The sequence below is a fragment of the Streptococcus sp. ZY171113 genome (genome assembly GCF_057748235.1).
Genome location: NZ_CM173243.1, coordinates 57229 through 172571 on the forward strand (window position 1 = coordinate 57229; position 115343 = coordinate 172571).

A 115343-nucleotide genomic window follows, 5' to 3' on the forward strand; every position below is an offset into this window, starting at 1 on the left:
TTGCTCTAGCCTTGGTGGTGTTTACCAATGAGCTGTTTAGGGCGTCGTGGTTAATTCAGCTGAGCTTTGCTTTGATTGCTTTTGCCACTTTGCTGACAAATCGTTTTATTAGCCGTCGTTTGCAGGACTTGGTTCCCAAGGGGAACAAACCACTTGTCCGACAGCAGTACGCTTATGCCCTGATGTTTTTATTGTTGGTGATCATTGGCAGCTATCGTCTTGCAACGGTGGCAGATGGTTTTTCAAAACTGGTTGCAGGTCTGGTCGTCTTGGTTTCCCTTATTTTTCTTGCCCTCTGTTTATGGGGGATTAGGTTTATTAAAAATGATTAGTTCTCTTATTCTGATTAACAGGCCGCCTTCTCGGCGGTCTGTTTTGTGTTATAATGGAAAAAATGAGTTTGAAAGGAAAACACAATGACAGAATGGTTTGCGATTGGAGATGTGCATGGCTGCTATGAGCAGTTAGAAGACCTGCTGGCCAAGTGGGACAAGAGCCGCCAGCAGCTGGTTTTTATGGGAGATTTGATTGACCGAGGGCCTGATTCCAAGGCCTGTTTGGAGCGGGTCTGCCAGCTGGTGCGTGAGGAGGAGGCGGTCTGTTTGACGGGCAACCACGAGTGGATGTTCCTGGCCTATCTGGACAACCCCCAGGACCGCTACGGTCACTACCAGCGTAACGGCGGGGATAGCACCATCAACTCCCTCTTGGGTCGCCCCCTGGACGCTGAGGTGGATCCGGTCACCGATGCGGCGGCGATTTTGGGGCAATATGCCGAGCTGATTGAGCAGGTGCGGAACTTCCCTTACCTGTACGAGACAGACCATCACTTTTTCGTTCATGCGGGCTTGGACTTGACCTTGGAGGATGTCCGTGAGACGGAAGATTATGACAAGGTTTGGATTCGCAAACCTTTCCATGACGGCGACAATAAAACAGGCAAGACCATCATTTTCGGCCACACGCCGACCAAGTCCCTCTTTGAGAGCCCTGTGCCGACCAGTAAGATTTGGCAGACGGCTGATGGCAAGCTAGGTATTGACGGTGGCGCTGTTTATGGGGGTGTCCTTAATGGAATCGTCCTGACGGCTGAGGGCCCTCAGCGGGCCTATCAGGTCGGTCGGCAGGTTTTCGGGAGTGACTTTTAGCTTGTCGTGACATTTTTCTAACCTACCCGTCATTCAACATCAGAAGGACAGTATTTTCGTCCCGCAATCGTGTTTTTGAACACGTCAAACGCATGAAGAAAACGAAGATTTCAGAAAACAATTTTTCAGAGAAGAGTTGCACTTTTTAGATGAAAATTTTGGTATAATTTCCGTGAGATGAATAGAATAGTACCGATTATCGAGGTATTTTCAAGAACATTTCTGAAAAATGCATGTAACTCAAAAAGATAGTTTCATGCATTTTCTTCATGCATACGGCGTGGTTCTTGAGTGTTTTTTGTTGATACAGAAAGCGTTTTCCGTCAGAATGAAAATGTAAAGGTCATGAAGGAGGGATGAAAAAATGACTCCTAAACGAATCTATCAACTATCTGTTATAATAGGCTTATTATGGGATATTCTCTTGCTTATGGCCTTGCCCTTGGTTGTCCCAGTTTACTTTACTGTGACACTAGTCACCTTTGGTTGTTATTTAATCTTATTTCTCTATTGCTATCATAAGGGTTATCAATTGGGTCAACTGTTGGCGTTTCTGTCTGTCATTTGGCATGTCATCTATTTTATCTATCTATTCAGTTTTATGTTTGCACTTTAGGTCATGCTACTAGTTGCATGATTTAACGTCGAGCTTGCAAAGGCGATGGCTCAAGATGACAGAGATAAGACCTGGTCAAAAAGCTATTATGGAGGGGATGACTGGGGGTCTTGCTCCAGCTTATGGGAATTGCTGTGATGAAAAACTGAACGACAGAATTGACAGAGAAGCGGGGGAACTCGCTTCTTTTTTCTCTTGTTTACCGTTTACTTTTTGCTTGAAAAGGGGTACAATAGAAGTAACATTTCTTATATCAAAAGGAGCTAACATGGACATTCGGACAGCAGTTGTGGAACGCATTGACGGTCAGGACATCAGTCAGATTACCCTGACCAACGACCGAGGAACTCAGGCCAGTTTTCTGACTTTGGGGGCAACTTGGCAGAGCTTTTTCTTGCCGCAGGCAGACGGCAGCTTGAAAAATTTGGTTCTGGGCCACGAGTTGCCGAGTGAGTATTTGGCCAACGGCATCTGTGCAGGTCAAACGGTAGGTCGGGTGGCTGGCCGCATTAAGGCTGGTCAGGCGACCATCGGTGAGACCAACTACCAGTTCCCTGTCAACAACAATGGCAACACCCTCCACGGAGGGCCAGCTGGTCTTCATCGCCAGAACTGGGAGTTTGAATTGGTGGAGTCAGCAGACCAAGTTGGGGTTATCTTTACCTATCGGGCTAAGGAAGTTGTGGATGGTTTCCCTGGCGATGTGACCATCTCAGCCCATTACAGTCTGGACAACCATGACCGTCTGACTGTGACCTATGAGGGCTACGATGGCACGGTTGACACCCTTTTTAACCCGACCAACCATGTTTATTTTAATCTAAGTGAGGCTGCTGATTTAGAGGGGCATGAGCTCTTCATCGCTGCCAACGACAAGCTCGAAACAGACGAATTTTTGATTCCGACAGGAAGACGGCTTGATGTGACGGGAACACCCTATGATTTCCGCCAAAGTCGAGACGTCATGACGGCGGTCCACCAAACGGGGGGGCTGGACGATGCCTTTGAGGTGGCGGTGCCGGCTGGTAATCCGGTAGCGATTTTGACCCATGAGGCCAGCGGTCACCAAGTGACCCTCTATTCGGAACGCAATGGCCTGGTGGTTTACAGTTTCAACTGGCCAGAGGAGGGCGTGGTCTTTGAGCGGAGTGGCGGTCGGACCAACACCAAGCACGAGGGCCTGGCTTTGGAAGCCCAGTTCCTGCCGGATGCCATCAACCAGCCTGATTTTGGCAACATTGTCCTCAAGGCGGGCGAACGCCTTAGTTACGCCATTACTTACGCTTTTGAACGCTGCTAAGTTGAGCGGTCCCCCTCACAAGAGGGGGGATTTTTTAGTGAGTTGGCTAGGCTGGTGAGAATTGCTTTGTTTTCAAGAAAGTTTCTAAAAAAGTTTATGAAAAAGTTTCGGGAATTGTCTTCGGGCGAAGGTCCTGCTTTTTTAGCCACGCCAAACGCATGAAGAAAACGACGATTTCAGAAAACAATTTTTCAGAGAAGTGTTGCACTTTTTAGATGAAAATTTTGGTATAATTTCCGTGAGATGAATAGAATAGTACCGAATATCGAGGTGTTTTCAAGAAAGTTTCTGAAAGTGCATGTAACTCAAAAGATAGTTGCATGCATTTTCTTCATGCGTACGGCGTGGAATTTTAGCGGACCGACCTAGCACAAAGGCTGGGATTTGTGGTAAAATAAGAAGGAAATACATTTTTTGGAGAAAAATTGATGAAACGTAGTATGTATGCTGGACGTGTCCGCTCGGAGCACCTTGGACAGACCCTGACCCTCATGGGCTGGGTGGCCCGCCGCCGTGACCTGGGTGGCCTGATTTTCATCGACCTGCGCGACCGCGAGGGTGTCATGCAGTTGGTGGTTAACCCTGAGACTGCTTCTAGCGATGTGGTGGCTACCGCCAATGGCCTCCGCAGTGAGTTTGTGATCGAGGTTACCGGCACTGTTGTTGCCCGTGAACAGGCCAACCCTAACCTGCCGACTGGAGAAGTAGAACTGCACGTGGAGAGCTTGACCGTTCTCAACACAGCTAAAACAACACCCTTTGAAATCAAGGATGGGGTGGAGGTCAGCGATGATACTCGCCTGCGTTACCGTTACCTGGACCTCCGCCGTCCAGAAATGCTGGAAAACTTCAAACTTCGTGCCAAGGTGACCCACACTATCCGCAACTACCTGGACGAGTTGGAATTTATCGACGTTGAAACCCCAATGCTGACCAAGTCAACGCCAGAAGGGGCCCGTGATTACTTGGTGCCGAGCCGGGTGCACGAGGGTCATTTCTATGCCCTGCCACAGAGCCCGCAGATTACCAAGCAGCTGCTCATGAACGCAGGCTTTGACCGCTACTACCAAATCGTTAAATGTTTCCGTGACGAAGACCTGCGGGGCGATCGCCAGCCTGAGTTTACCCAGGTAGACTTGGAGACCTCATTCTTATCCGACCAGGATATTCAAGACATCGTGGAAGGCATGTTGGCCCGTGTTCTGAAAGAAACCAAGGGCATTGAGGTCGCTCTGCCATTCCCACGGATGAGCTATGAGGTGGCCATGAACAGCTACGGTTCAGACAAGCCGGACACCCGCTTTGGCATGCTTTTGCAGGATATCTCGGCTGTGGCTAAGACTATTGACTTCAAGGTCTTTGCCGAAGCAGAAGTGGTTAAGGCCATCGTGGTTAAGGGCGCGGCTGACCGCTACTCTCGTAAGGACATTGACGCTTTGACCGAGTTTGCCAAGCAGTTCGGTGCCAAGGGCCTAGCCTGGGTCAAATACGCTGACGGTGCCTTTGCTGGCCCGATTGCCAAGTTCTTGCCAGCCATCGAGGCTGACCTGGTTGCCACTCTTGAGGTGGCTGAAAATGACCTGGTTCTCTTTGTGGCTGATAGCCTTGAGGTGGCTAACAACACCCTCGGTGCCCTCCGCAGCCGCTTGGCCAAGGAACTTGACTTGGCCGACAAGAACCAGTTTAACTTCCTCTGGGTGGTTGACTGGCCGCTCTTTGAATACTCAGAAGAAGAAGGCCGCTACATGTCTGCCCACCACCCCTTCACCCTACCAACAGCTGATACGGTGGCTGGTTTGGAGGGTGGCGACCTGAGCCAGATCAAGGCTGTGGCCTACGACATCGTTCTTAATGGCTACGAGCTGGGCGGTGGTTCCCTGCGGATCAACACCCGTGACCTCCAAGAGAAGATGTTCGCTGCCCTTGGTTTCTCTAAAGAAGAAGCTGAAGAGCAATTTGGTTTCCTTCTGGAAGCCATGGACTACGGTTTCCCACCACACGGTGGTTTGGCCATCGGTCTGGACCGTCTGGTTATGCTTTTGGCTGGCAAGGACAACATCCGCGAGGTGATTGCCTTCCCTAAAAACAACAAGGCTTCTGACCCGATGACGGCTGCACCGAGCCTGGTCGCTCCTAAACAACTGGAAGAACTCTCTCTCAACATCAAGACCAATGGTTAGAAAAGCCCCATTTTCAAAGAAAATCAAATTTCAGATCAACCGCCTGGCCAAGCGTTATGGCTTGCTCAAGACCCTGCGAAGCATTTCTAAGGAGAAGTATGCCGAGAAAATCTCAGCCTCCCTCTTTTATGGGCTCATGTCCAGCATCGCCGTCAATTTCTTTTTCCAGCCAGGCAAGGTTTACTCCAGCGGGGTGACTGGGCTGGCCCAGGTGGTGGTGGCCCTGGTTGAGCGGTCCACTAGCCTGGATTTGCCGGTGGCGGCGGTTTTTTACGCCATCAACCTGCCCCTTTTGATTCTGGCCTGGTACACCATCGGCCACAAGTTTACCATTTTCACCTTTATCACGGTCAGCATGAGTTCGCTCTTTATCCAGCTCATGCCCCAGGTGACCCTGACCACAGACCCCTTGGTTAATGCCATCTTTGGCGGTCTGGTCATGGGGACGGGGATTGGTTATGGCCTCAAGTCTAACATTTCTAGCGGCGGCACGGACATCATCAGCCTGACCATTCGCCGCAAGACTGGCCGGCAGGTGGGTAAGATTTCCTTGATGGTCAATGCCCTCATCATGAGTGTGGCTGGCCTGCTCTTTGGTTGGCAGTACGCCCTTTATTCCATGGCCACTATTTTCGTGTCCAGTCGAGTGACCGATGCCATCTATACCAAGCAGAAGAAAATGCAGGCCATGATTGTGACCGATAAGCCCGACAAGGTCATCAAGATGATTCACAAAAAACTCCATCGGGGGGTGACCTCAATCAATGATGCCCAGGGAACTTATCAAGGGGACAAAAAAGCCGTCCTCATCACCATCATCACCCGAGCGGAGTTTAACGAGTTTAAGGACCGCATGAAGAAAACCGACCCTCAAGCCTTTGTGTCGGTAGCGGAAAATGTTCAGATTATCGGACGGTTTGTGGATTTGGACTAGGAGGTTGTATGAGCAACAAGTACGTTTTTCACCCGAGAAACTTCCTCTTTATCACCCTGGGGGCAGCCATCTATGCCTTTGGCTTTGTGGTCTTTAAGATGCCCAATCAGATTGCCGATAGCGGCATGGCTGGGGTGACCCTGATTCTCCATGCCCTCTTTGGAATCAACCCGACCATCACGGGTTACCTGATTAACCTGCCCTTGGTGCTCTTGGGGGCCAAGCTCTTTGGCCGCAAGGCCATGGTTTACACCCTCCACGGCATTCTCATGCTTTACTTTTTTGTTTGGCTCTGGCAGCAGACGGGCCTTGCCATTGATTTGCAGGGGGATGACCTGATTGTGGCTGTTTTGGCTGGCTTGACGGCTGGTCTGGGAGGTGGCATTGTCTTTCGCTTTGCAGGAACCATCGGTGGCTCGGACATTATCGCCCGAGTTATCGAGGATAAGCTGGGCATTCCCTTGGGGAAAAGCCTTCTGGGCATTGACATCTTGGTCATGCTCCTGTCTTTGACCTACGTTTCCGTTCCCAAGATGATGTATGCCCTGATGGCTAGTTTTATCTACAGTCAGGTGGTCAGTTTGGTGGAAAATGGGGGCTACTCTGTCCGACAACTGATGGTCATCACCGACCAACCTGAGGCTATCGCTGACCAAATCATGCGGGTCTTGGGTCGGGGAGTGACCTATTTCCAGGGCAGGGGAGCCTACTCGGGAAAAGAAAAGCAGGTTCTCTATGTGATTCTTAACCCCAATGAAGTCAGGGAGGCCAAGCTCTTGGTGACCAGTATTGATAGCCAGGCCTTCCTGTCCATTTCCAGCGTGGATGAAATCATCAGCCCAGAATTCATCATCAAACGAAGCAAGTACCGCAACGGCAACTAGCTCTTGTGGCGAGGCCTGATGCCGAAAAATGAGAACACCTGTAGCAGCAGGTGTTTCCTCCTGTCAGCCATAGAAAGTGAGAACAATGACGACTGTAAAACGTGTCAATCCCGTGGACCTGATTATGATTGCCCTGGGGACGGCCATCTATGCCTTTGGCTTTGTCCAGTTTAACATGGCCAACCATCTGGCAGAAGGTGGGGTGGCAGGGATTACCCTTATCATCCACAACTTGTTTGGGGTGGATCCAGCCTATTCGACCCTCCTGATTAACTTTCCCCTCTTTCTCATCGGAGCTCGGATTTTGGGCAAGAAGAGCATGGCCCTCAGTGTCTATGGTACCCTGACCATGTCTGGCTTCATCTGGCTCTGGCAGCGGGTCAGCTTTGCTATTGACCTAAACGGCGACCTTTTGATCGCCGCCCTTCTCGCCGGCTTGTGTGCGGGTCTGGGGAGTGGCCTGGTCTTTCGGTTTGGCGGAACGACCGGGGGAACCGACATTGTGGCTCGGATTGCCGAAAAGGTTTTCGGGATTCAGCTGGGTCAGACCCTCTTGGGGGTGGACGTTCTGGTCCTCTTGGCGTCTCTGAGTTACGTATCCATCCAGAACATGATGTACACCCTGATTGCTAGCTTTGTCTTTAGCCAGATCATCACCATCATCGAAAACGGGGGTTACCATGTGCGGGGCATGCTGATTGTCTCTGATCAGGCAGAGCCCATCGCCCAGCGGATTTTGGTCGATTTGGATCGGGGCGTCACCTACCTCCACGGCGAGGGGGCTTATTCGGGCAAGGCCAAGAAGGTCATGTACGTGGCCCTCAATCCCAGCGAGGTGCGTGAGGTCAAGGCCATCATCGCCAGCCTTGACCCAGACGCCTTCGTCTCTATCCTCGACGTGGACGAGGTCATGAGCTCCGACTTCGTTATCAACCGCAAACGCAAAAAACTGACCTAGCCCGATGTGAGCCCGCTTTTGGCGGGCTTTTTCTTTGGGAAATGGCAGAGCAGAGAAAAACCGCCCCTCCAATTGGTGGGGCGGTTGGTATTTGAAAGTGACTGTGCACCCCTACATCTCATCAGGTGCTTCAACACCGAGGAGGTTGAGGGCTTCTTTGAGGACGGTAGCGGTGGCGTAGGACAGGGCCAGACGGCTGTCTCGCTCAGGGCTCTCGTCCAAAATGCGGGTATGGGCATAGTACTTGTTGAACGACTGAGCCAGGTTGATGGCAAACTTGGCTACAATAGACGGTTCAAAATTGTCCGAAGCCCGTTTGATGACGTTAGGGAAGTCTTGCAGGTGCTTGATGATGTCCCAGCTTTCGCCATCAGTCAGGCTGTAGGTGGCTGTTTGGTCTGGTGTGAAGTTGGCCTTTCTCAGGATAGACTGGATACGAGCATGGGCATACTGGACGTAAGGACCTGTTTCGCCCTCGAAGGAAACCATGGTTTCCAAGTCAAAGTCGTAACCGTTCATGCGGTCCGTCTTGAGGTCGTAGAATTTGATGGCCCCGACACCGACAGCATGGGCCACGGCTTCCTTATTGGCCAGGTTAGGGTTCTTGGCCTCAATCTGAGCTTGGGCTCGGGCGACAGCCTCTTGGATGGTTGGTTCCAGGAGGATGACATTGCCCTTACGGGTTGAGAGTTTCTTGCCCTCCTTGGTTACTAGACCGAAGGCCACATGTTCCATGTCGTCAGACCAGTCGTAGCCCATTTCCTTGAGGACGGCCTTGAGCTGTTTGAAGTGGGCGGTTTGTTCGTTGCCGACCACATAGATGGCCTTGGCAAAGTCGTAGGTCCGTTTGCGGTAGAGGGCTGCTGCCAGGTCACGGGTGATGTAGAGGGTGGCCCCGTCTGATTTCTTAATCAGGGCTGGGTGCTCAATGCCGTATTTTTCCAGATTGACCACTTGGGCCCCTTCGGATTCGACCAGGAGGCCTTTTTGGGTCAGGAGGTCAACGATTTCATCCATCTTGTCGTTGTAGAAGGCTTCGCCATTGTAGCTATCGAAGCTGACGTCCAACTCGGTATATAGGCGGTTGAATTCAACCAGGCTTTCGTCACGGAACCACTGCCAGAGCTGGGTGGCTTCGGCGTCACCGGCTTCCAGCCTGCGGAACCAGTCGCGGGCTTGGTCATCGATGCTTGGGTCGTTTTCTGCCTCGGCATTGATGCGGACATAGAGCTGGAGGAGTTCGCTGATCGGATTAGCTTCGACAGCGGCCTTGTCCCCCCATTTTTTATAAGCCACAATCAACATGCCAAACTGCTTGCCCCAGTCGCCCAGGTGGTTGATACGGACGGGAGCATAGCCGAGCTTTTTAACAATATTGGCCAGGGCATCGGCGATAACGGTTGACCGCAGGTGGCCGATGGAGAAGGGCTTGGCGATGTTGGGGCTGGACATGTCAAAGGCAATCTGGCGCCCCTGACCCAGGTCCTGGTCACCGTAATGAGCTCCCTTGGTCAGGACCTCTTGGAGGACCTGGCTTGAGACGGCAGCCTTGTTGAGAAAGACGTTGACATAAGGGCCAACGGCCTCAACCTTATCAAAGCTAGAGCTGTCCAGCTGCTCTGCTATTTCGACCGCAATGGCCTGAGGAGCCTTACGGAAGGCTTTGGCGAGCGTGAAGGTCGGGAAGGCCAAATCGCCCATCTCGGCGTGTTTGGGTTTTTCCAGGAGGTTGAAGATGGCTTCGGCGTCTAGGCTGTCGATGACCTTGGCCAGGCTTTCCGCCAAGAGGTGTTTGTCAGTCATGATGGTCTCCTTGCTGGTGATTTTCCTTTCTATTTTATCATAAAAGAGAGGGGAGGGGAAGAAAAACAGAAAAGGGATTGTTAAAAGGAAGGCCAGACTTTATCAGTTGGGGCTTTTTTGCTATACTAGGGGGAGAAGATTTGACGAGGTATGAGATGACAACAGAGAAGATTTCGCCAGGTATGCAGCAGTACTTGGACATCAAGGCCCAGTATCCAGACGCCTTTTTGCTCTTTCGCATGGGGGATTTTTACGAGCTCTTTTATGAGGATGCGGTCAAGGCAGCCCAGCTCCTTGAGCTCAACCTGACCAGCCGCAACAAGAACGCCGACAACCCCATTCCCATGGCTGGGGTGCCCTACCACTCCGCCCAGGCCTACATCGACACCCTGATTGAACTGGGTTATAAGGTGGCCATAGCCGAGCAGTTAGAAGATCCTAAAACTGCTGTTGGTGTCGTCAAAAGGGATGTGGTCCAGGTCATCACACCGGGAACGGCTGTTGACAGCAGTAAACCTGATGGCAGCAACAATTTCTTGGTGGCCATTGACCGGAGCCCAGCGGGCTACGGGCTGGCCTACATGGATTTGGCTACGGGAGAATTTTTCGCTACTAGCCTGGCTGATTTTGCCAGCGTCTGCGGGGAAATCCAGACCCTCAAGGCCAGAGAAGTGGTGGTCGGTTACCAGCTTCCCCAGGCGGACGAGGCGGTCTTGACCAAACAGCTCAACCTGCTTTTGTCCACTTCCACCAAGGCAGTGACTGATGAGGCCCTGCTGGACCCTAGCCTGTCTGCCCTGGAATTGTCAGCCGCTGGCAAGCTCCTCCACTACATCCAGACCACCCAGAAACGGGAACTGACCCACCTCCAGGCCCTGGTCCACTACGACATCAAGGACTACCTGCAGATGACCCATGCCACCAAGTCCAGTCTGGATTTGCTGGAAAATGCTCGGACAGGCAAAAAATCAGGCAGTCTCTTTTGGCTCCTTGATGACACCAAGACGGCTATGGGCATGCGGCTTTTACGGGCCTGGATTGACCGTCCCCTGGTCAGTCAGGAGCGGATTGTCAACCGCCAGGACATCATTCAGACCTTTTTGGATGATTTCATCACGCGGACGGATTTGACGGACAGTTTGAAGGGTGTTTATGACATTGAACGTTTGGCCAGTCGGGTTTCTTTTGGAAAGGCCAATCCCCGCGACCTGCTCCAGCTGGGCAACACCCTGGCCCAAGTGCCCTATATCAAGGCTATTTTGGAGAGCTTTGGGGCGACTTGTCTTGACAGGCTTGTCAACCAACTTGACAGCTTACCTGAACTGGAAAGCCTGATTCGCTCTGCCATTGACCCAGACGCCCTAGCCACCATCACCGAGGGCAACATCATTCGGACGGGCTTTGACGAGCGGCTGGACAAGTACCGCAAGGTCATGCGGGAGGGAACGGGCTGGATTGCTGATATTGAGGCCAAGGAGCGGGCGGCGTCAGGGATTTCCACCCTGAAAATCGACTACAACCGCAAGGACGGCTACTATTTCCATGTGACCAACTCCAACCTGAGTCTGGTGCCTGACCACTTCTACCGCAAGGCGACCCTGAAAAACTCCGAGCGGTTCGGCACGGCCGAGCTGGCCAAAATCGAGGGCGAGATGCTGGAAGCCAGGGAACAGTCGGCCAGTCTGGAATACGATATTTTTATGCGGATTCGCCAGCAGGTAGAGGGCTATATCGGCCGTCTGCAAAATCTGGCCAAGCACCTGGCTGAGGTCGATGTCCTCCAAAGCCTGGCCGTGGTGGCCGAACGCCACCACTTTGTGCGGCCGACCTTTAACCAGAACCAGACCATCGCCATCAAGGACGGCCGCCATGCTGTGGTGGAGCGGGTCATGGGCCAGCAGGTCTATGTGCCCAACTCCATTCATTTTGCCTCGGACACGACCGTCCAGCTCATTACGGGCCCCAACATGTCGGGTAAATCGACCTACATGCGGCAGCTGGCCCTGACGGCCATCATGGCCCAGATGGGGGCCTATGTGGCGGCGGAGAGCTGCGATTTGCCTATTTTTGACGCCATTTTCACTCGGATTGGGGCGGCGGATGACCTGATTTCTGGCCAGTCCACCTTCATGGTGGAGATGATGGAGGCCAACCAGGCCATTCAGCGAGCCAGCCAACGGTCGCTCATTCTCTTTGATGAGCTGGGGCGTGGCACGGCTACCTACGACGGCATGGCCCTGGCCCAGGCCATCATCGAGCACATCCACAACCATGTGGGGGCCAAGACCCTCTTTGCCACCCACTACCACGAGTTGACAGCCCTGTCAACCAGCTTGACAAGCCTTGTCAACGTTCATGTGGCCACCCTGGAGCAGGGCGGGGAGGTCACCTTCCTCCACAAGATTGCGGAAGGGCCGGCTGACAAGTCCTACGGTATCCACGTGGCCAAGATTGCCGGCCTTCCCAATCCCCTCCTGGCTCGAGCGGAGCGGGTTTTGACCGCTTTAGAAGGCTCAGCAGGCAGTCCTTTGGCTTTGGGAAATAGCCGAGCAGACCAGCCAGTTGCTGACCAGCTTAACCTCTTTGCAGCAGACGACCAGCACCCCGTCCTTGACCGACTAGCAGAGCTGGATGTCATGAGCCTGACCCCCATGGAGGCCATGAATGCCCTCTACGACTTGAAAAATCTGTTATAAGGAAAAGGAAGTTAGTGATGAAAAAATTGGACAAGACATTCGCAGGAGCTACCTTTATCTGTGTTTTTGGACTGGGTTTAGCCCTGCCGACTTTGATTAACCAAATCCTTCAAGGGAGGAGTTGGTGGTTAACCGCTCTAAAGCTGCTGATTTTGAGTATTGGGCTTTGGCAACTCTTGTCTGTTCAAGACTTGGTGAGAAAAGGGCAAGGGACTAATAAGGCCAAGAATTTCAGAACCCTTGTTCCCCACCTGATTGCCTTTCTATCGGGCTTTCTCTTGGCTGTCCTGCTTTGGTGGATGCAGCAAGTTTAGCAGTTATCTAGCTCTGCTATAGTCCCAGCCTCTTCTGACTCTCGTTTTCTCTCTTTTGTGATTTTTCCTTGACGGTTGTTGATCTTTTGGCTAAGCTAGTCTTAGTATGATGAAATGAGGTTAATCTGATGAACCAATCTTCTCCTTTAGGTGCAGTTTTGAAGGCCTATCGGCAAGAGCGGGGCATGACCCAGGCAGAACTTGCAGAGCAATTAGAGGTTACTGACAAGACGGTCTCCAAGTGGGAACTTGGTTTGACCAGTCCCAGCAAGCGGCATTTGGCAAAATTGTATGACATCACAGGCATTGTTGTCACACCTGACCTACCAGAGAAGGCAGATAAACCAGATGCCCACTACACGTCTGCTTTTGCCATGGGACTATCCTTGTTATCTATGCCACTCGTGATGATTTATCATGGCTTTACTGGTCCTGTTATCATCAGGGAAGGTAGCCCATTTCACTCAACAACCTTTCCACTGGTCAAGATTTTAGTCTTGTTTGCTGGCATGCAAGTCTTGGTGCATGGCTTTACCTGGCTAACAAAGGGGCGGTTTGTCCCTCTTTATAAAAAATGGTTTGGGTGGAGCCTGTTTCCTCCTAGGAAATAAGCTGTTCAAGCTCAGCCATTCCACCAAATAACTCAACCCGCTCATGCGAGCGGGTTTTGTGCTATAATGAAAGGAAGGAATAGCAAGGAGTGAGCATGTCTAAGATTATTGAATTGCCAGAGGTTCTGGCCAACCAGATTGCGGCGGGTGAGGTGGTTGAACGGCCCAGCAGCGTGGTCAAGGAGTTGGTGGAGAACGCCATTGACGCGGGCAGCAGTCAAATCACCATCAGCATCGAGGAATCGGGCCTCAAGCGGATTCGGATTACCGACAATGGCGAGGGGATGGCCATTGCGGATGTGCCCTTGAGTTTGCGTCGCCACGCTACCAGTAAGATTAAGAACCAGGCTGACCTCTTTCGGATTCGGACCCTGGGTTTTCGGGGCGAGGCCCTGCCCTCTATCGCCTCTGTCAGCCAGCTGACCATTGAGACCCAGACAGCCGATGAGCCTCACGGGACCCTCTTGGTGTCAACGGGTGGTGTTATCGACAAGCAGGAGGTCCTGTCTCGGCCGGTCGGCACCCAAATCACGGTGGACAACCTCTTTTACAACACCCCAGCACGCCTCAAGTACCTCAAGAGCCAGCAGGCTGAGCTGGCTAATATCATCGACGTGGTCAACCGCCTCAGCCTGGCCCACCCTGAGGTAGCCTTTACCCTGGAAAATGAGGGGCGGGAACTGACCAAGACGGCTGGAACTGGCGACCTCCGCCAGGCCATTGCAGGTATTTATGGCCTAGCAACGGCCCGCAAGATGGTAGAGATTTCCGCCAGCGATTTGGATGTGGAGGTGTCTGGCTACGTCAGCCTACCTGAGTTGACCCGGGCCAACCGCAACTACATTACCATTCTGATTAACGGCCGTTACATCAAAAACTTCCTCCTCAACCGGGCCATCTTGGACGGTTACGGCTCCAAGCTCATGGTGGGGCGGTTCCCCATCGCCGTCATCGACATCCAGCTGGACCCCTACTTGGCCGATGTCAATGTTCACCCTACCAAGCAGGAGGTGCGGATTTCCAAGGAGAAGGAACTCATGGCCCTCATCACTCGGGCCATCGCAGACAGCCTGCGGGAGCAGACTCTGATTCCTGACGCTTTGGAAAATTTAGCCAAGACGGCTACCGAGAAGGTGCCCAAGCCCGTCCAGACCAATTTGGAACTCAAGGCAACCAATCTCTATTATGACCTTGACAAGGGGGATTTCTTCCTCAAAAACCAGCCGGTCGTTGAAGAGCCAGTTGACAGTCTTGTAAAGTCCCTTGACACCCCTGTCAAGGACCTGTCAACCCCAACTCAGCCAGCCAGCATTCAGTTTGCCCAGCGACCTGAAAAAGCCTTGGCTGACGCTGACCATCCAGAACTGGACCTGAGCAACAAGGGCAAGCTGTCGCGATTGTTGGACAGACTTGAAAATGAAGAAAAATCAACCTTCCCAGAGCTGGACTATTTTGGTCAGATGCACGGGACCTACCTTTTTGCCCAGGGCAAGGGTGGCCTTTACATCATCGACCAGCATGCGGCCCAGGAACGGGTCAAATACGAATACTATCGAGACAAGATTGCCGACGTTGATGATTCCCTGCAGCAGCTTCTGGTCCCTTACCTTTTCGAGTTTTCCAGTAGTGACTTTGTCGCTCTCCAAGCCAAAAAAGACCTGCTCCAGCAGGTCGGCATTAACCTAGAACCTTATGGCAACAACACCTTTATCCTGAGGGAGCACCCCATCTGGATGCGGGAGGAGGAAATCGAGAGCGGGGTCTATGAGATGTGTGACATGCTGCTCTTGACCGACCAGGTGTCTATCAAGGACTATCGAGCCGAGCTGGCCATCATGATGTCCTGCAAACGTAGCATCAAGGCCAACCACAAGCTGGACGACTACTCGGCCCGTGACCTCCTGGTCCAGCTGGCCCGGTGTGACAACCCCTACAACTGCCCTCACGGCCGACCTGTTCTCGTCAACTTTAGCAAGTCGGACATGGAAAAAATGTTCCGCCGGATTCAAGAAAACCACACCAGCCTGCGTGAGATGGGCAAATATGAGGGGTAAAAGAAATTGGACAGCCAGTAAATAAGGTCTGTCAAGAGAATTTGGCTAGGCAGATCTGTCAATACACTGTAAACTTGAGGAGGATAAACCCATGACTTTAGGTCAACGTTTGAAAGACCAGCGGTTGGCAGCTGGTTACAGTCAGGAAAAATTAGCCGAGACCTTGTTGGTGTCTCGGCAAACCATCATCAACTGGGAGAAGGATAGGAATTTGCCTGATTTGGCCAATCTGTCCCGACTGGCAGACCTTTATCAGCTGTCCTTGGATGAACTCTGTGGTCAGGAGAAGGCTGTTCAGCCAGCTCTGCCATTGGCCTCAAAAAGAACCCACCTCAAGCGTTATCTAGCTCTGTTAGGCCTGCTGATGCTGGGGAGTGTGGTGTCTTTTCAGGGGCTGAACCTGCTGGTGGTGTTGATATTTGGTCTGCTCTTGCGTTACATCTGGTCGGAGGTTTATCACACAAAATCTTAAGAGGTGTGTGATGACATCAAAACGTTCTTTTTTACCACTTGCCTATGGCTTAGGCTACCTGTTTCTTGTCAAATTAAGCGAGCTTGTTCCAGGTCTTCCTTTCTGGTTTCAAGTTCACGTTTATCCTTTTTTAGCCCTCGTAGCCCTACTCTTTTTTATCAGGGACTGGCAACCTGATTGGGAGAGGACGAAAGCACTGAAATGGCGGTTTTTAAGCTACCTTGGACTAGGATTTTTAGCACAATTTGCTCTAGACACAGTAGCTGGTTTGCTAAGTTCCTTGCTCTTAGAGGGGTTAGGGGCAAGCGACTATGTTCTACAGAACGATCAAAACATTGGTCAAGCCCTACGGGAAATCCCTTATGCTTGGGTTTTCTTGTCTGGAGCGATTTGTGGCCCATTTGTTGAGGAGGTCATTTTCCGTTACCTCCTGTTCGGCAGTTTGCGAAAACGCCTGTCCCTCCCTCTTGCCCTGACCATCCAGGCCCTGCTTTTTGGCTTGCTCCATGTGCATGCTTGGAACCTGCTAGAGGTGGTTAGTGTCCTGCCTCACATGGCCAGTGGCTTGGTTTTGGCCTACCTCTATCACCGCGAGGGCAGCATTTACCTGCCCATAGCCCTGCACATGCTTTGGAACACCCTTGGTTTACTGGGCATGGGGGCGACTGGTTAGGAAAATGGCAGAGCAGATGAGCTAATCTTTGTTGAAACCTCTGTTCCAGTTGTTGATATTATATTTAGGGTTCGGAGAGGTTCAGCTTTTTAGTTATGTGACATGTAAAAAACTCTAGGACCTAAATCCTAGAGTTTTATCATAGTAACGATTAGCCCCAAAACAGCGATGAGGAAAACCGTCACTACTGAGGGTTCTTCAGCTTCCCGATAGTAAGGAAGAAAAATAGCCTCATAACTGATTCTTTACCATCATTTTAGCTGTTTTTTTAGAGGTTGTCAAGTCATTTGATAAAAATATGGTAAAATAATGGTATAGAAATCAATTGGTACTTATTAAAAATACTAGGTGGAAAGTATGGGCTATACTATTTTTTTCGATGAATCTAAGAAAATAGATGACTGTTCACGCTATTCTTATTATGGTGCTATTGCCATTGAAGAAGCGGAGATACAGGTTATTGAAAAACAAATTGATGTGATGCTTGAGGGGTTAAATAAAACTTCTGAACTTCATTTTGTTAATTACAAAGGTGCGGATATCCAAAAATATTTTCAGGTGCTGAACTATTTTTTGAGTTGTTCCAACCTCAAGATTAATATCTATCGATTAGATAATGAGGCTTACTTTCGTCTCGGGCGAACACTCAACTTTTCAGAAGTTGATTTAAGAAAGTATTTCTATGTCAAAATTCCAGAGCGACTTTTCTATGGTTTAGTCAGGGATAATGACTAGATAGATGGTTTAACTGTTGTAATGGATGACAGCACGGAATACCACAGTTTAGGTGTTTTTGATAGCATCCGAGATCAAATGAATGCCCATTCTCTTTATCGAGGAAAACATTATCAAGTCTCCTCAATAGAGGGGCTGGATTCTAAGGAGTCACGATTGTTACAAGTTTTGGATGTTATTCTTGGCATTGTGTGTATCTTTTAGAAGAAGGTTACCATGTAGAAAGTCATGTTAGTCGAAACAAGAGAGATTTGATTTATCGTTTGCTGTGCTACGATGATAACTTGGAGCGTTTTCATGATATGGTATCAATTATTACCTGGGCTGGAACGCTGACCAATATTGAGTTTTCTAGAATAACGAGTCAGTTTTTGATTAATTGCCAGAAAGGGGAAGTGTTTGAGATGTTGGCCGTTCAACAGTTCTACAATACCTATCAAGAAAAATTGAAAGCCTTGGCAAGTGATGACCGACATGGGCGAATAGAATTGTTGAAAGCATATTTCCAGAATCCCTATGCTGAATCTAATCAAAAATTGACCAATACACTCGTTGAGTTATTTTTAGGTCACTTATGTCAACTGGAATTTAAGGATCGAAATAAGTATTTGAGGTCATTTGCCCCTAAAAAGGTGGATTGATTTTTTTGCAGTTCAACAGTTAATCAGTCATAACTCCTAAAGTAAAGTGAAAAAACGATGTAGAGTTGCTCCCAAACGACAATAACTGCTCTGCTATTTTCCAAAAGAAACAAGACCAAAAAGAGACAAGGAGACCCTATGTACGACTACATCAAAGGCACACTAACCAAGCTCACGGCCAAGCACATCGTGGTGGAGGCGGGTGGCATCGGCTACCTGCTCCACGTGGCCAACCCCTACCGCTTTTCCGACCGGGTGGGGACTGACGTCCAGTTCTACCTCCACCAGGTGGTGCGTGAGGACGCCCAGCTCCTCTACGCCTTTGCGACCGAGAGCGAAAAAGACGTCTTTCTCAACCTTATCTCGGTGACTGGCATCGGCCCGACCACGGCCCTGGCCATCATCGCAGTGGACGACAACGACGGCCTGGTCGCCGCCATCGACAGCAGCAACATCAGCTACCTGACCAAGTTCCCCAAGGTCGGCAAAAAAACCGCCCAGCAGATGGTCCTGGATCTGGCTGGCAAGTTTGAGCCACAGGCTTCTTCGGCTGACGCCAATGGCAGAGCAGCTCAGCCATTATCCCAAGAAAACACCGCCCTGGAAGAGGCCATGGAGGCCCTCCTGGCCCTGGGCTACAAGGCTACTGAGCTCAAGAAAATCAAGGCCTTCTTTGACGGCACCACAGACACCGCCGAGAACTACATCAAGGGTGCTCTGAAAATGCTGATGAAATAAACGAAAACTGAGTAGGACAGCTTGCTCAGTTTTTTAGTTTATCAAGTTCCTCTTGCATTGTTTTCAAGAGTTGGGTTTCGTCAGTCATTTCCAACAAGGCAAGCCCCTTGTCAATCAAGTCTTGGTCATCACGACAAATCCCCAAGCGTATCTGGACAAAACCCAGTTGGTCATAGCGCTTGGTTTCCCGAGCGAGGTCTTCAATAATCAGGGTTATTCGTTCGCAGTCTGTCTTGCGATTGTTATAGAGGAAAATACTAGAAAGATTGGCGAGAAGGGCATATTTAATGTCGTTGATGTGATGGTAGCCCTTGTACTTTTCAAGGCTGACTAGTAGCTTATCTGTTGTTTCAGCAACGGTTTCAAGTGGAAAACTAAAGAGAATAGCGTTAACCAGTTGAAAATCTCGTTCATACCACTCATCTTGCTTGTCCAAGTAGTTCCAGATTTTCTTGGTCCTAGCCTGTAACTCCTCGGTCGGATTTACAAAACCGTCCTTCCTGACATTGATAAGAACAACAAGAATATCCAGTATTTTTTCAATGGGGACATCGTGATTGGTTTTCAAATAGTATTCACAGAGTTGGCGGACTTCTGTTAGTTCTTCAGTTCCCATTTTGAGGGTGGCGTCATATACTTTCTTAAAAATTTCCTGCCTCTTGCTAGGTTGATAGATGTTACAAATGTATTTGAATTCTTCCAAGCTCATATTGATTTGGTCTAACAAGAAGAGCATGTTTTCAAAGTTGGGAACAGCCTTATTCGCCTCAATCTTAGCGAGGGTTGTCCTGGAAATCTCATCACCGCAGACCTGGGCCTGGGTTAATCCCTTGGCCTTGCGAATCTCTTTATAAACTGACCCAAAATCCCAACGAATGCCCATAATCTTTCCTCCTAAAGAAAAAATGTGATTAAAGTGTACATTTTAACCGCTTACTTGTTTTATATTGTATCATAAAGACAAGAAAAGGAGGGAAACGAGATGAAAAAAGTTTTAATGGTTAAATTGATGACTTTCTCTATCCTGATTTTGCCAATTTTGCCCCTAGATTGTCCTTGGTGGACATGCCCCATTGGTGGTGGATAGGATAGATTGAACTGATAAAACAGAAAGGATAGGTGAGTCCGATGTACTGAGAAGATTTGAAGTTGTTGTCTATTACTAAATGATTTGCTATTGAAAAGGAGAATTTTATGTCTAAATTTAAGAAATGGTTTGCTGTGGGAGCACTGGCTTTGAGTTTGGGAACTGTTGTAGCACCGACGGTATCGGCTTATACCGTTGTCAAATCCTACCGTTATGATGTCAACAAGTTTACAGGTGGGCAGAGTAATTATCATGCTTACCAGCATATCGATGTTCCTAACTGGTCACGTTACAGTTGGTCTCAGCGTGTATTTATTAGTGATGGTTGGAACTTTAATCGTTATCAACACATTAATCATTACTCCGCCTACTGGTAATTAGGATCAACTAAGCTAGTGTGGCTAAGCACATTAGCTTAGTTAATGATCATAAAAGAGGTGTTCTATGCTGTCCATAAAAAATTTAACCATTGAAACTCGTCACCCAATTTTAACGGATTTTTCCTATGATTTTGAGCCAGGAAAGCTCTATGGCATCGTGGCAACCAACGGCTCTGGTAAAACAACTTTTTTCCGAACTTTGATGGGACTTTTGCCTGCTCGGTCGGGCACAGTAACGTGGACTGGAAGGAGTCAAAATCCCAAGCGTGATTTTTTTTATTACGAAACCTCGGAGTGGTTTGATGGGCATTTGTCTGGCTTAGACTACCTTCAGTTTATTAAAGATGAGTGGCAATCAAACGTTTCGATTGAAGAGGTAATTAGCCTCTGGGACATGTCTGACTACATCAAGGTGCCGATTAAGAAATATTCCTTGGGTATGAAACAACGGGTCTTGATTGCCATGTACCAAGTGAGCGGTGCCAAGTGCCTGATTATGGACGAAATCACCAATGGCTTGGATGAGACTAGTCGAAAGACTTTCTTTGACTGCCTTGACTACCTTAAGCAACAAGGGAAGTTGATTGTGTTATCGTCTCACTATCAGGAAGATATTGCAGAGCATTGTGACTATATTTTACGCTTGGCGAACCAAACGATGGAGGTTGATCACTTATGACTTATGCGACCTTTTTGTTTAAGCACATCTTGAAAAATAAATTGTCCTATCTGCCCCTTGTCCTCGTTCTGTTAGCCTGTCTTGGAACCTTGTTTTTGAACGCTCAGACCTATGAACAAAATAGCAGAGTTGCTCAGGCGCATGACAATATCGCTCGAAACACAGCCTTGATGAATGAGGCTGAGGAGCGATTGAAACAGCTTGAGCAAGGAACAGCAGAATATGACTCCTTGATAAAAAATATCCAAATTACTAAGGATAATTTGAAGCGTGAGAATCAGCTTTTGGAGGCCATTGAAACAGGCGATTGGGGTACGGTTTATGACACCGAAGCTAAGGTTTTAAGTGACTATTTAGAACTGAGTCAAGAACAAACAGAGAGTAGAGACCAATTGTTGGAGCAAGCCCTTGAACGTGATATTAAACTGTACAAGGAACTTCAAAAGGTTGATTTTACTTATGAAGATAGCCATTTGCCATCTACTGCCACCCAGTTCAGCCTCTCGCTTTTCCGCTACATTCTTCCTGCCCTGCTCCCAGTTGGCTTAGCCTATGTGCTGACCAACCTCTACGGCTCGGCCTATGAGGGTAGGCTGGATAAAAATCGGCTCTTGCCAGAATCCCTCTTGTCGGTGACCTTGAAAAATATTGCGGTGGGGAGCTCTTACAGCCTGCTGACCCTCCTAGCGATTTTAACCCCTGTGGTTCTGGTCAGCGGTTTTGCTTACGGCTGGGGAAATCTCAACTACCCAATTTTGTTTTACAGTCTGACGACCAAGGAAATGTATTTTTCAGCCATCGGTCAGGTGCTTGTGCCGACAATCACCCTTCATGCCCTGTCCCTGGTCTTTATGACGGTCTTGATTTACTTGATGACCATTTTGACCAAGAACAAGATGACAGCCCTCTTTATCTCAACGATCGTTCTACTTTCTGGCATTGCCTTGCCAAGTGTTCTGGCTCCTGTGTCAGCGGTGGCTCACCTGATTCCGACCACCTACGTCCGTAGTTTTGACATCACGACAGGCGTTTTCCAGCACGGCATTGAAAATTTTCAGGTTAACACAGGCTTGGGGATTGGGGTGCTGATTCTATCAACTCTTGGCCTGTTCCTGCTCTGCCTATTGGCCCAAAAACCAAAAAACAACCTAAGGATTACCGCCTAAAAGCAAGCCCTCCGCTTGCTTTTTATGTTATACTGATAGCATGAACACACTAAACCGTTGCAGCTGGGTCAAGCCCGGCAATCCCCTTTATGTGGCCTACCACGACCAGGAGTGGGGCCGCCCCCTCCACGATGACCACCGGCTCTTTGAGCTGCTCTGCCTAGAGACCTACCAGGCTGGCCTGTCCTGGGAAACCGTCCTCAACAAGCGTTCAGCCTTTGGCGCCGTCTTTCACGGCTACGCCGTGGCAAAGGTGGCCCAGATGACCGACCACGAGCTGGACAGCTTGCTTGCCAACCCATCCATCATTCGCCACAAGGCCAAGCTCTATGCAACCAGAACCAATGCCCAGGCCTTTTTACGGGTTCAGGCTGAGTTTGGTTCCTTTGCCAGCTACCTCTGGGACTGGGTGGACGGTCAACCCCTGGTCAATCAGGTGGCCGACTACCGTGACTTGCCCAGCCAGACCAACCTATCTCGAGCCCTGTCCAAGGACCTGAAAAAACGCGGTTTTGCCTTTGTCGGCCCGGTCTGTGTTTACTCTTTCTTGCAGGCATCTGGCCTCATCAACGACCATGAGAACACTTGTTTTGCAAAAATGCTCAACCATTACGAATAACTTACTAGGAGGACTGATGAAAGCAGAATTGATTGCCGTTGGGACCGAGATTTTGACCGGTCAGATTGTCAACACCAACGCCCAGTACCTGTCTGAGAAGATGGCAGAAATCGGAGTGGATGTCTATTTTCAGACGGCCGTTGGGGATAATCGGGAGCGGCTCTTGGCTGTGCTGGAGGTAGCTAAAAATCGGAGCGACTTGGTTATCCTCTGCGGTGGTCTGGGTCCGACCGAGGACGATTTGACCAAGCAGGTCTTGGCAGAGTTTTTAGGTCGGGACCTGGCGGTTGACCCAGAGGCCATGGCCAAGCTGGATGCCTTTTTTGCCAGCAGGCCTAGTTACCATCGAACCGCTAACAATGACCGCCAGGCAGAGCTGGTTGCGGGAAGTCAACCCCTGCTCAACCGGACAGGTCTTGCCGTTGGCGGCTGGCTGGAACAAGACGACGTGACCTATGTGGTCCTGCCTGGTCCGCCCAGCGAACTCAAACCCATGGTGGCTGAGCAACTGGTTCCCCTCTTGGCTCAAGGACAGACCCTCTACTCTCGGGTGTTACGCTTTTTTGGCATCGGCGAGAGCCAACTGGTGACGGTTTTGGCTGATTTGATTGCCAACCAGACTGACCCGACCATCGCCCCCTATGCCAAGACGGGCGAGGTAACCCTGCGGCTCTCAACCAAGAGCGACAGCCCTGAGGCTGCCCAGCACCGATTTGACCAGCTGGAGGCGGACATCCTGGCCCATCCTGGTTTGGCTGCCCACCTCTACGGCTACGGTGAGGGCAACTCCCTGGCCACGGTGGTGGCCGACCTGCTCAAGGAGCGAGGCCTGACCCTGACGGCTGCCGAAAGCCTGACTGGGGGCCTCCTTCAGGCTGCCCTGACCGACCAGGCTGGCAGCTCGGCTATTTTCCCCGGCGGCTTTGTGACCTATAGTCTGGAGCAAAAAGCCCAGATGCTGGGGCTTGACCCTGAGGCTTTGCGTGCCCATGGGGTGGTTTCTAGCTGGACGGCGGAAGCCATGGCAGAGCGGGCCAGACAGCTGACGGGAGCAGACCTAGCGATCTCCCTCACGGGTGTGGCAGGTCCAGAGGAGTTGGAGGGGCAGAGCGTCGGCACCGTTTTTATCGGCCTAGCCAGCCCAGCAGGCGTGACCAGCCGTCAAGTGACCATCGGAGACCGTGGTCGTCAGCACAACCGCCAGATCGCTGTCCTCCATGGCCTAAATCTGGTGCGACAGGCTTTATTATCTGAGGATTTTGGAGTATAATAGTAAGAACCTGTCGTCATCTCTCAGCACTCACCTGACGGGCTAGTCTTGCCTCACTCGTCGTCACAGTTTCTAGCCATACGGTCAGTATGCCTGCGAAACTGTTCCTCGATGGCGTCAACACTAGCTGCGTCAATTAAGCACTTCGATGATAACGACAGCTTCCGAATAGAAAAAGGAGACATCATGGCTAAAAAAACAAGTAAAAAACCAGTTGAAATCACCAAGAAATTTGGTGAGGAACGTGAAAAAGCCCTCAATGAAGCCCTCAAGTTAATCGAGAAGGACTTCGGTAAGGGGGCCATCATGAAACTGGGCGAACGAGCTGAACAAAAAGTTCAGGTCATGAGCTCAGGCTCGCTGGCGCTCGACATCGCTCTGGGTGCAGGCGGTTACCCTAAGGGCCGTATCGTGGAAATCTACGGGCCAGAGAGTTCTGGTAAGACCACGGTTGCCCTGCACGCCGTTGCCCAGTGTCAGAAAGAAGGCGGCATCGCAGCCTTTATTGACGCCGAGCATGCCCTTGACCCATTGTATGCCCAGGCTCTGGGTGTCAACATTGACGAGCTTCTCCTGTCTCAGCCTGACTCTGGTGAGCAGGGTCTGGAGATTGCGGGTAAACTGATTGACTCAGGGGCTATCGACCTGGTGGTTATTGACTCGGTAGCGGCTCTGGTGCCTCGTGCTGAGATTGACGGTGACATCGGTGATAGTCACGTGGGCCTCCAGGCTCGGATGATGAGCCAGGCCATGCGTAAACTGGGAGCCTCTATCAACAAGACCAAGACCATCGCCATCTTTATCAACCAGTTGCGGGAGAAGGTTGGGGTCATGTTTGGTAACCCAGAAACTACCCCTGGTGGACGGGCCCTCAAATTCTATGCCTCTGTCCGTTTGGATGTGCGTGGCACATCAAATAAGGTTGAAGGAACAGGTGACCGTAAGGGAGAAACCATTGGTCGTGAAACCAAGATTAAGGTCGTGAAAAACAAGGTTGCTCCGCCATTCAAGGAAGCCCTCGTGGAAATCATGTACGGGGAAGGCATTTCGCCGACGGGGGAACTCTTGAAAATTGCGACCGAGATGGACATCGTCAAAAAATCAGGTGCTTGGTACTCTTATAATGGCGAAAAAATCGGTCAAGGTTCTGAAAAAGCCAAGGACTTTCTCAAGGAGAATCCTGAAGCTTTTGCTGAGATTGACCGTAAGGTCCGTCTCCACTATGGGCTGATTGAACCAGCAGAGGGTGAAGAACTGCCAGTTATTGATGCAGATACTAGCAAGAAAAAAGTGGCGGATAAGAAGGCAGACAAAGCAGACGAGGACCAGGAAGAACTGGACCTGCTGGAGTTGGACCTTGACGACACTGATGACGTGGAGATTGATGACTAAAACAGTCCAGTGGACTGTTTTAGGTCGCTCCCCGAAAACGAGAAAGGAGCGAGAGTCCAGTGGACTGTTTTAGGTCGCTCCCCGAAAACGGAAAAGGAGCGAGAGTCCAGTGGACTGTTTTAGGTCGCTTCCCGAAAACGGAAAAGGAGCGAAAGTCCAGTGGACTGTTTTAGGTCGCTCCCCGAAAACGGAAAAGGAGCGAAAGCCCAATGGACTGTTTTAGGTCGCTCCCCGAAAACGGAAAAGGAGCGAAAGTCCAGTGGACTGTTTTAGGTCGCTCCCCGAAAACGGAAAAGGAGCGAAAGTCCAGTGGACTGTTTTAGGTCGCTCCCTTTCATTAGAACGTTCGTCATTTGCTGGAAAACAAGAAAATTTTCCTCAAAAGAGCTTCCTAAAATCAGTCCCAGGACCGACAACGATTGCTTTTAGTTTGTGCTATAATGGTAACATGAAGCCAATAGAAAGGTAGTGATGTGATGATTAAGATTTATACCATTTCGAGCTGTACCTCATGTAAAAAAGCCAAGACCTGGCTCAACGACCATAAACTGGCCTACAAGGAGCAAAATATCGGCAAGGAACCCTTGACTAGAGCTGAGATTTTGGACATTTTGTCTAAGACGGAGAGCGGTGTGGAGAGCATTATCTCTGCCAAAAACCGTTATGTTAAGGCCTTTGATTTTGATGTGGAGGACTTGAGTCTCAATCAAGTCATTGACTTGATTCTGGAGAACCCACGGATTTTGAAAAGTCCGATTTTGGTTGATGGCAAGCGGCTGCAAGTTGGCTATAAGGAAGATGATATTCGCATTTTCCTGCCGCGTGCGGTGCGTGATGTGGAAAACTCAGAAGCTCGCCTACGAGCGGCCTTTTAAGGCATGTTGGGACGAGGGCAAGGTTGCCCTCGTCCCTTGATTTTTGAGTGAGGTTCTTGAAAAAAAATCAAAAATCAGTTATAATAGGTAATAAAAGATAGAAAGCAGGTGGCGAAATGGGATTTACCGAAGATACTGTCCGTTTTAATCTTGATGATTACAATAAAAAGAATATCAGTGACACTCTGACAGCTGTTTATAGTTCCCTCAGTGAAAAGGGCTACCAGCCGATTAACCAGATTGTGGGCTATATTTTGAGTGGTGACCCTGCCTATGTTCCCCGTTATAATGACGCCCGTAACCAAATCCGTCAGTATGAGCGAGATGAATTGGTGGAAGAGCTGGTTCGCTTCTATCTTAAAGGAAACGGGATTGACGTAAAATGAGAGTCATGGGATTAGATGTCGGTTCAAAAACCGTCGGGGTTGCCCTCAGTGACCCGCTAGGCTTTACAGCTCAGGGGCTTGAAATCATTAGCATTGATGAGGGCAAGGAAGACTTTGGTTTGGAGCGCTTGGCAGAGCTGATTAAGTTGCACCAGGTGTCGAAGATTGTTATTGGCCTTCCAAAAAACATGAACAACAGCCTGGGTCCACGTGCAGAGGCCAGCCAAGCCTACGGGACCTTGGTAGCCGAGCGGTTTGGCCTGCCTGTTGATTACCAGGACGAGCGATTGACCACGGTTGAGGCTGAGCGGATGCTGATTGAACAAGCTGATGTTAGCCGCAATAAACGTAAAAAAGTCATTGATAAATTAGCAGCTCAGCTGATTTTGCAGAACTACCTTGATCGGTCGTTCTAAAATAGAAAAGGAGACAGATATGTCACATAACCACGAACATGACCACGATGTCATCACCCTTGTCGATGAAAACGGCAATGAAACCCTCTTTGAAATTCTCTTGACCATTGACGGTCGTGAGGAGTTCGGTAAGAACTACGTCCTCTTGGTGCCAGCAGGTGCTGAAGAGGACGAGGCTGGTGAAATCGAAATCCAAGCCTACTCTTACACAGAAAACGAAGACGGTACAGAAGGCGATTTGCAACCAATCCCTGAAGATTCAGATGCTGAGTGGGACATGATTGAAGAAGTCTTCAACAGCTTTATTGACGAAGAGGCCTAAGGTCTGTAAAACTGGAAACTTGTTTTCCGGTTTTTATTTTTTCTGAAAATGATTGTGATTTTCGAGAAAATATTTTCAGTTTTTTGATGATTAGGCTTTGCCTACTTGGGAGATTTTGCTATACTGGTAGGGAAGATATTTTGGGTTGCTAGGCAACCATGAAGGAAGTAAGACACGATGACTGATATGAGCAACTGGCGGGAGCCTGTTCGGCCTCAACGGGAGTTGAGTGAGTTTAAGCTGCCACTCTTGCACCGATTTTACCTCTTGGTTTGGGCCTTGCTGGTGTCTCTAGGATCTGTAGTTTATCATTTGGTTCCTAGCTTAAAAACTCCAGCTCAGTGGTTAGAAACTTATACGACCTGGTCCATGTTCCAAGGGGAGTTGCCCTACTTGGATACGGTGAGCCGTTCGGGAGTTTTCTATCAGGGTTTGGCGGCCCTCTCACAAGCTCTGGCTGGCCCCTACCTCTTTTTGGCGGTACAGGCTCTCTGCCTTTACTTGGCTGGGGTTTACCTTTATAAAATGGTGCTCTTTTTAACCCGAGAGAGGGCTCTGAGCCTGCAATTTGCGATTGGTTTTTACCTGCTACAACTAGCCTTTGGTCTCGGTGGTTTTTATCCGATTCAGTTGGCGAGTGCCTTTGTCTTGCTGGGGCTTTGGCTTCTGGTGACCGCCTATCACGGCCTAAGATCCGACGAAGTGTTTATCGCCTATGGTTTAGCTGCTGTTTTAGCCATTGGGTTTGAACCTCGAACCTGGCTATTTTGGCTCTTAGCCCTGGTCAACCTACTGGTGGTCAATGCCCGCCGCCGCCTCTGGGCCAGGGGCTTTTATCAGGTGTTGGCAATGCTCTTTGGTGGCATTTTATTGGCTTATCCAGCTGTTTACCTGATGGTAAACCTCCAGGTGCTTGGTCCTTATCTGAACCAAACCCTCTTTGCCCCCCTCCTGCTTGTCAGAGGCCAGTCCCTTTGGTTGTTTACAGGGCGATTGGCTGTTTTACTGGCTTCTGGCCTCCTGAGTGGCCTAGTCTTTCTACCTCGCTTTTTTGGGAAAATGGCCGAGCAGCAAGCCATTCTTATTCTCTTGACCCTATCTAGTCTGGCTTACCTGATGATTGGTTTGCTCAGCCCTGATTTAGGGTTCTCGGATTTGCTCTTGCTGGTGCCGTTTGCCTTGCTGTTGACTGCCCTGGCTTATTCTCCTGTCAAGGATGAAGGAGATGGCCTGCAACTGAGCCGAAAATCAAAGCAAATGGGTTCAGGTAAAGGCATTTTAGCAGGCTACCTCTTTTTCCCTCTGGTTGTCTTGGTCTTTGGATTGGCTCATGCTGCTTATCATCAGATGAGCCACCAGGCCTATTTTGCCCAGTCACAACAAGTTGCGACCTACCTGGCAGATAAAACCCTCTCGGGTGAATATTTGGTGGTTTGGGATGATAACGCCCAGGTTTATCAAGCGACCCAGACCCTGTCAGGAACCTCCCGACCTTTGGCTGTTTTTGGAGGCAAGGGTTCAGCTCAGGAAAATCTCTTTGTGGATGAGTTTTTGCAAGGCGGTTCCAGTTATGTCTTGGTTAACAAGTCGCTTCCTCTGCCAGAGGCGGTTCATCAGGAGTTGATGGCCCATTATAAACCCGTTACTCTGGAAGGCATCGACCTCTACACCCTTTACGAATTGGATTAAACATCAATATCTTGTGTCTGATGAAAAAACAGACCACAAGATATTGATTTTTTTGTCTAGTTGAGCTATAATTGAGAAAGACTTCACGTGAAAAAAATAACAAGATAGAGAAGAGGGATTGGCATGGGAGAGATCCTGTTGGTGAAACGAGACGGGCGATTAGAAGCCTTTGATGGCAACAAGATTTATCGGAGCTTGGCCTTGGCAGGGGGCTACTACCAGCTGGCCGATAGGGCCAGCCAGGAGGAGGTTTGGCGGGCAGTAACCGACCGAGTAACAGCTCTGCTATTGGCTTTGCCAGAATATGACCGCCAGACCAGTCGTTTGGCGGATCAGGTGGCTAGCGTGCTGCGGCAGTTGGGGCGACAGGAGTTGGCCCAGGCCTATGAGGGCTTTGGTCGAGGGGAGCGGGCTGGTTTTGAGCGGGCCCAGGACCTCAATCAGGCCCTGGCTGGTTTGGAGGCAGCGGATAGTCAGTTGGTGCATGAGAATGCCAACAAGGACGCTCGGGTCTTTAACACCCAGCGGGACCTGATGGCGGGGGCGGTGGCCAAGTGTCGGGGCTTGCGACTCTTGCCGCCAGCGGTCGCCAAGGCCCACTATAAGGGTATCCTCCACTTTCATGATTTGGATTATAGCCCCTACACGCCCATGACCAACTGCTGTTTGATTGATTTTGCGGGGATGCTGGCTCAGGGCTTTCGGATTGGCAACGCTGATGTGGAGCCGCCTCGGTCCATTCAGACGGCCACGGCCCAGATGTCTCAGATCATCGCCAACGTGGCGTCAAGTCAGTATGGGGGCTGCTCGGCCGACCGGGTGGATGAACTCTTGGCTCCTTATGCCCAGCTCAACTACGACAAGCATGTGGCTGAGGCGGGGAAATGGCTGAGCGGGGAAAATGTTACAGCCTATGCTCGGGAAAAGACCTGTAAGGACATTTACGATGCCATGCAGAGCTTGGAATACGAAATCAATACCCTCTTCAGTTCCAATGGCCAGACCCCATTTGTGTCTCTAGGTTTCGGGTTGGGAACCAGCTGGCTGGAGCGGGAAATTCAAAAAGCCATCCTGACCATCCGCATCAAGGGGTTGGGGCGGGAGGGGCGGACAGCCATTTTTCCAAAATTGATTTTCACCCTCAAACGGGGCTTGAATTTGGAGCCAGACAGCCCCAACTATGACCTCAAGCAACTGGCCCTGACCTGTGCCACCAAGCGAATGTACCCAGATGTTCTGTCCTACGACAAGGTGGTAGAGCTGACAGGCTCCTTCAAGGTACCTATGGGCTGTCGCTCCTTTTTGCAGGGCTGGACAGATGAGCAGGGCGGAGAGGTCAATTCTGGTCGAATGAATTTGGGGGTGGTGACCCTCAACCTGCCTCGGATTGCCTTGGAGGTCCTGGGTGACCAGGCCGTCTTCTGGCAACTTTTGGAGGAGCGGTTGGCGGTGGTCAAAGAAGCCCTGCTCTACCGCCTCAAGCGGGTCAAGGAAGCTCAGCCAACCAATGCTCCTATCCTCTACCAGCATGGGGCTTTTGGCCACCGCTTGGGGGCGGATGAGGCTGTTGACCAGGTCTTCAAGAACCGTCGGGCAACGATTTCTCTAGGCTACATCGGTTTGTACGAGGTGGCTGCCGCCTTTTATGGTGGGGACTGGGAGGCCAATCCGACTGCCAAGACCTTTACCCTAGACATCATTGGTCGGCTCAAGGCGGTCTGCCAGGCCTGGTCTGACCAATACGACTACCATTTTTCAGTCTATTCGACCCCGTCAGAGAGCTTGACTGACCGCTTTTGCCGGTTGGACACCGCCAAATTTGGCTCGGTAGAGGACATGACTGACAAGGGTTACTACACCAACTCTTTCCATTACGATGTTCGGAAAAATCCCAATCCCTTTGAGAAGCTGGCCTTTGAACAGGCCTACCCAGAGGCAGGGGCCACGGGTGGCTTTATCCACTACTGCGAATACCCTGTTCTCCAACAGAACCCCAAGGCCCTGGAGGCGGTCTGGGATTATGCCTACGACAGAGTGGGTTATCTGGGAACCAATACGCCCATTGACAAGTGTTACGCCTGTGGCTACGAGGGGGAATTTGACCCGACGGCCAGGGGCTTTCGTTGCCCAGCCTGCGGCAATACTGACCCCAAGACGGTGGATGTGGTCAAGCGAACCTGTGGCTACCTGGGCAATCCCCAGGCTAGGCCCATGGTGGCTGGTCGCCACAAGGAAATCACCGCCAGGGTCAAGCACATGAATGGGTCTAGTTTGTAGGCATCAGCTGATCAAGGAAATCATCCTGCCCAGCTCAGCTATTTCCCCAAAAAGGAAACTTGCGAGCGGGCCTGGAATATGGTAAGCTAGACAATAAACGCAAAAGGAGGCCAATATGGGCAAGTATCAACTCGACGACAAGGGAAAAGCACAGGTGACGAGGTTTCACGAGAAACATTCGACAGGGCAAAACGATAAGGCGGATAAGGTAAAAGACCTCAAGGCTCGTTTTGCTGCCAAGACCATCAAGAAGGGTTAGGCCATGAAGCTAGGGATTATCGGTATCGGGGGCATTAGCCAGAAGGCCTATCTGCCCTACATGCGGAGCTTGGCTGGGATTGAGTGGCACCTTTTTACCCGTAATCAGATGGTGCTGGCTGAAACGGCTGCCCTTTTTGGGCAGGCCACGACCTATACCAGCTTGGACGACCTCTTGGCCCAGCACCTAGATGGGGTCTTCATTCATGCCGCCACAGTAGCCCACGAGGAGCTGGCTAGCCAGTTTCTGAGCCGAGGCATTCCCGTTTACATGGACAAACCCCTGACCGAGGATTATGCGACGACCCGAAGCCTCTATCAGCTGGCTGATCAGCACCAGACCGTTCTCATGGCTGGATTCAACCGCCGCTTTGCCCCTCGGGTAGCCGAGCTGGCCAGCCTGCCCAACAAGACCAAGATTCGGGTGGAGAAAAACGACGTCAATCGCCCCAACGACTTGACCTTCAAGCTCTTTGACCTCTTCATCCATCCCTTGGACACGGCCCTGTTTTTGGCTAATGGCCGAGCGGTTGATGGGGACTTCCGTTACCAGCTGACCCTAGAGGGGAAACTACGTCAGGTTCAGGTGACCCTGGAAACCGACCAAGGGGAGCTGATTGAGGTGGGCATGAACCTGCAAGCAGGGTCTCGTCTGGAAATCATGGAGGTTCAGACCCCAGCAGGCACTTACCAGTTGGAAAACCTGGACCGCTTGACCAGCATTGTTGGCGATGACCAGACCACGAAACAGTTTGGTTCCTGGGACAGAACCCTCTACAAACGTGGCTTTGAGACAGCGGTGGACAGCTTTATCCAAGCTATCCAGACGGGGCAAAATCCAGTTGACCCAAGCAGTAGCCTGCTCAGCCATTGGCTCTGCCACCAAATCAACCAAGCAGGAGTAAGCAAGGGACAGCTGGACCTGACCCTGCCAGAATAGGGTGATTGTATGCAATTAAGGCGACCAACCGCCGCCGACCAGGCGGCCGTAGAAGAGATGATGGCGGAATTTTTGGCCACAGGTTCAGCCATTGCCGGTGGCTTTTGGGAGCCAGAGGGCTTTGACTACGCTGACTGGCTTCAGTACAATGCCGATGCCGAGCTGGGCCTCAATACCTCAGCCGAGTTCGTGCCAGCTGTCCAGTTTGTTTCCTTTGATGAGGAGGGACGGGCTCTGGGCTTCTTACACCTCCGCTTGCGGCTCAACGATTTTCTGCTGGAGCAGGGTGGCCATATCGGTTACTCTATCCGCCCCAGCCAGCGGGGCAAGGGCTACGCCAAGGAGCAGCTGCGGCTGGGCCTCTTGGAGTGCCCTCAGAAAAACATCCAGCGGGTGCTGATCACCTGTTCGGAGACCAATCCAGCCAGTCGGGCGACTATCCTCGCCAACGGCGGTGTTTTGGAAGATGTCCGTCAGGGAACTGAACGGTATTGGGTGGCGCTGGAAAAATCAATCTAGAAAAAGGAGGGGATCAAGGATGAATGTCATCATCGTTGCCTTTGGTGGAGGGCTTGGAGCGGTTTGTCGTTATGGCCTCAGCCTCTTGCCTTTCTCGTCAACCTGGTCTCTGGCCACCTTTTTGACCAACGTTTTAGGAGCTTTTGTGATGGGGCTGGTGATTGGCTTATCAGAAGAGCGAAAACTCCTATCACCAGACCTGACCCTCTTTTGGAAGGTGGGTTTTTGCGGTGGTTTTACCACCTTTTCTAGCTTTTCTTTAGAAACGGTGCGACTGGTGGATCAGCAAGCCTATAGTCTGACCCTGGTGTATAGCGTCAGCAGTATCCTGGCCTGCTTGATTGCCCTGATGTTTGGCAGGTATCTGGCTATGCGTACGGGAGGCCTGCGATGAACAACCCCAAACCACAAGAATGGAAAGCCGAAGAGCTCAGCCAGGGACGAATCATGGACTACAAGGCCTTTAACTTTGTCGATGGTGAAGGGGTGCGGTGTTCCCTCTACGTGGCCGGTTGCCCCTTCCACTGCGAGGGCTGTTACAACGTCGCCACCTGGAATTTCCGAGCAGGTGTTCCCTACACGTCCGAGCTAGAGGAGCAAATCATGGCTGACCTGAGCCAGCCCTATGTCCAAGGCTTGACCTTACTGGGAGGCGAACCTTTTCTCAACACAGGGATTTTGATTCCCCTGGTCAAGCGGGTGCGTGAGGAATTGCCTGACAAGGATATCTGGTCCTGGACAGGCTATACCTGGGAGGAGCTGATGTTGGAAACCCCAGATAAGCTGGAATTGCTCTCTTTAGTTGATATTTTGGTGGATGGCCGCTTTGACCGCACCAAACGAGACCTGACCCTGCAATTTCGAGGGTCATCCAACCAACGCATTATCGATGTGGCCAAATCCCTAGCCAGCCAGCAGGTGGTCATCTGGGAGAAATTGGTGCGGTGACTAGTCTGGCTAGGAGTGCTAGGGTTATCATTTAGTTTTCTGAAAAGTTTCAAAAAAACGGTTAAGCATACAAAAAAAGAGCCACCTGGCTCTTTTTGAGAACAATTTTCATTTTCTGTAAAAGTAGATATAAGTACTATCTGTTTGGGTTTTCCACCCAAAATCTCTTAGCAAATCCAAAGCTAAATAACCTAATACGATACCAGATAGATTTGTCATGACATCAATCACATCCGCTATTCCAAGATGAAAGAGATACTGAATGGTTTAAGGATATAAGTAAATTACCATAAAAAGGAGCTATTTTTGAAATGGATATAAAAAAGAAAATAGAATTTGACACACTAATTATTGTGCTTATTGACAGCGAAGTTATTGAACCAAATAATGTTCTAGCTTTTGACAAAGAAGGAGAATTAATATGGAAAATCAATGATATATTAAAAATTAAAAATCCAACGGGCATGGTTAATATTGTCAAAAAAAACAATTATATATTATCTGTAATATCTGATCTGAGTGTTCAATATGATATTGAGCTTAGTGAATTAAAAGTTGTTGATAAAATTTATTTGAGATAAAGAAGTATTGAGTATATAAAAATTTCTTATAAGGAATGTTGGCAGTTATCAACCTGGTTCTATAGGTCAGCTTCAACAAATGCAGGAAGTTGCGACAGCTTATAGCAATGCGGTTAATCACCTATCAAATCGTATTGATTTACAAGCTCCAGAAACAGATATTGAAACTATTCGACAAGAGTTTGAATCTGTTATTCAATCTATAAAAATTTAAAGGATTTGGTTGATGCTGGCTTTTTAATTTTTAGTCAACTTGTCAGACATAGACAAATCAGATTGGTAGGAAAAGTCTGCAAAAGTCAGCTAGCACAGGTTGTCCAGAGTTTTTGAGCATTGACCAGGCTGGCCTGATTAAAAAAGAGCCAGACGGCTCTTTTTTGTTAATCCACAGGTTTGACATAGACCAACTCCCTGTCGCTGGACAGGTCGGCTCGGTAGGCAAAGCCTGCAAAGGTCAGGTTTTTGAGTTGATCCAAGGTTTCCACAGCTTCCAGACAGGCTTGATTGAGGAGAAGCCCTCGCCCTTTCTTGGAAATGGTCGAATGGGTCTTGAGCTGGCCAGATTTTTCCTCGTGGAAACGAACGGTGATAAACCGCTCACGGATGGGCTTGGAAAAGATGTCCTCAAACTCGCTGGATAGCAGGGAAACCAGGGTGTCGTCAGCCGCTACCGCTGCATCATAGGCCTCCCGCCAGAAGGCTTTGAGGCCCTGTTCCTCAATCTTGATGGCCTGCTGAAAATCCAGGCGGTGGGGGGCAATCAGATGGTCGGCTGGCATGACCCCGTAGAGGGCCGAGGTAATCAAAACCCTCTCAGCCAGATAGGAACTGGTACGATCAGCCAGCTGGCGGTACATGAGGCCGTTAAAGAGCTGAACTGCAGGAGCAGTTTGGGCCCTACCAGCCACCAGGTCCTGCCAACGGCCCCATTCTTTGACGGCCGCATCAGGGCTAATCTTATAGAGCTTGGCCAGCTGGTCGCTGCTAAGTTGGCTGAGGGTTTGGGCAATGGCTGCCGCTTGCGAACTTGGTAGGGGTTGGGGAGCTTGTTTAGGAGCTATCATCTCCTTGGCGGTTGGGATTAGAAATTTCATACTTCTATTGTAAAGGCAAGTTTTTCCCCAGTCAAGTCAGACTTTCCCACAATTCTGTGGAAAAGTCCTGTGGATAATGTGGATAAGTCTGTTAATAAGGCTTGTTTTCTGGGCTTTTTCCCAACAGGTCCTGTGGATAACTAGACCAACTTGATGACAAAGCGAATGCCTAGACCATCCTCGATGAGGAGCTGGTCAGCCGTTTTTTCAAGGATAGTGACCTGGTGCTGCTCTGCCATTTCCCCCATACGAGCAAAAACGGCAGGGTCAAGCACCTCTAGGGTCAGGTAGGCTAGGCCAGGTTGGCCAGGGGTTCTGGCAGCCAAGTGGCGGCCGGCCCACTGGTTGACGGCCAGGTGGTGGTGGTAGGTGCCTGCCGCAATCCACGAAGCAGTCGGCATAGAGAACTTGTCCCCCATGCCAAAGAGGGTCTGGTAGAGCTGGGAGCTAGTGCTGGCGTCCTGAACGCTGAGGTGGACGTGGCCCATGCTGGTGCCAGCAGGCAGCAGGTAGGGGCCTTCCTGGTCTTGGCTGAGGGCCAAGAGGCCGTCAGCGTCCATGGCCTCAGTAACGCCGATAATGCGGCCATCGGCCTCGATCTGCCAGGTGTCCACAGGCTTGTCCTGATAGAGCTCGATGCCGTTGCCCTCGGTGTCGGCCAGGTAAATGGCTTCGCTGTAACCGTGGTCCGAAGCCCCTTGCAGGGGAACTTGGTTGACCAGCAGGTGGCGGAAATGTTGGGCCAGGCTCTCACGGCTAGGGTGGAGGATGGCCAGATGGTAGAGGCCATAAGTCCGTTCAGTCTCCTGGTCGGTCTGAATCAGGCGGACCAGGGGCTGGGCCAGGCCAGGAACCCCCAAATCCACCGTCCTGTCATCAGCTGACAAGACTTTCAGGCCAATGACCTGTTGGTAGAAGAGACTTTGGAGATCCAGATTGCGGACATTGAGGGCGACGGTGCCAAGTTGTAGGGGAGAATTGTAGGGCATGGGAGGCCTCCTTCTTGAGTTGATAGGACTATAATAACACTAATTAGTGACAAAGTAAAGCAGGAGGTTTTGGAGAATAGCCTCTCAATAATTTGTCGGTTGTTGTGCAAGACGCAGTGGTTGAGTGCTTCAAGGCGTTTGAGCCTTGGAGGTGGGAAATCCTGAGTTGCCTAGCAATTCTACCCCTAATTCGCTGATTTCATCAGCTGAACAGCCCTAACGATTGTGGCGAGCTTTGATCGCTCAATCTACCACCTCAAAGAGCCATTTTAGGCTGTTTGAGCGATTTGGGGGTGGGAGTGAAACAGTCTGGGAGACTGTTTCAGCCCGAGCTATAAAAACGAGAGGAGTGAGGGAAAATCGAACCCTTTGCCCCACTCCCATTTCTCCAAAAAGAAAAAGCCCGCCAAGGGGCAGGACTAGACAAAAAGCAAGAGGCTGAGGGCCATGACAGTCATACCAGCAATCAGGCCGTAGATGGACAGGTGGTGTTCGCCGTACTCATGGGCGGCCGGCAGGAGCTCGTCCAGGGAGATGAAGACCATGATGCCTGCCACGCTGGCAAAAATCATGCCGTAGACCATGTCGTTCATGACTGGCATGAGCAGGAACCAGCCCACCAGAGCCCCTATGGGTTCAGCCAGCCCAGACAGGAAGGAGTAGGCAAAGGCCCGCTTTTTGGAGCCTGTCGCCTGGTAAATGGGGACGGAGACTGCCATGCCTTCGGGGATGTTATGGATGGCGATGGCCACCACGATGGGAATAGCCAGCTTGGGGTCTTGCAGGGCCGAGACAAAGGTGGCCAAGCCCTCAGGGAAGTTGTGGATGGCGATGGCTAGAGCAGTCATCAGGCCCATCCGCATGAGGCGTTTGGGGTTGTCGTCAAGGGTCTTGATTTCATGCGGGTTTTCCTCGCTGGGAATCAGTTTGTCAATCAGGGCAATCAGAACGATGCCTCCGAAGAAGCTGGCCGCCGTGGCCCAGCTCCCTAGCTTATCCCCCAGCTCATGGCTGAGAAATTCCTGAGCTTTGGGAAAGATTTCCACAAAGGAGACATAAATCATGACCCCAGCCGAAAAGCCCAGGCTGACGGAGAGGAATTTTTTGTTGTTGCTGTCGGTGACAAAGGCAATCAGGCTGCCGATACCGGTGCTGAGGCCAGCAATGGCCGTCAGTAGAAATGCCATGAGAAGGTTATTGGTCATCTGTTTTCCTATCATTTACTGTAATGTTTCCAATATAAAGAAAAAAACTTAACTTGTCAAGGTTTGGTGGCAAGAGGGCACGCCGTACGCATGAAGAAAATGCATGCAACTATCTTTTTAGTTACATGCATTTTCAGAAATTATCTTGAAAACACCTCGATATTTGGTACTATTCTATCCATCTCACGGAAATTATACCAAAATTTTCATCTAAAAAGTGCAACACTTCTCTGAAAAATTGTTTTCTGAAATCGTCGTTTTCTTCATGCGTTTGTCCTAGGACGATGGGTAGGAGAGGGAAGGGTAGGATTTCTTTTGTATAGATTTCAGAAATTTTTCTGAAAATATACCTTGACCAAGTCCATTCAGACACACAAAAAGCCAGCGAGAGCTGGCCGTCAGTTTCAAGCAAAAGAAAAAAGCTGTATTGGTACCGATGATTCACGTTTTGTATTGAACCCGCACACTAAGGTAAGGGGGGTAACATGTGTCCAACTTAGTTGCTTCTGGGTGGGCCAGCTTGCATACTGTTGAACAGTCCTCGTTTCCCAAAAAATACAAAAAATAGTCGGTCAACACTTGGAAGTGAATTCGTATACCACAGCCATTTCTTATGATTCTATAATACCAAAAATCTGGCAAAAGTCAAGCCTTTTTATGCAACCGTTCCCAATTTTTTGAACCTATCCCAAAATCAGCAAGAGAAGGAGGGTCAGAAGGGCTGGTCCGCCCTGGGTGAGAAGGATTTTTGGACTGGAGGTCAGGGCGCCATAAGTGGTCACACCAGCCACAAACAGGGCAAAGAGGGTGACCAGTTCGCGGTTGCCGGTCACCAGGCCGTAGCCCATTGCCAGGGCCAGCCCCAGATTGTAGGCCCCTTGGTTTTTGAAGAGGGTGATGACCATCGGATTGGCCTGATTGGCCTCGCTCAGGCCAAAAACCTTGGCCGTCTGCCTGGACTGAGGCACCAGGCTCTCCAGATAAAAGATGTAGAGGTGCTCTAGGGCCACAAGACTGGCCAGAACCATCGTGATTGGGTGCATTTAGGGGGTCTCCTTTAGTTGGGCTTGGCCTTGCGGCGGTCGATGGCCTCCTTTACCACAGCCATTTCTTATGATTCTATGATACCAAAAATCTGGCAAAAGTCAAGCCTTTTTATGAAACCGTTCTCATATTTTTTTGCGACGGTCGATGGCCTCCTTGATTTGGCCCAGTGCCCGCTCGTATTTGCCCGTATCGTTTGGGTCAAAATAGCTGGCGCTTTTGAGGCGGTCTGGCAGGTACTGCTGGTCCACCCATTTTTCAGGATAGTCATGGGGGTAGCGGTAGTTTTGGGCGTTGCCCAGTTCCTTGCTGCCAGCGTAGTGACCGTCTCTCAGGTGTTTAGGGATGGGGAGGTGGCCAGAGGCGCGCAAGTCAGCTAGGGCAGCGTCCATGGCCAGGTAGGCCGAATTAGACTTGGGTGACAGGGCCAGGTCGATAACTACGTTGGCAATCAGGATGCGGGCCTCAGGAAAGCCGATTTTCTGGGCGGCTTCGAGGGCGGTTACGGTATGAATCTGGGCATCAGGATTAGCCAGGCCGATGTCCTCATAGGCGATGACAATCAGCCGTCTGGCCAGACTTGGCAGGTCACCAGCCTCAACCAATCGGGCGGCGTAGTGGAGGCTGGCATTGACGTCGCTGCCTCGGATGGATTTTTGCAGGGCAGACAGGACATCGTAGTGGCCGTCCCCATCCTTATCCATGGTGATATAGGATCGTTGCAGGCTGTTTTCCATGGTGTCCAAACTGATGTGGCGACTGCCTTCCTCATCAGGCTGGGTGGACAGCACCGCCAGTTCCAGGGAGTTGTAGGCTGATCTCAAATCCCCGTTGGTGCTGGTGGCGATAAAATCGACTGCCTGCTCTGCTATGGTCACCGGAAAATCAAACCCGCGAGGGTCCTCTAAAGCCTGAGTAACGGCCAGCTTAATCTGGTCGGTGGTCAGGGGCTCCAGCTGGAAAATCTGGACCCGGCTGCGAATGGCGGGCGTGACCGAGAAAAAGGGGTTCTCGGTGGTCGCCCCAATCATGGTGATTTGGCCGCTTTCAAGGAGGGGCAGGAGAAAGTCCTGCTTGGTCTTGTCCAGGCGGTGAATCTCATCCAGCAAGAGGACCAAACCGCCTGAAAACTTGGCCTCCTCAGCAATCTCTTGCAGGCGTTTTTTGCTGTCGGTGGTGGCGTTGAAGGTCCGAAAGGCGTACTTGGTGGTGCCAGCGATGGCTGATGCGATGGAGGTTTTACCGATGCCGGGCGGGCCGTAGAGGATCATGGAGGAGAGGAGCTCGGCCTCCACCATGCGGCGGATGATTTTGCCAGGACCAACCAGGTGGTCCTGACCGATGACCTGGTCAATGGTTTGGGGGCGCAGGCGAATGGCGAGATTGTCAGGCATGGGGTGTCCTTTCTAGTCCCAGTTGATGGTGATGCCGAGACCGATTTGGTCTGCGAAACGAAGGAGGACGCGTTTTTTGTCGGCTGTGGAGAGGTTATTGTAAACATGGATGTTTTGGGCGACAGGGGAGGTTAGCCTCATGCCTGATTTGTCAAAGCGTTCTAAGCTACCTAGCAAGAAGCGTCCATTTGGCTCGCCTTTGATAACGAGCTCTAAGACTTTTTCAGAGTAAGTTGGAGATTTGACAAGGTAGCTGAAAAGATTGACATAGCAGGCTGTTGGATTTTTCCCCGAAATAATCTGACCATCAGCTAGTTTGATGGTGTAGTCCTGCAAGGAATTTGTGCTGTTCTCTGTTTCTTGTTCGCTTGAGGAAAAGTCAAAGAGTGGAATATTAGCGACGTCTTCTAAGACATTTTGAGTGATGTTCCAGAGGTTTTCGGCATGAATTTTGCTGATTTTATCAATCCATGACGAATTGCCTTGTGTGGCATTTTCTAGCTCAAAACCTGCATCTCGAAACTCTTTGATGAGGAGGGTTTCCAAATAGTCTAGTTGCGATTTATCCAAATGCCCGTCTTCTCGTCCGAAAAAGATGACTTGGTTCCACCAGTCTTTCTCCTTATAGTGTTGGTAAAGTCTAGTGTAAACCGAAGTGGCGGCTTGACCGATGTAACGTTTCTGTTCACCAATGAGAATATAGAGACCTGCTTTTTGTGCTTCCGACAGTTGTTTGAGGGCGTTGAGGTCTGAGCGATGAGCGACAGTGACCACTGCAGGTTCCTTAGTATAGACGGTGATGTTGTCTTGGCCGTTATCTGCCACGATAATGGTGTGTTGAACCATGTGTTTTCTCCTTATCTTTTCTCCTATTATAGCAGAAAACACAGCCAGTTGGCTGTGCTGGGCATTAGTCGTAGGTCATTGTAACCGTTTCAGAGGATTGTCGCATGGCTTGTACGGCCTCATATTCTTCGCGGTATTGCTCCAGCGTTTCTTCTGAAAAGTAGGCGGGGTTGAGGCTGTGGACGAAGTTGTTAAGGGAGAAGAAACCACCCTGGATGTCTAGTGAATGGTCAGTGATCCGAAAAGGAATAGAAGACCAATCATCTGCCTTGAACGGTGCCAAAATCTTTTGGTTAAAGTCTGTTAGGTCTTTATTGATATTTTCTAGCATGGATTTCAGAGCATCCCGAAAGTTCTCCTTGTCTGAAACCAACTCGTTCAGGGTGACGAGATTCCCCTGATGATTAAGGTGGATGGTTTTAAGAAAGTCTTCTTGTTCAAGAACGACAGCGATTCCATTTGTTCGGTAGGTGCGTTTCATCAAATCGTAGCTGTCCACATCTTTTAGTGTATTCTCTACTGTTTGGGGATAGAAAACCACCCATTCTTGCTCTAGCCAACCCAGTTTTCCTGGCTCGGCCGCATCAATATAGGGCTCCAAGTGTTGGTGAATACCTGCCTTATCGATGCCTTGGCTGAGAAAGAGGACATGATAGCGATCAGAACTGTTGCTGTTGTTTTCGCCGATGGCATCAATCGCTGGAACATCGTCGATAACAGCTAGGTTTAAGGTGTGAAATTCTTGGTTGAAAGCCCTGCTTTGCAGCTGTCTTAGCCCCCAGACTGCTAGCCCTGTTAGAAGAAACAGGCTAGTCAAAGCGATTAACCATTGTCTCTGTTTCATAAAAACACCTCCTTTTCTTCATTGTAGCATGTTTTACAACAAAAAGAAAGCGATATCAATTATCGAAATTAAAGAGTTTTCTCAGTTAGATGTGTAAGAGAAGCCTCTTGGCATGGTATAATAGAAGGATAAAACGATGAAGAAGGAGGACCAGGTGATGATTGACGTGAAGGTATCGGAGTTACAGGCTTATTTAGCCAATCATTATGGTGACAGGGTTAGTGAGCAAAGCCTGTTTATGAAATTAGTTGAGGAAGTCGGTGAAGTCGCTGAGGTTCTGAATCAACGAGCTGGTCGAAAGGCCTCCGATGGCTCTGACTTGTCAATTCCATTAGCCGAGGAATTGGCAGACGTCATTCACTATACTGTTGCCCTAGCAGCAGTCAGCGGGATTGACTTGGCTGAGACCATTTTATCAAAAGATGAACGATCGTCAATCAAGTATGGTCGTGACCAGAACCTAGGAGCATTTTTAAAGCAACAAACTAGCCACTCATCACTTGACAAGCTCAGCTAAACCTGTCATAATAAGGGGGAAAGATGGTAGCCGTTAACCATGCGTTAACGCTAAAAGGCCCCCGATGTTGCTGCATCAGGGGTTTTTCTATTACTAGCCTAGGCTAGTAAAGTGAGTTTACCGCTTAAACCACTTGTCCAGCCAATAATTGAGCAAATACTCAATCAGGACGGATAAAATAGTGGCGGCGATAAAAATGATGGTAGCCTTAACCATAGTCCTTACCTCCTTTCCAGGCGGTATGGGTTAACGCCATGGCTATTATAGCATAGAGAAGTCAGTAGTCACAAGAACGGACAGCTGTCTAGTATGTCGTGGCAATAGATTAGCTAGCCGCTCATCACTTGACAAACCTAGCCAATCCTGTCATAATAAGGGGGAATAGGATAATGGCTTTACCATACGGTAACGCTAAAAAGCCCCCGATGTTCCAGCATCAGGGGTTTTTCTATTACTAGCCTAGGCCAGTAAAGCGAGTTTATCGCCTAAACCACTTGTCCAGCCAATAATTGAGCAAATACTCAATCAGGACAGATAGGATGGTTGTTGCGATAAAAAGGATAATGGCTTTAACCATACTCCCCCACCTCCTTTCCAGGCGGTATGGGTTAACGCCACTATCATTATAGCACATCAAGGTTAGCCCAAACAAGCTAACCCAAACAGAGAACGGAGAAGCCAATGAGTAAATACGGATTTTTGAGCATTTTGGAGGAGCAGCTGGACAAGCGGTTCAGCTACGATTTTGCCATGGACTGGGACAAGAAAAACCACGCTGTCGAGGTCAGCTTTGTCCTGGAAGTTGGCTTGCCTGAGGGCGTTGAGCTGGCCGAGCTGGAGGGCGAGGAAGCCGTTGCCCTGGAGGAGTTCGTCCTCTTCTACAACCCCGACAAGTCCAGTTTTGACCCAGAGGACTACCTGGTCGCTCTGCCCTTTGACCCCAAAAAGGGCCTGAGCCAGGAGTTCATGACCTACTTCGCCGACTTCCTCCAGGCCGTGGCGGACCAGGGCCTGGACGACCTCCTGGACTTCCTGGCCGACGACACCGCCCAAGATTTTGCCCTGGCTTGGAACATCGAAGCTTTTGACAATGGCAGAGCAGGCTTGGAAGAAAAGACCTGGTATGGGTATCCGAGGTATTAGATGAGGTTCCTTGGTGTATCTTTGAAAAATAAGAAGTGAGTGTGAGCGGGGTATAAAGACTACTAAGGAGTATGGGTTTTTGAAGGTAATTGGTTTCATTTTTTGGTCGTTGTTAGTTTTATCTGCCTGTCAAAAAGGAGTTCCATCTAACGATGACGTAAATTTCCTACCAGAGACAAGCTCTCAAGCCGTTACTCAAACATCTGAAATTGTGACTCACGAGAAAGAGGAATCGAGAAGTGAGTACGATGTGGTGTTAGATGGTGACTTGTCAGTATTTGCTGGAGAATTTTCAACAGATGATTTTAATCAGGTCATTGTAGACTCTGGATTTACTTATGGCGGCTATACGGAAGAAGACTATATGGCAGCTAATACTTCTGTTTTTCCAAGATTAACAGACACCGGTTTTTGGAATGGTATAGCATCCCATGGTTCCTATGAAGTGCTTGTTTCCGATTTACCCCAGAAAATTTCTGATTACTATGAGGTGACAGTCTATGGTGTTAATGCTGGTGCAAGCAACCAACAAAAAACATTCTACTTAGTCCCACCCAATGTTACGGGTCCAACAGGGCTGACTAGTTCTGACAAAACGGTATTTGAAGCTAGAAGTGATGGCGTTGTCCAGCTGATGTATCAAAAAATGAACTGGTGGGAAGACTATGAGAAAAAGGTGGAAAAAGATCTAGATATTGATGCTATCAATAGTGGTGATTTTTCTTCGTTGGCAGGGACTTGGGCAAATGGCCGTGGTGAGGAATTTACCATAGGTCAAGATGGTAGTACCAGCTTTGGAGCAGAGATTGTAGCTGTTCCGAATTCTGATAAAATCAGCAAAGTTCCCTATGCTTCGCTGAGAGGAGCAGCACTAGGACTATTTAAAATAGGATTTGAAAATCCTGACGGAGATCAGTCAGATATTAGCCGACCTAGGCTGGTGATTTCCCAACAAGGCTATAACTACACACCAGACCTTTATTATTATAGAAAGTGAGAATAAAACCACATGACCAACTGGCAAGAACTAACCATCACCGTTGACCGCGAGGCTCAGGAGGCAGCAAGCAACCTCCTGATTGAGCTGGGCAGTCAGGGTGTTATGATTGAAGATAGTGCAGACTATTTGGATAAGGAAGACCTCTTTGGGGAGATTGTCCCTGAAGTGGGGCAGGAAGACACGGTCCGTATCACGGGCTACTACCCTGATAGTTTGGATTTGGCTGACATTCGTCAGCAACTGGAAGCGGGCCTGGCCCAGCTGGTTGAGCTGGGGCTGACCACCAGCCCAGCTGCCATCAGCAGCCAGGAACTGGCTGAGGAGGATTGGGCAGACAATTGGAAAAAGTATTACCAGCCCACCCGCATCAGCAATGGCTTGACCATCGTCCCGAGCTGGACCGACTATGAGCCTAGCCCTGGTGAGCAGGTCATCAAGCTGGACCCAGGCATGGCCTTTGGGACAGGAACCCACCCGACCACTAAGATGAGCCTCTGGGCCCTGGAGCAGGTGATCCGTGGGGGCGAGACCGTCCTGGACGTGGGCACGGGCTCAGGTGTCCTCTCCATCGCCAGCGTCCTCCTGGGAGCGGCGCGTGTTCAGGCCTACGACTTGGACGAGGTGGCCGTGCGTGTGGCCCGTGAGAACATTGCCCTCAACGCCAACATGGACAACATCAGCGTGGCGACCGGCGACCTCCTGCGTGGCGTGGACACCCAGGCTGACGTCATCGTGGCCAACATCCTGGCCGACATCCTGGTTCATCTGCTAGATGACGCCTACCGCCTGGTCAAGGACGAGGGCTACCTGATCATGAGCGGCATCATCGCCGACAAGTGGCCTATGGTGCGTGAGGCTGCCGAGCGTGCGGGCTTCTTCCTCGAAACCCAGATGATTCAGGGCGAGTGGAACGCCTGCGTCTTCAAGAAAACCGCCGACCGCTCAGGCGTAGTGGGAGGTTAAGGTGCAGCAGTATTTTGTCAATGGCAGAGCCCCGCAGGATGGCCTCGTTACCATCACCGACAAGGATACCGCCAAACACATGTTTGCCGTTATGCGACTGGCAGCCGGTGACAAGGTGACCCTGGTCTTCTCAGATGGTGTCAAGTGGCTGTCGCAGGTGGCCGATCCCAACCAGCAGAACCTGACCCTGGTGGAAGCATTAGCGGACAATGTCGAGCTGCCAGTCCAAGTCACCATCGCCATGGGTTTTCCCAAGGGGGACAAGCTAGACCTGGTTACCCAAAAGGCCACCGAGCTGGGAGCCCATCAGATTTGGGCCTACCCAGCCGACTGGTCAGTCGTCAAGTGGGATGGCAAAAAACTGGCCAAAAAGGCTGAAAAGCTGGAAAAGATTGCCCTAGGAGCAGCCGAGCAATCCAAACGCAACCTGGTTCCAGCCATCCAACTTTTTGACAAGATGGCCGATTTTCAAGCAGTTTTAGCTCAGTTCGACCACATTTTTATCGCCTATGAAGAGGCCGCCAAGGAGGGTGAACAGAGCAAACTGGCTCAAGCCCTGTCTCAACTGACAGGCGGGGAAAAAGTTCTCTTCATCTTCGGCCCAGAGGGCGGCCTGTCTCCCCAGGAAGTGGCTCAGTTTCAAGCGGCAGGCGGCCAGGCCGTAGGTCTTGGCCCACGCATCCTCCGCACCGAGACCGCTCCGCTCTATGCCCTATCAGCTGTCAGCTTTGCCATGGAACTAAACCGCTAAGTAGACATAGGGAGCTTTTGTTTGACTAAAAACATCCAGTTTGACGTGGTCGAACTGGATGTTTTTGGTTAAATCAGTTGGTTGAGGGGTCGAAGTTGGATGGCCTCGGCTTGGAAGCGGCGGCGGATGCTTCGAATCAAGGCCAGAGCTTGGGGGCTGTCGCCGTGAACACAGACAGAATCCGCCTGAATGGGAATGGTGGTCCCGTCGATGGCTTGAACGCTTCCCTTTGTAATCATCTGAATCAGGCGGTCAAGGGCCAGCTGCTCGTCGGTTATCATGGCCCCTTCCTTATGACGGGCGACCAGCGAACCGTCTTTTTCGTAGGCTCGGTCAGCAAAGACCTCTCTAGCGATTTTCAAGCCAGCAGACTGGCCAGCCAAGGCCAATTCGCTGGCCCCTGGGCAGAGCAGGATGAGCTCTTGGTCATAGCGGGCGACCGCTTTTGCAATGGCAGTTGCCAAGTGTTGCTCTTGTACCGCCATGTTGTAGAGGGCCCCGTGGGGTTTGACGTGCTGGAGCCTGAGCCCATGATGGCGGGTAAAGGCCTCAAGAGCCCCCAGCTGGTAGGTCACATAGGCGGCCGCTTCTTTAGGGCTGACCTGGAGGTTACGTCGGCCAAAACCAATCAGGTCGGGAAATCCTGGGTGGGCCCCCATGGCAATACCAGCCCCCTTGATTAGCTGAGTGGTTTTTTCCATGACGAGGGGGTCGCCAGCGTGGTAGCCGCAGGCCACATTGGCTGAGGTGATGAGGGGGATAAGCTCCGAATCTCGTCCCATCTGATAGGCGCCGAAACTTTCGCCCAGATCGCTGTTTAGGTCAACGTAATAGGTCATGCTTCCTCCTTAGTGGTTCAATAGCTGAGCGATAAAGCCAGTATCGACCTGGCCCGCGATAAAGTCTTCCTGGTGCATGAGGTCGAACTGGAAATCTAAATTGGTCTCCAGACCAAGAATGACCATTTCGCCCAGGGCGGTTTTCATCTTCTGAATGGCCGCAGGTCGGTCTGGAGCATGGACGATAACCTTGGCAATCATGGCATCGTAATCGGCAGGCACTCGGTAGCCCGTATAGAGGGCGGTGTCAACGCGGACCCCATTGCCTGCTGGCAGGTGGAGGTGGTTGATAGGGCCAGCATTGGGCATGAAATTCTTGCTGGGGATTTCAGCGTTAATCCGACATTCAATGGCGTGGCCACGGATAACGACATCTTCTTGTTTGATAGACAGGGGCAGGCCGCTGGCGACACGGATTTGCTCGATGATGAGGTCAAGGCCTGTGACCATCTCGGTGACTCCATGCTCCACTTGGATGCGGGTGTTCATTTCCATGAAGTAGAATTGCTTGTCCTTGTCCATGATAAATTCCACAGTCCCGGCATTACTATAGTTAACTGCCTGGGCTGCCTTGATGGCCGTTTCGTTAAGGGCTTGTCTGGTCGCTTGGTCAATGGCAGGAGAGGGGGCTTCTTCAATCAGTTTTTGGTGGTTGCGTTGGATGGAACAGTCCCGTTCTCCCAGAGCCACCACCTGACCAAAGTGATCTGCCATGAGTTGAATTTCAATATGCTTGGGTTGCTCGATGTATTTTTCCAAGTACATGGCGGGGTCACCAAAGGAGCTGACCGCCTCGCTTTGGGCGATGGTAAATTGGGCCTCAAAGTCATGGGCAGAGCGGGAAACCCGCATGCCCTTGCCGCCACCGCCTGAAGCGGCCTTGATCATGATGGGAAAACCGATGGTTTCGGCCCAGGTCTTGGCCTTGGCAAGGTCGGTCAGGTGGCCAGGACTGCCTGGCACGACAGGAACCTGAGCCTTGATCATGGTTGCCCTAGCCTGGGCCTTGTCGCCCATCTGCTCAATGACCTCTGGCCGAGGTCCGATGAAAATCAGGCCATACTCCTGACAGAGCCTGGCAAAGTCAGCATTTTCAGAGAGAAAACCAAAGCCAGGATGGATAGCATCGGCCTTGGTATTGAGGGCGGCTGAGATGATGTTGGCCTTGTTGAGGTAGGATTGGCTGATAGGGCCCTCGCCAATACAAACCTTTTGATCGGCCAGAGCGACATGCAGGCTGTCTTGATCCTCCTTGGAATAGACAGCAACGGAAGCGATGCCGAGGTCACGGCAGGCCCGAATGATACGAACAGCAATTTCGCCACGGTTGGCGATGAGTACCTTCTTAATCATGGGACACCGCCTAAAGGGGCTTGATGCGAAAGAGCGGTTGGCCGTAGTCAACCTTTTCTTCATTGCCAACCAAAATTGCTTCAATCTGACAATCCTGCTCAGCAGTCAGTTCATTTTTGAGTTTCATGGCCTCAATGATGCCGATGGTCTGACCAGCTTTAATGAGGTCTCCAACACGAGCCAGGGCAGGAGCTTCTGGACTAGCTGCAGCATAAAAGGTTCCCACCATTGGTGAGCTGATTAGGTTTTTCTCTTTCTTTTCTGCCTGCTCAAGAGAGCTAGACGGTGTTTGGGGGCTGGTGCCCAGGGGAGCTGGCTGGGCCTGGCGAGTTAATCGGATTTTCCAGTCACCTTCCTCAAGAGCCAGCTCAGTCAGGCTAGAGGCTTCAAATAGGCTGATGAGTTCCTTGATGTGTTCTAAATTCATGGTGTTCTCCTAGTGAAATAGGCCGGCTAAACGTTGGGCAACCTGACGCCTAACCAGACTTTCTTGACAGGGCTGATGGATGGCCTGTCGCATCTCTTCCAAGGCTTGTCTTTCCTCACGGATTAGGGCCTGAGCCTGGTCGATGGAAATGGCCTGAAAACGAATCTTTTGGCCTCTTTGCCCCTGAACCAGCTTGGGCAGGTCAACTGATGCCAGAGTTGCAATCTTGGCATAACCCCCTGTGGTCTGCCGATCGGCCAAGAGGACGATGGGTTTGCCATTGGCAGGGACCTGAATGGACCCTAGACAGGTCCCGTCAGAGATGATATCTGCTTGATTTTTATGGGCAATAGGTGGCCCGTCCAAGCGATAGCCCATGCGGTCAGCCTCTTGGGTGATGGTATAAGTTTCCGACAGAAAAGTCTCCAGTCCCTCTGGCGTGAACAGGTGGTCTTGAGGGCCTAGGACAACTCTAATCGTGAGCTCGTCTTGGTCGAAGGTCTCGACGGGCAAGGTGCGTGAGCGAAAATGAGGCAGGTAGGGGCGATTTTCCCTGAAAGGAATGACATCCCCGACCTGTAAGGGTCGTCCCTTGAAGCCTCCGAGACCGATTTTAGTATTGGTGGCATAGCTGCCCATGACCAGGGGCAGGTCCAGGTAGCTCGAAAAGGCCAGGTAGCCCCAAACGCCACGTTGGGCCCTGCCAAAGGTCAAGACATCGCCTCGTTGAACAGCGATGGCTGTGTTTAATGTCAAGGGATGGCCGTTCAGCTTGGCTTGGAAATCCCCGCCTGTGATGGCGATAAGGGTGTCCTGGGTGAAGGCCAAACTTGGGCCGACAAGGCAGAATTCCAAGACAGCTTCCTTTTCAGGATTGTCCAAGAGAAGGTTGGCTAGTCTAAAACTAAACGGGTCCATGGCCCCCGACACGCCAAATCCCTGACTTTGGTAACTCAGTCGCCCACCGTCCTGGACAGTGGTCAGGAGTCCAGGTTTCAGCACTCTAATGCTCATAAGAGACCTCCGTCTTGCTCAGTAATTTGGGTTCGTAGCGACCATCACGGACAGCTGCTTCAATGGTTTGGTAATCGTCAGGACTAATGGGCCTAAAGCGAACGTAATCCCCAGCCTCAAAGAGGACGGGTTTGGCTCGGTTTGGGTCATAGGTCTTGACGGGCGTGCGGCCAATCAGTTGCCAGCCGCCAGGTGAACTGACAGGGTAAATACCTGTCTGACCGCCACCGATACCAACGCTCCCTGCAGGGATAGCTAAACGAGGGTTGGCCAAACGAGGGGTATGAATGGATTCATCCAGCCCACCCAAATAAGGAAAGCCAGGCAAAAAGCCTAGCATATAAACCAGGTAGTCTCGGCCAGCATGGCGGTCAATGACCTCCTGGCTTGTCAGACCAGCATGTTGGGCAACGGTTTCCAAATCAGGACCGAACTCCCCACCATAGACCAGAGGAATGTCCCAAATCCTGGTCTGGGCTTCCGTTATCGTCATCGGTTGCTCTAAGCGTTCAATCAGGTAGGCCCTAAGCGTGTCATAGGAGAGCAGGTGAGGGTCGTAAAGCACCAGCAAGGAGGCAAAGGCTGGGATGACCTCCAAGAGGCCGTCAAGGGGCTGACGGTCAAATCCCTGTACCAGGTTCGTTATCCGCTGGTTGATGGCAGGTGAGATGACCTGTTCAAAGGAAATCAGCAAGCCTGAATCTCCAGCTGTGCTTATCGTATACGCCATGGCTCTTCCTTTCTTGAGACAGAAAAAATGGTAGAATTCTGGCTCAAACTTGTCCTTGAGAATACCTTGATTATAGCTCAAATCCCGAAAAAAAGCAAACACGGCAAGGGGCTAGAGAGGCGATAAGTCAGCCCTAGAGTTAACTGACCAGCTCGGCTATTTCCCAGAAAAATCCTCCCCCAGCCAAACGGTTGAGGGAGGTTTGCTTTATTTGAGTTTGATGTCGGCGTGTTCGTTGATGATGGTCAGCTTGTTCTTGTTGTCCGTTTTTTGGCGAGTGGCAGTCTGGTCTTTTTGCTCAATATCAGTCAGGGCAGAAGCGATGTTGAGGGCCCCGTGCTCGCTGGTCTTGAGGTTCAGGGAAATGCTGTTCTCGCTGGCAGGTGCCAGGTCAATATCCACCAGGTAATCGGCTGAGGTCAGCTTGACGTCGCCCAGGACGGTCAGGTTTTCCATGGTCATCGGTGAGTACTTGGTGTCGATGCTGGTCTGCTCCAGGGTGCTGTTGCTAGCGGTGATGGGTCCAGCATCGCTGGTGATGACGCTGTTTTTAATCTGGCTATCCCTTAGCATAAGGTCACCGTAGTAGGTGATGTCAGCTCGGTCAACGGTCGTGTTATGGAAGCTCAGGTGACCGTAGTTCTCAAGGGTGACGTTGGAGAGCTTGCTGTCGGTGAAGTCACCACCTAAAATAGTTCCCTTGTCAATAATCAGATTATTACCGTTGATTTGTTGCATGATCTTAGCCTCCTTGATGTGGAGGTCATTGAGTTCGTAATAGTAGCCCGCATCCAATGTTAACTTATCCAAGGTCAGGCCCTTAGGTAGGGCCAGGTAGGCCGTATAACTATCCTCTGACTGGCTGTTCATAATCTCGCTAATGGTTTTTAGGCTACCGAATAACATGAAATCGGTTTCCGCACTTCCTGGTCCAGTAATGCTTAAACGGCCGTCCTTTTCCTGAACGTCCAGCCAGGTGTTGTTCCGGTGTTTCCAGTAGGTGTAGGTCAGATGAATCTTGTCATCGGGCGAGGTGGTGACTTGCAGGGCTTTGTTGCGGAGAAAGATGTCTAATTCCGTGAGCTTGTCAAAGGATTTTTCCACCTTAACAGGCGTTTCCAGGTTCTTGAGGTCGCTGATGCTGCCTAGAGACAGGCTGATGGCCACCAAAATCAGACCAGCAATCAAACTGAAGCCGCCCAGGGCCAAGAGGCGGTTAAAAAGGTTCTTTTTCATGCGCGTTTTCCTTTCGTGATGATCCATTTGACCAGGGCCTTGATGCCTTGGAAGGCCAGTTTATTGAGCAAGATGGTCAGGAGGCCGATGAGTAGAGCAGCTCCCAGCATGGCCAAACCGCTACCGAAACTGAGAGTGGATAGACTGGCTGACTGGGTCAGGTAGGCAAAGCCTTCAAAGAAGCCGATACCAGCTCCAATCAAGAGGGAAATGCTGGTTAGGATAGCAGAGATGGTCAAGGCAATGGCAGCCGCGACGAGGGCAAAGAGGGTGCCCAAAATAGCCAGAATGGCTGGCACCCCGATTGGGATGGCAAAGATAGCCAAAATCACTAACCAGATGACCTGTCTCTTGCTACGGGCAGGGTACTTGTCATCACCCATGCGACGGTCTAAAAGGTTGTGAATCAGCTCGCTGGCAGCCTCACGGGGTGTACCCAATTCGGCCATGACCAAGGCTTCATTTTCCTCGCCAGCCTCGTCAAAGTATTCTGTGAAATAGGCCATGGCCTCCTCGTAGTCGGTTTTTGGGAGCTTACGCAGGTGGTTGTCCAGCTGCTCCAGGTACTCAGTTCTTGTCATGTGTCAATCTCCCTTCGATGATGTCGTCGATTTTGCTGGTGTAGAGCTGCCACTCTTTCTTGAGGTAGGTCAGCTGCTCTCTGCCGTTGGGCGTGATGGAGTAGTATTTGCGGGTCCGTCCCTGATGGGCCTGGCTGTAAGTGGTCAGGTAGCGTTCCTGCTCCAGACGCTTGAGGATGGGGTAGAGTGTCGATTCCTTGATGTTGGCGATGAGCTTGACCGTCTGGCTGATGTCGTAGCCATACGAATCGTGGTCGTCCACGATGGCCAAAATCAAGAATTCGATGACTGTGGCGGATGTGGGAAAGTACATGGCCGTCACCTCCTTGTGTAAAAATTTTATATATAATTTTGTTATATATAAAATATATACCTATCCAAACCAAAAGTCAAGCAAAAAGAGGTGATTTTTTTAACTTTTTTTCTTGAAAAAATAAGCAGAGCTAGGCGCGACTGTTTCCTTTTTTGTCCCTTCTGGAATCGTCAATAGACGAACGAAGGTTATAAAAAAATCAAAAAAGTATTATTTACAAACATTTTCAGAAAATAAACTTGTGCCAGATGCTAATTTTTTGTATAATATTCTTATCGTTTTCAAAAAGGAGTTTATTATGTCGAAACATGTCACGTCTAAAAGTGCCCTACTCTTGTCTCTCTTGTTGGCCGTTGGTTCAGCTGGTCTGGTAGAGGCCGATGAGACCGCAACACCTGGCCTGCCTACTGGTGACACCAGTCTAGTTGAGAATAAGGAAGAGACTTCAGAAAGCATTGAACTTTTAGGTGATGGTGAGCAGCCAGAGACCACTCGGGTTATTGAGGGAACTGAGGCGACGACTCGTCAGGCGGCCGCTCCTGAGTTTGTGGCACCTGTTGAAGGCCAGACCGTGGATGTCCGTATCCTGTCCACAACAGACCTCCATACCAACCTGGTTAACTACGACTACTACCAAGACAAGCCTGCTCAAAACGTGGGTCTGGCTAAAACGGCTGTCCTGATTGATGAAGCCAAGGCTGAAAACAGCAACGTGATTTTGGTGGACAATGGAGACACCATCCAAGGAACCCCGCTTGGCACTTACAAATCTAGTGTTGACCCTGTTGAAGCTGGTGAACGCCACCCGATGTATGAGGCCTTGACGACCCTGGGCTTTGATGCGGGCACCTTGGGTAACCATGAGTTTAACTATGGTTTGGACTACTTGGACAAGGTGGTTAAAGCCGCTGGTCTGCCTTTGGTCAATGCCAACGTTTTGGATGCCAAGACCGGCCAACCGCTCTATCAGACCTACGAGCTAATCACCAAGACCTTTACCGACACCACAGGTGCCCCTGTTTCCCTCAATATCGGGATTACAGGCATCACCCCGCCACAAATCCTCAACTGGGACAAGGCCCACTTGGAAGGCAAGGTTGTGGTCCGTGATGCGGTTGAAGCTTTGGAGGAATTGGTGCCACAAATCCGTCAAGCGGGTGCGGACATCGTTCTGGTGCTTTCTCACTCCGGTATTGGTGACGACAAGTATGACAAGGGTGAAGAAAACGTTGGCTACCAAATCGCTGGCATTCCAGGTGTTGATGCGGTTGTTACCGGTCACTCGCATGCGGAATTCCCAGCTGGTGGCAAGGGCTTTTACAGCCGTTATGCTGGTGTCGATGATGTCAACGGGCTGATTAATGGTACACCAGTCACCATGGCCGGTAAATACGGTGATCACCTGGGTGTCATCGACCTCAACCTGACCTATATTGATGGCAAGTGGACCACCAACTCTGCCAAGGGTGCCATCCGTAAGATTGACACCAAGTCAGAAGTGGCCAACGAAACAGTTGTCAACCTGGCTAAGGAAGCTCATGACGGGACGGTAGCCTACGTTCGTCAGCAGGTCGGTACCACAACAGCACCGATTACCAGCTACTTCGCCCTGGTTAAGGATGACCCATCTATCCAAATTGTTAACAATGCCCAAATCTGGTATGCCAAGCAAGAATTGGCTGGTACGCCAGAAGCTGACCTGCCAATTTTGTCAGCGGCAGCCCCGTTCAAGGCTGGTGGTCGTAACTTTAGCGATGTGACCAACTACACTGATATTCCAGCGGGAGCTATTGCCATCAAAAACGTGGCAGACCTCTACCTCTATGATAACGTGACCGCCATCCTCAAGTTGACGGGTGCGGACATCAAGGAGTGGTTGGAAATGTCAGCCGGCCAGTTCAACCAGATCGACCCAAGCAAGAGCGAGCCACAAAGCCTGGTTAATACCGACTATCGGACCTACAACTTCGATGTGATTGACGGGGTGACCTACCTCTATGATGTGACCCAGCCGGCCAAGTATAACCGTAGTGGTGAGTTGCTCAATGAGGGTGCCAGTCGGGTGCGTGACCTGCGTTACCAGGGCCAGCCAATCGATGAGGCCCAAGAGTTCATCGTGGTGACCAACAACTACCGAGCTAGCGGTAGCTTCCCTGGCGTGGTCAATGCCACGGTCAACAAGCTCCTCAACCTGGAGAACCGTCAGGCTATCATCAACTACATCCTGTCAGAGAAAACCATCAACCCATCAGCTGACAACAACTGGGGCTTCACCGACAGCATCAAGGGCTTGGACGTCCGTTTCCTGTCTGCTGATAGTGCCAAGGTCTTGGCAGAAGGCTTGGAAGACATTTCTTACCTCAATCCAGCGGCCGACCACGAAAACTTTGGCGAATTCCGCCTGGTTTACGTTGAGCCTAAGCAGGACGAGGTTAAGGACGAGAACAAGAATGACCAAGGTCAAGCGACCAATACTCAAATCGACAGCAGCAAGCAACCAACTGGTCAAGGCCTGTCTGATCAAGTGCGTCAAGAGATTAAGGAGATTATTCGTCAGACGCTGACAAGACCAACAACTAGCGAGTCTGGTCCTAGCTCACCTGGTCTTGAGACCACTAAACTGACGACTGATGCTAAAGAGAATGGTACAACTGGGGATAAGACTGCTCCAACAGCCCCTGCCAGCCCATCCCTTGTTGCTTACAAGCCAGTCGCAGTTGCTTCAGCTGGCCTGACAACAACCAAGACCTCTGCTAGCCAAGCTAGCCTGCCAGCAACTGGTAGCACCAGCGGTGCCTTCCTGGGCCTCCTGGGAGCCAACCTGCTTGGTTTGGCCGGTTTCCTGGGCAGAAAAGCTAAAAAAGACTAAGAGAGTGGGACTGGGTCCCAGTCTCATAATTGGCGGGGCTTCCTGCCAGTTCTTTTTTTGTCCCATCTGCTCAATCGCTTTCACTCGGTTCTCTATTTTATGCTATAATAAAGAAAAGGAGGACTTACCATGACCAAACCCATCTTGCTCAAAATCGCCCGTGCCTATCTGCTGGCCCTAGCCATCTCCTGCCTCTTGACCATCCTGGTCATGCTGGTGGTGAAGGACCAGACCTTTCTCCTTCGCCGCCCTAGCAGCGTCGCCTTCCTCATGGTCAGCATCCTCACCTACACCGACTACAAGTTCTGGAAAAGTTTCCTAGTGTCAGGCCTCTTTAGTCTAGTGACTGGTTTGATTTTTCTGGCCATTTGGCCCAATGGGCTGGCGCTGACAGCCTGGCAGCTGCTGGGACTGGCAACGGCTCTCGCTGGCTTGTCTGCTTGGGCCCATGTCCAGCTTAACAAGGAGAAAGTATGAACATAACCGCCTGCTTAAAAATCGCCCGATTCTACTTGCTGGGCTTGGGTGTGATTTGGTTGCTCACTGCTATCTTTCTGGTTTTCAGTGGCGACTCTCATTACCTTTTCAATCGCCCGACCTTGGGCAATGTGATTTTCTTTATAGCTGTTCATCAGTACAGCACCGCCAAGGGTTGGGACAAGTTTTTCCTGTGGCTGCTGATTATTCTAGGCAGCCTGCTGTGGGCTTGGGTCTTCACCAGCCTCTATCCCCAAGGTTTGCCCCTGACCCTCTGGCAGCTTCTGGCCATCAGCTTGACCTCAGCTGGTTTGGCTGGCGGTGCCCATCTGCTCTTAAAAAAGGAGGTTACACATGACTAAATCAATCTTTTTCAAGGTTTGTCGCGGTTGGCTGCTGGGAACTGGGCTTGTTCTTGGTCTTCTAGCCCTGACCCTGTTGGTCAAGGGGGAGGCCAGCACTGATGTGTTTATCAAGGCTCTCTTTCTGCCCCTACAGCTGAGTTTCTTTCGCCACAGCACTTACCGCTGGTGGGTAAAATTATTGCTGGGACTGGCTCTGATTCCCTTGGTCAGTCTAGTCTTGCACCTGATGAATTGGTCTTGGGAGGTCAGCTTGACAAGAAGCCATCTGCTGGTGCTTTGCCCTCTTTTTCTGGTCTTGGCCGGTCTGCTCCAGCTGGGACTGACAACAACTGACCGCACTTAACCGCATCTCTCACCGAGCAGGTTGGTCTGCTCTGCTATTTCCCAAAAACAAAAGGAGTTATTATGCCATCAACCATCGACTACATCACCCAACTGACCGCTATCCCATCGCCGACAGGCTTTACTCATGACATCATGGACTGGGTAGCTGACCTGGTGATGGGCTGGGGCTACGATCTTGTTCGCACGCCCAAGGGCGGCCTCATGGTCAGCCTGCCTGGTCAAAACGACGACAAGCACCGCCTCCTGACCGCCCACGTGGACACGCTGGGAGCTATGGTGCGGGCTATCAAGCCTGACGGCCGCCTCAAAATCGCCCTGGTCGGCGGTTTCACCTACAACGCCATCGAGGGCGAGAACTGCACGGTCCATGTGGCCAAGACAGGCAAGACCCACACGGGGACCATCCTCCTCCATCAGACCAGCGTTCACGTTTATAAGGATGCGGGAACGGCTGAGCGTAATCAAAACAACATGGAAATCCGTCTGGACGAGAAGGTTCGGACAGCTGACGAGACCCGGGCCTTGGGCATCGACGTCGGCGACTTCATCTCCTTTGACCCTCGGACCGTGGTGACCGAGACGGGCTTCATCAAGTCCCGCCACCTGGACGACAAGGTCTCTGCCGCCATCCTCCTCAAGCTCCTGGAGACCTACAAGGCTGAAGGCACCGTTCCGCCTTACACCACCCACTTCTACTTCTCAGCCTTTGAGGAAGTGGGCCATGGGGCCAACTCCAGCATTCCTGCCAAGACCGTGGAGTACATAGCCATTGACATGGGGGCAATGGGGGACGACCAGCAGACCGACGAATACACCGTCTCCATCTGTGTCAAGGACGGGTCTGGTCCTTACCATTACGGCCTCCGCCAGCAGCTGGTCGCCCTGGCAGAGCAGGCAGGCATTCCCTACAAGCTGGACATTTACCCCTTCTATGGTTCAGACGCTTCTGCCGCTATGCGAGCTGGTGCGGAGGTGAGACACGGCCTCTTGGGTGCCGGAATCGAAGCCAGCCACGCCTATGAGCGGACCCACAAGGATTCTGTTGAAGCGACAGAAAGGCTGGTTCATGCCTACATCATGAGCCAGATGATTGACTAAGCAGACCCAACCCAGCCCCAGGCTGGGTTTTGGCCATGAAAGGAAGAACGAATGACTTATACCCTACGTCCATTAACGTTAGCGGATGCTGAAGTTTACATCCCTCTGGTCCAGAACCTAGACCCAGAAGTGGCCAGATTGACAGGGACCACCCAAACCTTGACAGACCAGGAAGTCTTGGCCTACCTTGAACGGATTGTGGCTGACGAGACACGGACGGACTGGTTGATAATCGCACCCGACCAGACCATCATCGGTGAAGTGGTCATCAACGAGTTTGACTCGGAGACCAATAGTGCCAATTTTCGGATGGCCATTTTCAAGCCCGATTACCTGGGTCAGGGGATTGGGACTTGGGCAATTGGGGAGGTTCTGACCCATGCCTTCGAGGAGCGGCAGCTCAACCGTCTGAGCTTGGAGGTTTTTTCCTTCAATCCCAGAGCTCAGAAGGCCTACCAAAAAGCGGGGTTCATCGAAGAAGGCCGTCTTCGAGAGGCGGTTAAGGGACCAGAGGGCTATGCGGACATCATCCTCATGGCCATGCTGAGAAGCGACTGGGACCAGCTGAAAGGAAAAATTGTTGGAGGCAGACACGGCCTTTATCAAGGTGGATTATCCTGGTGTTATCAGTGAACTGGAGCGGGTGTCGCTGGGCCGTCTGCCTTATACCCAGAAGTATGAGTTGGCCTATTCCTACATTCAGGGTTTGAATCTGAATGCGGAGCAGCGCCGGGTTGTTTTGAATAATGTCACCCTCAAATCAGATGAAGCCTACCTGGATTACTGGGTAGAGATTGGCCGCGGAAACAGCACGTCTGCCTTGGACTTGGCCAAGCGTTTGGATGATTCTGACCTGATCCTCTATGCTCTGGGGCAGGCCATTGAACAGGTGCGTGAGAACACCCGCTTGTCTGGTGAGGAACGTGAGAGCCAAATTGAGGCCCTAAAGACCGAGTATGACAAGTATTGGGATGCTCGAACCAGCACCCTCAATGAGTCGGAAGCGTCATCAGTCCCGGCTAGCAGCGCCAGCGATTCCTCCAAAACAGAAACCAGTAGCTCTTCCTCATCATCAGAAAGGGATTAAGGTATGGCGAAAGAACTGATTTATTATCACTCGGGTCAGCGCTACAGCTATCGGCTTACCCCTAAGTCCCCTCAGGTGGTCTTTGGAGGCGAGCGGGCTGATGTGACGGTGTCCAGCCTGTCTCAAGCCCTAGTCTTCCAACTCAAGGGCCAAGATGTCCATTATGGCCTCGACGGTCAGGAAGGGATTCTTGAGTCTGGTCAGGTGTTGGCAGGCGGAAGAGTCTATGTGCGAGAAGCCAAGGCCAGTATTTTGGACCCTCTGGATCTGACGACCATCACCATTGGGTCAGAGGCTGGCAACCACCTGCCCCTGGCAGGTGAGGGGCAACTGATTCTGACCAAAACGACAGACAACTGGCGATTGGATGTTCTAGCTGGTCGTCCCTACCTCAACAACCGTTTGCTTCAATCTGCTCGACTGGATCTTTTGGTGGGGGCAGAAATCAGCCTGGGTGACCAGACCATCAAGGCCTTTCCAGATGAGCTTCATGTTTGGGGCATGGGAGAGGTGTCGCCAAGTTTGGCCAAACGGTCCAGTTCTCAACATGAGTTCTATGAGGACTATCCGGACTATCACCGGTCGCCCCGCCTGATTTACCGGCCATCTGAGGAAAAAATCTCCCTCAATGCGCCACGGCCGGAACCCAACAAGTCCCGTGAGGGCTTGGTCAAGCTGATTGTTCCCCCTCTGCTCATGGTGACCATGACGGTGGTCATTTCCATCTTTCAACCTCGGGGCCTCTACATCTTGACCACCTTGGGCATGACCCTGGCCAGCACCATCTTCTCGGTCACGGGCTATTTTAAGCAGGGGCGGGAATACAAGGAGGACCTGGCGGAGCGGACGTCGACCTACCGAACCTACTTGGCGGATAAGGCCAAGGAATTGGCTAGTTTGGTGGATACCCAATTTGCGGGTCAGCATTACCATTACCCGTCCATCACCCAACTCAGCCGTCTAGCTAATCGCTATGACCATCGGATTTATGAGAAAACTCCTCTACACTTTGACTTTCTCCACTACCGTTTAGGCTTGGGGACTGTTCCGGTCAGTTACCAGCTGACCTATAACCAAACGGAACGCTCTGGCAAACGAGACCCCTTGGAGCAGGAAGGCTATGCCCTCTATAACCGCTATCTCTCAGTAGATGACATGCCCATCGTGGCCAATCTGACCCAGGGACCTGTCGGCTATATCGGACCCCGCACCCTAGTCATCGAGCAGCTCCAGCTCATGGTCAATCAGTTGGCCATGTTCCACTCTTATCATGATGTGCAGTTTATCACCATCATGCCGGAGGAGGAGAAGGCAGCCTGGGATTGGATGCGGTTCCTACCACACGCCAGCCTCCAAAGCATGAATGTCCGCGGTTTTGTCTATAACCAACGGACCCACGACCAGGTCCTGAACAGCCTCAACCAAGTCCTCAAGCTCCGGCGGAGCCAAAAGGAAGACAAGAGTCAGCGCCAGTCCACCCTCTTTTCGCCCCATTACGTGGTTTTGGTGACAGATGAGAAGTTGATTTTGGACCACATGATCATGGAGTTTTTCCGTGAAGACCCGACGGAACTGGGCTGCTCCCTGATATTCGTTCAGGATGTCATGAGTTCCCTGTCAGAGAACGTTAAAACCATCATCAACATCAAGGACCGAAACACCGGCCAGCTGGTCATGGAGGCCGGTCAACTCAAGGAGATTGACTTTGCTCTGGACCACTTCCCAGAGGGTTACGACAAGGAAGCCATCGTCCGCCGCCTGGCCCCCCTCAATCACCTTCAAAACCTCAAGTCCTCTATCCCCGACCTGGTGACCTTCCTGGAGCTCTACGAAGCCCAGGGGGTTGAGGACCTGGCCATTGCCGAGCGTTGGGCCCAAAATGCCCCTTACAAGAGTCTGGCGGTGCCAATCGGCTTACGCGGCAAGGCGGACAAGGTCTACCTCAACCTGCATGAGAAGGCCCACGGGCCTCACGGTCTGGTGGCCGGCACAACGGGTTCAGGTAAGTCTGAGGTGATTCAATCTTACATCCTGTCCTTGGCGGTCAACTTCCACCCCCACGATGTGGCTTTCTTGCTCATCGACTACAAGGGTGGCGGTATGGCTAACCTCTTCAAGGACCTGCCTCACCTGCTTGGAGCCATCACCAACTTGGATGGTGCCCAATCCATGCGGGCTCTGGTCTCTATCAATGCGGAGCTCAAACGCCGCCAGCGCCTCTTCTCTGAACATGATGTCAACCACGTCAACCAGTACCAGAAAAAGTACAAGCTGGGTCAGGTGCCTGAGCCCATGCCTCACCTCTTCCTGATCTCGGACGAGTTTGCGGAGCTCAAGGCCAACCAGCCAGACTTCATGAAGGAGCTGGTATCGACGGCTCGTATCGGTCGGTCGCTGGGGATTCACTTGATTTTGGCCACTCAGAAACCGTCTGGTGTGGTGGATGATCAGATTTGGTCCAACTCCCGCTTCAAGCTGGCCCTCAAGGTGGCTGACCGGAGCGACTCCATGGAGATGCTTAAGACTCCTGACGCTGCTGATATCACCCAAATCGGCCGAGGCTACCTTCAGGTCGGCAACAACGAAGTCTATGAACTCTTCCAGTCAGCCTGGTCTGGGGCGGATTACCAGCCCGACAAGGACCAACAGGGCATCGAAGACCACACCATCTACGCCATCAACGACCTGGGCCAGTACGACATCCTTAACGAGGACCTGTCTGGCCTGGAAGAGGCTGACCAGATTAGTCAGGTGCCCAGCGAACTCTCAGCCATCGTGGCTGGTATCAAGAAGCTGACCCAGACCATGGGCCTGGCCCAGTTGCCCCAACCTTGGCTGCCACCGCTTGAGAAGAGGATTTATGTGGAGGACCTTGGGGAACTCCCCCTCTGGTCAGGCGATGGGCAAGATATCCAAGTGATTTTGGGGATGTTGGACAAGCCCCAAGATCAGTCTCAGGAGTTATTGGAACTCAATTTGACTGAGGATGGTCACCTTTTGCTCTATGGCTCGCCAGCTACTGGTAAGACCACCTTCCTGCAAACACTTATTTTCCAGCTGGCCAGAGGCTATTCGCCAGCGGAGCTTCATATGACCCTTCTTGACTTTGGGACAGGAGGCCTGCTTCCATTGAGCGGTTTGCCTCATGTGACGGATGTCATGCTTCTTGAGGAAGGGGAGAAGATTGCCAAGTTTATCCGCCTGATGGATAAGGAGATTGCCCGCCGCAAGAAACTCTTGGCTAGCCACAAGGTTAATCACCTGAACATGTACCGCCAGCTGACCGGTCAGGTGGAGCCGACTCTCGTCGTCATTGTGGATAGCTTTGAAGGTATGAAGGATGAGGCCTTTGAGGGGGAAATGGCCAAGCTCTTGACCAAGCTCTCCCGTGAAGGGCAAGCCATCGGTATCCATGTGGTCATGACTGCTAGTCGCCAAAGCAACCTGAGGGCTACCCTCTACGCCAACTTCAAGCACCAGCTGACCCTCAGACAACACGATAAGACGGATGCTCGCAGTGCGGTTGGTGTCAGCCAGCTGGAGATTGAAGACATCAAGGGTCGGGGCCTGATTAAACTGGATGATGTTTACAGTTTCCAGGTGGCCCTACCTGTCCGAGCTACCGATGACATCTCCCTCCTAGAGTTGACCCGGCAAGAAGTCGCCCGCCTGGCAAATGCCTGGACTGGTCAACGCCCAGAAGGGGTGCCGATGGTGCCAGAAGAGCTGACGGTAGAGGACTTCTACGGGCGGTCCAGTGTTCAAGCAGCCATCGCCCAAGGTCAAATCCCACTAGGATTGGACTTGGAGACAGTGGAAGCGGTGAGTTGGAAACGCCAGAAAGGGCCACTAGTTTATCTTGTTAATGATACTCAGCTTATGCAAAAATTTGCGGAACATGTCGCACGAGTATCACAAGCGTTAGATCGATACATGATGATTTTGAGTTCTCCTTATCACCAGTTGCCATCAGATTTGGGAGGTCAACTGTTTTCTGACACCGAATCTGTTAATGATATGTTAGAGGCACTGGCTGTAAAAATTGAGGAGCGGCTTAAACAAGATAAATCAGAACATGTCGCGACCTTAATGTTCTACGGTGCAACTGCTATGATTGAGCAGCTACCAGCTACAGCTCAATCTCATCTAGCATTCATTCTTGAAAAAGGATACCAGGCAGGTTATTGTAGTATTGTCTTGACAGACACTGATATTACCAAGAAAATAGATGTGGCTTCTAAGGCTATTCGAGCTGCTAAAGAGGGAATTCTAGGTGTCCGTGTTGCCGACCAAAACCTCTTTACAGTATTGAACAAACCTTTACGTGAAGGCATTTTGCCGCCACAGATTCATTACTACATTTCTGATCAACAAATGACACCAATTAAAGTTTTGATGTAGAAAAGGAGGAACACCATGAGCCGAGCTTCTATTTTAAGTCGCATTTCATCTGTCAATGCCTCACTAGGCTTAGCCAATAAGAAACTAAGTCAATTACGGGCAGCCAAGGCTAAGGTCAAAGGAGTGAGTACATTACTAGATTATTTAGTGACTAATCCAGGCCATCTGGCTGGTGACAAGTATGATGAGATGGAACAACAGGAAAAAGATTTTGTTCTCAATATTAAGCGCGATATGCACACGAAAAAAAGCAATGTGATCTCTGAACTGGATGTCCATATCGCTCGAGCTCAAGCAGAAGTTGATGGCTTAAATGGCACGCTTGTAGCCTTATTCCGTCAGCTCGAGTATGAGACAGATTAGGAGGGAAGAGATGGGAAATAAAGTAACGATTACAGATCTTAATGGCTTATCTGATTATGCGACGTCTATCAGAGAATTTGTCCATCAGTATGAAGAGCAGATTGCTAGTGTTAGACGCACATTCAACGAACAGGCGGAGGGGTCAACGGCTGATGCGATTAGTGCTTTCTTTGCTAAATTAAACGAGCTACAGCAACGGGTTTTTGACCAATTTCCAGATGCTCTACGCTCTTATGAGGAGGTGGTCTCCACCTACCATACTACCGTCAGTGGTCTTGGGTTTTCACGACTGGTCAAGAGCCAGGTTGAGGATGCAGAAAGTGTTGCTAAACTCCTGCGAGAGGATCAGCTAGAAGCCATTAAAACGATTACCGCGGCTCTTCAAGGGGCTTTCAATGACGCTGCGACAGCTATGGGAACCACCCCAGAGAGTGTTTCCTCAATCAATACGCTGTCGGAACAAGTCTTGACAGACGCGGCTAATAGTCGTAAAACACTGGGCAGTGACCTTGATGAGGCTTACCGCGTCTTTGTGGATGGGTTGAAGACCCAAACGGAGGCCATTAAGAGTTTAAACACCTCCATTTCTAATGTGGCCTATGTGACCAGTATTCCAGTTAGAACCATCTATAGTGCGATTCACTCTGGCAGACTGACTGCCGATGAGATGTATTATTTTAATTTAGTTAGCAGTAAGGAGGATGCCCAGGCTTTGAAAGCTATTATTGGTGATAATCCTGGTGATATTGTGGCTATTGATCCTTCTAAAATTTCTAATAAAGTCTATATTGTTGTCGCTGAGGAGATTACTGAATGGACGCAGAATCAAGATATTACCCGCTTCCAGCAGTTGATCACACGACTGTCGGATAAAACAGTTGAGCAGAATGATATCTTCACGAATAATTTATTAAAAGCGCAGGATGCTTTGGCTATTTCTCTGTTTGGTAAAATGTATACGCTCCATATTCAACAGTCTGAATTACCTATGGATGAGGAAGCCCTAGCAGTCTCTAATCTTGAAATGGAGACCTACAAAAGACAGTTAGATGCACTCAATAGGAACAATAGTTTATTGGTAGCTTTACAGCATTTGAAACTTGGGCAATCAGTTGAGTCTGTCACTGCTCCAACTGCTGTTGGGGGAAGAGCACTAACAGGTGATAGCGATACGGCACAACTCTATATCTATTCCAAGGTTGCTGGGAAAATTACATTTGAAATAGATAAAAAGGAAAGACTTGTATTTGTATTAAATACTGAAACCTATTACTTGACTAGTGCTGATGGCAATCTCCTCCCAAGAGTTAGCTATGATGAAACTAATCCAGTAAGAGGTAACTACGATATTTCAGCTACTGACAGTGATTTTGGGGCTAGTATGGGAGAGAGTAGCCAGCGTATTCAGGAACTTAATAAGGAACGACAAAAAGCTAAGGACGAGATGATTCTGAATATCATGGGGGATACTGTAAAAACAGGGATTTCATTAGCTCCTTATGGTAGCGTTGTCTTGGGGGCTATTGAGCTATCTTCCTCGTTATCTGAAAAAAACAACCTGGATCTTGCCCTCTTGTCAAACGATTTATCCCAACAGGGTTTGGAAAAAATACAAAAGCTCTATTTTGAAAAAACGGGGGTTACATTGTCAGATGAGCAACTGTCCTCTTATAAGAACCTAGGCGATGCTGGAAAAGATATGGTAGATAAGGTGTATGGACACTATCAGACTTATCAAGAGACACTAGTCCGAATTGACCAAGAAAAAAATGAACTAAAACAGAAGATGTATAATAAGTTAGTTGGTCAGGGAGCGACATCCTTAGATGGGACTGAACTAGAGGAAACAGTGAAGCAGATTCATCGGGAGCATCACCATGATTTTAGAGCCTTTTTAATCAGCAAGGAACTGGATGAGCATGGTTTAACCAAAGCCATTGAACAGATGAAGGTTAGTGAAGAGGACCTGGTAAAAACGATTATAAAGAAAGTCCCAAATGAGGGGGATCGTGGACGGCTAACGAGCTACCTTCTTGGCAAAGATTCTAGCCTGACCCTGGCAGACCTTAGTCCAGACGAGTTTGATAGATTAGACAGTATCGTTCAAAACCTAACAGGGGATGGTTGGACTGACTTAGGCAATTACTTTAATCAAAAATATGGAATGGAGCCGTGATGAAAAAAATATTATTTTTACTCTCTCTTTTTAGCATATTGTGTTTGGTAGCTTGTGCAAAAGTGACTGATCCCAAGGCTGAAGATAGGTTTAGGAGCATAACCCCCCAGTATGAGGTTAAGGATTACCAATTTATCGCCGACGGTAATGGCATTGTCATTGACTGGAAAATCACAAACAAATGGGAGTTGTTTTGGCATTCGGAGGCTTCTACAACCGCATCTATGGGGACCAGTAAAGAGTTTTTGGTGGCAAGTGTGTTCAAACTTCGAAGTATTAGTTTCACAAACGAATCAGGGAGCGATGAGTATTTTTATATTGATGTTTTTGATTTGCGAACAAGTCCTATCCAAAAGAAGCGACTTGATTTATGGGCATTGGTTCCAGAAGACTTGAAAGAAGACTATGCATTGTTTAGTATTGCGGATGACAGAATCTTTGTGGAAGATGGTCGCTATTATGCACTAGCATTCTTAGAGATGAAAGATTCTGTGAACAAATCTTTAGGCGGTGTTGACCCTTCAGTAAGAGATAAATACTTGAAAATCAACCTAGAAACAGGGCAGGTTGAAGGAGTGCTTAAAAGGGAGGAGGCGAGCGTTAAAAACCCTCTTTACGATAGGCTAGACACTGATATCGATAACTTAGGTGTAAAAAAGTATTCTACTAGCTTTGAAAAAACTGAGAACTATGATGGTCAGATCAACCTGGCAGTTACCGATAAAAAAGCCGCTCAACTGTTTTCCAAAGAACATGCCGTTGCTTACCAGCTAGTGGATATTGAAAACCAGACCGTCAAAAATAACCGTGAGTTGATCGACTTGCGAACTCAGTTTCTCCCTATAGGAACGACTATTTATGATGTCTCTTATTTTGCTTGGCATATCGGAGATGAGGAGGAAAAAAGACCTGTTACTAGCTTTGATGAGCTGGAACAATATTATGAAGAATATAAGATTGCATCACAGGAAAAAATTCGTCGTGCACAGGAGGAACTTGTTAGTGAACAAAAAGAGGAGCCTGAACGCCCATGAGAAAACGATTAACCATTTTATTGATTTTCATCACTTTAGGGGCTGCCATTTATACTGTAATCACTAACATAAGAAATAAAGATAGCATCAAATATTTAAGCCCACAGTACGAAGTTGAGGATTACCAATTTATCGCCGACGGCAATGGCATTGTGATTGACTGGAAAATCACGAACAAATGGGAGTTATCTTGGTACTCTAACGCTGAAAATACTCAATATAATATGGCTACTAGTAAAGCATTTCTAATTCAGGAAGTAGTCAAGCTTCGGAACAGTAAACTCACTAATCAATCAAAGAGAGATGAGTATTTTTACCTAGACATTTTTGATTTGCGGAATAACCCTATTAAAAAGAAACGCATTGATTTATGGGCATTGGTGCCAGAGGAACTGAAGGAAGACCATGAGTTATTTGGTATTATCTCAGATAGTATCTTTGTAGAAGACGGGAGCTATTATGGCATTGTAATTTTACATAAGAAAACAAAAGAATATCCTGGAATAGCGTATTTGAAATTGAATCTGGAGACGGGATTAGTAGAGGGTTTGCTTGCATCTGAAAACGTAGATACAAAAAATCCTCTATATAACGATTACTTGCTAAAGACTGTTATCGCAAACGAACCTGTAGAAAGTCCTTATTATAACGTTTATCAGAAAACTGAAAACTATGACGGTCAGATTAATCTATCTGTTACCGATGAGACAGCGGCTCAACTGTTTTCCAAAGAACATGCGGTGGCTTATCAGTTAGTGGATATTGAAAACCAGACGGTTAAAAATAACCGAGAGCTGATTGATTTGCGGACGCAGTTTCTCCCTATAGGCACGACTGTTTATGATGTTGCTTATTTCGCTTGGCTTATCGGAGACGAGAAGGATACTAGATCCGTCACAAGCTTTGAAGAACTTGAACAGTATTATGAGGACTATAAAATAGCCTCGGAAGAAAAGATACGTCAGGCTCAAGAAAAGATGAATAAGCTACAGAATCAGGGGGATTAACTATGGCTCAAAAATTAATTAACTATGAGCAACTAGAATCTGGTAAAGCTAAGTATGATGACAGAAGTTCCATGATTTTGGATGGGTCATCATGTGTTGATGACGAATCAGCAACCGTTATTGAGGATGGCACAGCTGCGATTAAGCTGATTAGCCAAAACGTTGCTGGTCTTGTGGATGGTTTGGCAACCTATTTAACTGATGTGGCAAGGGCATTTAAAGAAGCAGATGAAGAGTTGTCAAGGCAGAATGCCATGACACCACCAGCTCGTTCAGCACCGCCAACTGTTAAAAACAAGGGCTTCTATGAGATGTTGCCTTGACAAGTGAACTATAGAGGCATGAGTTTATTGTCTCGACCAAAAGAAACGGTTCGTCCGTTTCTTTTTCTATTTTCTGAGCTATCTTTTTGGGTGTTGCAGATAGCGGAAGCAAGCTAATCGGCGTTACAGCAAGACTGCCTGCTCTGCCATTTCCCTAAAAAGAAAAAATCCTCCCAAAAGGGAGGATAGTGTTTTAGTCCACGTAGAGTTTTGATTTGTTGCTGAGCCAGCTGTAAAGGAGGCCGATGAGGACACCGCCACCCACGTAGTTGCCCAAGCCTGAGAAGATGAGGTTGGACAGGACGCTGGCCAGGGTCATGCCCTCAACTGGGCCGCCAAATGAGAAGAAGGCCAGCGGGAAGAGGGAGAAGTTGGCGATAACGTGCTCAAAGCCAAGGAAGGCAAAGATGAAGATGATGAAGATAAGGGCGATAACGCGACCAGCGTCGTCTTTCATCCGCATGGAAATAAAGACGGCGATGTTTACCACGATGTTGGCGAAGATGCCTTCGACAAACTGGGTCAATGGGGTTTTCGCCAGTTTGGCTGCGGCTGCTTCAATCAGGTAGCTGTCGGCTTCCATGTGACCAGGTTGGAAAGGTGTGGTGAATGAGAGCAAGTAGGTGACGATGATGGCCCCAATCAGGTTGAAGAGGACACAGGTGCCCAGGATTTTCAGGGCTGTTTTGAGGGGCAGGACCTTGCGGTGAACGGCCGAAGTCATGTACATCATGTTTGATGTACCCAGCTCGGCGTTCATGTAAAGGATCATAACCAAACACCAGCCAAACATGAGGCCGTAGCTAAACTTGCCCAGGCCCTCTACGATGTGGTTAAGTTTGTCAGCGGTGTAGGCTGAGATGGACAAGCCGATAGCCAGGTAAACGCTGGCCATGATAGCCCGAACGGCGTAGGCCCAGTAGTTGGTCTCAATCAGGTCTGCTTTTTTCAGAATGCTTTTGTCAATGTTGTAAATCAGCGTGTCGTGCTGTTCTGCCATGATAATGCCTCTTTTCTATGTCTGTTTTCTCACAAAAACCAGTATAACAAAAAAAATCCTAAAAGGTAAGTCTTTTGCTGTTAAAATTCAAAAAAATCGGTCAAAAAGTATGTTAGAACAGAACGAGCTTACCAGGACTGTGTCAGTTTTTTCCTTGGGCAAGGGAGATTTGGTAGAGGGGCTTGGAAAAATCACCCAAAACGTGTTACAATAGGAAGATACAAGCAAGGAGGTGGATCATGGTCATGGATTCGATGCCATTTATGGTGATTGCTCAGGCCCAGGCCTATATGACGAGAGATGAGCTGGACTTGGTTAACCGTGCCATGATGGCCAGTGAACTCTACCATTACAAACAAGAGCGGCAGGAGATGGTCAACGGGAAACGGAAAGCCTTTTTTACCCATCCTGTTGCTGTGGCGGATTTTTTGGTGGGCTTAAAGTGCGATGGGGTGACGGTTGCGGCTGGTTTTTTGCATGATGTGGTGGAAGATGTTGAACATGTTTCGGTCGAAGACATTGCCTTGGCTTTTGGTCAAGACGTTGCCAATTTGGTTCAGGCGGTGACCAAGGTGAAACATGCTGACGGACGGAGTTGCCAGTCTTGCACAGCGGAGCAGTTTGACACTTGGATTGCCAAGGACCGTCGTGCCTTGTTGGTCAAGGCGGCGGACCGTTACCACAACCTTCAAACCCTGCGGCATCTGCCAGGCTTGAGTCGCCAACGGGGCAAGGTTGATGAAACCTTGACCGTCTATGTTCCCTTGGCCAGGGCCTATGGGGAGCAGGAACTGGCGACAGTTTTAGAAGCAGCTGCCCTGGAGGAATTAAAACGGATAGAAAGAGAGGAATTGACCAATGGCTAAGGATAAGCAACTGACGGGTCAGGAGGTTCTGGACAAGGTCGCAGCCTACATGAGCCCAGAGGATTATAAGTTTGTCGAACGGGCCTATCGGTTCGGCGAGATTGCCCACCAGGGCCAGACCCGCCAGTCGGGAGAGCCCTATTACAGCCACCCCATTCAGGTGGCGGGCATTTTGGCGGACCTTCACCTAGATGCGGCGACCGTGGCCTGCGGTTTCCTCCATGACGTGGTGGAAGACACCGAGGTGACTTTGGGTGAAATGGCTGAGCAGTTTGGCCAGTCTGTCGGTGTCATCGTGGACGGGGTGACCAAACTGGGCAAGGTCGAGTACCAGTCCAGAGAAGAACAGTTGGCAGAGAACCACCGCAAGATGCTCATGGCCATGAGCAAGGACCTTCGGGTTATCCTGGTCAAGTTGGCCGACCGTCTCCACAACATGCAGACCCTCAAACACCTGAGGCCAGACAAACAGGAACGGATTTCCCGTGAAACCATGGAAATCTATGCCCCCCTAGCCCACCGTCTGGGGATTAGTAGCATCAAGTGGGAGCTGGAAGACCTCTCTTTTCGCTATTTGAATGAGGCAGAATTTTATAAAATCAAGCACCTCATGAGTGAAAAACGTAAAGAACGTGAGGAGCAGGTCGAGGCCATCGTGGCCAAGATTCAGGACTACACCAAGGAACAGGGCCTGGTCGGTGACGTGTATGGCCGTCCCAAGCACATCTATTCCATCCACCGCAAGATGAGAGATAAGAAAAAGCGGTTTGATCAGATTTTTGACTTGATTGCCATCCGCTGTATCATGGAGACGACCAGCGATGTCTATGCCATGCTGGGCTACATTCATGAGCTCTGGCGGCCCATGCCTGGCCGCTTCAAGGACTATGTGGCAGCTCCCAAGGCCAATGGCTACCAGTCCATCCACACCACGGTTTACGGGCCGACAGGTCCCATCGAGGTTCAGATTCGGACCAAGGCCATGCACCAGGTGGCCGAGTATGGGGTAGCGGCCCACTGGGCCTACAAGCAAGGCATTACCAGCAAGGTGGACAGTCAGGAAACGGCTGTCGGCATGAACTGGATCAAGGAGTTGGCCGAGGTTCAAAACCAGGCCCATGATGCCAAGGAATTTGTCACCATTGTTAAGGAAGACATCTTTTCTGAGCGGATTTACGTTTACACCCCAGATGGGGCGGTCAGGGAACTGCCCAAGGACTCTGGTCCCATTGATTTTGCCTACGATATCCACACCAAGGTGGGGGAAAAGGCGGTCGGAGCCAAGGTCAACGGCAAGATGGTGCCCCTGAGCCACAAGCTCAAAACTGGTGATGTGGTAGAGATTGTCACCAACAAGAGTTCCTTTGGCCCTAGTCGAGACTGGATCAACCTGGTTAAGACCAACAAGGCCAGACACAAGATTCGCCAGTTCTTCAAAAACCAGGACAAGGAGCAGTCGGTCAACAAGGGCCGTGAGCTCTTGATTGCTGCCCTGCAAGAGGCGGGCTATGTGGCCAACAAGTACCTGGACACCAAACGGCTGGACGAGGTCATCGCTCGGCTTAACTACCGAAACGCTGAAACCCTCTATGCAGCTGTTGGGTTTGGGGAAATCTCTGCCACGTCAGTATGTAACAAATTAACCGAAAAAGAACGGCGGGAAGAAGAACGGGCTCGGGCCAAGGCTGAGGCCGAGGAACTGGTCAAGGGGGGCGAGGTCAAGCACGAGGCTAAGAAGGACGTTCTCAAGGTCAAGAGTGAGAATGGGGTCATCATCCAGGGGGCGTCGGGCCTCCTCATGCGGATCGCCAAGTGCTGTAACCCGGTGCCGGGCGACCTGATTGAAGGCTACATCACTAAGGGGCGTGGGGTGGCTATCCACCGGTCGGACTGCAACAACATCAAGAGCCAGGAGGGCTATGACCAGCGGTTGATTGAGGTGGAGTGGGACGACAGCAACACCAGCAAGGACTATGTGGCCAACATCGATATCTACGGCTTCAACCGACCTGGCATCCTCAACGACATCCTGCAAATCATCAGCAACACCACCAAGAGCCTGATGGCGGTCAACGCTCAACCGACCAAGGACATGAAGTTTGTCAACATCCACATCAAGTTCGGCATCCCTAACCTGTCCACCCTGACCACGGTGGCCGATAAAATCAAGATGGTGCCAGACGTTTACTCCGTCAAGCGGACCAATGGATAGGAGACTCGTATGCGGATTATCATTCAACGGGTGCGTGACGCCCAGTTGTCCATTGAGGGAAATAGCAGAGCAGCCATCCAGCAGGGCCTAGTCTTGCTGGTTGGGGTTGGCCCAGACGATGACCAGTCTGATATTGACTACGCTGTGCGAAAAATTGCCAACATGCGGATTTTCTCAGATGAGGCTGGCAAGATGAACTTGTCTGTCCAAGACATCCAGGGTCAAATCCTCTCGGTCTCCCAGTTTACCCTCTTTGCCGACACCAGAAAGGGCAACCGGCCAGCTTTCACAGGAGCAGCTGGCCCAGCTCTGGCCAGCCAGCTCTACGACCAATTCAACCAGGAACTGGCCCAGCTGGTTCCCGTCCAGACAGGTGTTTTCGGGGCAGACATGCAGGTTAGCCTGACCAACGACGGCCCGGTAACCATTATTCTGGATACCAAGGAAAAATAGACAATTGACCACCAGTTGATGAGCTGGTGGTTTTACTTGTGTTTTGTGAAAAAAAGAGTATACTTAAAGAAAACGATATCAGGGAGGTTTGGTATGGAAATGTTACTGTTCAGAAGTTTGGTGTTCCTAGTGCTAGGCGTGATAACCTATCTTGTTCAGCGGTTTGTTCTCAAAAAGCCAGTTGATCAGCGGCGAAAAACTTTGGTTAACCTTCTCATCTTTTGGTTGGGCAGTTCTCTGATTTGGGGATTGGATAAGGTTTGGCCAGGGACAGGAGGTTTGCTGGTGAGCTTGCTCCTGCTTGGTCTCATCTGGTTCTTCTTGGATATGATTGTCCTGATTCTGGTTATTAAAACGGTCAAACAACGTCGGCCATGGCAGTTGGCTTTGCGGGTGCTGCTTGGTTTGGCAGGAGTGGTCATCCTCTACACCTATTTCACTTAGCGTTTTAGACCTGAAAACACGTTCAGATACTTGGTTCTGGACGTGTTTTTTGTTATAATGGTGAAAACGTAAAAGGAGATTTATCATGACTGCGACAAAAATGTCTGCCCAAGAAATCATTGCCTTTATCGGTAATGCCAAGAAAACAACCCCTGTTAAGGTGACCTTTGAGGGTCAGCTGGCTGGTGAGGTGCCAAGCACAGTGACCAAGCTGGGCAATGTCCTCTTCGGTGACTGGTCTGAGGTGCAACCCTTGCTGGAGGGACTTGAACTCAACCGTGACTACGTGGTGGAGAACGATGCCCGCAACTCAGCTGTGCCATTGCTGGACAAAAAAGACATCAATGCCCGTATCGAGCCAGGAGCCATCATCCGTGACCAGGTGGCTATCGGTGATAATGCCGTTATCATGATGGGGGCGGTGATCAACATCGGTGCGGAAATCGGTAGCGGGACCATGATTGATATGGGGGCTATCCTGGGCGGCCGTGCGACCGTTGGGAAGAATAGCCACATCGGTGCGGGTGCGGTTCTGGCCGGAGTCATCGAGCCTGCCTCTGCCCAACCAGTTCGGGTTGGCGACAACGTTTTGGTCGGTGCCAATGCTGTCGTGATCGAGGGCGTGCAAATCGGTAACGGTTCTGTGGTTGCAGCTGGTGCCATCGTCACTCAAGATGTTCCTGAAAACGTGGTGGTGGCTGGTGTGCCCGCCCGCATCATCAAGGAAATCGACGCCCAAACCCAACAAAAAACAGCCCTGGAAGAGGCTTTGCGAAACTTGTAGGACCTGGCTTGACCAGTTGCAACATCGGCTGAAAGGGCTGACAGGTTGGCCCCTAACCGATGACTGGTCTTGCTAGTCAAAGGGCGACTCAGCTGAGTTGACTGTCATCAAGATAATAGAGACTGGGACAACAGTCCAAATCCCAATATTAAAAACGAACAAAGAAGGATTTCTGAAAATCAGAACCTCTCTTTGTTCGTTTTTTTTGGGCTTTCTGGTTTCGTCAGGAGATAATTGTATGAGATTTCGAAAACTCAAAATCTTTTTATCCCAGCCTCTTTGTTTAGCTAAGGTGGAGCAGTTCAGGGATGTATTGGAGGGCGAAGCGGTTTTCAGGACGGCTATCGCAGAGGTAGAGGATAGTGAGAAAGAGCCATTCAGCAGGCTTCATGAGCAGGTAGATGAGGTCTGCTTGCCAAGCCCAATTTATGTGCTTAGCAAAGGGGGAGCCGTAGCGGTCATAAATCTGACGAATGAAACGGTGTGCCTTGGGCAAATTGTTCTCAAGCAGCATGCTATTGATGTAGGAGAGGTATGTTGTCATAGCTTTCATGATAGGCAAAAGAAGCAAGACAGGCAAGGAATAAAGTGATGACAGCAGGAGGTTCTTGATTAGTAAAACCTTTTCATTTTCCTTGCTTTTTGCTATAATAGGCTTATCTTAAGAAGGAGCATTCCCATGAAATACATCGTCAACAACTCAAACGACCCAGCCTACAACATCGCATTGGAAAGCTATGCCTTCCGTGAATTGGTGGGCGAGGATGAACTCTTCATCCTTTGGATTAACGAGCCTGCCATCATCATCGGTAAGCACCAGAACGCCATCGCTGAGATTAACAAGGAGTACACGGATGCTAACGGCATCCATGTGGTTCGTCGCCTGTCAGGTGGTGGGGCAGTTTACCATGACCTCAACAACCTTAACTACACCATCATTTCCAACAAGGCGGACGAGGGGGCCTTTGACTTCAAGACCTTCTCTAAACCTGTGATCGACACCCTGGCCAAACTCGGCGTTGAGGCCAACTTTACGGGCCGTAACGACCTGGAAATCAATGGCAAGAAAATTTGTGGTAACGCCCAGGCCTATTACAAGGGCCGCATGATGCACCACGGCTGCCTGCTCTTTGATGTGGACATGACCGTTTTGGGCGATGCCCTCAAGGTCTCTAAGGACAAGATTGAGTCCAAGGGCGTCAAGTCGGTTCGGGCCCGTGTGACCAACATCAACAACGAACTGCCTGAAAAGATGACCGTTCTGGACTTCAAGGAGGCCATCCTCAACCAGATGAAGGAAGCCTACCCAGACATGACCGAGTATGTTTTCTCGGATGAGGAGCTGGCTAAAATCCAAGAAATCCGCGACACCAAGTTTGCCACCTGGGACTGGAACTTTGGGCAAACCCCAGACTACACGGTTGAGCGTAACGTCCGCTACGATGCCGGTAAAATCACCAGCTACATCCAGACGGAAGGTTCTATCATCACTGGCCTCAAGATTTACGGGGACTTCTTCGGTATCGGCGACGTCAGCGACATCGAACAGCTCCTGATTGGCACCCGCTACGAGTATGCCGATGTTTTGGAAAAATTGCAAAGCATCGACACCACCCACTACTTCTCACGCATGACGACCGAGGAAGTTGCCAAGGCTATCGTGGCTTAAACTTTGAATGCTGGAAGTAGTTTAAGGTTTATTTAAGGAAGCCTGGCTATAATATAGTCATTCCTAAAACTTTTTCATAAATCTCCGCAAAGCCCCTACTAGTTTTTCCTAGTGGGGTCTTTGTTTTCCCTCGCTGTTCAAGTTTTTTTGGCTCGGGCATCCAGGGCCTCTCCCCAGGCCCTGTCCCTCCTAAAACTTTTTCATAAATCTCCGCAAAGGCCCCGCTAGTTTTCTAGTGGGGCCTTTGTTTTATCTACGAATTCAAAAGAGAATATAAACTAAATGTATTACAGCATAAAATTTTTTGAACGTTTTATTCTCAACTAATAGAGTGAAACTATTCATCTTTAAGTTTTGATAGTATTCTGTGGAATGATAATAACATAAATAAAAATGGAGTAAATAAAAATGTGACCGCAACGTGCCAACCTCTGAGATATAACATGATAAAAAATGTCATAAAGAAGGCGATGTGAACAAAAATTATTTTTTTAAATTCTGAAATTATTATTTTTTTCATAGAATTACCTCTTTTTGTTTGTAATCGTTACCAAACAATTGTATATTATTTTTGTAAAAAAAACAACTGGAGGTATTATCATGAATAAATTGTTTAAGTTAGTTTCTACTGGCGTAATCGCTGTTACTTTGAGCACTACATTTGCGCCCACTCTAGTCGTATTAGCAGATGATTCCGCCTCAGAGGTGGTTTCTGTTCAGAATAGTGCCACTATTTCAACTGATATGGGAAATGTTATTTTAACAGCAATCTCCGAAAATGTTTATCAGATTATTTATCCCGATGGAACGATTGATACTTTTGAACGACGTAGCGATGGGGTATATAAAAACAATGAATTTTTCTTGCCTTTACAAGAACTCAATACCAATAGAACTGCATTTAGAGCAGCCACTTTAAATCAATGGTATTATTTGGGAACAAGTAGAGGTGATGTCTCTAATATGTAAACCATAAACGGAGTAATCAGTGGCCTTATGGGTGCACTCCTTAGCTATGTGACTGGAGGAATCGCCTTCCCTACTGTAGCTTCAATAATGATGGGTGCTGTCTCATCAAATTTTCCTGCTCATTATTTCATCATGACAAGTTATGTTCATCCTCAAAATAGACAAATAAAGACAATTACCAAGTATTATAGAAACTCAGATTATACTGGATATGTTACAACAAAAACATCTATTTCGAATTTTTAAAAAATTTTATTAAAATTTAGAAAATAGTATAGTTTATAAATTCAATGATGTTCGCTGTTAGGTCACCAAGAAAAGCTACTTGTTAGAATATGTAAAAGCCCTTATTGTCTCTGTGGACATGAAGGGCTTTTCGCATCGAAAAAGTGTGCCTTCCCAGTCCTACTCAACTGGCCTGGTTTGTGCTATAATGTCTAAAAAAGGAGGATTTTATGCAACGGTCAAAAAGAAAACAGCCTGGAAAGGGCTTGTTGCTGGGCTTGTCAGCACTCATTGTCGTTTTAATGGTGGTTTTGGGATTCTTGGTTAAGCAGGTCTTTTTTGATGAGGTGGCTGAACCCAAGCAGGAACAAGTGGCAGGGCAAACTGGTCAGTCCGAGACAGGTGCTTCCAGCTCGGCCATTTCCCCAGAAAAATCATCCCAAAAGGCCTGGAAGGTCCAGGAGGCCCCGGTCAAAATCCCCATCCTCATGTACCACGCCATCCACGAGATGGCACCCGAAGAGGCCCACAACGCCAACCTAATCGTGGCACCAGAGGTCTTCGAGAGCCATGTGCGGGCCCTGGCGGAGGCGGGCTACCACTTCCTGACGCCCCAGGAGGCCTACCGGGCCCTGACCGAGAACGCTTTGCCAGCGGACAAGGTGGTCTGGCTGACCTTTGATGATAGCCTATGGGACTTCCACGCTGTGGCCTTTCCCATTTTGGAGAAATATGGGGCTGTCGCGACCAACAATGTGATTACAGGCTTGACCGAGAGCGGCCAGGCAGGGCATTTGAGCCTGCCGCAGTTGCAAGAGATGCAGGCTGCTGGTCAGACCTTCGAGGCCCACACGGTGACCCACCCAGACCTGAGTGCCACCAGTAGCGAGGGCCAGCAGGAGGAGCTGGTCGCCAGCAAGGCCTATCTGGACAGGGAGCTAGGTCAGGAAACGACCACCATCGTCTACCCTGCTGGCCGTTACGATGAGACGACCCTTGCTCTGGCAGAGCAGGCAGGCTACAAGCTGGGTCTGACCACCAACGAGGGTCTGGCCAGTCTAGACAACGGCCTCTTGACCCTCAATCGGGTACGAATCCTGCCCACCACAACAGCAGAAGGGCTCTTGGCTTATATTGAAGGAGAGTAGAAGAGGGTTTGGCCCTCTTTTTTGATTTTGTGCTATAATAGCCACCCCTCCCCCAGCAGTCTTGTATTTAATTTTCACGAGCGAGTTTATCCTCGCTCGTTTTATAATTCTCCGATAAATCGGTAATGTAGTTCAATCGTGACTTGCCGATTTTTTCCTCGTCCAGTTGGTTGGTGGACAATAATCTTGTCAATCAGCTCATTTACCAGATGTGGGGTGAGTCTTTCAAGATTGGTGTATTTTCGGATAGTCGTCAAAAACTTATCGATGTTCTCCGCAGATTCGGTTTGGGTGTTCAAAATTTTTCGAAGCTCCGCAACCTTGCTATTAAGCTCTGCTTGCTCACTTTCATAGCTATCTGCCAACTTTCGGAATCGCTCGTCACTAATTTTGTCCAGAAGTTGCTTTTCATAGAGTTTTTGGATAATGGTATCGAGTTCCTTGGCTCGATTTTCAGCCTGATTTAACTGTTTGCGGTGTCCGTCCTGCTTTTGATTTTCTCGAATGTCAAAGCGAGATTTTAGCTTTTCGAGCAATTTTTCTTCGTCCAAATGAATAGAAGCAATCAGTTGTTGGAGGTCGTTAAGGACAAGCTCCTCCAAAACAGCCTTTCGAAGATAATGCGAGCCCGAACAGGTATCGCCAGCCCGATGATAGTGATAACACTTGTAGTGGTCGAGATTGGTTTCGGCTTTTTGTTGCGGACAAAAGCTGAGTTTATGCCCATTTTCGCAAAAGACCAAACCCGCAAAGAGATTTTCGTGACCAGGTTTGTTTTTCCAATTGTGTCTTGGAACCACTCGCTTATGTTCAAGCATTTTTCGAACCGTTTCGAAATCTTCTTTCGAGATAATCGCCTCGTGCGTATCTGGAAAAATCAACCAATCCTCACGAGGACGAAGATGACAATCCCTTTGTTTGTAGGAAACTTTGGTGGCACGAGTGAATCTTATTCTTGAAATTTGTATTGGCTCTTTATCTACTGATAACAAAACTCACCTACCTCAAAATACCCAAAATAGATAATAAGTCGCCTGCCAAAACACCGCAGAAACGGCGATACTTCGGCAACAAAATCTCACTCGAAGCGAATAGCGATGCGAACGCCAAAAGCAAGCAAAAACGGCTGAAATACCAGCCGTTTTTATATGTTATTCTGATTTTTCGAGGATGTCTGTTTCTAAAATTTCAACTGCTTGATCCATTCGTTTTTGGGTGTAGTCATCGGAAAATTCAGTCTATTCGATTTTATCCAGCAGAGATTTAACTTCGTCTGGTTCTTCAAGCTAGCAGGTGTAGTGGAGAACTTTATTGTCGTCCAAAGGGTGAAAAACTTCGAAAGTTTTCCCCTCTTCAACCTGCCTCCAATCCCTCGAAATTATTGAAGCGGGGGAGCTTGATTCGATCGCCAGCTTCCAGTTCGAGATAGACTTGACGGTAGCTATCGAGAGCCCGTTCAGCACTGTTTAAATCAGCAAAGGGTGGTTGCTTTAATTTTTCCCTAACATCTCCTTTCGAGTTAGGTTATTGCTCTCAGAGGATAACTCTCTTGGGCGAAAGAGTTAATAGAATAATTAAATAAGCTGTCCTTTGGTTTTTAAACATCTTTGTGGTATACTATTACTGTAAAAGGAGTGAGATGCCTAAATGTTAAAAACACAAGAAATTATTGAAAAGTATCAAATATCACGCCAGAGTTTATATAACTGGTTTAATGATGGTAAAATCACAAAACCTCAAAAAAATGAGCGTTCAGCCTATATATGGACAGAAGAAAATGAAAAAGAAATTATTGCTATGATTTCCGAAGAGCAGCCTGCAAACTATCTCATCAGTAAACGTCAGGAAAAGTTAAAAATTGGTAACCGTCGTTACCTTGGTAGTAAGCAAAAAATGCTTGATTTCATCAGTAGAGTTGTATCCGAAAATATATCAGAATTTGAGACTGTAGCAGATATTTTTGGAGGTACAGGAGTTGTCGCAAACCTTTTTCGAGAACAAGGTAAAAAGGTAATTGTTAATGATATTCTGTATAGCAATTTTATTTCTTTCAATGCCTGGTTTGGAAACGAAGAGGCAGATATGATTAAAATTGAATATATTATTGATGAATTAAATAACCTAAAACCCAAAAAAGGTTACGTTAGTCAAAATTTTGGAAATAGCTATTTCTCAATGGAGAATGCTAAGAAAATTGATGCTATTCGTGAAAAAATTGATAGTTATAATGATTTAAATTATCGAGAGTATTGCCTTATTTTAACTAGCCTTCTATACGCAATGGATAAAATTGCTAATACTGTTGGTCATTATGATGCCTTTCGGCAAAACATGGATTCCCATAATCCAATTTTTCTAAAAGTTCCAGAATATTATAAAAATATTGGTAATAGTATTTATAACAAGGATGCTAACCAGTTAGTTAGAGACATTTACGCAGACTTGGTTTATATTGATACACCATATAACTCTAGAGGTTATGAAAACGCTTACCATATTTTAGAGAATATTGCAGAGTGGAAAAAGCCAGAGGTTGAAGGGGTTACTAAAAAAGCAGTGAATAGGTCTGAAAAAGGCTCAGATTATACGAAGAGCAAAGCTCCACAAGCTTTTGATGATCTTATCCAAAATATAAAAGCTAAATATATTTTGGTCAGCTATAACAACATGAATAAAAAAGGAAATTCTCGCTCAAATGCTAAAATTTCTAATGAGGAGATTGTTCAAAGTCTTGAAAAAAGAGGTAAAGTAACTATTTTTGAGACAGCATTTTCACCTTTTACGACAGGGAAATCAAAGATTAGCGACCATAAAGAGCTGCTCTATCTTTGCGAGATAAAACAAGAAAAAGCGCCTAAATTTTACAAAAGCGCCTTAAATTACACAGGCGGAAAATATAAACTATTACCACAACTGTTGCCCTTGTTCCCGAAAACATACGGTAAATTTTTTGATTTATTTGCTGGTGGAGCAACTGTTGCTCTAAATCTCGCACAAACAAATAAAGACAATACAAAATCTTATGTGATCAATGATATTGATTCAACGGTTATAGATTTTTATCGTTATCTTACTAATGTTGAAGATGTTGATGCTTTTATCGAAAAAGTCGAACGGGCAATTACATATTACGGTTTATCAAATACAAAATTGCATGGTTACGCACACTATGGTATGGATAGTTCATCTGGTTTAGGACAATATAATAAAGAAAAATTTTTGACTTTACGTACAGACTATAATCAGAAAAAGCAGACCAAGTTTGATAATCAGGTGCTTTTTTACCTCTTAGTTGTATTCGGGTTTAATAATCAGATTCGTTTCAATAGCAATGGAGAGTACAATCTTCCTGTTGGAAAAAGAGATTTTAACTATAGTATGGAACAAAAATTGAAAGAATTCCATGCCTTGTTAGTAAAATACTCGTTTACACTTCAAAACAAGGATTTCCGACAAACAATTAATGATGTGAAAAGCGGCGATTTCATTTATGCAGATCCACCTTATAGCATTACAACTGCATCTTATAACGAAAACGGAGCTTGGTCACCTCAGGATGATTTGGATTTATTTGCTTATTTAGATAAAGTTCATCAAAAAGGAGCAAAATTTGCCTTATCAAATGTGGTCATTCATAACGGCAAAGAGAATACTCATTTAATAAGATGGGCTTCTAAGTACAATTTGTATGTTTTAGATTATCATTACAATAATAGCAACTATCAATCTAAAGCAAGGATGAGTAATACAGTAGAGGTTTTAGTAACTAACTACGATTCGGAAGGTGAATAATGAAATTAAAAGAGCAGACCAGTATTTTCAATATGGGAGATACTAGCATTCGTGTAAAGGAAATTATCCCAATTTATAAACAAATTTTAAAGGTTCTACATCGCCATAACCAAGATAACAAAGAGTGGAGTAATATTAGTCAAGAGTTATTTTATAGGACGACTATTTCTGAATTCGAACGTATTGAGAAAGAAGAGGGATTGAGTTTATTTGGTAGTTTGAACCGTAATGAAACCACAGGTTTAGATAAGAGAGGACGAACCCTTACTAATGCTTTAGTGAAGTTAGGCTTCGTAGACAGCAAGAGACAACTAACTCCTGTTGGTAAAAACTATATCTCAAAATGTGTCGTGTTTGATGAACTTGAAAAATTATTTGGTTTAACAGATGACAATATTATTTATCTTCGGCAGTTATTAAAGCTTCGTGTATATGATAGTCGTACAGACCAGTTTATTTATCCTTTTCGTATTGCTTTAGTTCTTCTAACTAGGTACGAAAGTATTCCTATCAAGGATTTTCTATGGATACTAGAAAGTATAAAACCATCGTTTTCAAAAGAAAAGATTCAAACACTGATAGATAATTATGCAAAAGTATATCGGAATCAAACAATATTTGAAGCCTACCGTGATGAAGAATTTTCGGATTATATCTTGCTTACGAATCGAGTTGCAGAAGCACATCTTATGTTTGAAAAACGTGATTTTTCAGATGATAATTTTAAACGATTGTTCCCGAATCGAAAAAATAGCGAGACTAGTCTAAGATATAAAAATTTTGTCCTTACTTTAATCGAGTTTTTAGAAACTCAAACAAAAGATTCGTTTGAGAGACTACTCAACAGTGCGAAAGAAGACGCAATCAAAAAAGCTTTTGGTGGCGGAAAGGCTATTTTTGAATTTAAAAAGAATGATACTGTTATAGAGTTTATAGAGAGAAATGCTGAAAATATGCTGTTGTCAGGTAAGTACTTCGATATTTACCTAAGTTTTGCTTGGTCTAAGCATAATGATTTGATTAAAGAATATAGCGACATGTGCCGACGAATTTTCTCATTATCTGGTGTCATTAAATTTGACAAAGGGATCGCTTCTTTAGGACAACCGTGGTTAATACCCAAAATTATCAAGATGGCTGGTGAGAATTTTGCTCTATCAGGTGATGATAGTTATGAAGAATATGAGAACAATCAAAATGGGCTATTCTTTAGAGATATTTCTCTATCTTCTTTACTCAATATTTCAGAAGAGCAAGTTTCCGCTATAAAATTCTCCATTTCTAAAGAATTTGGTATTTCAGACATAACTAATCTTCAAAAAGTCATTTCAGATAAACAGGAAGAAGAATTTAGGGAGTTTGTTGAAAATAAATTTGATGTATCAACAGTTATTACTATTTTAGAGGCAATTTCTAAAAGAGATGATAAGATAGTCCAAGATTTAGTTACGGATAATGCATTAGTACCGACTATATTTGAATATATTTTGGCTATTGCGTGGTATTACATTTCAAATAAGGCATTTGCTTTACGTAAATCGATGCAGTTGACTTTTTCAGCGGATAACCTTCCTCTTTCTCATGCTACGGGAAATAAAGGAGATATTGAAATTGAATATGCTGATAAAGTTCTTTTACTTGAGGCAACTCTTATGGATAAGTCTACTCAAAAGCGCGGTGAATTAGAGCCTGTGATTCGTCATTCTGTTAACTTAGCATTATCCACAACTAAGCCATCTCAGACTATTTTTGTTGCCAATGAAGTGGATAATAATGTCGTTAATATTTTCAGAGCAACATCATTTGTTCAGCTAGGCGGGACACTAATAGCTGGTACTGTCAACGGATTAAATATTTTTGCTTTAACAATTCCAGAAGTTGTGGAAATATTAAAGCGTGAGATTGATTCTAGTACTGTATTTGACAAAATAGAATCTTACTATAAATTAGAGCCTCATCGCATTGAGACGGGGTGGCGAGAACGTATTGTTGAAGAAATATTAGCATAACCAAGGAGATAATTTTATGTTTAGTAACGGAAGTCAGTGGCTAAGATTCGATTGCCATCTTCATACCAAAGCAGATAAAGAATTTAAATATAGTGATAAGGAAAATCAATTTGTATCTGACTATATTAGTAAGCTCAAAGAAGAAAATATTGGAGTGGGGATAATTACTAACCATAATAAATTTGATTTGAATGAATTTATTGCCCTAGAAAAGAAAGCCAAAAAAGAGGGGATTATTATTTATCCAGGAGTGGAGTTGTCGGTTAAAGAAGGTGCGAATGGGATTCATTGTTTGATTGCTTTCGATAGGAAGCAGTGGATTGAAAACAAGCAAAAAGAAAGTATCAATTCATTCCTTGATGAGGTTTTTAAAGGGATTGATAATCGAGAAAATGAGAATACTCGGTGTAATAAAGATTTGTTTGGTGTAATTGAAGCGTTAAATGAATATGACAAGGAATATTTTGTCATATTAGCACACGTCGAACAAAAAAGCGGCTTCTTTAAGGAATGTGATGGCGGGCTGATTAAGTCTCTAAGTCGCAAACCTCAATTTTCGGATAGAGTTTTGGCATTTCAAAAGGTTAGAACTCGAGATACTTTATCGAAAGTCGAGAATTGGATGGGATACTCGATAGCGCACGTTGAAGGGTCTGATTGTAAAAGCATTGAAGAGATAGGCAAAGGAGAATCTTGCTATATAAAAATAGGAGATGCTTCATTCAAGTCTTTGGTTGTGGCCTTGAAAGATTTTGGGCATAGGATTTCAAAAAATATAGAAGAGATTAAATACGGTTACATTCATTCGATTAAATTTGAAGGCGGGATATTAGATGGCCAAGAAATCGATCTTTCATCAGAATTAAATACTTTAGTAGGAATTAGGGGGAGTGGAAAATCTAGTATACTTGAGTCTATTAGGTATGTATTAGGACTAGAGTTGTCAGATAACGACAAAGTCTATAAACAAGAATTGTTGGATTATATAATAAAGTCAGGTGGCAAAATAACAATCACTGCTTATGATAAATTCAATAAGAGGTATGAAATAACTCGTATATTGAATGAGAATACGTATATATATCAAGACGGTAAGCTTTCTGGAGCTCAACCCTCTTCTATTATTTTAAATCCGTTGTATTTTGGACAAAAAGACTTATCTACTACTCAAACTGGATTTGAGTTGCGATTGTTGGATAAAGTAATAGGAAAAGATAACAGTGATATAGAGAATAAGTTAGACTCTATTTCTAGAGATTTTCAAAATAAATTTAAAGAATTTATCTTAATAGAAAATGATATCGAAAAAAGAGAAGAATTAAAAACTAGCCTACGGGATGTCAAACATAATCTAAAAATTTTTGATGATAATCAAATCTCCAATAAATTAGAGAAGCAACTTTCTTTCAAAAAAGATTCCGAAATTTTGTCTAATAGATTAAGTGAAATAAATGAAGGGCGAGAGAAGATAGGGAAGACCCTAAATGATTATGTGCAACATTTTGATGACTTAGACAATATTTCTCCTGACACAAAGAAGTATTTTGATATAGTTAACGGTTATTTTAAATCAATCAAAGAGAAAACTGATAGCATAAGTAATCTCCTAAGTGACATAGATCAAATTACTAATAAAATTAAAAATGAGGAGAGCGAATTTCATAGCTTTGTTTCTTCTTTTGAGGAAGAATTCGCCAATATTAGAAGAAGTCTAAAACTAGGGACGTTAAAGGCGGATGATTATATCAGTTTCAAAAAACGAGAATCAGAATTGGATGATAAACTTAAAAAGATTGATGAAAAAGAGGGGAATCTAAGTGGTATTAAATTAGAATTAAATTCATTGAGTAGCAAAAGGAATGAACTTTTACGTAAAGAGTTTAACTCATATTTGTCTGAAATAGATAGAATAAATGATTCGCAAGATTTTCTTACTCTGTCTGCTGTTTTTAAAGGGAATAAGGAAATCTTTGTACAATCTTTAAAAAAATATTTTAAAGGTAGTGGTGTTACAAATCTTGAATATGAAAATATCGCAAAAATATTTACAGATTGGTATGATTTAATTCTGGATAGAATAAATAACTATGAAAAATTACAAACCATAAACCTAAGTGCATCTAAAATGAAATCTATTGATGAAAAAATTTCTAATCAGTATCCAGAGTTGGTTCAACAAACAGTTGACCATAAAATTGAAATAACCTATCATAATAAACCTTTGGGCAAACTTTCTTTAGGTCAACGCTCCTCAGCTCTTGTTTTATTTATCCTATCACAGGCAAAAAATGATTTAATCATAATAGATCAGCCTGAAGATGACCTAGATAACAAAGTTATATACGAAGAAGTAATTAAGACATTAAGAAACCAAAAAGGAAGAGCTCAGTTTATTTTTGCGACTCATAATGCGAATATTCCTGTTCTAGGTGATTCAGAGCAGGTTCTTGCGATGGATTACGACGAGTCTTCCATTTCGATTGTTTCTGGTAGTATTGATAATCCCGATATTCAAGAAAAAATAGTTGAAATAATGGAGGGTGGGAAAGAAGCTTTCGAGAGACGTACTGAAATATATAATTTATGGAAATAGCAGGCTATTTTGTTGGACATAATTATATCTACCCGTAGTGCTAGTTGGTAGAATAAGTCTGTTTTCCATTATTTAACCAGACAGAAACCTCAATTGACCGGCTTAGCAGAGACGTCTCTATTTCAAATGTAAAACTAAACATCCAAAACTTGTTTTCAAGTTGTTATATCAACCCAAGACTCCCAGCTATAAAGGTTTGTAAAGGCTATTTTTACCAATCTAAATCTACTATCACCACAGGTTATATTTAGAATATAAAAACCAAACCACGCAAAAAATGGTTTGGTAGGGCATAGGTAATTTTATATGTTTTGCATTTGGACTGCTGTCTGAGCTATGCTATAATAAAACCATGACTACTAATAAACTTCTGTTAATCGACGGCTCTTCCCTAGCCTTTCGGGCCTTCTTTGCCCTTTACAACCAGATTGATCGCTTCCGCAACGCGGACGGCCTTCACACCAACGCCATCTACGGCTTCCACCTCATGTTGGACCACCTGCTGGATCGGGTCCAACCGACCCACGTTTTGGTGGCCTGGGACGCTGGTAAGACCACCTTTCGGACGGCTATGTATGCCGACTACAAGGCTGGTCGGGCCAAGACCCCTGACGAGTTTCGGGAGCAGTTCCCCTACCTGCGGGAGCTCCTGGAGGCTCGGGGCATTGCCTACTACGACTTAGCCGACTACGAGGCTGACGACATCATCGGGACCTTGGCGAAAATGGCCGAGCGGGACAGCCAGGACTTCCAGATTACTGTGGTCAGCGGTGACAAGGACTTGATCCAGCTGACCGACGCCAACACCACAGTCGAGATTTCCAAAAAAGGGGTGGCCGAGTTTGAGGCCTTTACCCCAGCCTACCTGCTGGAGAAGATGGGCCTGACCCCAGCACAATTCATCGACCTCAAGGCCCTCATGGGCGACAAGTCCGACAACATCCCTGGAGTGACCAAAATCGGTGAAAAGACGGGCATCAAGCTCCTGCTGGAGCACGGCAGCTTGGAGGGCATCTACGCCAACATCGACCAGATGAAGGCTTCCAAGATGAAGGACAACCTGATTGCCGACCGAGACCAGGCCTTCCTCTCCCAGACCTTGGCGACCATCAACACCGACTCGCCGATCACTATCGGCCTGGACGACATCATCCTCGGTCAGCCGGACACTGCCCACCTGGCCCGTTTCTACGACCAGATGGACTTCCGCCAGTTCAAGCTGGAGCTGGGTGGCGACAGTCAGCCCCAGGCGGCTCCTGTTGCCTATACTGAGGTGACTGCCCTGACCCCAGATCACTTCGCCGACGACATGTTCGTCCACTTCGAGATGCTGGGCGACAACTACCATGTGGAGGACTTGGTCGGTGTGGCTTGGGGCAATAGCCGAGCGATTTATGTGACGACGGATACGAGTTTGCTTCAGTCTGACTTATTTAGAGATTTTCTGAGCAAGCCCGTCAAAACCTATGACGTCAAACGTGGCAAGGTTCTGCTGGCTCGACAGGGGCTTGACCTGGCTGACGCTTCCTTTGACAGCCGTTTGGCTAGCTACCTGATTTCAACTGTTGATAATAATGACATCTCAACCATTGCCAAGCTCTTTAGCGACCTGCCTCTGGCTGAGGATGCCGAGGTCTATGGCAAGGGGGTCAAGCGTGGCCTGCCTGAACGGGAGGTCCTGCTCAGCCATTTGGCCAGAAAAGTGCAAGTCCTCGTGGCGACGGAAGAAACCTTGAGGGAGCGGCTGGAAGCCCAGGGCCAGACCAGCCTCTTTGCGGACATGGAGTTGCCGCTGGCAGGGGTGCTTGCCAAAATGGAAATCGCCGGCATCCGCGTGGAGCGGGCGGTGCTGGAGGCCATGCAGGTGGAGAACCAAGCGGTCATCGACCAGTTGACCCAGGAGATTTACGAGCTGGCGGGGCAGGAGTTCAACATCAACTCGCCCAAGCAGTTGGGGACGCTCCTGTTTGAGACCCTGGGCCTGCCGACTTGGATGACCAAGAAGACCAAAACGGGCTACTCGACGGCTGTCGATGTCCTGGAAAAACTGGCACCCGAAGCCCCAATCGTGGCCAAGATTTTGGACTACCGCCAAATCAGCAAACTCCAGTCCACCTATGTCATTGGCTTGCAGGATTATATCTTGGAAGATGGGAAAATCCATACCCGTTATGTGCAGGACTTGACCCAGACCGGTCGCCTATCCTCAACCGATCCTAACCTGCAAAACATTCCTGTTCGACTGGAGCAGGGCCGTCTGATTCGTAAGGCCTTCCTGCCCAGCGGTGAGGACAGCGTGCTTTTGGCTTCGGACTATTCGCAGATTGAGCTGCGGGTGCTGGCCCACATTTCCAAGGACGAGCATTTGATTGAGGCCTTCAAAAACGGGGCGGACATTCATACGGCCACGGCCATGCGGGTCTTTGGGATTGAGAAACCTGAGGACGTGACGGCCAACGACCGCCGCAACGCCAAGGCGGTTAACTTTGGGGTGGTTTACGGGATTTCAGACTTTGGTTTGGCCAATAACTTGGGCATTACCCGAGCGGCCGCCAAGGACTACATTGACCGCTACTTTGAGCGCTTCCCTGGCATCAAGACCTACATGGAAGACATCGTCAAACAGGCCAGAGAAGAAGGCTATGTGGAGACCCTCTTCAAGCGCAGACGGGCCCTGCCAGATATTCATTCTCGCAACTTCAACGTGCGGAGCTTTGCGGAACGGACGGCCATCAACTCGCCTATTCAGGGCTCAGCGGCCGACATTCTCAAGGTGGCCATGATCAAACTGGACAAGGCCCTGACCCAGGGCGGCTACCAGGCTCGTATGCTTTTGCAAGTCCATGACGAAATCGTCTTGGAAGTGCCAAGAGCAGAGCTTGAGGCCGTCAGCCAGTTGGTTTCTGAAACCATGCAGGCTGCCTTTGACCTTGCCGTTCCTCTGGTTGCTGACAGCAGTTGGGGTGATAACTGGTATGAGGCGAAGTAAATGAGTTAAAGAAGAGCAGGTTCCCTTTGGGGAGCCTGTTTTATTATCAGGTTATGAAACCGCTTTTGATTTCAGAGGCAGATTTTGGTATAATAGACAATAAATCAAGGAGAACTACTATGGCAGCCTACGGTGAGTTACAGAAAAAATACCCAGACTTAGACGTTTGGGGCCATCCTGCTGAGTATGCGGATCTTTATGACTTGACTGTTCGGGGCATTAAGACAGCAACCAGCCCTTGGTATGCGGAGTATGGTTCCGATGATGAGCTGGACAAGCCCGGTGACCGGTCCATTATGGTGGACAATCCTGACAACCCTACTCAGGAAGTCTTACTGGAAACTACCAAGATTATTATCGAACCCTTCAATGCCATTTCCCAAGAAACCGCCTGCTGCAATGGTGAGGGGGACCGAACGGTTGCTGATTGGCAGCGGATTTTTGGTGACTTTTGGAAAAGGCACCTACCAACGGTTGGTCTGGAATTTTCAGAGGACGGTTTGGTGGTTACGGAATTTTTTAAAGTGGTAGAAAACTGAAGGAGAACAGAGATGACTTATTCTTTCCAAAACCCACCTCAAGAGGTGATTTTCGATTACATCCGTCAGACCAAGACCATTGCGGTGGTTGGTTTGTCTGACCGTACTGAGACGGCGGCCTACCGGGTCAGCAAGCTTATGCAGGAGGCTGGTTTTACCATCATCCCTGTCAATCCCAAGCTGGCTGGTGGTCAGATTTTAGGCCAGACGGTCTATGCCCGCTTGCAGGATGTTCCTGTTCACATTGACATGGTCAATGTTTTCCGCCGCAGCGAGTTTTTGGCGGATGTGGCCCGTGATTTTCTGGAGACCGATGCGGACATCTACTGGGCCCAATTGGGTCTGGAGAGCCAGGAGGCCGAAGAAGTTCTCCGTGCGGCTGGTCGCAACCAGATTGTCATGAATAAGTGTCTCAAGATAGAGTACTTGGACATGATTGGCTAATGTTTACTGAGCCTGGGACAGTGTCCTGGGCTTTTTCCGTTGGGCAGTTGTGGAAGGTCCGCCAATCGTTTTCAGAAAATTCTTGAAAACGAACAAGTGTTGAGCGGACAATTCATCAGAAAAACCTCTCCCCCTATGGTCTGGGCGGGACTTGTGGTATAATGGTTGCAAGACATGAAATAGGATTTAGTAAGGATTTTTTATGACACTGATTTACCAATCAACCCGTGATGCCAATAACCGTGTGACTGCCAGTCAAGCCATCTTGCAGGGCTTGGCGACGGACGGTGGCCTCTTTACCCCAACTGACCTGCCCCAGGTGACCTTGGACTGGGACCAGCTCAAAACCGCTAGCTACCAAGAGGTGGCCAAGCTGATTTTGTCAGCTTTTCTAGATGATTTCACGCCAGAGGAGCTGGACCACTGTATCCAATCTGCCTACGATGACAAGTTTGACAGCTCTGCTATCGCCCCGCTAAAAACCCTTGGGCATCAGCACCATCTGGAGCTTTTCCACGGGTCAACCATCGCCTTCAAGGACATGGCCCTGTCTATCCTGCCCTACCTGCTGACCACGGCGGCTAAAAAGCAGGGGGCGGACAAGAAAATCGTGATTTTGACGGCGACCTCGGGCGACACGGGCAAGGCGGCCATGGCGGGCTTTGCGGACGTGCCAGGCACCGACATCATCGTCTTCTACCCCAAGGACGGGGTCTCCAAAATCCAGGAGTTGCAGATGACCACTCAGGTGGGAGCCAACACCAAGGTTATCGCCATCGAGGGCAACTTTGACGACGCCCAAACGGCGGTCAAGGGCATGTTCAACGACGAGCAGCTGCGGGACCGTTTGGCCACGGCTGGCTACCAGTTCTCATCGGCCAACTCCATGAACATCGGCCGTCTGGTGCCGCAAATCGTTTACTACGTTTACGCCTACGCCCAGCTGGTGCGTGAGGGGGCGATCACGGCTGGTGAGCCGATCAACATCGTGGTGCCGACCGGCAACTTTGGCAACATCCTGGCGGCCTACTACGCCCGCGAGATTGGCCTGCCGGTCCACAAGCTCATCTGTGCCTCCAACGACAACAAGGTCCTGACCGACTTCTTCGCCAGCAAGACCTACGACAAGAAGCGGGCCTTCAAGGTGACGACTAGCCCGTCCATGGACATCCTGGTTTCCTCTAATTTGGAGCGTCTCATTTTCCATTTGGTGGGCAATAGCCCAGCCAAGACCAAGGCTCTGATGGAAAACTTGGCGACGGTTGGGGAGTATGACCTGACTGATTATGAGGAGGAGATTTGGTCCCTCTTTGAAGCTGGTTTTGCAACTGAGGCTGAAACAGCTGCCGACATCAAACGCTTGTATGAGGAGACAGGCTATATCCAGGACCCTCACACAGCGGTGGCTTCGGCCGTTTACCAGGCCTACCGTGCCAGAACGGGTGATGATACCCCAACGGTGATTGCTTCGACTGCCAGCCCTTATAAATTCCCACGGGTGGCTGTGGCAGCGGTGACGGGTGCAGACAGCGGTGACGATTTTGTGGCGGTTGACCAACTGGCTGACCTGTCAGGTGTTGTCATTCCAAAAGCCGTTGAGGGCTTACAAACTGCCCCAGTCCGCCACGACCAGGTGGTGGCTGTTGCGGACATGCAAGCAGCGGTGGAAGCTTATCTGGGCTTGTAAGTGTGAAAAGGAGCTCGGATTATGGTGCCTCTTACTTCGCGAAAAGGTCAGCCTAAAACCAACATTGGAGGCTTAATAGCCCTATTAGCTTTGTTTCCTTTTAGCGTTATCATTGTCGGTTTCTTTAATGCTTTTTATCCCTATACCACTCCTTATGTGCTTTGGGGAGTTGGTGCCCCGTTGATTGGTCTAGCTCTACTATGTTTTCCTTGGTTTCGCAAGCGTTGGTTACTAGGAACTGTGATTTATGCCGCCCTAGCGGTCCTAGTCTTAGCAAGCATTCACGCCTATCAAGAAAATCCGACGACTCAAGGTCGGATAGCCAGAGTTAGGGGATACGGTGGGGAGAAACGTGTCTTTAGAGGGCCAGAGATTCTTGACCAGATTAAGCGGCAGCAAGAGCTGATGGTCTTGTCCCTGCTGACGGATTATGAGGGGATTGAGACCCTGGTCTTTACTGATATTTCAGAAGACCCTCACCATGAGGGCATGCCAGGCGGACCCCAGTTTTATATTGAAGGCCTCATCAATGGTCGATATCCTGTTTATTTCGGAACGGACCTCCATGATTCTCTCCAAAGGGTTGATAATTGGATGGATTTTGAAGCTTATCCTGGCATTGTGAAGAGAGCCCCTGATGGTGGTTGGGTACAGGTTCAGCCAAGCGACCTAGACTTGCCCGAAAACCAAGAGCTCATCAACAGTATCGAGGTGACTTACTACACCAAGGATGATATTTACAAGGATCGATGATAAGAGCCATTCGGCTCTTTTTGTGAGGAGGATTATGCACATTAAAAAGATATTGAACCTGGCCCTGCCAGCTATGGGGGAGCAGGTTTTGCAGGCGACCATGGGAACGGTGGACAGCTACCTGGTGGCTCAGCTGGGTGTGGCAGCCATTTCAGGGGTGTCCGTGGCCAACAACCTCATGGGCATCTATCAGGCCATTTTTATCGGATTGGCGACCGCTACGGCCAGCCTTTTAGCCAAGGAAAAAGGGGAGAAAATCCAGCAACTCTTAGCTGGCAGTATTGGCTTGACCGTCTTGGTCAGCCTGGTTTTGAGTGGCCTAGCCCTCCTCTTTGGTGATATTCTGTTTGACGGGATGGGGCTGACGGATCAGGTTAAAACAGCTGCCCTGACCTATTTTATCTGGGTTGGAGGCAGTTCCCTCCTCTTTGCCCTCATGACCGTGCTCAGTAGCCTGGTTCGGGTTCAGGGGCGGAGTCGGGCTCCTCTGGTGGTCAATGTGATCAGCAGTCTGGCCAATTTGCTCTTATCCGCCCTTTTTCTCTTTGGCCTTGGTTGGGGGGTGACGGGAGTCGCTCTGGGTACGGTCTTGGCCAGATTTCTAGGTTGTGGTTTGCTCTGGGCAATCTTGGCGGACAAGCCTCATCAGTTATCAGCCTATGTCCGTTTAGACAAGGGTGTGGTCAGTTTTAGCCTCCCCCTGATTGGCGAGCGTCTCATGATGCGAGCCGGGAGCCTGGTGGTGACGGTTGTGGTTGTCGGTCTCGGCACGACCGCCCTGGCCGGCCAAGCTCTGGGAGAAACCCTAGCCCAGTTCAACTATATGCCTGGCCTGGCCATGGCCACGGCTGGGGTGATTTTAGTGGCTCAGGAAGAGGACCTGGTGGCTCAGCGAAGGTTAGTTGGTCAGCTCTATGGTCTAGCTCTTCTGCTCATGTGGCTGGTCAGTGGCACGGTCTTTCTCCTGTCTGACCAGCTCCTGCCCCAGTTCACGACCGACGGGGCGGTGGCTCACCTGGCCAAGTTAGTAATCATGACCTCCCTTTTTGACAATCCTGTGACGGCAGGTAGTCTGATTTTGACAGCTACCTGGCAAGGCTTGGGCCAGCCCAAACGTCCCCTCTACGCCACAACGATTGGCATGTGGTTGGGGCGGGTTTTGGGTAGTTATCTCCTAGCTCAGTTTATGGGACTTCTGGGAGTTTATGTGGCCATCGCCTTGGACAATGCCTTTCGGACGGCGGTTCTCTTTTGGCAGTACCGAACCTATTGCCACCAGAACCAATAAGGTACGAGTTTTAGGAGATAAAACGAACTTAATTTGATTTATGTTCGTTTTTTTTTTTTTTTTGAAGAGAGAAACAAAAATATTCGAAAGTAAATTGACAAAACGAACATGATATTATATAATCTACTTGACAAATCAGAAAACGCTTTCCAAAGGAGAAAAGACATGAACCAACCCTGGTCAAAACAGCAACGGTTTTCTATTAGGAAATTTTCCGTTGGTGTCTGCTCTGTCTTAGTCGGAGCAGTTCTTTTTGCAAATCCAGTCGGCGTTTCGGCTCAGGAAACAGGGGACAGCAGTGGGGTGACCACTCAAGGCGTCTCCCAGCTAACGGAGGCACTCAACCAGCTGGAAACTTGGCTTTCTAGTGTAGCTGACCGCTACGAGGAGGCCGACACAGCCCCTGTGCTTGCCGCCCTGACCCAAGCTCGCCAGCTGACTAGCCAGGCTACCGCCAGCCAAGAAGAGGTGGGTCAAGCCCTACAAACCCTTTACGATGCAGTTGCAGTCTTGCAGTCCAAACAGCCAAAAACTCTTCAGGCGTCCCCAAGCGAGACGTTTCTTGTTGCTGACCCAGCACCTAGTACCGAAGCCGTCAGAACTGATGAGACTGCCCAAGCAGCTCCAGCCCCTTCAACCCCAAAAACCCCGAGTGCCCCAGTTGAGTCCCAGAACCTTCAGGACTTGGTGGCCAACCTTGAAGCTCAAGACCTGTCAGTCTTTACGGAAAATAGCAGAGCACCGCTAACAGCCTTACTGGCAGAGGCCAAGACCCTTCTAGCCGCACCAAGCACCAGCCCAGAGACCCTAGCTGAGCTGACCAATCGCTTGACTCTGGCTCAGGCAAGATTAGTTCGCCCATCAGCCAGCCAGGCCACCCAAGGGGTGCATTTGACAGGGGGCGTTGTGGACAGCAACCTCCAGTACCCACAAACCAGCTATGCCAACCTGCCTGTGGTGGCCCAGGGCAACTTAACTGGTTGGAAAAACGACCAGGTGGTGTCGCAGATTTCCCTAAAGACAGGCAACCGTGCCCTGACCAATGTTCGTGTGGAGCTTAGCGATTTTGTCAGTGGTGACCAACGGATTAGCAAGGACAACATCACTGCTCACTTTATCAAATCAGTTCAAGCCCATACGGGCATGCCTGGCTACGGTGACCCTAATCGCCCGATTCCTCAAGGCAACAGGCAAGAGGCGACTGAGGTTCTCTATGGCTCAGACCCTGTGGCCATTGATGCCAACAAGTTGCAGAATGTCTGGCTCAACATCAAGGTGCCAGGAACAGCAGTGGCAGGTCGCTATACAGGAACCATCCGTGTCCTGGCAGACAACTTGGACACTCCTCTGGTATTACCTTATACCCTCGACGTGGCGGATGCCAGCCTGCCTGATGCAGTTAACTTTAAGGATGGCTTTGACATCGAGCTTTGGCAGAATCCCTTTGCCGTGGCCGATTACTATGGTGTCGAGCCACTTTCAGAGCGTCACTTTGAGATTTTGCGGCCTCACATGGAGAAATACAAGGCCCTGGGTGGCCATGCGGTGACAACCACGGTTGTGGAAGAGGCCTGGGCAGGTCAGACTTATGGTAAAGGGGAGGTTAAGTTCCCGTCCATGGTCGAGTGGACCAAGAAAGCTGATGGCACTTTTACCTTTGACTACACCAAACTGAATAAGTGGGTTGAGTTCAACCAGTCCTTGGGGCTGGGCGATAAGATTGTGGCCTATGGTATTGCCCCTTGGACCAATGAATTCCGTTATTTTGACGAGGCTAGTGGCACCAAGAAACGGGTTCGCTACACGGTTGGTAACGAGGAGTATAACACGACTCTGAGGGCCTTCCTTGAAAACTTTATGCGTCATTCGGAACGCATGGGCTGGCGAGATAAGATTTATATCGGTATTGATGAGCGAGGCTTTGACAAGCGGACTTTTGATTTGGTTGACGACGTTCTGGGCATTGATGGTCGGCCGTTTAGGACGGCAGGAGCCATGGACGGCTTTGTTAACAAGCCGGATTTGGCGCGTCGGGTAACTGACCTCAACGTTGGTGCCAATGCGGTCAAGGCCCACCCTGCGGAGTTTGAAGTTCTACGTCAGGATCGGGCCAAGGCTGGTCTGCGGACGACCATTTACACCGCAACTGGTGACAAGCCAGGCAGCTACTCTCTGAGTGCCCCTGGTGAGAGCTACTGGACCATGATGTACGCCTATGCAGTGGGTGGTCAAGGCTACCTGCGTTGGGCCTATGATTCTTGGGTGGAAAACCCTCTGGTGGACACAACTCACAATGCCTTTGAGGCTGGTGACACCTTCCTAATCTTCCCAGATGAGCGGACAGCTGCCAATCCGGTCTCCAAATCCAGCCTCCGTCTGGAAAAAATGGCAGAAGGGGTGCGTGACGTCAACAAGCTCATCGTCATGCGTCGGGAAGTTCCTGCCCTGGGAGCGAAAATTGATGAGCTTCTAGCAACCATTAAGCCAAGTTACCCAACCTCTGGTCATTATTTGACGCCTGAAGGCAAGGCTGCCCTGGCTCAGGACATGGCTGTCGTTAAGAACAAAATCAACGACCTGACCCAGGAATACCTGCGGTTGAAGGCGACAGGTAGCCGTGAGGTGACGTCTTTGACCATCTCAGCAGCTGAAACTAGCCCACTCAGCCTTGGGGCAACACGACAGCTGACCGCCACTGTTCAGCCAGCCACCGCCCTCAACCCTCTGGTGACCTGGACCAGCAGCAACTCTAATGTGGCGAGTGTGTCAGACAAGGGTGTGGTCACTGGTCTCAGACCTGGTCGTGTGGTCATCACCGCAACCTCTCAGGCTGACCCAAGCAAGACCTCGCAGCTGGAACTGGTTGTTCAACGGCCTCAGATTGCTACTGCTGCTCAAGTGGCCTACTATAACTTTGACAACCCGCAGGAATTGGGTCGCGACAGCTGGGGCAACCGCCACGGTCAAGCAACCGGTGGCAGCCTAGTTGAAGGACGCTCAGGTCAAGCTCTGCAATTGGCCGCAGGCCAGAAACTGACCTTCGCTGCCCTACCTGACCTCAACCACGACTGGTCTGTCGGCTACTGGGTCAACAACCAATCTGAGGGCAACGGTCGTCAGACGGTCTTCACCAGCCAGGACGGGAATCGTTCTTTGGCCCTTCGCCTATCCGAAGGCAATGGCAAAGCAGGGATTCATGTCAGCAGAAGGGCTGGCGACTGGTTGACCTTCCAGCACACCGCTCCGAAAAACGAGTGGGTTCACTACACCTGGACCAATAGCTCGACCGAGGGTCTCAGCCTCTATGTTAACGGTCGTCTGGTGCAGACCAACGCCTGGACCAAGACCCACGATTTTGTGGCCCCTCTGGATGTTCTCGGGGGTGATGGCTTCGCAGGTCTGGTGGATGAGGTAAAAATCTATAATCGTGCCCTGACAGCCAGCGAAGTGGCTGGGCTGACGCCGACCAAAGGCCTCAACCTATCTCTGGATGAGATTAACCTTTACATCGGAGAAGAAGCTGTCCAGGTTGATGTGGAATTGATTTCAGACCTGGCTGACCAAACCGTGACCTTTAAGGTGGCCAACCCAGCTATTGCCAGTGTTGATGCCACTGGCCGAGTGACCGCCCTGGCCAAGGGGGAAACCCGTCTGGTGGTGGAAAATGCTGCCGGTGGCTACCGCAAGGAAATCCCAATCCGTGTGGCCAAACGCCTGAAAATTCAACACGACCTCCCTGTTTACAAGATGCCAGAAGAAAACCTGTCTGACATCGAGAAATCACCTGGAACCAGCCGTCAGTACCTGGCTCACCCGGACATGATTCTCTTGAATGATGACAAGACCCTGATTACAGCTTACCCAGTTGGTCATGGTCGTGGTCCTCTGGTCATGAAGGTCAGTCGTGATGGCGGTGAAACCTGGACAGAGAAAACGGATATTCCGTCGTCTTGGGCTGCGTCATGGGAAACCCCAACCCTTTATAAATTGAACAAGACCGACGGCAGTCAGAAGCTGATCATGATTACCGGTATGCCAAATTGGCATGGCAACCAGAACGGTGGCTGGCAGACCTCCCTGTCAACTGATAATGGTGAAACCTGGTCTGAGTACAAACTCCACCAGCCGACTTTCCCAGATGGTCAGAAAAACTGGTCTATCGTGGCTATGTCTAGTCTGGTGCAGCTCAAGGACGATGCTGGTCAGTTCATCGACAAGTGGATGGGCTTCTACATCGACTCCAGCTTTGTCAACTACAAGACCTACCTGACCTTTGATGAAAATGGTCAAGAGCAATGGAGTGCGCCAGAGAAATTGATTCCTGAGCACCGTGACATTGAACAGCTTTACCAGATTTGTGAGTTGGGTGTCTTCCGTTCCCCAGACGGCAACCGTTTGGTGGCCCTGGGCCGCTCACAGTCCCACCACCACAAGTCAGTCATGTTCTATTCCGATGACGAAGGTAAGACCTGGACCCGTCCAGAGGACATGCAAGGGGCCCTCCAAGGGGAACGGCATAAGGTGGCCTATGACCCAATCAGCGGTCGTCTCTTGGTGACCTTCCGTGAAATCATTCTGGACCACAACAACAACGGTCGGATTGAGAACAACGACTGGATGGCCGGTGAATGGGTAGCCTGGGTTGGCACTTATGACGACCTGATGAAGCAGAATGAGGGTGAGTATCGCATTCTCTTGGCTGAAGACTGGGCTCAAAACGCCAAGTCGGGTGACACGGGTTATGCTGGTGTGACCGTTCAGAAAGATGGCACCTTTATCCTCAACTCCTACGGCCACTTTGACAAGGAATTCTCCCTCAACTGGAAGAAAGGTGTAACGACCGACTTGAGCTACATCAAGCAGGCCAAGTTCAAACTGGGTCAGATTGACCAGGCTCTGGGTCGGGTGAATAAATCAGCCCTCAATGAAGCTCTTACCCCGCTTGAGCAGGTGACAGGGGCGGAGTACACTCCAGAAAGCTATCAGGCCTTTAGAAACCGAGTGTCGGCTGCCCGTGCTATCCACGATAGCCGCACGACCCAACAGATTGAGATTGACCGAGCCGTGGCCAGTCTGGCGACTGCCCCTGATCTTTTGGTGAAATCGCAGAGCACACAAACAGATGACCAGCTGTTTGACCGCTTGCGTCAAGCCCAGGCTGAGCGTGATCAGGCTCTGAGAGACAAGCAACGCTTGGAAGAGGAGGCACTTGCTCGAGCAACTGAGGAGGCTCGCCTGAAAAAACTCTTGCAGGATGCTCAAAAAGCCTTGGAAGCCGCTCAATCGGATAAAGCTCGACTAGAAACTGACTTGAACCGATTGAACACTGCCAATCAAGACCTGACTAACCGCTTGACCACCGCTAACGGACAAGTGACTGGCCTGACAGGTGACAAGACCAGTCTGGCCGCTGCCTTGACTGCTGCTCAGGATCAGATTGATCGTTTGACCAGCCAGTTGGCAACGCTTAGTGGCCAGTCAACTGCTACTCAGGGACAATTGACGGCTGCTCAAACAGCTCTTGAAGCTGCTCGAACAGAGAAAGCTCGTTTGGAAACTGAACTGGCTAATTTACGAACAGCCAACAGCACCTTAACCCAAGACCTGGCTGGTGCTAGAGGCCAGGTGACTGGCTTGCAAGGCGATAAGACCAGTCTGACCGCCGCCTTGACCAGTGCCCAGGAACGCATTGAGGCCTTGACGGCTCAATTAGCAACCTTGGGTGGGGATTCTTCCGGTCTTCTCAATCAGCTGACCGCTGCTCAAACGGCCCTTGAGACTGCTCGAGCTGACAAGACCCGCTTGGAAAGAGAGCTCAGTCAGCTCCAGATTGCCTACGCTGGCTTGGCAGCTGAAAAAGTGGCCTTGGAGCAAGCCTTGGCAGACAAGCCTGAGTTGGCCGATAGTGCCAAACTGAAAACTCGCTTGGCTGAGCTGGAAACCGCGCTGTCCCAAGCTCAGGCGGCTAAGGAAGCGACAGCCTCTGCCTTGACCAAGTTGGAGACAGATAAGGCTGACCTTGAGCGTCAACTGGCTCAGTCTTTGGAGAAGGTTCAGGAAGTTGACAAACAACGAACAGACCTGCAGGCAGCCTTGAAAGCAGCTGAGGCTCAACGAGATGCTGAGCAGGCAGCTCACAGCCAGACGGCAGACCGCCTGACCAAGGCGACAACTGATTTGGCCAGCTTAACCGCCCGTCTCAATCAGTTGCAGGACCAAGTGGCTGCCTTAACGACAAGTGAGCAAGCAGGAACCCAACCAGAAGTTGGAGAAAAACCAGGGACAGCAACTGACCAACCAAAACCTGTTTCAGGAACAGGAGAGAGTGATAAACCAGTAACAGTTCCAATCACCGAAACAGCAACAGTTCAGCCAGGAGCGGTTGTAGACCAGGTTTCAACACCAGTACCTGGTCATCAGGTTGGCACAGAGGTTCCAGTGCCAGTTGTTCCTGACGTTCAACCAGAGACATCGGCAATCACTGAGCCAGTATCTCAGGGTGAGCCTGTAACCCCAGCTGGTACGGGTCTCTACCGAGATCAAGCAACTGGAATCCAGGTGCTGTTGTCTGGCGACGATAGGACGAAAGGTTTACATCTGATTGTTCATCCTAAGGAGAAACCTGAGGTGACCTTGGACCATCGCTTGGCTGATTTGGAACTTGATTTGTATGACATTTACTTTGTGGACACAGCAGGTCAAAGACAACAGATTACGTCGTCTGCCCAGGTTATCTTGCCTGTCAGAGGACAGGTAGAAGGGGTTTACTACATTGCTCCGACCGGCCTGTCAGAAGCTCTGCCATTTACCCAAATCGATGCGAATCATGTGGCGGTTGAAGTGACCCACTTCAGCTACTATGGTGTGGCCTACCGTAAAGGTGGTGAGCAAGGCGAGTTGGCCAAGGGAGATGTTGCTGTTCAAACAACCGCAACAGGAGCAGGCTCAGTCGCCCCAGTGGCTCCAGTCGCCTCGGTTGCAACAGCAACTCCAGTTGCGACAGCTCAGCCAGCTTCAGCTGCTCAAACTAGTCTGCCAGCTACTGGTGATGGGGATTCAGTCTTCGTCTATGCAGCAGGTAGTCTCAGCTTGATGGCTGGCCTGGGTCTGGTCTATGCCTCCAAAAAGAAGCTATCCGATGATAAGAGCTAACCTGATTTGAGAGGTTCATGTACAACGCATGTGGCATTGCCGCATGCGTTTTTAGTGGTCTTGGTGGATTTTTGCTATAATGGTCTTAGAACCAGTCTTCACCTGACGGGCTAGTTTGGGCTCACTCTTTGTCACGTGTTTTGGCGATACGTGCAGTATTTCTGCCAAAACTGTTTCTCGATTGCACCAAAACTAGCCCAGTCAATCAATTCTTTCGATTGTGAGTACAGGTTCTTAGAAAGCGAGGACAAAGATGAAACCCATTGTGACAGACCCCCTCTTTTTGAGCCAGCCCTCTCAGCTGGCGACCCCTCAAGACCGTCATATTGGCCAGGAGCTGGTGGCGACCCTAGCAGCCAATCGCGACCGCTGTGTGGGCCTGGCTGCCAACATGATTGGCTACCAGAAACGGGTCATCATCATCGACCTGGGCTTGTCCAGTCTGGTCATGTATAACCCTGTTCTTCTGGCCAAGCAGGACCCCTACCAGACCGAGGAGGGCTGCCTGTCCTTGACTGGCACTCGGCCGACCACCCGCTACCGCCAGATTACCGTCCGTTTTTTGGATAAGGATTGGCAGGAACAGACCCTGACCTTGACCGATTTCCCAGCCCAGATTTGCCAGCACGAGCTGGACCATTTGGAGGGAATCCTGATTTGACAGCCTGGCTCTTTGGTGGCTGTTTCCTCCTTGCTTTGTTTTTTCTTTGGGTCAATAGCCGAGCGGGCAAGCCTGTTTTGCCCCAGACACTTGCTGTTGAGCCAGCCCTAGCAGCTGCCCTTGAGGCTCTTCCGGAGGAGGCTGAGGACATCAGGGGCAGTCTAAACCAACTCAGTAAGCAAGGCTGGCCTCAAGCTTCTCAGGTGGCTTATCTCAATCAGCTGACTCAGAAAGAGCTATCCCTATCAGACCTGCCCCAGCAGCTGAGACAATTTGGTAGCCCAGCCTTTGTGACCATGTTTCAGGCGGGCTTGACTAATCAGGAAGCGGCTAGGCAGTTGCTGGTCCTGTCGCTGGACCTCCTAGACTTCCCAGAGGGACTATCGGGCCGCCCGAGCCAGACAGTGGAACTCTTAGGGAGAATCTGGCCGGACCTGCCACCCCATGACCGTTTCTGGGCTATTCTGGCTCGGGCGGTGGACCTGGCCTTTCCTGGTCAATCCCTCTTGGTCAGCGATGACCTCTTGGCCAGGCAGGTCCATCAGTTGCGTTACCTGCTATCGACCTATCAGGCGGATTGGGTAAGGCGACACTATGGAGGCTCAGGTTTGAGCGACCGCCAGGCCTTGGTGACTTACTTGGCTCAGGCTGATGCCCGAGACCGTCTGGGTGAATGGCTGGGGCTGACCAGCTATGACTACCAGCTGACCTATGACTTGGGCGAATCCTCCCGCCTCCACAACAAGCGACGATTTAAGGCCAGCAATCCAGCTGCCCAGCCTATGTTCCCAGAAAACCAGATAAGCGTTAATCTCAAAATTCTGATTAACTACCATAGTGAGTTTATCTTGTCCAGCAAAGGGAAGTTTTTGAACCTAATGGACAGAGGCGGTGCGACAGTTTCTGGTGTGGTCAACGGGGCTAGTTTCAATTATGCCAGCCGAGCCAATCGACGGCACTGGGAGCTGGACGTTTGGCCAGTTGGCCCCCATGACCCTGCCTTTCGTCGTCGTCAGAGCAAAGGTTACCGTTCTCCCAACCGTAGCTGGCGATTTAGGCCAGGCTGGAAGGAGAGTTTTTATAATGCTAAGGGACATTATGCCTTGGATGCTCAGAGTTGTCATCAAGCTGTCAAGGGATTAGCGAGAGGATTAGAACGAGAAATTAAGGTGGCTAGAGAGAAATTTAAGATGGATTAAGATTTTTTGCGGTCTAGGCTGGTATTTTTTGACCAACTGTGATAAAATTAACAGGTAAGGGTTTAGCTCTGCTATGGCCCAAAAAATAAAGGAGGCACATCATGCCATTAGTTTCAGCAGCAGAATTTGTCAAAGCAGCCCGTGAAAACGGCTATGCAGTCGGCGGATTTAACACCAACAACCTCGAGTGGACTCAGGCTATCCTGCGTGCCGCAGAAGCCAAAAAAGCCCCAATCCTTGTTCAAACCTCTATGGGTGCGGCTAAGTACATGGGTGGCTACAAGGTTGCTCGCAACTTGATTGCTAACTTGATCGAATCAATGAACATCACTGTTCCAGTTGCTATCCACCTTGACCACGGTCACTACGAAGACTCTCTTGCCTGTATCGAAGCTGGTTACACGTCTATCATGTTTGACGGTTCCCACTTGCCAGTTGAAGAAAACTTGGCGAAAGCTAAAGAAGTGGTTGAATTGGCTCACTCTAAAGGTATCTCAGTTGAGGCTGAAGTTGGTACTATCGGTGGTGAGGAAGACGGTATCGTTGGTAAAGGTGAGCTTGCTCCAATCGAAGACGCTATCGCTATGGTTGCAACTGGTATCGACTTCTTGGCAGCAGGTATCGGTAACATCCACGGCCCTTACCCAGAAAACTGGGAAGGTCTTGACCTTGAGCACTTGAAGAAATTGACAGAAGCTGTTCCAGGTTTCCCAATCGTTCTTCACGGTGGTTCAGGTATCCCTGATGAGCAAATCCAAGAAGCTATCCGTCTTGGTGTTGCTAAAGTTAACGTGAACACAGAAGGTCAAATCGCCTTCGCAGAAGCTACTTTGAAATTTGCTTCTGACTACTCAGCTGACAAGGCTACTTACGATGCCAAGAAACTCTTCGACCCACGTAAGTTCTTGGCTCCTGGTATCAAGGCAGTTCAAGAAGCTATCGAAGAACGTATCGACGTTTTCGGTTCAGCTGGTAAAGCTTAATCAAACAAATTAAGAAGAGTTCCCTAGCGGAGCTCTTTTTAACTTGTTTGGGCTAGTGTTCCTCATTTGGGCACCGCTACTGGTAGCAGTTAGGGTATTCAGTTACTAAGGAGAGTGGGGTGGTCGGTTAAACAGGACCAGCAGGTTCTTCATTGAGTGCGAAAAACCCGAGTTCTGATCTGAACCCGGGTTGTTTTTTTAGAGATTTTCTAAAACATAGCGGACAAAATGATTCCAAATCACTTCGAAAATGTGGGTTCGTTCGACCGTCTCCTCAGTAACGAGAGGCATGCTTGGCAGCTCTTCTAGATAGCCTTGGCCGATAAGAACCTGGTCGTCAAAGACAAGCTGGCCGACGACTTGTCCCTCCTTGATAGGGGCGTAGTTAGTCTTATCAGGAAAGACAGGTTTGAGACGGAAGGTGTTGACCGTCGCAGGCGTTGTCACCACATAAAAGTCATCTAGGGTGACAGCTGAAGTGGTTGGTTTGACCCCATCTAAAACAGGAGCAGGCGTGTCCTTGTAACTGGTGCTGGCAGGAATGACTTTTTGCAAATGGAAGGCGTCGCCGATTTGGTCTAAAAAGTGGTTAGCGACGACAAAACGCTTGTCGGTATCCTCACGTCCGCCCTCTACATCAATCATGACCACCATGACCTGCATCAGGTTCTCGTAAGACAAGCTAATGAGATGGGAGCCTGATTGGTCAGAGGACCCTGTCATCAAACCATAGGCATTGGGGCGGTTGTGGGGCATGTTTTCCAGAAGGTAGTTGAAGGTATAGAGGTCATCCCCACCGAATTTCCCTCGGGTGGCTTCGGCCAACTCGAGCACCTCTGGGAAATCCTTAACCAGGCGGTAACTGATGGTAATCACATCCCGAGCGGAGAGCTGGTTTTCCTCATCGACCTGACTTCCTGTCAAGATTTCCTCACCCAGATAAGCGTTGTTGACCGCAGAGGCATTGATGATGCCGTCGCTGTTCAACTGCCAGTCGCGGAGCAACTCGCGAATCTTTAGGGTTGCTGCCTCATCGCTTCCAGCCACATGTTCAGCTAGGGCCCGAGTGGCAGCGACAGAAGCAGACATGAGGCTGGCCTTGGTTAAATCCTTGACGGTGTAGTGGTCGGCTGTCAGTTGCAGTGAGGATATGTCTGGTTGGTAGCTCAGCTCATAGGCTAAATCGCTAGGAGTGACCTTGTCCTCCCAGCTAATTTGCCCTTGGGCGGCCGCCTGATAGACCAGGTATAGGGTCGCTACCCGACTGAGGTTGCCCATCGGCATCACCTGGTCGGCATTTTTTTCGTAGAGGACCTTTCCTGTCCGCACGTCGATAGCCATCCCCGCTTGAGCAGGTAAACTGGCCTGGTCTAGTGCCAGCACGCTTTTTCCCATGAGGGACAATAGCAGAGCAGCACAGATGATTAGTTTTTTCATAACACCATCCTTACATGTCATTTCAGTTATCTCATTATAACATAAAAATGGGCTAACGCCAAAAAGACGAACGAAAGAGCGACAATTCAAAAAAATAAAAAAATTTTAACATATAGACAAAATTTTCAGAAAAATGGCTTGATTTAAGAAAACTTTATGGTATAATAAACATCATAAACCCAAGTTCGGTGTTTGAAAAAAAAAAAATTAACGAGGTAACTCCCATGAAAAAGACAAGTAAATTGTTTGCCCTCGCTGGCGTAACCTTGCTTTCAGCTTCTGTTCTTGCTGCTTGTGGTAACGCTGGTGGTTCTGGTTCTGAAGCTGCTAAGCCAGAAACATCTTTCGTGACTGAAGTCACTCACGACGGTACAGCGATTGAGGGCGGTACCCTTAACTACGCTATCGTCTCAGCTGCCAACGCATCAGGCCTCTTGATTGACGAGTTGACAGAAAACAACATTGATAGCTCATTCGGTACTCTGGTTGATATGACTGTCTTTGAGTACGACGGCGACCGCAAACTGATTGACACTGGTTTGGCTAAGCCTGAGTTTGACCTCGAAAACAAGACTGTTACTGTTAGTCTGACCTCAAAAGATTACAAGTGGTCAGATGGTACCCCATTCACTATCGATGACTACATCTTTGCCATCGAAGCAGTGTCACACAAAGACTACACAGGTCGTCGTTATGGTTCTGCTTACGAAAACATTGAAGGTGTAGAGGAGTACAACGCTGGTACAGCAACAAGCATCTCAGGTCTTGAGAAGGTTGACGATTATACTGTTAAGATTACAGTTAAAGAGATGACGCCATCAATGCAACTTGCTGGTGGTGACCTTCCTGCCTATGTTGTTCCAAAACACATCTTTAAGGACATCCCAGTTAAAGATTGGGAATCTAGCGAATACGCTCGTACAGCTAAAATCGTTGGTTTGGGACCATTCAAAATCAAAGAAATCGTTCAAGGTGAGTCAATCACTTATGTACCAAACGAACACTACTACAAGGGTGCTCCAAAGGTCAACGTGAAGATGGATATCGTGTCTCCAGACACCATCGTTTCTGAGATGAAAGCTGGTAACTACGATATCGCTGATATGCCAAACGACCAGTTGGATTCTTTCAAAGACTTCTCAAACATTACCGTATTGGGTAAACGTGACTCAGCTTACGAGTACATCTCATTCAACCTTGGTAAGTACGATGACGCGACTAAGAAGAACGTGATGAACGAGAACGCTAAGATGAACGATCCTAAGCTTCGTCAAGCGATTGCTTATGCTCTTAACTTGGAAGAAGCAGGTAAGGCACTCTATAACGGCCTTTACCACCCAGCTAAATCACCAATCATCTCATTCTTTGGTGAGCTTCAAAACCCTAACGTTGGCTTCACTTATGACCCAGAAAAAGCAAACAAATTGCTTGATGAAGCTGGTTACAAGGACGTTGACGGCGACGGTATCCGTGAAGGTAAAGATGGCAAGCCATTCAAGATTAGCTTTGCTGCCCGTACCCGTACAGCTGCTAACGAAACCCTCGTTCAACAATACCTTGCATGGTGGAAAGAAGTTGGTTTGAACGTTGAGTTGTACACTGGCCGTACCCTTGAGTTGAACTCATTCTACGAGCAAGTTCAAGCCAACGACCCTGGTATCGATATGTATGCTGGTGGTTGGTCAACTGGTTTCGACCCAAGCCCATCAGGCATGTGGGGTCCTGTGGCATCATTCAACATGTCACGTTACGTGAGCGACAAGAACACTGAGCTCTTGAAAGCTATTGACTCTAAAGAGTCATTCGATGACAAGAAGAATGTTGAAAACTTCCACGCATGGCAAGAATATGTCTTCGAGCAAGCATTCGTCATCCCTACCTTTGAATCTGAATCTGTAACCGCAGTTAACAAGCGTGTGAAGTACTATGACAAGTACCTTGGTACAGACTCTAAAGCAAACTGGGAAACCTTTGAATTGACTGCTGACAAGGGTCTTGTAGCTGAATAAGCTTAAAAAAATTGGTTTTAACAACTAGCTAGTTTTTCGGAAATCTAGCCAGTTGACAGCAGATAAAGCCTCTGAAAAGCCAACCTATGTGTTGGCTTTTTTGGGACTTTTCAGAAAATTCTCTTGACAAAAAGCTAAAATAATAAGACAATAGATGATATAAGAATGCCTCGGAGGGGTCGAGTACGGACAACTCCGGAGAGAGCAAGGAGGATAGAGCGTGACAGTTGAACAGCCGCTTTTAGAGATTAAAGATTTGCACGTTGGCTTCCGCGTTGGTGATGAGTTTCATGATGCGGTTGACGGTGTATCCATCAACCTCAACAAAAATGAGATTTTGGCCGTCGTCGGAGAGTCTGGTTCTGGTAAATCGACCCTAGCAACAGCCATTATGGGTTTGCATAACCCGTTGAACACCAAGATTTCAGGTGAAATCAACTATGGTGGAAAAAACCTGGTCGGCTTCAGTGAGGCTGAGTACAATGGTATCCGTGGTAACGATATTGGGATGATTTTCCAAGATCCTTTGGCATCACTTAACCCCTTGATGACCATTGGTGCTCAGATTGATGAGGCACTTTTCTACCATACTGATTTGGATGCTGAAGCTCGTGAGGCTCGTGTTTTAGAGCTTTTAACTCAGGTTGGTATCCCAAATCCGAAGCGGACTTTCAAACAATACCCACACGAGTTATCCGGTGGTATGCGTCAGCGGATTGTCATTGCCATTGCCTTATCTTGTAAGCCGCCAGTTATTATCGCTGACGAGCCGACAACGGCTTTGGACGTGACCATTCAAGCTCAGATTTTGGACCTTTTGGCTGATATTCAGGCTGAGACAGGTTCTGGGGTTATCCTGATTACCCATGACCTGGGTGTTGTGGCTGAGACGGCTGACCGTGTAGCGGTGATGTATGGTGGTCAGTTTGTGGAAGTGGCTCCTGTTGAGGAACTTTTCACCAATCCGAAACACCCTTACACCCGTTCATTGCTCAAATCAAACCCGCAAGCGGGTCAAGATGGTGAATTGCACGTTATCGAGGGTCTGGTACCACCATTGACCAAGATGATTCGTCAAGGATGCCGTTTTGCACCGCGTGTGCCTTGGGTAGCGGATTCGGCTCACGAAGCCGATCCTACTATGCATGAAATCGGACCAAATCACTTTGTCCGTTGTACTTGTCATGAAACATTTGCATTTCCAGAGGAGGCTAACTAATGGGATTTCTTGAAGTAAAAGATTTGAAAGTTCATTACCCCATCCGTAGTGGCTTCTTTAACCGTGTGACTGACCATGTTTATGCGGTGGATGGTGTTAACCTTGAATTCGAAGAAGGCAAGACCTACGGTCTGGTTGGTGAGTCAGGTTCTGGTAAGTCAACCATTGGTAAGGCCATCATTGGTCTAGAGCGTGCGACCTCTGGTAGCATTCTTTACGATGGTCAGGATGTAACCAACAAGCCCCGTGGAAAACGTGGTGATTTCAGTCGAAATGTTCAGATGATTTTCCAGGATTCTTTGTCGAGTTTTAACCCGAAAAAACGGATTTTGGACATTATTGCTGAGCCAATTCGTAACTTTGACCGCCTGTCCCCTGATGAGGAAAAGCGTAAGGTGCTCCAGCTCTTGGACACCATCGGGATGACTGAAGAAGCACTTATCAAGTACCCTCACGAGTTCTCTGGTGGTCAGCGCCAGCGTATTGGCGTAGCCCGTGCCTTGGCCAGTAGTCCTAAACTGATTATCGCCGATGAGCCAGTTTCGGCCCTTGACTTGTCGGTTCAGGCTCAGGTGCTCAACTATATGAAGCGAATCCAGGAAGAGTACAAGTTGACCTACCTCTTTATTTCCCACGACCTTGGGGTGGTGCAACACATGTGTGATGAGCTCTTCATCATGTATCGTGGCCGTTTCGTTGAGACGGGTAGCAAAGAGGACATCTACTCTGATCCGCAACACATCTACACCAAGCGTCTGCTGTCAGCGATTCCGACCATTGACCCCCTCAATCGTAAGGCGAACAAGCTCAAGCGGATTGCGGCGGAGAAAGAATACCAAGAAAAACAAGGCATTTACTACGATGCCAATGGTCGTGTCTTTGACTTGACAGCTTACACCGCTGGTCATGCGGTGGCATTACCTGCGAAAGGAGGCAACTAAACATGTGGAAAACGATTTTACGTCGCTTGCTTTTGATGATTCCCCAGCTCTTTATTTTGAGTGTGTTGGCCTTCTTTATCGCTAAGTTGATGCCAGGGGATCCGTTTACGGGGATGATTGACCCGTCTGTTGACCCTGAGACCATTGAGAAGCTCCGCCGTGCGGCTGGTTACTATGATCCATTGCATGTTCAGTACCTGCGTTGGATTGGTAATGTCTTCCAAGGTGATTTTGGTCAGAGTACTTTCTTCAAGCAGCCTGTTATTGACATCATCATGCAACGCTTGAACAATACCATTTGGTTATCGCTCTTGACCATGATTTTGACCTATGCCATCGCTTTGCCACTGGGTATGATTGCAGGTCGTTTCCAAAACTCTTTGGCTGACCGCTTGATTGGTCTTTACAACTTTGTGACCTTCTCAATTCCGACCTTTGTCTTTGCCATTCTCTTGCTCTGGCTCTTTGGTTTCACCTTGGGCTGGTTCCCAACTCGTGGTTCGGTTGGTTCAGGTGTGACTGGTTTGGCCTTGCTTCTCAGTCGTTTGCACCATATGCTTTTGCCGGCCTTTACTTTGGCAATTTTGTCAACGGTTGGTATTGTGCAATACCTGCGGACAGGGATTATTGATGCCAAGGCTCAAGACTTTGTTCGGACAGCTCGTGCCAAGGGTGTGCCAGAAAAGGTGGTTTACAACCGTCACATCTTCCGTAACTCTATTTTGCCAATCGCATCCTTCTTGGGTTATGAATTGACTGGTTTGATTGGTGGTTCCATCTTTATCGAATCCATCTTTACCTACCCTGGTATCGGTTTGCTCTTTACCAACTCGATTGGAACAAGGGATTATAGCGTTATCTTGGCACTCTTGCTCATGTTTGGTTTTGCAACCCTTCTGGGAACCTTGTTGTCAGACATCATCATGAGCATTGTTGACCCACGTATTCGTGTGAAGTAAGGAGGAGCTATGTCTAAGAAACAAGAAATTAAAGCAACAGCAGCCTCAACTCCTCCAGGTGGACTTCGGGTTATTGCCCGTGAATTTGCCAAGGATAAACTAGGTCTTGGCGCCCTCGTTTTGATGGTCGGCATCCTGGTGACAGTTTTTGTCGGAGCTCTCATCCTCAACCAAGAAGAGGTAATGAAAGTTAATCTTCTGGGACGCTACTTGCCTCCTGGGGTTAATGGGCACTTGTTGGGAACGGATGAAGGTGGTAAAGACATCTTCGGTCAGTTGATTATCGGTGCTCGAAATTCAATCGTTATCGGTTTTTCAATCACCATCATCACCTCAATTATCGGGGTGTCTATGGGGATTATCTCTGGTTACTACAAGGGCCGTTTGGATGGCATCTTGATGCGTCTGGTTGACTTTATCATGATTATGCCAACCTTGATGATGATTATCGTTTTTGTAACAGTTATCAAAGACTACACCATCTATCATTTCATTTTCATCATGAGTCTCTTCTATTGGACTGGTAAGGCCCGTCTCTTTAGGACACGGACCCTGTCAGAAGCTAGTCTTGACTACGTTAACGCTTCTAAGACCTTGGGGAGTAGCGACTTCATGATTATGTTCCGTGAAATCCTGCCGAACTTGAGTTCCTTGATTATCGTTAACTTGACCCTCAACTTTGCGGGTAATATCGGTATCGAGACCTCTCTGACCTACCTCGGTTTTGGTTTGCCAGCAACTGTGCCAAGTTTGGGTACCTTGATTGCCAACGCTCGTAACGCGGAAATCTTGGAAAACAAAACATGGATTTGGTTGCCAGCAGCCCTCTTCATCCTGGTGATGATGCTCTGCATTAACTACGTTGGTCAGGCCCTGCAACGTGCAGCTGATGCCAAACAACGTTTGGGTTAATCTTACCCCCTCAATCACCAGCTGGTGATGCCCTGCAACTCTCGTGCCTGTCACGAGAGTTTTTTAGAAGAAAGTGACAATCATGACTTATTTCAAATACAGTAGTCTTCTTGCCAGTCTCGCCTTTATTGGGCTTGCGGTTCTAGCTTTTATCCAGTTGAAACTTAATCCAGGTCTCTTGCTTCTTTTGACTGCATTGACCCTGTTTTTGGCAGCCTTGTCAGACCTTTCTGGCTTGATGTTGAAAGACCGCCCAGACCGCCATTGGTTGGAACTTTTGTGCCCTTTGGCGAGCCTTTTGGCAGGAACTAGCCTCTTTATCGTTCCTTTGAAGAATCAGACTGCCCTTCTTTTGACAGTGATTGCCATCTGGTTAGTGGTGTTGGCAGGGTTAGATTGGCTTCTAGCCAAGTACCTTCCTCCTCATCAGAGTGACAGCCCTTTTTGGCGTCGTGGCCGAGCAGTCTTATCTGGCGGTCTAGGATTTTCTTTGCTTCTTTATCCGATTTTTCCCAAAGAGTGGACTGTTTTACTTTTAGTGGTTGCTTTTACAGGCAAGGGCCTACTTGCTGCTCTGCAATTTTATAAACTAAATCGTCTGTTTTAGAAACGGAGCTGACAAGCATCTGATAGAAAACAAAACAGCGGCTGGGGATTATCCTCAGTCGCTGTTTTGCGATATTAGGGTCTGTCAGGGGTCTTGCTATCGAGCTCATAACCCAAATGCTCATAGGCCTTGGGCGTGGCGACACGGCCTGAGCGGGTTCGCATGATGAAGCCCTGCTGAATCAGGTAGGGTTCGTACATATCCTCGACGGTTTCTTGCTCCTCAGCGATGTTGACCGCCAGGGTCCCCAGGCCAACAGGGCCGCCACGATAGACCTCAATCATGGTGCGGAGGATTTTCTGGTCCACATAGTCAAGGCCTTCCTGGTCCACATCCAGCATGGTCAGGGCCTGGTCGGCAATCTGGTCAGTGATTTGGCCGTCTCCTTTGATCTGGGCAAAATCCCGCACCCGTTTGAGCAGGCGGTTGGCGATACGGGGGGTGCCACGGCTTCGCCGTGCCAATTGCTGGGCAGCCTCGTGGGTGATGTCCATGTCAAAAATGCTGGCGGTCCGTTCGACGATTTCGGTTAAATCGCTGAGCTGGTAATACTCCATGTGGCCGGTGATGCCAAATCGAGCCCGCAGGGGGTTGCTGAGCATGCCAGCCCGTGTGGTCGCCCCAATCAGAGTAAAGGGGGGCAAGTCCAGATGGACAGCTCTGCTATTTTCCCCCGCCCCAATCATGATATCGATGTAAAAGTCCTCCATGGCCGAGTAGAGGACCTCCTCCACGGCCATGGGCATGCGGTGAATCTCGTCGATGAAGAGGACGTCGCCAGGCTCCAGGTCGTTGAGGATGGCCACCAAATCGCCGGCCTTTTCGATGGAGGGGCCCGTGGTCTGCTTCATGTTGACGCCTAGTTCGTTGGCGATGACAAAGGCCATGGTGGTTTTCCCTAGGCCTGGGGGACCGTAGAGCAGGACGTGGTCCAGGGCCTCGTCTCTCATCTTAGCAGCCTTGATGAAAATCTCCAGTTGGTCCTTGACCTTGTCTTGGCCGATGTATTCACGGAAATACTGGGGGCGAAGGGTCCGCTCCACCGCCTCTTCACCAGCAAGCTGGTCGGTGTCTAGTAAATGGTTCATAAGACTAGTATAGCAGAAAACCTGTATTGGGACAAACGCGAGTGTTGATTAGGTGATTACGGCTCCAAAAAACCTCTAGGTTGCCTTTGTTAAGACATCCTAGAGGTTTACATGGTGGAGATGAGACTTACTCGTGCCACCAGTTGACGGCACTATCGAGAGGAAGTGTTATGCTGAAGAGCAGAGCGGCGAAGAAGAGGTATTTGATTTTTTTGAACATGTGATGTTCCTCCTGTATTATTTTTCTGACATTAGATTATTCGTAATAGTGATTGAAAAAAAGAGAAAAATAAAAATTTTTTCTATTATTTTTTACATTGCTTCGGTGTGGCAGTTGGTTTAATCCTCAGTTCTGCCCGAGTAGTCTTTCTTCCACTCTTCTATTAATTTTTCAGTCAAATAATTGTCTCCAATCATTTGTGAAAAAAGAATAGCTTTGTTGTAACATTGCTTCGCTCTGTCGCAATCTTTTAGAAGCCGAATGCTATATTTCCATTCTAAAATATAGACCATGGGAAGGTATTGAAAGTCTTGCGTTTGTGTCATAATGTCGTGGCTGGCGACTAATAAATCGTCGATTGGTTGACTTACTCCAGAGAGGGTGTTGACCTCAATAGCTTCAAGAAATAATTTGATGAGAAGAAACCATTTGTCTGGGGGGAAGCAGTCCTTAGAGTGCAAGAGTTTCTGGGTGATGAGTTGGCAGGTATCTTTATCATAAAATTTTTCATCTAATTCTGAAACAATGCAACACATGAAGTAAAGATTGAGTAGAACCAAATCGTTGACAGAGAAGATAACTTTTTGCTTGGTTTGTTCAAAATAGTCGGCTAAAATACCAGCACCAAAATCTGTTTGACGAGAGAAGTTGACATCACTTTTAGCTTGTAAGCAATCAATAATCAGTTGCTCTTCTTCGGGGAGTGTGTCATAAAAAGAGGAAGAGATTTCTGCGAAGAGAGCGTCTCTTTCTTTAATTTTTTGCTCATTTCCATAGGTTTGGGTGCGGAGTAGGAGAAATTTAATCTCTTCATAGCGAGCAGGAAGTTCGGGTGTTTCATCAGTTAAGGCCCCAATCTTGACCCCTAAACGATGAGCGATAAATTCAATCTTTGCCAAAGTTGGGGTGCTAATCCCACTCTCGATACGGGTTAGTTGCCGAACAGACAATTCGGTCTCATCTTTACAGAATTCTTCCTTGGTCAGCTGTTTTTCCTGGCGTAGTGTTTTGACACGTTTTCCGAAATCCACCATAGAAGCCTCCTTTGTAGTATAGCAATTATTTTAGCATATTTATAGAAGTTTACATGTTTCATGGAATATTCAGGAAAGTTACATGAAACATGTAAGCCTTTTCTAAATTGTATCATTTTTGCAAAGAATTAGCAATATAAATGTAAGTTCAAAGTGACTTGTTTTGTAACACTACGATAGGAGTAAACGAAGTTTTCGACAGAGCTGGCGGCGGCCTTGGAAACTCCGACCAGTTATGAGTTGGTCAAATTGGGCCTGTTCTTGAGGGCTGAGTTGACTTTTGGCTTGTGCTAGGCTGTCTTTCCAGACCAGGTAGTCATCTAGGAGCAGGCCTCGGGCAGGTATCTGGTGAGCCAGCTCACTGATGTCAACCTTGCAGGGTTTGTTAAAGCGGCGTTTTTGGCTCTCTTGTTTTCTCAGGGCATCTTTGACGTGATTGGTGAACTTGGTTTTGAAGTAGACACGTAGGCGGGGAATCTGGTAGCGAAGCCTTGGGTCTTCCACTAATAATTGATAGAGCACCAACATCCCTTCTTGGTCCCAGTCGGATTTGTCCCATAGCTGGATATGGTAGAGGCTCATGAGGCGAAGGACTGTTGGACGGACGACTTGGTAGAGCGGGCTGAAATCATCAAACATAGGGGTAACTTCCTTTCTTCCTTGATTAAT

102 protein-coding genes, 1 other RNA gene and 2 pseudogenes (1 of these 105 running past the window's edge) are annotated in these 115343 nt (G+C 48.9%); 80 read left to right on the plus strand and 25 right to left on the minus strand.

All coding sequences use genetic code 11. The features are described from left to right. The 7 genes from AC3ARB_RS00360 to AC3ARB_RS00390 all read left to right on the plus strand — a co-directional run. Window positions 1–332: the 3' portion of a helix-turn-helix domain-containing protein gene (locus AC3ARB_RS00360; protein ID WP_488320616.1), read on the plus strand. 283 nt of this gene lie to the left of the window's left edge; only the last 332 of its 615 coding nucleotides appear in the window; the start codon falls outside the window, past its left edge; it ends in the stop codon at window positions 330–332. 84 nt (window positions 333–416) lie between these two features. Beyond that, window positions 417–1148: a metallophosphoesterase family protein gene (locus AC3ARB_RS00365; RefSeq protein ID WP_488320617.1), complete on the plus strand. Its 732-nt coding sequence runs from the start codon at window positions 417–419 to the stop codon at window positions 1146–1148. Between the two features lie 884 nt (window positions 1149–2032). After that, window positions 2033–3064 (plus strand): aldose epimerase family protein, encoded by a 1032-nt coding sequence (locus AC3ARB_RS00370; RefSeq protein ID WP_488320618.1) that lies wholly within the window; start codon window positions 2033–2035, stop codon window positions 3062–3064. Window positions 3065–3492: 428 nt separating this feature from the next. After that, window positions 3493–5244 (plus strand): aspartate--tRNA ligase, encoded by a 1752-nt coding sequence (aspS, locus tag AC3ARB_RS00375; protein WP_488320619.1) that lies wholly within the window; start codon window positions 3493–3495, stop codon window positions 5242–5244. Then, window positions 5237–6178 carry a YitT family protein gene (locus AC3ARB_RS00380; RefSeq protein WP_488320620.1) on the plus strand — a complete coding sequence of 314 codons (942 nt, stop codon included), beginning with the start codon at window positions 5237–5239 and terminating at the stop codon, window positions 6176–6178. Before aspS ends, AC3ARB_RS00380 begins: the two co-directional genes overlap by 8 nt. A gap of 8 nt (window positions 6179–6186) precedes the next feature. Then, a complete protein-coding gene (locus AC3ARB_RS00385; protein ID WP_488320621.1) occupies window positions 6187–7062 on the plus strand; it encodes a YitT family protein in 876 nt (291 codons plus the stop codon). 85 nt (window positions 7063–7147) lie between these two features. Then, window positions 7148–8020: a YitT family protein gene (locus AC3ARB_RS00390; protein ID WP_488320622.1), complete on the plus strand. Its 873-nt coding sequence runs from the start codon at window positions 7148–7150 to the stop codon at window positions 8018–8020. Window positions 8021–8131: 111 nt separating this feature from the next. Here AC3ARB_RS00390 and argS read toward each other — a convergent pair whose 3' ends face one another. Next, window positions 8132–9823 (minus strand): arginine--tRNA ligase, encoded by a 1692-nt coding sequence (gene argS / locus AC3ARB_RS00395; RefSeq protein WP_488320623.1) that lies wholly within the window; start codon window positions 9821–9823, stop codon window positions 8132–8134. A gap of 155 nt (window positions 9824–9978) precedes the next feature. Between argS and mutS the strand changes: the two genes are divergently transcribed. The 9 genes from mutS (at window position 9979) to ruvA (ending at window position 18757) form a co-directional block, all read left to right on the plus strand. Beyond that, window positions 9979–12519: a DNA mismatch repair protein MutS gene (gene mutS / locus AC3ARB_RS00400; protein ID WP_488320624.1), complete on the plus strand. Its 2541-nt coding sequence runs from the start codon at window positions 9979–9981 to the stop codon at window positions 12517–12519. A gap of 17 nt (window positions 12520–12536) precedes the next feature. Next, complete coding sequence (locus AC3ARB_RS00405) at window positions 12537–12833, plus strand: hypothetical protein (RefSeq protein ID WP_488320625.1); 297 nt, start codon at window positions 12537–12539, stop codon at window positions 12831–12833. 128 nt (window positions 12834–12961) lie between these two features. Beyond that, entirely contained in the window at window positions 12962–13444 is a 483-nt protein-coding gene (locus tag AC3ARB_RS00410) for a helix-turn-helix domain-containing protein (protein ID WP_488320626.1), read from the plus strand. A gap of 95 nt (window positions 13445–13539) precedes the next feature. Beyond that, complete coding sequence (mutL, locus tag AC3ARB_RS00415; RefSeq protein ID WP_488320627.1) at window positions 13540–15498, plus strand: DNA mismatch repair endonuclease MutL; 1959 nt, start codon at window positions 13540–13542, stop codon at window positions 15496–15498. Between the two features lie 91 nt (window positions 15499–15589). Beyond that, entirely contained in the window at window positions 15590–15970 is a 381-nt protein-coding gene (locus AC3ARB_RS00420; RefSeq protein WP_488320628.1) for a helix-turn-helix transcriptional regulator, read from the plus strand. A 268-nt stretch (window positions 15971–16238) separates the two neighbouring features. Continuing rightward, entirely contained in the window at window positions 16239–16643 is a 405-nt protein-coding gene (locus AC3ARB_RS00425; protein ID WP_488320629.1) for a CPBP family intramembrane glutamic endopeptidase, read from the plus strand. Between the two features lie 357 nt (window positions 16644–17000). Further along, complete coding sequence (locus AC3ARB_RS00430; RefSeq protein ID WP_488320630.1) at window positions 17001–17378, plus strand: hypothetical protein; 378 nt, start codon at window positions 17001–17003, stop codon at window positions 17376–17378. A gap of 251 nt (window positions 17379–17629) precedes the next feature. After that, entirely contained in the window at window positions 17630–18019 is a 390-nt protein-coding gene (locus tag AC3ARB_RS00435; RefSeq protein ID WP_488320631.1) for a hypothetical protein, read from the plus strand. A gap of 138 nt (window positions 18020–18157) precedes the next feature. After that, complete coding sequence (ruvA, locus tag AC3ARB_RS00440) at window positions 18158–18757, plus strand: Holliday junction branch migration protein RuvA (protein WP_488320632.1); 600 nt, start codon at window positions 18158–18160, stop codon at window positions 18755–18757. A gap of 25 nt (window positions 18758–18782) precedes the next feature. On the opposite strand, the gene AC3ARB_RS00445 is transcribed toward ruvA, so the two are convergent. Then, window positions 18783–19634, minus strand: a complete 852-nt coding sequence (locus tag AC3ARB_RS00445; RefSeq protein ID WP_488321510.1) for a helix-turn-helix domain-containing protein — start codon at window positions 19632–19634, stop codon at window positions 18783–18785. A 317-nt stretch (window positions 19635–19951) separates the two neighbouring features. Here AC3ARB_RS00445 and AC3ARB_RS00450 point away from each other — a divergent pair, with 317 nt between their 5' ends. The 18 genes from AC3ARB_RS00450 to AC3ARB_RS00535 all read left to right on the plus strand — a co-directional run bounded on the left by AC3ARB_RS00450 (window position 19952) and on the right by AC3ARB_RS00535 (window position 34561). After that, window positions 19952–20221, plus strand: coding sequence for a hypothetical protein (locus AC3ARB_RS00450; RefSeq protein WP_488320633.1), 270 nt, complete (start codon window positions 19952–19954; stop codon window positions 20219–20221). A gap of 67 nt (window positions 20222–20288) precedes the next feature. Beyond that, window positions 20289–20903: an ABC transporter ATP-binding protein gene (locus tag AC3ARB_RS00455; protein WP_488320634.1), complete on the plus strand. Its 615-nt coding sequence runs from the start codon at window positions 20289–20291 to the stop codon at window positions 20901–20903. Beyond that, window positions 20900–22069 (plus strand): ABC transporter permease, encoded by a 1170-nt coding sequence (locus tag AC3ARB_RS00460; protein WP_488320635.1) that lies wholly within the window; start codon window positions 20900–20902, stop codon window positions 22067–22069. Before AC3ARB_RS00455 ends, AC3ARB_RS00460 begins: the two co-directional genes overlap by 4 nt. A gap of 40 nt (window positions 22070–22109) precedes the next feature. Beyond that, entirely contained in the window at window positions 22110–22688 is a 579-nt protein-coding gene (locus AC3ARB_RS00465; RefSeq protein WP_488320636.1) for a DNA-3-methyladenine glycosylase I, read from the plus strand. 16 nt (window positions 22689–22704) lie between these two features. After that, the gene (locus AC3ARB_RS00470) at window positions 22705–23958 is read left to right on the plus strand and encodes a competence/damage-inducible protein A (RefSeq protein WP_488320637.1); all 1254 of its coding nucleotides are present in this window, start codon (window positions 22705–22707) and stop codon (window positions 23956–23958) included. A 186-nt stretch (window positions 23959–24144) separates the two neighbouring features. Continuing rightward, on the plus strand, window positions 24145–25350 hold the full coding sequence (recA, locus tag AC3ARB_RS00475) for a recombinase RecA (protein WP_488320638.1): 1206 nt from the start codon (window positions 24145–24147) through the stop codon (window positions 25348–25350). Window positions 25351–25826: 476 nt separating this feature from the next. Beyond that, window positions 25827–26225, plus strand: coding sequence for a transcriptional regulator Spx (spx, locus tag AC3ARB_RS00480; RefSeq protein WP_488320639.1), 399 nt, complete (start codon window positions 25827–25829; stop codon window positions 26223–26225). A gap of 116 nt (window positions 26226–26341) precedes the next feature. Further along, complete coding sequence (locus AC3ARB_RS00485) at window positions 26342–26611, plus strand: IreB family regulatory phosphoprotein (protein ID WP_488320640.1); 270 nt, start codon at window positions 26342–26344, stop codon at window positions 26609–26611. Continuing rightward, window positions 26608–27027: a Holliday junction resolvase RuvX gene (ruvX, locus tag AC3ARB_RS00490; protein ID WP_488320641.1), complete on the plus strand. Its 420-nt coding sequence runs from the start codon at window positions 26608–26610 to the stop codon at window positions 27025–27027. Before AC3ARB_RS00485 ends, ruvX begins: the two co-directional genes overlap by 4 nt. A gap of 19 nt (window positions 27028–27046) precedes the next feature. Further along, complete coding sequence (locus AC3ARB_RS00495; RefSeq protein WP_488320642.1) at window positions 27047–27349, plus strand: DUF1292 domain-containing protein; 303 nt, start codon at window positions 27047–27049, stop codon at window positions 27347–27349. 177 nt (window positions 27350–27526) lie between these two features. Beyond that, window positions 27527–29038: a hypothetical protein gene (locus AC3ARB_RS00500; RefSeq protein WP_488320643.1), complete on the plus strand. Its 1512-nt coding sequence runs from the start codon at window positions 27527–27529 to the stop codon at window positions 29036–29038. Window positions 29039–29161: 123 nt separating this feature from the next. Continuing rightward, window positions 29162–31315 carry an anaerobic ribonucleoside-triphosphate reductase gene (gene nrdD, locus AC3ARB_RS00505; RefSeq protein WP_488320644.1) on the plus strand — a complete coding sequence of 718 codons (2154 nt, stop codon included), beginning with the start codon at window positions 29162–29164 and terminating at the stop codon, window positions 31313–31315. 115 nt (window positions 31316–31430) lie between these two features. Next, window positions 31431–31574, plus strand: a complete 144-nt coding sequence (locus AC3ARB_RS00510) for a hypothetical protein (protein WP_488320645.1) — start codon at window positions 31431–31433, stop codon at window positions 31572–31574. 3 nt (window positions 31575–31577) lie between these two features. Next, on the plus strand, window positions 31578–32513 hold the full coding sequence (locus AC3ARB_RS00515; protein WP_488320646.1) for a Gfo/Idh/MocA family protein: 936 nt from the start codon (window positions 31578–31580) through the stop codon (window positions 32511–32513). A gap of 9 nt (window positions 32514–32522) precedes the next feature. Beyond that, window positions 32523–33032, plus strand: a complete 510-nt coding sequence (locus tag AC3ARB_RS00520; protein WP_488320647.1) for a GNAT family N-acetyltransferase — start codon at window positions 32523–32525, stop codon at window positions 33030–33032. 19 nt (window positions 33033–33051) lie between these two features. Then, complete coding sequence (gene crcB, locus AC3ARB_RS00525) at window positions 33052–33426, plus strand: fluoride efflux transporter CrcB (protein WP_488320648.1); 375 nt, start codon at window positions 33052–33054, stop codon at window positions 33424–33426. Beyond that, window positions 33423–33980 (plus strand): anaerobic ribonucleoside-triphosphate reductase activating protein, encoded by a 558-nt coding sequence (gene nrdG / locus AC3ARB_RS00530; RefSeq protein ID WP_488320649.1) that lies wholly within the window; start codon window positions 33423–33425, stop codon window positions 33978–33980. The genes crcB and nrdG overlap by 4 nt, the downstream gene beginning before the upstream one ends. A gap of 311 nt (window positions 33981–34291) precedes the next feature. Continuing rightward, complete coding sequence (locus tag AC3ARB_RS00535) at window positions 34292–34561, plus strand: DUF7957 family protein (protein WP_488320650.1); 270 nt, start codon at window positions 34292–34294, stop codon at window positions 34559–34561. 380 nt (window positions 34562–34941) lie between these two features. On the opposite strand, the gene yaaA is transcribed toward AC3ARB_RS00535, so the two are convergent. The 8 genes from yaaA to AC3ARB_RS00575 form a co-directional block, all read right to left on the minus strand. Continuing rightward, on the minus strand, window positions 34942–35655 hold the full coding sequence (gene yaaA, locus AC3ARB_RS00540) for a peroxide stress protein YaaA (RefSeq protein WP_488320651.1): 714 nt from the start codon (window positions 35653–35655) through the stop codon (window positions 34942–34944). A gap of 140 nt (window positions 35656–35795) precedes the next feature. Further along, the gene (locus AC3ARB_RS00545) at window positions 35796–36644 is read right to left on the minus strand and encodes a VOC family protein (protein WP_488320652.1); all 849 of its coding nucleotides are present in this window, start codon (window positions 36642–36644) and stop codon (window positions 35796–35798) included. A 419-nt stretch (window positions 36645–37063) separates the two neighbouring features. After that, complete coding sequence (gene zupT / locus AC3ARB_RS00550; protein WP_488320653.1) at window positions 37064–37849, minus strand: zinc transporter ZupT; 786 nt, start codon at window positions 37847–37849, stop codon at window positions 37064–37066. Window positions 37850–38264: 415 nt separating this feature from the next. Beyond that, window positions 38265–38459, minus strand: a non-coding RNA gene (gene ssrS / locus AC3ARB_RS00555) — 6S RNA. A gap of 73 nt (window positions 38460–38532) precedes the next feature. Then, window positions 38533–38892, minus strand: a complete 360-nt coding sequence (locus AC3ARB_RS00560) for a DUF1304 domain-containing protein (RefSeq protein ID WP_488320654.1) — start codon at window positions 38890–38892, stop codon at window positions 38533–38535. Window positions 38893–39018: 126 nt separating this feature from the next. Then, on the minus strand, window positions 39019–40287 hold the full coding sequence (locus tag AC3ARB_RS00565) for a replication-associated recombination protein A (protein ID WP_488320655.1): 1269 nt from the start codon (window positions 40285–40287) through the stop codon (window positions 39019–39021). Between the two features lie 12 nt (window positions 40288–40299). Further along, entirely contained in the window at window positions 40300–41133 is an 834-nt protein-coding gene (locus tag AC3ARB_RS00570; RefSeq protein WP_488320656.1) for a GIY-YIG nuclease family protein, read from the minus strand. 64 nt (window positions 41134–41197) lie between these two features. Further along, on the minus strand, window positions 41198–41977 hold the full coding sequence (locus tag AC3ARB_RS00575; protein ID WP_488320657.1) for a hypothetical protein: 780 nt from the start codon (window positions 41975–41977) through the stop codon (window positions 41198–41200). A gap of 157 nt (window positions 41978–42134) precedes the next feature. On the opposite strand from AC3ARB_RS00575, the gene AC3ARB_RS00580 reads away from it, so the two are divergent. The 5 genes from AC3ARB_RS00580 (at window position 42135) to AC3ARB_RS00600 (ending at window position 46351) form a co-directional block, all read left to right on the plus strand. After that, window positions 42135–42494 carry a MazG nucleotide pyrophosphohydrolase domain-containing protein gene (locus AC3ARB_RS00580; protein ID WP_488321511.1) on the plus strand — a complete coding sequence of 120 codons (360 nt, stop codon included), beginning with the start codon at window positions 42135–42137 and terminating at the stop codon, window positions 42492–42494. Between the two features lie 681 nt (window positions 42495–43175). Continuing rightward, window positions 43176–43637, plus strand: coding sequence for a DUF3013 family protein (locus AC3ARB_RS00585; RefSeq protein WP_488320658.1), 462 nt, complete (start codon window positions 43176–43178; stop codon window positions 43635–43637). Between the two features lie 79 nt (window positions 43638–43716). Beyond that, a complete protein-coding gene (locus AC3ARB_RS00590) occupies window positions 43717–44634 on the plus strand; it encodes a DUF6287 domain-containing protein (RefSeq protein WP_488320659.1) in 918 nt (305 codons plus the stop codon). 12 nt (window positions 44635–44646) lie between these two features. After that, a complete protein-coding gene (gene prmA / locus AC3ARB_RS00595) occupies window positions 44647–45600 on the plus strand; it encodes a 50S ribosomal protein L11 methyltransferase (RefSeq protein WP_488320660.1) in 954 nt (317 codons plus the stop codon). A gap of 1 nt (window position 45601) precedes the next feature. Beyond that, the gene (locus tag AC3ARB_RS00600; RefSeq protein WP_488320661.1) at window positions 45602–46351 is read left to right on the plus strand and encodes a 16S rRNA (uracil(1498)-N(3))-methyltransferase; all 750 of its coding nucleotides are present in this window, start codon (window positions 45602–45604) and stop codon (window positions 46349–46351) included. Between the two features lie 68 nt (window positions 46352–46419). Here AC3ARB_RS00600 and AC3ARB_RS00605 read toward each other — a convergent pair whose 3' ends face one another. The 8 genes from AC3ARB_RS00605 to AC3ARB_RS00640 all read right to left on the minus strand — a co-directional run bounded on the left by AC3ARB_RS00605 (window position 46420) and on the right by AC3ARB_RS00640 (window position 52844). Continuing rightward, window positions 46420–47190 (minus strand): LamB/YcsF family protein, encoded by a 771-nt coding sequence (locus AC3ARB_RS00605; RefSeq protein WP_488320662.1) that lies wholly within the window; start codon window positions 47188–47190, stop codon window positions 46420–46422. Between the two features lie 9 nt (window positions 47191–47199). Beyond that, complete coding sequence (gene accC / locus AC3ARB_RS00610) at window positions 47200–48543, minus strand: acetyl-CoA carboxylase biotin carboxylase subunit (RefSeq protein ID WP_488320663.1); 1344 nt, start codon at window positions 48541–48543, stop codon at window positions 47200–47202. A 10-nt stretch (window positions 48544–48553) separates the two neighbouring features. Continuing rightward, window positions 48554–48970 (minus strand): acetyl-CoA carboxylase biotin carboxyl carrier protein, encoded by a 417-nt coding sequence (locus AC3ARB_RS00615; RefSeq protein ID WP_488320664.1) that lies wholly within the window; start codon window positions 48968–48970, stop codon window positions 48554–48556. 9 nt (window positions 48971–48979) lie between these two features. Next, window positions 48980–49984 (minus strand): 5-oxoprolinase subunit C family protein, encoded by a 1005-nt coding sequence (locus AC3ARB_RS00620; protein ID WP_488320665.1) that lies wholly within the window; start codon window positions 49982–49984, stop codon window positions 48980–48982. Further along, a complete protein-coding gene (pxpB, locus tag AC3ARB_RS00625; RefSeq protein ID WP_488320666.1) occupies window positions 49974–50714 on the minus strand; it encodes a 5-oxoprolinase subunit PxpB in 741 nt (246 codons plus the stop codon). Before pxpB ends, AC3ARB_RS00620 begins: the two co-directional genes overlap by 11 nt. Window positions 50715–50921: 207 nt before the next feature. Then, the gene (locus tag AC3ARB_RS00630) at window positions 50922–51950 is read right to left on the minus strand and encodes a DUF4097 family beta strand repeat-containing protein (RefSeq protein ID WP_488320667.1); all 1029 of its coding nucleotides are present in this window, start codon (window positions 51948–51950) and stop codon (window positions 50922–50924) included. Next, window positions 51947–52531: a DUF1700 domain-containing protein gene (locus AC3ARB_RS00635; RefSeq protein WP_488320668.1), complete on the minus strand. Its 585-nt coding sequence runs from the start codon at window positions 52529–52531 to the stop codon at window positions 51947–51949. The genes AC3ARB_RS00630 and AC3ARB_RS00635 overlap by 4 nt, the downstream gene beginning before the upstream one ends. After that, on the minus strand, window positions 52518–52844 hold the full coding sequence (locus AC3ARB_RS00640) for a PadR family transcriptional regulator (RefSeq protein WP_488320669.1): 327 nt from the start codon (window positions 52842–52844) through the stop codon (window positions 52518–52520). Before AC3ARB_RS00640 ends, AC3ARB_RS00635 begins: the two co-directional genes overlap by 14 nt. Window positions 52845–53142: 298 nt before the next feature. On the opposite strand from AC3ARB_RS00640, the gene AC3ARB_RS00645 reads away from it, so the two are divergent. From AC3ARB_RS00645 to AC3ARB_RS00705, 13 genes and pseudogenes are all read left to right on the plus strand, one after another. Further along, a complete protein-coding gene (locus tag AC3ARB_RS00645; RefSeq protein WP_488320670.1) occupies window positions 53143–55713 on the plus strand; it encodes a bifunctional 2',3'-cyclic-nucleotide 2'-phosphodiesterase/3'-nucleotidase in 2571 nt (856 codons plus the stop codon). Window positions 55714–55842: 129 nt separating this feature from the next. Beyond that, window positions 55843–56190, plus strand: coding sequence for a hypothetical protein (locus tag AC3ARB_RS00650; protein ID WP_488320671.1), 348 nt, complete (start codon window positions 55843–55845; stop codon window positions 56188–56190). Continuing rightward, window positions 56187–56552, plus strand: coding sequence for a hypothetical protein (locus AC3ARB_RS00655; RefSeq protein WP_488320672.1), 366 nt, complete (start codon window positions 56187–56189; stop codon window positions 56550–56552). Before AC3ARB_RS00650 ends, AC3ARB_RS00655 begins: the two co-directional genes overlap by 4 nt. Then, window positions 56545–56898: a hypothetical protein gene (locus AC3ARB_RS00660; RefSeq protein WP_488320673.1), complete on the plus strand. Its 354-nt coding sequence runs from the start codon at window positions 56545–56547 to the stop codon at window positions 56896–56898. The genes AC3ARB_RS00655 and AC3ARB_RS00660 overlap by 8 nt, the downstream gene beginning before the upstream one ends. Before the next feature lie 62 nt (window positions 56899–56960). Next, a complete protein-coding gene (locus AC3ARB_RS00665; protein WP_488320674.1) occupies window positions 56961–57998 on the plus strand; it encodes a M42 family metallopeptidase in 1038 nt (345 codons plus the stop codon). Window positions 57999–58049: 51 nt separating this feature from the next. Beyond that, the gene (locus AC3ARB_RS00670; RefSeq protein WP_488320675.1) at window positions 58050–58631 is read left to right on the plus strand and encodes a GNAT family N-acetyltransferase; all 582 of its coding nucleotides are present in this window, start codon (window positions 58050–58052) and stop codon (window positions 58629–58631) included. Beyond that, window positions 58567–59085: pseudogene (locus AC3ARB_RS00675) on the plus strand (type VII secretion protein EssB/YukC); the annotation flags it as partial. The gene AC3ARB_RS00670 and the pseudogene AC3ARB_RS00675, both read left to right, overlap by 65 nt. A gap of 3 nt (window positions 59086–59088) precedes the next feature. Then, entirely contained in the window at window positions 59089–63486 is a 4398-nt protein-coding gene (gene essC / locus AC3ARB_RS00680) for a type VII secretion protein EssC (protein ID WP_488320676.1), read from the plus strand. Window positions 63487–63501: 15 nt separating this feature from the next. Beyond that, a complete protein-coding gene (locus tag AC3ARB_RS00685; protein ID WP_488320677.1) occupies window positions 63502–63849 on the plus strand; it encodes a hypothetical protein in 348 nt (115 codons plus the stop codon). Window positions 63850–63859: 10 nt separating this feature from the next. Continuing rightward, the gene (locus AC3ARB_RS00690; protein WP_488320678.1) at window positions 63860–66025 is read left to right on the plus strand and encodes a hypothetical protein; all 2166 of its coding nucleotides are present in this window, start codon (window positions 63860–63862) and stop codon (window positions 66023–66025) included. Further along, window positions 66025–67059: a hypothetical protein gene (locus AC3ARB_RS00695; protein ID WP_488320679.1), complete on the plus strand. Its 1035-nt coding sequence runs from the start codon at window positions 66025–66027 to the stop codon at window positions 67057–67059. Before AC3ARB_RS00690 ends, AC3ARB_RS00695 begins: the two co-directional genes overlap by 1 nt. After that, a complete protein-coding gene (locus AC3ARB_RS00700; protein WP_488320680.1) occupies window positions 67056–68066 on the plus strand; it encodes a hypothetical protein in 1011 nt (336 codons plus the stop codon). Before AC3ARB_RS00695 ends, AC3ARB_RS00700 begins: the two co-directional genes overlap by 4 nt. A gap of 2 nt (window positions 68067–68068) precedes the next feature. Further along, a complete protein-coding gene (locus AC3ARB_RS00705; RefSeq protein ID WP_488320681.1) occupies window positions 68069–68389 on the plus strand; it encodes a hypothetical protein in 321 nt (106 codons plus the stop codon). Between the two features lie 193 nt (window positions 68390–68582). Here AC3ARB_RS00705 and AC3ARB_RS00710 read toward each other — a convergent pair whose 3' ends face one another. Continuing rightward, complete coding sequence (locus AC3ARB_RS00710) at window positions 68583–69389, minus strand: formate/nitrite transporter family protein (protein ID WP_488320682.1); 807 nt, start codon at window positions 69387–69389, stop codon at window positions 68583–68585. A 239-nt stretch (window positions 69390–69628) separates the two neighbouring features. Here AC3ARB_RS00710 and AC3ARB_RS00715 point away from each other — a divergent pair, with 239 nt between their 5' ends. From AC3ARB_RS00715 to dapD, 5 genes are all read left to right on the plus strand, one after another. Further along, on the plus strand, window positions 69629–70255 hold the full coding sequence (locus AC3ARB_RS00715) for an HD domain-containing protein (RefSeq protein ID WP_488320683.1): 627 nt from the start codon (window positions 69629–69631) through the stop codon (window positions 70253–70255). Further along, window positions 70248–72467 (plus strand): RelA/SpoT family protein, encoded by a 2220-nt coding sequence (locus AC3ARB_RS00720; RefSeq protein ID WP_488320684.1) that lies wholly within the window; start codon window positions 70248–70250, stop codon window positions 72465–72467. Before AC3ARB_RS00715 ends, AC3ARB_RS00720 begins: the two co-directional genes overlap by 8 nt. 9 nt (window positions 72468–72476) lie before the next feature. After that, entirely contained in the window at window positions 72477–72920 is a 444-nt protein-coding gene (dtd, locus tag AC3ARB_RS00725) for a D-aminoacyl-tRNA deacylase (protein WP_488320685.1), read from the plus strand. Window positions 72921–73013: 93 nt separating this feature from the next. Then, window positions 73014–73364, plus strand: a complete 351-nt coding sequence (locus tag AC3ARB_RS00730; protein ID WP_488320686.1) for a hypothetical protein — start codon at window positions 73014–73016, stop codon at window positions 73362–73364. Window positions 73365–73449: 85 nt separating this feature from the next. Beyond that, complete coding sequence (gene dapD, locus AC3ARB_RS00735) at window positions 73450–74148, plus strand: 2,3,4,5-tetrahydropyridine-2,6-dicarboxylate N-acetyltransferase (protein WP_488320687.1); 699 nt, start codon at window positions 73450–73452, stop codon at window positions 74146–74148. A 283-nt stretch (window positions 74149–74431) separates the two neighbouring features. Here the strand turns inward: dapD and AC3ARB_RS00740 are convergent. After that, window positions 74432–74659, minus strand: a pseudogene (locus AC3ARB_RS00740) (DUF6688 family protein); the annotation flags it as partial. A 168-nt stretch (window positions 74660–74827) separates the two neighbouring features. Between AC3ARB_RS00740 and lplA the strand changes: the two are divergent. The 3 genes from lplA (at window position 74828) to AC3ARB_RS00755 (ending at window position 78159) form a co-directional block, all read left to right on the plus strand. Continuing rightward, a complete protein-coding gene (gene lplA / locus AC3ARB_RS00745; protein WP_488320688.1) occupies window positions 74828–75817 on the plus strand; it encodes a lipoate--protein ligase in 990 nt (329 codons plus the stop codon). Between the two features lie 600 nt (window positions 75818–76417). After that, a complete protein-coding gene (locus AC3ARB_RS00750) occupies window positions 76418–76786 on the plus strand; it encodes a hypothetical protein (RefSeq protein ID WP_488320689.1) in 369 nt (122 codons plus the stop codon). 455 nt (window positions 76787–77241) lie between these two features. Continuing rightward, complete coding sequence (locus AC3ARB_RS00755) at window positions 77242–78159, plus strand: polysaccharide deacetylase family protein (protein ID WP_488320690.1); 918 nt, start codon at window positions 77242–77244, stop codon at window positions 78157–78159. Between the two features lie 101 nt (window positions 78160–78260). On the opposite strand, the gene AC3ARB_RS00760 is transcribed toward AC3ARB_RS00755, so the two are convergent. Then, window positions 78261–79151 carry a DUF4368 domain-containing protein gene (locus tag AC3ARB_RS00760; RefSeq protein ID WP_488320691.1) on the minus strand — a complete coding sequence of 297 codons (891 nt, stop codon included), beginning with the start codon at window positions 79149–79151 and terminating at the stop codon, window positions 78261–78263. A gap of 655 nt (window positions 79152–79806) precedes the next feature. On the opposite strand from AC3ARB_RS00760, the gene AC3ARB_RS00765 reads away from it, so the two are divergent. The 13 genes from AC3ARB_RS00765 (at window position 79807) to AC3ARB_RS00825 (ending at window position 104248) form a co-directional block, all read left to right on the plus strand. After that, complete coding sequence (locus AC3ARB_RS00765) at window positions 79807–81951, plus strand: Dam family site-specific DNA-(adenine-N6)-methyltransferase (RefSeq protein ID WP_488320692.1); 2145 nt, start codon at window positions 79807–79809, stop codon at window positions 81949–81951. Continuing rightward, entirely contained in the window at window positions 81951–83960 is a 2010-nt protein-coding gene (locus AC3ARB_RS00770) for an AlwI family type II restriction endonuclease (protein WP_488320693.1), read from the plus strand. Before AC3ARB_RS00765 ends, AC3ARB_RS00770 begins: the two co-directional genes overlap by 1 nt. A gap of 16 nt (window positions 83961–83976) precedes the next feature. Then, complete coding sequence (locus AC3ARB_RS00775; RefSeq protein ID WP_488320694.1) at window positions 83977–86553, plus strand: TrlF family AAA-like ATPase; 2577 nt, start codon at window positions 83977–83979, stop codon at window positions 86551–86553. Window positions 86554–86905: 352 nt separating this feature from the next. Continuing rightward, window positions 86906–89542 carry a DNA polymerase I gene (gene polA / locus AC3ARB_RS00780; RefSeq protein WP_488320695.1) on the plus strand — a complete coding sequence of 879 codons (2637 nt, stop codon included), beginning with the start codon at window positions 86906–86908 and terminating at the stop codon, window positions 89540–89542. A 119-nt stretch (window positions 89543–89661) separates the two neighbouring features. Beyond that, window positions 89662–90081 (plus strand): ASCH domain-containing protein, encoded by a 420-nt coding sequence (locus AC3ARB_RS00785; protein ID WP_488320696.1) that lies wholly within the window; start codon window positions 89662–89664, stop codon window positions 90079–90081. Window positions 90082–90093: 12 nt separating this feature from the next. Beyond that, entirely contained in the window at window positions 90094–90525 is a 432-nt protein-coding gene (locus tag AC3ARB_RS00790) for a CoA-binding protein (RefSeq protein ID WP_488320697.1), read from the plus strand. Between the two features lie 202 nt (window positions 90526–90727). Next, on the plus strand, window positions 90728–92212 hold the full coding sequence (gene thrC, locus AC3ARB_RS00795; RefSeq protein WP_488320698.1) for a threonine synthase: 1485 nt from the start codon (window positions 90728–90730) through the stop codon (window positions 92210–92212). A 240-nt stretch (window positions 92213–92452) separates the two neighbouring features. Beyond that, window positions 92453–92965, plus strand: a complete 513-nt coding sequence (locus AC3ARB_RS00800) for a hypothetical protein (RefSeq protein ID WP_488320699.1) — start codon at window positions 92453–92455, stop codon at window positions 92963–92965. 34 nt (window positions 92966–92999) lie between these two features. Then, on the plus strand, window positions 93000–94253 hold the full coding sequence (locus tag AC3ARB_RS00805) for an MATE family efflux transporter (protein ID WP_488320700.1): 1254 nt from the start codon (window positions 93000–93002) through the stop codon (window positions 94251–94253). A 165-nt stretch (window positions 94254–94418) separates the two neighbouring features. Continuing rightward, entirely contained in the window at window positions 94419–101405 is a 6987-nt protein-coding gene (locus AC3ARB_RS00810; RefSeq protein ID WP_488320701.1) for a glycoside hydrolase domain-containing protein, read from the plus strand. Window positions 101406–101658: 253 nt separating this feature from the next. After that, window positions 101659–102066: a peptide deformylase gene (locus AC3ARB_RS00815; protein ID WP_488320702.1), complete on the plus strand. Its 408-nt coding sequence runs from the start codon at window positions 101659–101661 to the stop codon at window positions 102064–102066. Next, window positions 101979–103265: a DUF3114 domain-containing protein gene (locus tag AC3ARB_RS00820; protein WP_488320703.1), complete on the plus strand. Its 1287-nt coding sequence runs from the start codon at window positions 101979–101981 to the stop codon at window positions 103263–103265. Before AC3ARB_RS00815 ends, AC3ARB_RS00820 begins: the two co-directional genes overlap by 88 nt. Window positions 103266–103366: 101 nt before the next feature. Next, entirely contained in the window at window positions 103367–104248 is an 882-nt protein-coding gene (locus AC3ARB_RS00825) for a class II fructose-bisphosphate aldolase (RefSeq protein ID WP_488320704.1), read from the plus strand. 198 nt (window positions 104249–104446) lie between these two features. Here AC3ARB_RS00825 and AC3ARB_RS00830 read toward each other — a convergent pair whose 3' ends face one another. Continuing rightward, window positions 104447–105685: a D-alanyl-D-alanine carboxypeptidase family protein gene (locus AC3ARB_RS00830; protein ID WP_488320705.1), complete on the minus strand. Its 1239-nt coding sequence runs from the start codon at window positions 105683–105685 to the stop codon at window positions 104447–104449. 224 nt (window positions 105686–105909) lie between these two features. On the opposite strand from AC3ARB_RS00830, the gene AC3ARB_RS00835 reads away from it, so the two are divergent. From AC3ARB_RS00835 to AC3ARB_RS00860, 6 genes are all read left to right on the plus strand, one after another. Then, window positions 105910–107694: an oligopeptide ABC transporter substrate-binding protein gene (locus AC3ARB_RS00835; protein ID WP_488320706.1), complete on the plus strand. Its 1785-nt coding sequence runs from the start codon at window positions 105910–105912 to the stop codon at window positions 107692–107694. Window positions 107695–107914: 220 nt separating this feature from the next. Further along, window positions 107915–108913 (plus strand): ABC transporter ATP-binding protein, encoded by a 999-nt coding sequence (locus AC3ARB_RS00840; RefSeq protein WP_488320707.1) that lies wholly within the window; start codon window positions 107915–107917, stop codon window positions 108911–108913. Further along, the gene (locus tag AC3ARB_RS00845; RefSeq protein WP_488320708.1) at window positions 108913–109854 is read left to right on the plus strand and encodes an ATP-binding cassette domain-containing protein; all 942 of its coding nucleotides are present in this window, start codon (window positions 108913–108915) and stop codon (window positions 109852–109854) included. The genes AC3ARB_RS00840 and AC3ARB_RS00845 overlap by 1 nt, the downstream gene beginning before the upstream one ends. Window positions 109855–109856: 2 nt before the next feature. After that, window positions 109857–110813 carry an oligopeptide ABC transporter permease gene (gene opp4B, locus AC3ARB_RS00850; RefSeq protein ID WP_488320709.1) on the plus strand — a complete coding sequence of 319 codons (957 nt, stop codon included), beginning with the start codon at window positions 109857–109859 and terminating at the stop codon, window positions 110811–110813. Window positions 110814–110822: 9 nt separating this feature from the next. Then, window positions 110823–111725, plus strand: coding sequence for an ABC transporter permease (locus AC3ARB_RS00855; protein ID WP_488320710.1), 903 nt, complete (start codon window positions 110823–110825; stop codon window positions 111723–111725). Window positions 111726–111807: 82 nt separating this feature from the next. Beyond that, a complete protein-coding gene (locus tag AC3ARB_RS00860; RefSeq protein ID WP_488320711.1) occupies window positions 111808–112332 on the plus strand; it encodes a hypothetical protein in 525 nt (174 codons plus the stop codon). Window positions 112333–112406: 74 nt separating this feature from the next. Here the strand turns inward: AC3ARB_RS00860 and ruvB are convergent, their stop codons facing one another. Beyond that, window positions 112407–113420: a Holliday junction branch migration DNA helicase RuvB gene (gene ruvB, locus AC3ARB_RS00865; RefSeq protein ID WP_488320712.1), complete on the minus strand. Its 1014-nt coding sequence runs from the start codon at window positions 113418–113420 to the stop codon at window positions 112407–112409. A 133-nt stretch (window positions 113421–113553) separates the two neighbouring features. Between ruvB and AC3ARB_RS00870 the strand changes: the two genes are divergently transcribed. Next, complete coding sequence (locus tag AC3ARB_RS00870; protein ID WP_488320713.1) at window positions 113554–113763, plus strand: hypothetical protein; 210 nt, start codon at window positions 113554–113556, stop codon at window positions 113761–113763. On the opposite strand, the gene AC3ARB_RS00875 is transcribed toward AC3ARB_RS00870, so the two are convergent. Both AC3ARB_RS00875 and AC3ARB_RS00880 read right to left on the minus strand, forming a co-directional pair. After that, window positions 113760–114674 (minus strand): helix-turn-helix domain-containing protein, encoded by a 915-nt coding sequence (locus AC3ARB_RS00875; RefSeq protein ID WP_488320714.1) that lies wholly within the window; start codon window positions 114672–114674, stop codon window positions 113760–113762. The genes AC3ARB_RS00870 and AC3ARB_RS00875 overlap by 4 nt on opposite strands. A gap of 171 nt (window positions 114675–114845) precedes the next feature. Beyond that, window positions 114846–115313, minus strand: coding sequence for a sigma-70 family RNA polymerase sigma factor (locus AC3ARB_RS00880; protein ID WP_488320715.1), 468 nt, complete (start codon window positions 115311–115313; stop codon window positions 114846–114848). Window positions 115314–115343: the final 30 nt, after the last annotated feature.

Coding starts and splice junctions, on each gene's coding strand:
- lplA (WP_488320688.1), top strand. CDS start 74,828: ATGAAATACATCGTCAACAACTCAAACGACCCAGCCTACAACATCGCA.
- AC3ARB_RS00570 (WP_488320656.1), bottom strand. CDS start 41,133: ATGGTTCAACACACCATTATCGTGGCAGATAACGGCCAAGACAACATC.
- AC3ARB_RS00405 (WP_488320625.1), top strand. CDS start 12,537: ATGAAAAAATTGGACAAGACATTCGCAGGAGCTACCTTTATCTGTGTT.
- AC3ARB_RS00390 (WP_488320622.1), top strand. CDS start 7,148: ATGACGACTGTAAAACGTGTCAATCCCGTGGACCTGATTATGATTGCC.
- AC3ARB_RS00635 (WP_488320668.1), bottom strand. CDS start 52,531: ATGACAAGAACTGAGTACCTGGAGCAGCTGGACAACCACCTGCGTAAG.
- AC3ARB_RS00845 (WP_488320708.1), top strand. CDS start 108,913: ATGGGATTTCTTGAAGTAAAAGATTTGAAAGTTCATTACCCCATCCGT.
- AC3ARB_RS00695 (WP_488320679.1), top strand. CDS start 66,025: ATGAAAAAAATATTATTTTTACTCTCTCTTTTTAGCATATTGTGTTTG.
- AC3ARB_RS00855 (WP_488320710.1), top strand. CDS start 110,823: ATGTCTAAGAAACAAGAAATTAAAGCAACAGCAGCCTCAACTCCTCCA.
- AC3ARB_RS00620 (WP_488320665.1), bottom strand. CDS start 49,984: ATGAGCATTAGAGTGCTGAAACCTGGACTCCTGACCACTGTCCAGGAC.
- AC3ARB_RS00575 (WP_488320657.1), bottom strand. CDS start 41,977: ATGAAACAGAGACAATGGTTAATCGCTTTGACTAGCCTGTTTCTTCTA.
- AC3ARB_RS00700 (WP_488320680.1), top strand. CDS start 67,056: ATGAGAAAACGATTAACCATTTTATTGATTTTCATCACTTTAGGGGCT.
- spx (WP_488320639.1), top strand. CDS start 25,827: ATGATTAAGATTTATACCATTTCGAGCTGTACCTCATGTAAAAAAGCC.
- AC3ARB_RS00775 (WP_488320694.1), top strand. CDS start 83,977: ATGTTTAGTAACGGAAGTCAGTGGCTAAGATTCGATTGCCATCTTCAT.
- AC3ARB_RS00410 (WP_488320626.1), top strand. CDS start 12,962: ATGAACCAATCTTCTCCTTTAGGTGCAGTTTTGAAGGCCTATCGGCAA.
- argS (WP_488320623.1), bottom strand. CDS start 9,823: ATGACTGACAAACACCTCTTGGCGGAAAGCCTGGCCAAGGTCATCGAC.
- AC3ARB_RS00645 (WP_488320670.1), top strand. CDS start 53,143: ATGTCGAAACATGTCACGTCTAAAAGTGCCCTACTCTTGTCTCTCTTG.
- mutL (WP_488320627.1), top strand. CDS start 13,540: ATGTCTAAGATTATTGAATTGCCAGAGGTTCTGGCCAACCAGATTGCG.
- nrdD (WP_488320644.1), top strand. CDS start 29,162: ATGGGAGAGATCCTGTTGGTGAAACGAGACGGGCGATTAGAAGCCTTT.
- AC3ARB_RS00830 (WP_488320705.1), bottom strand. CDS start 105,685: ATGAAAAAACTAATCATCTGTGCTGCTCTGCTATTGTCCCTCATGGGA.
- AC3ARB_RS00545 (WP_488320652.1), bottom strand. CDS start 36,644: ATGCCCTACAATTCTCCCCTACAACTTGGCACCGTCGCCCTCAATGTC.
- AC3ARB_RS00520 (WP_488320647.1), top strand. CDS start 32,523: ATGCAATTAAGGCGACCAACCGCCGCCGACCAGGCGGCCGTAGAAGAG.
- ruvA (WP_488320632.1), top strand. CDS start 18,158: ATGTACGACTACATCAAAGGCACACTAACCAAGCTCACGGCCAAGCAC.
- AC3ARB_RS00710 (WP_488320682.1), bottom strand. CDS start 69,389: ATGGCAGAACAGCACGACACGCTGATTTACAACATTGACAAAAGCATT.
- AC3ARB_RS00565 (WP_488320655.1), bottom strand. CDS start 40,287: ATGCCTGACAATCTCGCCATTCGCCTGCGCCCCCAAACCATTGACCAG.
- AC3ARB_RS00515 (WP_488320646.1), top strand. CDS start 31,578: ATGAAGCTAGGGATTATCGGTATCGGGGGCATTAGCCAGAAGGCCTAT.
- AC3ARB_RS00655 (WP_488320672.1), top strand. CDS start 56,187: ATGAACATAACCGCCTGCTTAAAAATCGCCCGATTCTACTTGCTGGGC.
- AC3ARB_RS00755 (WP_488320690.1), top strand. CDS start 77,242: ATGCAACGGTCAAAAAGAAAACAGCCTGGAAAGGGCTTGTTGCTGGGC.
- AC3ARB_RS00805 (WP_488320700.1), top strand. CDS start 93,000: ATGCACATTAAAAAGATATTGAACCTGGCCCTGCCAGCTATGGGGGAG.
- AC3ARB_RS00815 (WP_488320702.1), top strand. CDS start 101,659: ATGAAACCCATTGTGACAGACCCCCTCTTTTTGAGCCAGCCCTCTCAG.
- essC (WP_488320676.1), top strand. CDS start 59,089: ATGGCGAAAGAACTGATTTATTATCACTCGGGTCAGCGCTACAGCTAT.
- AC3ARB_RS00485 (WP_488320640.1), top strand. CDS start 26,342: ATGGGATTTACCGAAGATACTGTCCGTTTTAATCTTGATGATTACAAT.
- AC3ARB_RS00470 (WP_488320637.1), top strand. CDS start 22,705: ATGAAAGCAGAATTGATTGCCGTTGGGACCGAGATTTTGACCGGTCAG.
- AC3ARB_RS00665 (WP_488320674.1), top strand. CDS start 56,961: ATGCCATCAACCATCGACTACATCACCCAACTGACCGCTATCCCATCG.
- AC3ARB_RS00370 (WP_488320618.1), top strand. CDS start 2,033: ATGGACATTCGGACAGCAGTTGTGGAACGCATTGACGGTCAGGACATC.
- AC3ARB_RS00365 (WP_488320617.1), top strand. CDS start 417: ATGACAGAATGGTTTGCGATTGGAGATGTGCATGGCTGCTATGAGCAG.
- mutS (WP_488320624.1), top strand. CDS start 9,979: ATGACAACAGAGAAGATTTCGCCAGGTATGCAGCAGTACTTGGACATC.
- AC3ARB_RS00580 (WP_488321511.1), top strand. CDS start 42,135: ATGATTGACGTGAAGGTATCGGAGTTACAGGCTTATTTAGCCAATCAT.
- AC3ARB_RS00630 (WP_488320667.1), bottom strand. CDS start 51,950: ATGAAAAAGAACCTTTTTAACCGCCTCTTGGCCCTGGGCGGCTTCAGT.
- AC3ARB_RS00720 (WP_488320684.1), top strand. CDS start 70,248: ATGGCTAAGGATAAGCAACTGACGGGTCAGGAGGTTCTGGACAAGGTC.
- AC3ARB_RS00690 (WP_488320678.1), top strand. CDS start 63,860: ATGGGAAATAAAGTAACGATTACAGATCTTAATGGCTTATCTGATTAT.
- aspS (WP_488320619.1), top strand. CDS start 3,493: ATGAAACGTAGTATGTATGCTGGACGTGTCCGCTCGGAGCACCTTGGA.
- yaaA (WP_488320651.1), bottom strand. CDS start 35,655: ATGAAATTTCTAATCCCAACCGCCAAGGAGATGATAGCTCCTAAACAA.
- recA (WP_488320638.1), top strand. CDS start 24,145: ATGGCTAAAAAAACAAGTAAAAAACCAGTTGAAATCACCAAGAAATTT.
- AC3ARB_RS00785 (WP_488320696.1), top strand. CDS start 89,662: ATGGCAGCCTACGGTGAGTTACAGAAAAAATACCCAGACTTAGACGTT.
- AC3ARB_RS00810 (WP_488320701.1), top strand. CDS start 94,419: ATGAACCAACCCTGGTCAAAACAGCAACGGTTTTCTATTAGGAAATTT.
- AC3ARB_RS00765 (WP_488320692.1), top strand. CDS start 79,807: ATGTTAAAAACACAAGAAATTATTGAAAAGTATCAAATATCACGCCAG.
- AC3ARB_RS00585 (WP_488320658.1), top strand. CDS start 43,176: ATGAGTAAATACGGATTTTTGAGCATTTTGGAGGAGCAGCTGGACAAG.
- opp4B (WP_488320709.1), top strand. CDS start 109,857: ATGTGGAAAACGATTTTACGTCGCTTGCTTTTGATGATTCCCCAGCTC.
- thrC (WP_488320698.1), top strand. CDS start 90,728: ATGACACTGATTTACCAATCAACCCGTGATGCCAATAACCGTGTGACT.
- AC3ARB_RS00770 (WP_488320693.1), top strand. CDS start 81,951: ATGAAATTAAAAGAGCAGACCAGTATTTTCAATATGGGAGATACTAGC.
- nrdG (WP_488320649.1), top strand. CDS start 33,423: ATGAACAACCCCAAACCACAAGAATGGAAAGCCGAAGAGCTCAGCCAG.
- AC3ARB_RS00640 (WP_488320669.1), bottom strand. CDS start 52,844: ATGTACTTTCCCACATCCGCCACAGTCATCGAATTCTTGATTTTGGCC.
- AC3ARB_RS00385 (WP_488320621.1), top strand. CDS start 6,187: ATGAGCAACAAGTACGTTTTTCACCCGAGAAACTTCCTCTTTATCACC.
- AC3ARB_RS00450 (WP_488320633.1), top strand. CDS start 19,952: ATGTCTAAATTTAAGAAATGGTTTGCTGTGGGAGCACTGGCTTTGAGT.
- AC3ARB_RS00750 (WP_488320689.1), top strand. CDS start 76,418: ATGAATAAATTGTTTAAGTTAGTTTCTACTGGCGTAATCGCTGTTACT.
- AC3ARB_RS00420 (WP_488320628.1), top strand. CDS start 15,590: ATGACTTTAGGTCAACGTTTGAAAGACCAGCGGTTGGCAGCTGGTTAC.
- AC3ARB_RS00825 (WP_488320704.1), top strand. CDS start 103,367: ATGCCATTAGTTTCAGCAGCAGAATTTGTCAAAGCAGCCCGTGAAAAC.
- AC3ARB_RS00860 (WP_488320711.1), top strand. CDS start 111,808: ATGACTTATTTCAAATACAGTAGTCTTCTTGCCAGTCTCGCCTTTATT.
- AC3ARB_RS00790 (WP_488320697.1), top strand. CDS start 90,094: ATGACTTATTCTTTCCAAAACCCACCTCAAGAGGTGATTTTCGATTAC.
- dapD (WP_488320687.1), top strand. CDS start 73,450: ATGACTGCGACAAAAATGTCTGCCCAAGAAATCATTGCCTTTATCGGT.
- AC3ARB_RS00660 (WP_488320673.1), top strand. CDS start 56,545: ATGACTAAATCAATCTTTTTCAAGGTTTGTCGCGGTTGGCTGCTGGGA.
- AC3ARB_RS00455 (WP_488320634.1), top strand. CDS start 20,289: ATGCTGTCCATAAAAAATTTAACCATTGAAACTCGTCACCCAATTTTA.
- AC3ARB_RS00705 (WP_488320681.1), top strand. CDS start 68,069: ATGGCTCAAAAATTAATTAACTATGAGCAACTAGAATCTGGTAAAGCT.
- AC3ARB_RS00500 (WP_488320643.1), top strand. CDS start 27,527: ATGACTGATATGAGCAACTGGCGGGAGCCTGTTCGGCCTCAACGGGAG.
- prmA (WP_488320660.1), top strand. CDS start 44,647: ATGACCAACTGGCAAGAACTAACCATCACCGTTGACCGCGAGGCTCAG.
- AC3ARB_RS00670 (WP_488320675.1), top strand. CDS start 58,050: ATGACTTATACCCTACGTCCATTAACGTTAGCGGATGCTGAAGTTTAC.
- ruvX (WP_488320641.1), top strand. CDS start 26,608: ATGAGAGTCATGGGATTAGATGTCGGTTCAAAAACCGTCGGGGTTGCC.
- AC3ARB_RS00510 (WP_488320645.1), top strand. CDS start 31,431: ATGGGCAAGTATCAACTCGACGACAAGGGAAAAGCACAGGTGACGAGG.
- AC3ARB_RS00535 (WP_488320650.1), top strand. CDS start 34,292: ATGGATATAAAAAAGAAAATAGAATTTGACACACTAATTATTGTGCTT.
- pxpB (WP_488320666.1), bottom strand. CDS start 50,714: ATGGCGTATACGATAAGCACAGCTGGAGATTCAGGCTTGCTGATTTCC.
- AC3ARB_RS00495 (WP_488320642.1), top strand. CDS start 27,047: ATGTCACATAACCACGAACATGACCACGATGTCATCACCCTTGTCGAT.
- crcB (WP_488320648.1), top strand. CDS start 33,052: ATGAATGTCATCATCGTTGCCTTTGGTGGAGGGCTTGGAGCGGTTTGT.
- polA (WP_488320695.1), top strand. CDS start 86,906: ATGACTACTAATAAACTTCTGTTAATCGACGGCTCTTCCCTAGCCTTT.
- AC3ARB_RS00465 (WP_488320636.1), top strand. CDS start 22,110: ATGAACACACTAAACCGTTGCAGCTGGGTCAAGCCCGGCAATCCCCTT.
- AC3ARB_RS00650 (WP_488320671.1), top strand. CDS start 55,843: ATGACCAAACCCATCTTGCTCAAAATCGCCCGTGCCTATCTGCTGGCC.
- AC3ARB_RS00430 (WP_488320630.1), top strand. CDS start 17,001: ATGGGCTATACTATTTTTTTCGATGAATCTAAGAAAATAGATGACTGT.
- AC3ARB_RS00880 (WP_488320715.1), bottom strand. CDS start 115,313: ATGTTTGATGATTTCAGCCCGCTCTACCAAGTCGTCCGTCCAACAGTC.
- AC3ARB_RS00875 (WP_488320714.1), bottom strand. CDS start 114,674: ATGGTGGATTTCGGAAAACGTGTCAAAACACTACGCCAGGAAAAACAG.
- AC3ARB_RS00560 (WP_488320654.1), bottom strand. CDS start 38,892: ATGCACCCAATCACGATGGTTCTGGCCAGTCTTGTGGCCCTAGAGCAC.
- AC3ARB_RS00715 (WP_488320683.1), top strand. CDS start 69,629: ATGGTCATGGATTCGATGCCATTTATGGTGATTGCTCAGGCCCAGGCC.
- accC (WP_488320663.1), bottom strand. CDS start 48,543: ATGATTAAGAAGGTACTCATCGCCAACCGTGGCGAAATTGCTGTTCGT.
- AC3ARB_RS00835 (WP_488320706.1), top strand. CDS start 105,910: ATGAAAAAGACAAGTAAATTGTTTGCCCTCGCTGGCGTAACCTTGCTT.
- AC3ARB_RS00380 (WP_488320620.1), top strand. CDS start 5,237: ATGGTTAGAAAAGCCCCATTTTCAAAGAAAATCAAATTTCAGATCAAC.
- dtd (WP_488320685.1), top strand. CDS start 72,477: ATGCGGATTATCATTCAACGGGTGCGTGACGCCCAGTTGTCCATTGAG.
- AC3ARB_RS00730 (WP_488320686.1), top strand. CDS start 73,014: ATGGAAATGTTACTGTTCAGAAGTTTGGTGTTCCTAGTGCTAGGCGTG.
- AC3ARB_RS00605 (WP_488320662.1), bottom strand. CDS start 47,190: ATGACCTATTACGTTGACCTAAACAGCGATCTGGGCGAAAGTTTCGGC.
- AC3ARB_RS00615 (WP_488320664.1), bottom strand. CDS start 48,970: ATGAATTTAGAACACATCAAGGAACTCATCAGCCTATTTGAAGCCTCT.
- ruvB (WP_488320712.1), bottom strand. CDS start 113,420: ATGAACCATTTACTAGACACCGACCAGCTTGCTGGTGAAGAGGCGGTG.
- AC3ARB_RS00685 (WP_488320677.1), top strand. CDS start 63,502: ATGAGCCGAGCTTCTATTTTAAGTCGCATTTCATCTGTCAATGCCTCA.
- AC3ARB_RS00460 (WP_488320635.1), top strand. CDS start 20,900: ATGACTTATGCGACCTTTTTGTTTAAGCACATCTTGAAAAATAAATTG.
- zupT (WP_488320653.1), bottom strand. CDS start 37,849: ATGACCAATAACCTTCTCATGGCATTTCTACTGACGGCCATTGCTGGC.